Origin of the sequence: Streptomyces sp. NPDC002588 (genome assembly GCF_040295925.1) — a bacterium.
Lineage (GTDB): Bacteria > Actinomycetota > Actinomycetes > Streptomycetales > Streptomycetaceae > Streptomyces.
Genome location: NZ_JBEOWF010000009.1, coordinates 110,352 through 224,072, shown reverse-complemented (window position 1 = coordinate 224,072; position 113,721 = coordinate 110,352). Strand labels below are relative to the sequence as shown.

The following is a 113,721-nucleotide window of genomic DNA, read 5'->3' as shown; positions in this document are numbered from 1 at the left end:
TGCTCGACACCGATCCGACGCCGTTGCACGCCTCGGTGGCCCATCAGGTGATCGGCATCTGGCAGCGGGACTGGGGCGACATGCGGCTCGCCCTGGACCATCTGCGGCGCGCCCACCGGATGGCGGCGCGGGCGGACTCGGCGGAGCGCGAGGCGGACGTCCTGGCCACGCTCGGGGTGGCGCTGGTGCACGCGGGCCGTACCCGGCAGGGTCTCGCCGCGTTCGAGCGCGGGATCGACCGAGGGACGGGGCACACCCGCGCGCGCGTGCTGTTCCGGCGGGCCTACTCCTGGTGGGTGCTCGGGCACCACCGTGAGGCACTGGAGGACGTCCGGCGCGCGATCCCCGTGCTGCGCCAGGCGGACGACGTCATCTGGACGGCGCGGGCCCTCACCCTGCGCGCCACCGTGCACCTCGCGCTCGGGGCGGTGGAGCGGGCCGAGGCGGACTTCACCGCGGCCGAGGCGCTGTGGGACACCACCGGCCAGGAACACGACAAGGCGGACGCCGTGGAGAGCCGGGGTCTCGCCGCGTTCCGCTCCGGGGACGTCCCGGCGGCGCTGCGTCTGCTCGACGAGGCGGCGGAGCGGTACGCCAAGCTCGGCACACCGATGTTCATGCTGAACATCCGGCGCTGCGAGGTCCTGATGGCGGCCGGGCTGGCGCCGGAGGCCCTCGCCGAGGCGGACGCGGCGATCGCGGTCCTGGACGGGATCGGCGGCCAGTCCACCCGCAAGGCGGAACTGCTGCTGGCCGCGGCGAAGGCGGCCCGCCTCGGCGGCGATCCGGGGACCGCGATCGCCCGTGCGGCACTGGCCGTACGGCTCTTCGCCGGGCAGCGGCGCACCTGGTGGGAGGCGCACGCCCAGCTGGTCCTGATCGACGCGCGGCTGGCGGCCGGGCGCGGCTCGGGGCGGCTGGTCGCGGACGCGGTCAGGGTGGCGGAGCGGCTGTCGGCGTTCGGCGCGCCCGCCGCGCCCGAGGCCTGGCTGCTGGCGGGCCGGATCGCGCTCGCCCTGGACTGGACGGCGGACGCCGAGAAATACCTGGAGGTCGCCGCGCGCAGCCGGCGCAGCGGTCCGCCGCTGGCCCGGATGACCGGCTGGGCGGCCCAGGCGCTGTGGGCGCGGGCCACCGGGTCGGGGCGGGGCGTCCTCGAGGCATGCCGGCGCGGGCTCGACGTGCTCGACGCGCACCGTACGACGCTGGGGGCGTCGGAGCTGCGGGCCCGGGCCACCGCGCAGGGCGCCGAACTGGCGGCGCTGGCCCAGCAGGTGAGCCTGGAGCTGGGCGGGCCGCGGCAGTTGCTGGTGTGGAGCGAGCGCTGGCGGGCCACGGCGCTGTCCACGCCGCCCACCCGGCCGCCGGCCGACCCGGCGCTGCTGAGCGATCTGACCGCGTTCCGGGTGATCGCGGCGCGGGCGGAGGCCGCCCGGATGGACGCCCGCCCGGTGCCGACCCTGGAGCGTGAACAGCGCCGTCTCGAACGGGAGATCCGCGCCCGCACCCTGCACAGCCGAGGGGCCGCGCCGGGGTACGGGGGCCGGTTCGACGTGGGCCGGCTCCTCGGCCGGCTCGGCGACGGTCGGCTGGTCGAACTCGCCGTGCTCGACGGGCGGGTGCAGGTGCTGCTGTGCGGCGGCGGGCGGGTGCGGCGGTTCACCGGCGGGCTGCTGGCGGAGGCGGAGCGGGAGGCCGAGTACGTGCAGTCGGCGCTGCGCCGGCTGGCCCACCCCGGCGGGGAGGGACGGCTGCCGCTGGTCGAGACGGCGGGCCGCCGCCTGGAGGAGCTGCTGCTCGGCGAGGCGGCGCGGCACCTGGGCTCCGGGCCGCTGGTGGTGGTCCCGCCGGCCCGGCTGCACCGCGTCCCGTGGGCGCTGCTGCCGTCGCTGCGCGAGCGGGTGGTGAGCGTGTCGCCGTCGGCCAGCGGCTGGCTGCGCGCCCGGGACACCGAGCCGCCGCCGCTCGGCCGGCATGTCCTGGTGCGCGGGCCGGGTCTCGCGACGGGCGGCGCGGAGGTGCCGGAGGTGGCCGGGCGGTACGGCAGACCGACGGTGCTCGAGCAGGACGACGCGCATGTGTCGCGGGTGCTGCGCGAGTTGGACGGGGCGGCGCTGGCGCACATCGCGGCGCACGGCACCTTCCGGGGCGACAGCCCGATGTTCTCGGCCCTGCGGATGGCCGACGGCCCGCTGATCGTCCACGACTTCGAGCGGCTGGCCCGCAGCCCGTACCGGATCATCCTCTCCAGCTGCGACACCGCCCGGCTCGCCTCGGTCGGCGCCGATGAACTCCTGGGCCTGGTCACGGCGTTGCTCCCGCTGGGCACCGCCGGCGTGGTGGCGTCCAGCGCCCCCGTCAACGACGAGGCGGTGGTGCCGCTCATGCTGGCGCTGCACAAGGGCCTCAGCGTCGGCCTGTCCCTCGCGGAGGCGCTGCGCGACGCCCGGGCCGCCCTGCCCGGCGACGCGCTGCACCAGGCGACGGGGTGGGCGTTCACGGCGTTCGGAGCGGCGTGAACGCCCTTCGTCGTCAGGCGGGTTGCCCGGTCAGCCAGGGCAGGGCGGCTCGGTCGCAGGCGCCGAGGCGGGTGTAGGCGCCGTAGAGGTGGTTGCCGACCGTGCGCACGGAGAGGGTGAGCCGCTCGGCGATCTGGCGGTTGCTCAGGCCGGCCGCCGCGAGGGCGACGATCTGCTGCTGGCGGGCGGTGAGTTCGCCCAGCACGAGGCCGGCCAGCGCCGGGGTGCGTGCCCCTTGGCAGCGGCGGGCCAGGGCGACGGCCCGGGTGCGGGCGGTGCGGGCCGCCGTGGGGTCGCGGTGGGCTCGTACGGCCTGGGCGTGCGCCTCGGCCGCGAACAGCAGGAAGCCGCGCTCCGCCAGTTCCCCGGCGACCCGGTCCAGGGCGGCCCCGTCGGCCCGGGCGAGCGCCTGGGCGTGCCGGGCGAAGACACTGCCGGGCGGGAGGAGGCCGACGGCCCGCCCGGGGTCACCGAGGCGTACGGCACCGTAGGCGTGGTACGTCTCGCAGCCGTCGAGCGCGGGTACGGCCTCGCGGGTGTCGACGACCGGTGGGGGCGGGGCGGTGGTCCGCTCGCCCGACTCGACCGCCGCCAGCATGAGTTCGTGCCGGCAGGCGGTGTCCTTCCCGTCCTGCGCCAGACCTTCCCGGGCCCAGGCCGCGGCCTCGCGCAGTTCGCCCCGCAGCCGGGAGAACCTGGCGCGGACGGCGGCGTGGGCGGGCGGTACGGGTTCCCCCTCGGCGACCAGCCATTCCCCCACGGGTGTCCGCCGGGTGCGGACGTCCGCGTCCTCGACGGCCCGGACCAGGGCGGCCGTCTCCGTCTCGAGGGCGCCGCGCAGCGAGCCGCGGGCGCGGGTCAGCCGCCCCGCGCGCAGCCGGCCGGCCGCGGCGCGCAGGACGGGGCCGTACAGGGGGTGGGCCAGGCGGACGGCCGACTCGTCGTCGTCGGCCTCGATCAGGCCGTCCGTCTCCAGGCGTTCGAGGACGCGCAGGTCGAGTGTGTCGGTGGGCAGCGGCAGGGGTTCGGCGAAGGCGAGCCGGTCGAGGGTCTCGCGTTCGTCGGGGCAGGGGCGGGCGAAGAGGTGGGCGGTGCGTTCGCGGAGGGTCGGGGTCGGCGGGACCGGGCCTCGCCACGCCCACTCGTCGCCGTCCGGCACCGGAGTGAGCAGCCCTTCGTCGCGTACGGCGGCCAGGAGGTCCCGCAGCAGGCGCAGGTCGCCCCGGCACAGGCCGTGCAGACGGTTGACGGTGAGGGGCTCCGGCGGGGCGCCCGCCCCGGCGGTGAGGAGCTGGACGGTGTCCTCCGCGGACAGCGGCTCCAGGGCGAGGCGGGGCAGGAGTTCGCCGGTCCACAGCCGGGTGACGGCGCTCGGCGCGGGGCTGCCGTCCGCCACGACGACCAGCAGCCGGGTGCGGCCGTGGACGGCCAGCTGGTGCAGCAGCGCGGCGGAGGCGTCGTCGAGCAGCTGGGCGTCGTCGACCAGCAGCAGCCGTACGTCGGACAGGAGTTGGACGGCCCGGTGCAGGGTGACGCCCTCGGGCAGCAGATGGGCGAAGGCGGCGAAGGCGCTGCCCCGGGTCTCGGGTGTGCCGGCCACGCGGGCGCAGCCGGTGCCGCGGACGGCCTCGGTCGCCAGCCGGGTGCGGCCGCAGCCCGCCGGTCCCGTCACCACGATGCCGGGCCGGCCCGCCGTCAACGACCTTCGGACCAGCTCCAGTTCCTCCTCCCGGCCGGTGAACGGCCACGGCAGTCGCAGGGTCCTCGCACGGGTGTCGATCGTCGTCACGTCATCAGGACTCCGGATACTCATGCCTGATACAGGGCGACTTGAGTAGCCCCCGACTCAGGCGCCGGGCGGCCCGCCGGGGCACCCTGTAGCCCATGACCGCCCGCTACTGCTCGCTCGCGAGGGCGCCGGAGCCCGCGTTCCCCGCGGGTCTGGCCGCCGAGCGGCTCGGCGCCCTGATGAGCGGGCGCCGGATGTGGGTCAACGGCACGGTCCTGCACTACTGCTTCTTCGACGGGGACGGCGACGCGTCGGTGATCGCCGTGCCGGGTTCCGGGGCGACCCGGCGGGTGTCGTGGGTCGGCGCCGAGGACCAGCGGGACGTGGTGCGCGACTGCTTCCGTGAGTGGGCCGACCTCGGGATCGGGGTGACCTTCGCCGAGGTCGCCGACCGCTCGGAGGCGGAGCTGCGCATCGGCTTCCAGCAGGGTGACGGCTCCTGGTCGGCGGTGGGCCGGGACGCGCTGCTCGCGGGGCGGGGCGAGCGGACGATGAACTTCGGCTGGGACCTCACGGCGCCCGGGGAGCGTACGGTGGCGCTGCACGAGATCGGGCACGCGCTGGGCATGCAGCACGAGCACCAGAGCCCGTTCGCCGGGATCCACTGGGACGACGAGGCGGTCTACGCCGACCTGGCCGGGCCGCCGAACCACTGGAGCCGGGAGCGCACCTGGTTCAACGTCCTGCGCAAGCTGGACGCGGACGAGGTCAACGGCTCGGTGTGGGATCCGCAGTCCGTGATGCAGTACCCGTTCACGGCCGGACTGATCCTGGAGCCGGAGCAGTTCCGCGGGGGTGTGCACCCGCCGGGGACGCTGTCGCCGCTGGACAAGGAGTTCGGCCTGCGCTGGTACCCGCCGGCGGGCGCGCCCCGGCTGCCCGTCCTGGTGCCGTTCCGGTCGGTGGCGCTGTCGCTGGGGCCGGGCGAGCAGGCCGACTTCACGGTGGAGCCGCGGGAGACCCGGGAGCACACCTTCGGCACGTTCGGGGAGAGCGACTCGGTCGTCGTGGTCTTCGAGGAGCGGGACGGCGAACCCCGCTTCCTCGCCGGGCAGGACGACGGCGGCACTCCGCGCAACGCCACGGTCGGGGCCCGGCTGGTCAAGGGGCGCCGCTATTTCGTCCGGGTGCGCCTGTACTCCGGCTGGGGTTCGGGCGAGACGGCGGTCATGTGCTGGTGAGACGGCCCATGACCGCGTGAAGACCACTGCCGGCGCCGGGGGAAAGGCCGGGGCGCGTCACCTTCGGGGGAGGGAGACGCGCCCCGGCCGCTTCACGACGCCGCCCGGTCGGCGGCGCCCGGCTCGTCCGGGTGGGCGAGGCCGAGGTGGTCGCGCAGGGTGGTGCCCTCGTACTCGGTGCGGAAGACGCCCTGTTCCTGGAGCAGGGGTACGACCTTGTCGGCGAACTCGTCGAGTCCGCCGGGGGTGATGTGCGGGACGAGGATGAAGCCGTCGGCGGCGTCGGCCTGCACGTACGCGTTGATGGTCTCGGCCATGGTCCGCGCGGACCCGACGAAGTTCTGGCGGTTGCCGGTCTCGATGACCAGGTCGCGGATGGACCAGTTGTTGGCGGCGGCGAGTTCCCGCCATTCCCGGGCCGTGGCCAGCGGGTCGCGGTACATGCGGACCTGGGCGCGGCCGCGGGAGATGTGGTTCTCCCCCAGGTCGGGGTCGATGTCGGGCAGGGGGCCGTCCGGGTCGTAGGAGGACAGGTCCCGGTTCCAGACGAACTCGAGGTGCTTGAGCGCGGTGGCTCCGCTGACCTGCTGGCGGCGGACCTCCTTGGCGGTCTCCTCGGCCTCGGCGTCGGTGTCGCCGAGGACGAAGCTGGCGGCGGGCAGGATCAGCAGTTGGTCGGAGCGGCGCCCGTACTTGGCGAGCCGGGACTTGACGTCCGTGTAGAAGGCCTGCCCGGCCTCGAGTCGGGAGTACCGGCTGAAGATGGCGTCGGCGGACGAGGCGGCGAACTCCCGGCCCTCGTCGGAGTCGCCGGCCTGGAAGATCACCGGGCGGCCCTGGGGGCTGCGCGGGACGTTGAACCGGCCGTGGACGTCGAAGTGCCGTCCCTCGTGGACGAAGGCACCGGCCTTGGCGTCGTTCAGGAAGGTGCCGGTCGCCTGGTCTGCCACGATCTCGTCGCCCCGCCAGGAGTCGAAGAGTTCGTGCGCGGTGGCGAGGAACTCCTTGGCGCGGGAGTAGCGCTCCTCCTGCGGGAGGAAGCCGCCGCGGCGGAAGTTCTCGCCGGTGAAGGCGTCCCAGGAGGTGACGACGTTCCACGCGGAGCGGCCGCCGGAGAGGTGGTCGAGGCTGGCGAACTGGCGGGCCACCTCGTAGGGCTCGTTGAAGGTGGAGTTGATGGTGCCGGTGAGGCCGAGGTGTTCGGTGACGGCGGCGAGCGCGGCGAGGATCGTGAACGTGTCGGGGCGGCCGACGACGTCCAGGTCGTAGATCTTGCCGCCCTGTTCGCGGAGCCTGAGGCCCTCGGCGAGGAAGAGGAAGTCGAACTTGGCGCGTTCGGCGGTCCGCGCGAAGTGGACGAAGGAGTCGAACTCGATGTGGCTGCCCGCGCGGGGGTCGCTCCACACGGTGGTGTTGTTGACGCCGGGGAAGTGGGCGGCCAGGTGGATCTGCTTCTGCGGCTTGCTCATGGTGTCGTCTCCCTCCCGCTCAGGCGGCGGCGTAGCGGTTGGCGGGGCGGGTCAGGCCGAGGAGTCCGCGCAGGGTGTCGGCCTCGTAGGCGCGGCGGAAGGCGTCGCGGCGCTGGAGTTCGGGGACGAGGCCCCGGGTGATGGCGGGCAGGTCGTGTCCGGCGACGGCGGGGCGCAGCCGGAACCCGGTGAGGCCCGATGTCGCCAGATCCTGCAGCAGGTCGGCGAGTTGGCCGGGGCTGCCGGTGAAGATCCGGGCGTCGCCGGTGTACTCCTCGCCGGCGAGGGTGTCGAGGCGGTCGCGGCGGGCGGCTGCGTCGGCCGGGTCGTCGTCGAGGAAGACGACGAGGTCGCCGAAGACGTGCAGCGGCTCGGCGGAGCGGCCCGCCGTCCGCTGTTCGGCACGGATCTCGGCGACGATCGCGCGGGCCTGGGCGGTGTCGTGCGGGGTCACATAACCGACGTCCGTGGCGCGGGCCACCAGGCGGTAGGGGACGGTGGCGTGGGCGAGGGCGGTGACCAGGGGCTGGCCCTGGGGCGGGCGCGGGGTGATGGAGGGGCCCTTGACGCTGAAGTGGCGGCCCTCGAAGTCGATGTAGTGCAGCTTGTCGCGGTCGACGAAGCGGCCGGTGGCCACGTCGCGGATCTCCGCGTCGTCCTCCCAGCTGTCCCAGAGACGGCGGACGACCTCCACGTAGTCCGCGGCCTCGTCGAAGAGTTCGGGCACGACCGGGCTCTTGTGGTCCTCGATGCGCGGGACGGTACGGCGGCCGAAGTGGGCCGCGTCCGCGGGGCGGGCGGAGACCTGGACGCGCAGGCCGGCGCGTCCCTTGCTGACGTAGTCGAGGGTGGCGATCGCCTTGGAGATGTGGAAGGGCTCGGTGTGGGTGACGACCGTGGTCGGAACGAGCCCGATGTTCCGGCTGAGCGGGGCGACCCGGGAGGCGACGAGCACCGCGTCGAGCCGGCCGCGGACCTGGTCGGTGCGGTCGTCCGGGTCCAGGAGGTGGGAGGACTGGGGGCCGAGGCCGTCCTCGATCGTCACGAAGTCGAGCAGGCCGCGTTCGGCCTCGGCGACCAGGTCGGCCCAGTATCCGGCGGTGAACAGCTCGCGGGGGCGGGCGACCGGCTCGCGCCAGGAGGCGGGGTGCCAGCCGGTGCCGTCGAGGGCGACGGCGAGATGGAGAGGGGAAGCGGGGGTCGAGGACACGGAGATGCCTTCCTGGAGGTCCGTACGAGGGCGCGGGCCACCCGCGGAAAGGGGTGGGGCGGGGAGGGGAACGGGTCAGGAGCAACAGAGCGCGCCGGCCACGCGCTGGAGGTCGATGTGGGGCCGCGAGGTGAGGCGCACGACGTGGCGTATGCAGGTCACGTCCGTCCCCTCCCCCTCTGGGCGCGCGACGGCGCCGCGCGGCACATCTCGTCGTGGGTCACAACGCCCCGGCCTCGCCGGATGTTCCCGGGGTGCGCACCAGTGCGATGGTCGAACGGCGGCGAAGCAGGAAGCCGAGGGACTCGTAGAGGCGGATCGCCGGGGTGTTGCCGGCGGCGGCGTGCAGGAAGGGGACGTCGCCGCGCTCACGGATGCCGTGGCCGACCGCGCGGATCAGCCGGGTGCCGAGGCCCCGGCCCCGGTGGCCGGGGTCGGTGCAGACGGCGCTGATCTCGGTCCAGCCGGGCAGGCGCAGCCGCTCGCCGGCCATGGCGATCAGCCGGCCCCGGTGGCGGATGCCGAGGTAGCCGCCGAGGACGACGGTCCGCCGGAGGAAGGGGCCGGGGCGGGTGCGGGCGACGAGGTCGAGGATCTCCGGCACGTCGTCGGGGCCGAGGCGTACCGCCTCGGGGGCGGGTTCGGTGCGCAGCTCCTCGGTGGCGACGAGCTGGACGCCCTCTCCCCCGCCGAGCAGCTCCCAGCCGTCCGGGACGCGCTCGACCGGCTTGATCCTTACCGGCGTTCCAGGGCCGGCGAGGGTGTGCAGGTCGGCCCAGGCGGCCGGGTCCCCGGGGTCGGCGAGAGCGGCGAAGGCGTAGACGTCCGCCGGGTAGCGGGCGGCGCGGCCCAGGCGCTCGGCGAGGTGGGCGTGCGGGCCGGTGAGAGCGGCCCAGACGGCGTTGTCCAGAACGTGAGGGGCCGTGGTCGGGGCTCCGCCTCCGCGGAGGCCGGTCTGAAGGGGCACGGAGGCGGAGTCCTCTCCACTGAGCCGACGGGTATGACGGCGAGTGTTTCCGACGGGGCGTCAGGAGTTGTCGAGCGGCAGCCCGGGCGGGTTGACCTCGGACTTGGCCACGGCCTCGTTGGAGAGGTTGTAGGCGGCCAGCCACTTGGCGTACTGCCCGTGCTCGATCAGGTAGTCGACGGCGTCGGCGAGCGGCTTGGCGAGGCCGCTGTCCTTCTTGGCGGTGGCGGCGATCAGTCCCTGGAGCGACTCGCCCGCACCGGAGAACGTGCCCGCGTTGCGGGTCGCGTTGGCGGTGCCCGCGGTCTGGGAGACGTTGTAGGCGATGCCGGGGTTGGGGCCGAAGAAGGCGTCGATCTTGCCGCTGTTGAGTGCCAGGTAGGTGCCGTTGCGGTCCGGGAAGTACTTGACGGTGAGCTTCTTGCCCTCGCTCTCCAGCTTCTTCTTCCACTCCAGCAGGATCTTCTCCTGATTGGTGCCGGAGCCGACCGAGACGGTGAGGCCGGCGAGGTTCTCGTAGTCGCCGTCGAAGTTCCACTTGTCGGACTTCTTCACCTCGAAGCCGAGGTTGTCCTGTCGGTAGGAGGTGAACTCGTACTTCTTCTTGCGTTCCTCGGTGTCGGTGACGTTCGAGAAGGCGACGTCGACCTTGCCGCTGTCGATGCCGACGAAGAGGTTCTCCCAGGTGAAGTTCTTCGTCTCGGGCTCGAGGCCGAGGACCGCGGCGACCAGCCGGCCGAAGTCGGGCTCGGCGCCGGTGAGGGTCTTCTGGTCGCTGCCGATGTACGCCAGCGGGGCGAAGCCGGAGGGCAGGGCTCCGACTCCGATGGTCAGCCTGCCGCTCTTTCTGACGGCGTCGGGCAGTTCGGCGCTGATGGACTTGACCTCGGAGACCTTCAGGGTGGTCTCCTTGGCGGCGCCGTTGGACACGCGGCCGATGGTCACGCCGCCGGCGGCGGCGCCTTCGGTCGTCGTGGCGGCGTCGCTCTCCCCACCGCAGGCGGCGAGCCCGGTGGCGAGGGTGGCGACCGCGGTCGCCGTGGTGATGCCGCGGATCAGGCTGCGTCGGGTGAAGTGGGCAGACATGGCCGTCCTTTGTGACTGGATGAGATGAGAGATAAAGGGAGTTTTTTTGGGGGGGTGTTCAGAGCACCTTGCCGAGGAAGTCCCGCGTCCGCTCGTGCCGCGGTGCGTCGAGGACCTCGCCGGGCGGGCCCTGCTCGACGATCTTCCCGCCGTCGATGAAGACGACCCGGTCGGCGACCTCGCGGGCGAAGCCGACCTCGTGGGTGACGATGACGAGGGTCGTGCCGCTCGTCGCCAGGTCCTTGATGACGGCGAGGACCTCGCCCACGAGTTCGGGATCGAGGGCGGAGGTCGGTTCGTCGAACAGGATGACGCCGGGGCGCAGCGCGAGGGCGCGGGCGATGGCCACGCGCTGCTGCTGACCGCCGGACAGCTGCCGGGGGTAGGCGCCGGCCTTGTCGGCGAGGCCCACCCGGTCCAGGAGTTCGCGGGCCAGGGCCAGGGCTTCGGGCCGGGCGAGCCGCCCGGTCGCCACCGGGGCGGCGGCGACGTTGTCCAGCACGGTCAGGTGCGGGAAGAGGTTGAAGTTCTGGAAGACGAACCCGATGCGGCTGCGCTGGGCCAGGATGGCCCGCTCGCTCAGTTCGCGCAGCCGGCCGCCGTGCCGGCGGACGCCGATCGGCTCGCCGCCCACGCTGACGTAGCCGATCTCCGGCTTCTCCAGGTGGTTGACGACCCGCAGCAGGGTGGACTTGCCGGAGCCGGACGGGCCCAGGATCACGGTGACCTCGCCGGGGCGCACGGTCAGGCTGACGCCGTCCAGGACCCGGTGGGCGCCGTACCACTTGTGCACGTCGTGCACTTCGACGGCGGCGGGGACGATCTCGGCGGCCTGCCCGGTCCTCAGGGTCTCGGTGGTCATACGGCGGCCTCCCGGCGGATGCGGGCCCGCAGGTCGGTGAGACCGGTCCGCAGCTTCTGCAACGGCGTCGGCGGCAGGTCGCGGGTGGCGCCCCGGGCGTAGTACCGCTCGACGTAGAACTGGACGACGGAGACGAGGCTGGTCAGGATCAGGTACCAGACGGTGACGACGAGCAGCAGCGGCACGATGTCGCCGGGGTAGGTGGAGCCCATGGTCTGGGCGGTGCCGAACAGGTCGAGCAGCGAGACGTAGAAGACCAGCGAGGTGGACTTGATCAGGCCGATCAGCTGGTTGACGTAGTTCGGCGTGATCGACCGCAGGGCCTGCGGGAAGACGATCTTCCAGAACTGGTAGCGCCTGGGCAGGCCGAGCGCGGCGGCCGCCTCGTGCTGGCCCTGGTCGACGGAGAGGATGCCGCCGCGGACCACCTCGGCGGCGTAGGCCGCCTCGTTGAGGCTGAGGCCGACGACGGCGATCACGATGTCGGTGGCGAGCCGGGACTCGTCGAAGGTGAAGAAGGCGGGACCGAAGGGGACGCCCAGGCTCAGCGTCTGGTACAGGGCGCTGAAGTTGTAGAGGAAGAGCAGGACGACGATCAGCGGGATGGAGCGCAGCGCCCACACGTACGTCCAGCTGACCGCGCGCAGCACGGGGCTCTTCGACAGGCGGGCGAGGGCCAGCAGTACGCCGCCGGCGAGGCCCAGCACGGCGCTGTAGGCGGCCACTTCGAGGGTGATCAGCAGTCCGTCGAGGATCACGGGCCGCAGGAACCAGTAGCCGAAGCGGTCCCACTGGTAGAACGGGTTGGTCATCAGACCGTGCGCGAACTGGGCGACCACGACGACCACCACGGCGGTGGCGATCCAGCGGCCCGGTCTGGGCAGCGGCTGAACCCGCTGTGCGGTGAGCTGTTCTGACGGGGCGTCGGCGACGGGCGGCGCGGCGAGGGTCGCGGCGCCTGGGGGTTCACTCATGAGGGGCTCCGGCGGGAGTCGGGCACCCCGGGCGGGCGCGCGGCCGTGCTGCGGCCGTCAGGAGGCGCACGGCGCACGGATGCGTACGAGAGAACCGGGGTGGGGCGGACGACGGCACACCGCTCGGGCGGTGTCGGTCGGGGATGCGGGGGCTGAAGGGAGGGGTCAGCCCCGGCAGCGGGCGCGGCCCGGTGCGGTACACAGTGCGCTGTTGACGCGGAGCAGATCGACGGCGCGGTCGGCGACGAGCGGCTGCGCGGACGGGCGTACGCAGCCCGCGGAGCGGCGGGGCGCCGTCCTGAGAGCTGCGTACATGTGGGTCTCCGTCACTTCACCGGCCCCTGGGGGCCCTCGCGCTTACCGAATCGTCCTTGCCGGTACGTCATCCGGTCCGGTCGTCACCTGGGGCACCCCACCGCGGTGCGAGGGTTGCCGGTCAGCAAGCCAGGGCTTGTCGCTGACGCTCATGACCGTTCTGATCCACAAGTCAATACAACCGGCCGAACGCATGTCAACGTCTGTCCACTGGATGGGACCGGACGGGGCTATCGGCCGCCGGCGACGTGCGCGGCCCAGTCCAGGATCCGGACGGCGGAGCCGGCGGCCTCCAGACCCCGGCAGCGGGCCTGGTGGCGGCGGTCGATGCCGTCGAGGTCGAGGTGCGTGCCGAACGCCGGGTGGGCGGTCAGCCGGCGGGCGTAGGCCCACAGGGCGGGGTGTCCGGCGATGCGGTGCACGGCGTCCGCGTCGAGGTGGTGGCGGTGCACGGTGTCCAGTTGGACCAGTGCGACCCACAACTCGACGTCCGCCGCGGTGATCTGATCGCTGATCAGGTACGGCTGGGCGCCGAGCCCGCGCTCCAGCACGTCGAGCGTGGCGAGCAGGGCGTCGAGGGCCGCGGCCCGCTCCGCCTCCGTGGCGCCGGCCGCCCCGGCGCGCTGGGCGGCCTCCTCGATGCCCTGGGCGCACATCCGCCGGGCGGCCTCCACCTCCGACTCGGCACCGCACGGGTACAGCGCGGGCCGGCCGCCGCCGAAGCTCCGGGCGAGGTCGCGGGCGATGTCCGGGCCGTGGCTGGAGACGATCCGGCCCGACCAGTCGTCGCTGAGCACCGGCGCGAGGGCCGCTCCGGTGTAGCGGTGGGCGCTGGCCTCGTAGAGCGGGCGCAGCGCCGAGTGGCCGCCGTCGGGACAGTCGGGGACGGCGGGCAGGAAGGTCACGGGACAGGCGCGGTCCAGGCCGAGGAGGGTGTGGGTGACGGCGATGCGCAGGCCGTCGGGGTCGGCGGTGGACAGGTGCAGTCGGTAGCGGCGCGGCACGGCGTAGTGGCCGCTGCGCGCGTCCCGGCCGATGCGGCCCCGGAAGGCGGGGGCGGAGCGGGCGTACGGGTGGGCGGCCGACGGTGTGACGGTCATGACTCTCCCCGGAGGCGGGCGCGCCGAGGCGGGGGCGCGCGGCGGATGCGACAGCGAGAACGACGGCGGGAAAGGGGACGGCTCTCGTCCGCGCGCGCCGGGCGGGCGGCGCCCGTGGGGGCACCGCCGAGGCGGCCTCGGCGCGGGGCGGGCCCGGCTCAGCTCGTCGGGCTGATGGCGCTGCAGACGCGCTGCAGGTCGATGTGACGGCGGGAGGTGAGAAGGGGCGACGACCACACCGTGCGGCTCGCTCGGCCGGTGGCCGTCTCCAGGCGCCCCATATTTCCCTACCTGTTCACTAGGATTCCCTGTCGAGTGTCGATCCGGCTCCGGCGGACGTCAAGAGGGCGTCCACCAGGTGAGTACGGAAGGCGGGTTCGGTCAGTCCGAGGCGGGCAGCGCCCTGGGTGCCTTGACGGTCAGCGGGTGTCCTCCGTAGGTGAGAGGGCCCGCCCCGGAGGCGGTGCACAGGAGTTCGAGGGTGTCGGTGGCGTCGACGTACCGCTTGCCGACGAGGGTGCCGGGGGCTTCTCCGGCGGAGGGCGCGGCGGGCGCCTGCCGGGCGGGGACCATCGGGACGCCGGCGCACTCGATGGGGTCCGCGGCGCCCTCCGGCGCCCGGATGACGATCACGCGGGTGGTGCCGCAGGCGGCGGCGAGCTGGTCACCGGGGCGCGGGGTCGGTGCGGGGGACGCCATTGCGCGGGTCTCCTTCGGGCGAGGGTGCGGGGGCCTGGGCGGTGAGACGCTCGCCCAGCCGGTCCAGGTCGAAGGACTGACGGGCGAGCCAGAAACGCAGGAAGCCGGTGAGGGAGTAACGCAGGAACAGCGCGCCGCCCACCACGGCGGCGGTGACTCCGCCGAGGCCGAGCGCGAGCGCGTCGCCCTGGCCGAGGGCGGAGTCGGTGGCGTGGGCGAGCGGGAAGGCCAGGCCGCCGAGGACGAGTCCGGCGAGCATCAGCGCTCCGCCGAGGCGCAGCCAGAGGGCGGCGCGGGAGGCGGCCGGGTCGGGGATCCGCAGCTCGGCGAGCTCCCGGACGAACCGTTCCGCCCGGGGCGATGGCGCGGGGGTGGTGGTCATGTGACGCTCCTCAGCGGGCTCGGGCTCATGTGACGCTCCCCAGGTAGTAGGAGGAGAGTTCGGAGTGCAGTGAGCTGTCGGGGTGTCCCTGCCACTGGACGCGGCCGCGGACGAGCACGGCGGCGTGGTCGGCGATCTTCAGCACGGCGGCGGCGAACTGTTCGACGACGAGGACGGCGACGCCCTCCCGGGCGATCCGGGCGACGAGTTCGTAGAGCTCGGCGACGACCAGCGGGGCCAGTCCCATGGAGAGTTCGTCGAGGAGCAGGACGGCGGGGTCGGTGGCGAGGCCGCGGGCGAGGGCGAGCATCTGCTGCTCGCCGCCGGACAGGGTGCCCGCGTGCTGGGCGCGGCGGCGGCCGAGGACGGGGAAGCGGGCGTAGGCGGTCTCCTCGATCTCCGCCCGGTCGCGGCCGGTGAAGGTCATCATCAGGAGGTTGTCGCGCACGGTGAGGTTGGGGAAGACGCCCCGGCCCTCGGGGATCAGACAGACGCCGGCCCGGGCGAGATCTCGGGGGCGGATGCCGGTGGCGTCGCGGCCGCCGAGCAGGAGGCGTCCGCCGCTGGGCGGCCGGATCCCGGCGGCGACCTCGAGGACGGTGGTCTTGCCCGCGCCGTTGGGGCCGAGGAGAGCGACGACCTGCCCGGCGGCGACCTCGAGGTCCACGCCGTGCAGGACGGTGATGCCGTTGTACGCGGCGCGGACGCCGGAGAGCGTCAAGAGGCTCATGTCTCCCCCAGGTAGGCCGCGAGGACGGTCTCGTCCTGCTGGATGCCGGCCGGCGGGCCGCAGGCCACGACCTTGCCCAGGTCGAGGACGTACACCTCGTCGCAGACGGTCATCACCAGGCCCATGTCGTGCTCGACGAGGAGGACGGCGGTGCCGTCGGCGGCGAGGGAGCGCAGCAGGGCGGCGAACCGTTCGGTCTCCTCGGCGTCCTGGCCCGCGGCGGGCTCGTCGAGGAGCAGGACGCGCGGCCTGAGGACGAGGGCGCGGCCGACCTCGACGAGCCGGGCGATGCCGGTGGGCAGGGCGTCGGCGGGGTCGTCGGCGAGCGCGGTGAGGCCCAGCCGGTCGAGCACCGCGTCGGCGGCCGCGTCGGCGTGGCGGCGTTCGGGGCCGAGCTCGGCGGCGACGAGGAGGTTGTCGCGGACGGAGAGCCGGCCGAAGAGTTCCAGGTGCTGGAAGGTGCGGGACATCCCGCGCCGGGCGCGGCGGGCGGGCCCCTCGCGGGTGATGTCACGGCCGTCCAGCCGGACCCGGCCGGAGCGGGGCCGCCGTAGTCCCGAGACGACGTCGAACAGGGTGCTTTTCCCCGCCCCGTTGGGCCCGATGAGCCCGGTCACCCGGCCGGCCTCGGCGGCCAGCGACACGCCGTCCAGGGCGCGACGTCCGCCGAAGGCGACGGTCACCTCCTCAGCCTGCAGCAGTGGCACGGCTCAGCACCTCCCCGTCCTCGGGCCGCCAGGGGCGGCGTACTCCCCACCACTCGGGCGGCAGTTCGGTCGGTACGTGCCGGGCCGCGGCGCTGATCCGCAGGGCGAGGGTGGCCGCCAGGGCGACGGCCAGGACGAGCCATCCGTTCACCGCGCCCGTCGCGGCGAGCAGCCAGCAGCCGGCCAGGACGCCACCCGTCACCCCGAGCAGGGTTCGGCTTCGGGCGAGCGGGGCCCACTCCGTGCGCAGTCGTGCGATCACCCCGCTGGGGCTGTGCGCGAGCCCCATTCCGGCCAGGGCGATGAGCAGCGCGGACAAGTCCTGTGCCCAGGAGCCGAGTTCGCCGAGCAGCTGGGTCGGGACGACGAAGGCGAGGCCGGTGAGGAGTCCCGCGCCGACCGACCCCAGTCCGGCGATGACCGCGATGAGGAAGATCGGCAGCCCGGCGACGAGGTTGAACTGCTCGGCGGTGACGGTCTGCAGCTGCATCCCGTAGAGCGCTCCGCCCAGCCCCGCGATGCCGGCCGACAGCGCGAACACGGCGACCCTGGCGCCGAGGAGCCGGCCGCCGAGGGTGGCGTAGGCGGCCTCGCTGTCGCGCAGCGCGATCAGCCGGCGCCCGAACCGCCCCCGCCGCAGCGCGGCCACCCCGAGGGAGGCGAGGGCGAGGCAGACGGCGGCCAGGCACAGCAGCTGGGCCGGGGTGGTCAGCCGCAGTCCGAACAGGTCGGGGCCGGTGACCGACACCGAGCCCTGGTCGAACAGGGCGATCCGCACGCCGAGGACGTCGAAGGCGGGCAGGGTGAAGATCCACCGGTCCAGGACGACGGCGAACGCGGCGGTGCCCAGGGCCAGGTAGATGCCGGAGAGTCTCAGGGCCGGTACGGCGATCAGCGCGCCGACGGCGGCGGTGACGCACGCGGTGACCGGCAGCGCCCACAGCTCGCCGTGCGCCCCCAGATGGCCCCAGACCACGGCGCCGATCCCGGCGATGGACAGCTGGCACAGGGAGACCTGCCCGGCGTACCCGGCGAGCGGGACGTACGAGAGGGCGATGACACCGAGGGCGAAGATCGCGCCGTAGGAGACGAGGGCGTCCTCGGACAGGACGGTGACCAGGACCAGGGCGAGGACGAGGACGGCCGCGGCGAGGAGGAGGGCGCCGCGGCGGCCGGGGAGGGGGACGGGGACGAGGCGGCGGTCGCGGCCGCGCAGCCGGCGGTGCGGGAAGGCCAGCAGCGCGAGGAGGAGCAGCAGCGCGGGGGCGGCCAGACGCAGCCCTGGAAGGTAGTCGTTCTGCGGCAGGTAGCCGGCCAGGTAGGCCTCCAGGAGGCCGACGACGACCGCGCCGAGGAAGGTCAGCGGGAGGCTGCGCAGCCTCCCGAAGACGGCGGCGGTGTAGGCGCTGACGATGAGCAGGGACAGCTGCTGGGCGTCGAGCGCCACGGTCGGTGCGATGAGGATGCCGCCGACGGCGGCGAGCTGGATGCCGAGCACCCAGGCGAGCCGCCCGGCCCGCAGCGGGTCGGCGCCGTTCAGGCCGGCGAGCGCCCGGTCGTCGACGCAGGCGCGCATCTCGGTGCCTGCCCGGGTGCGGTGCAGCAGGAACCACAGTCCGGCGGCGACGGCCACGGCGACCGCCATGGTGACGGCCTGGTGCCAGGTGACGGCGGTCGGGCCCAGCCGCAGGGCGGGGCGGTCGGCGAAGAAGGGGGAGAGCGGACGGGGGGTGTTGGGGTCCCAAACCCAGCGGGCCAGCGCGATGCACCCGGTGAGCAGGGCGACCGTCATGACCAGGCGTTCCGCCTCGCCGAGCGCCTGCACCGGACGCATCAGCACCCGTTCGACCAGCAGGCCGAAGGCGGGTGCGAGGACGAGGAGGACCGCGGCGAGCGCGAGGGGCACCGGCCAGCCCCAGCCGACGGCCAACTGCCAGTAGGCGAAGGCCGCGAGCATGCCGGCCGCGCCGTGGGCGAAGTTGAACACGCCGGCCGTGGTGTGGGTGAGCACCAGGCCGCTGCCGATGACGGCGTAGATCGCGGCGGTGCTCAGGCCGACCACCGTGAAGGCCAGGAACTGATCCATGGTCTGGAAACTAGCTTCTCGCTATTGGAGAATCAACCATCCGGACATGACCATCGCGACACCGGGAGGTTTCATGGCCAGGACACAGAAGCGGGGGGCCGCGATCGCGATGAGCGCGGCCGAGACCGACGCGTTCCTGCGCGCACAGCCGGTCTGCCGGGTCGCCGTCACGGCGTCCGACGGCCACCCGCACATCACCCCGCTGTGGTTCGTCTGGGACGGCACCGCGCTGTGGCTCAACTCCCTGACCCGCAGCAGGCGCTGGGCCGACGTGGTGAAACAGGGGCGGCTCGCGGCGGTCGTGGACGACGGCGGCCTCGACTTCCTGGCGCTGCGCGGGGTGGAGCTGCGGGGTCCGGCGGAGGTGGTCGGCGAGGTGCCGCGCACGGGTGAGCCGTACGGCGAACTCGTGGAACCCGAGCGGCTGTTCGGCGAGAAGTACGCGGGCGGGCGGTTCCGGTACGACGGGCGGCACGGGTGGCTGCGGATGACACCGGAGGAGGTGGTCAGCTGGGACTTCGGGAAGCTTCGGCGTTGACGGCCGGCCTGACCTCGTGGAAGCGTGATACTCGCTGACGAGAATCCAATTCTCACAGGAGGTTCCTTGAGCGACACCGACGACCTCGTGGAGATCGAGCAGCTCCTCGGCCGGTACGCGGTCTCGATGACCCGTGGTGACGTGGACCGGGTGCTCGCCGTCTTCACGCCGGACGGCACCTACAGCGCGTTCGGCGACACCTATCCCCTCGACGCGTTCCCGGAGCTGGTCGCCGCCGCCCCCAAGGGCCTGTTCCTCGTGGGCACGCCCGTGATCGAGCTGTCCGGCGACTCGGCCACCGGCACCCAGCCGCTGTGCTTCGTGGAACACGCCCGGCACGAGATGCGGATCGGCTACTACGACGACAGCTACGTCCGCACCCCGGACGGCTGGCGGCTGCGCAGCCGGGCGATGACCTTCATCCGGCGCAGCGGGGACCACGACTCGGGGCGGCCGCACGCCTTCACCCGGTCATGAGGCCGGTATGAGGATCTCCCCGTTCACCGGTCTCGACTCCTTCCGGTCGGAGCTGCGCGACTGGCTGGACGACCATGACCTGACCCCCGGCGAGACCGGCGGCCTCGATGCCCAGGTGACTCAACTCAGCCGCGTACGCCAGGCGTTGTGGACGGCGGGCTGGATGCGCTACGGCTGGCCGCCCGAGGTCGGCGGGCTCGGCGGGCCGAGCGCGCTGCGCGCGGTGCTCGGCGAGGAGGTCGCCTCCCGCGGCCTCGCCGAGCCCGGGATCTGGTCGATGGTGGAGGTGCTGGTCCCGACCCTGATCGACTACGCGCCGCCCGCCCTGGCCGCCGAGACGGTGCCCCGGCTGCTGGGCGGCGAGGAGCAGTGGTGCCAGGGCTTCTCGGAGCCGGGCTCCGGCAGCGACCTGGCGTCCCTGTCGACCCGGGCGGTCCCCGACGGGGACGGGTGGGTGGTGTCCGGACAGAAGGTGTGGACGAGCCTCGCCCAGTACGCGGCCCGCTGTGTCCTGCTGGCCCGCACGGGCGGCCCCGGACACGCCGGGATCAGCGCGTTCCTCGTCGACATGGACTCCCCCGGCGTCACGGTCCGTCCGCTGCGCACGATGCACGGTGTGGACGAGTTCGCCGAGGTGTTCCTCGACGAGGTGCGCGTCCCGGCGTCCCGGCTGCTGGGGGCGCCCGGCGACGGCTGGCGGCTGGCGACGGACCTGCTGCCGCACGAGCGCTCCACCTGCTTCTGGCACCGGATCGCCCACCTGTACAGCCGTCTCGACCGGCTCCTCGCCGACGGCTGCGAGGCCGACCCGGACGCGCTGGGCGGCGCCTGGCTCGACCTGCACACCGTGCGCTGCCGCTCGGCCGCCACGCAGGCCCGGCTCGCCGGCGGCGGGAGGCTCGGCCCGGAGACCTCCGTGGACAAGATCCTGCTGGCGGGCGCCGAACAGCGGCTGTTCGACACGGCCCGCGACCTGCTGCCGGGCGCCGTCGAGCTCTCCCCCGACGACGGCTGGCGCACCGGGTACCTGTACTCGCGGGCCGCGACCATCTACGGCGGCACCGCCGAGATCCAGCGCAACATCGTCGCCCGCCGGCTGCTCGATCTCGGAAAGGAGTGAGGTGGTGGACACCGCCGAACGCGCCCTCCTGGCGGACGCCGTGCGCAAGACGCTCGTCTCGGGCGCCGACCTCGCCGACCTGGGCTGGCCCGCCATGCTCGTCGAGGAACCGGACACCGTGGTCCCGCTGCTCTTCCGCCTGCTCGGCGAGACGGGCACCCACGCCCCCGTGCTGAACGACGTCCTCCTGCACGCGGCGGGCCGCCCCCTCGGCGGGACACCGCCGCTGCCGTACTCGGGCGGCGTCCGGCTGGAGTGGGTCCGGGACGGTTCGGCGTACGACAGCCCGCTCGACCCCGGCCTCCCGCTGCGGCGGACCGAGGCCGACGACCCGGCGCTGCCGCTCGCCGCGGGGCGCCGGGCCCTGGGCTGGTGGCTGCTGGGCACCGGACACGCGATGCTCGCCCTCGCCCGCCGGCACGTTCTCGACCGGCACCAGTTCGGCCGCCCGCTCGCCTCCTTCCAGGCCCTGCGCCACCGGCTGGCCGAGACGTACGTCGCTCTGGAGGGCGCGGAGGCGACCCTGACCGCCGCGACCGACGACACCGGGGCGGTGCTGGCCAAGGCCGCCGCGGGGCGGGCCGCGCTCACCGCCGCCCGCCATTGCCAACAGGCCCTGGGCGGCATCGGTTTCACCGCCGAGCACGACCTGCACCGGCATGTCCGGCGGGCCCTCGTCCTCGACGGTCTGCTCGGATCCAGCCGTGAACTCACCCGTGCGGCAGGGGTGTTGCTGTTGCGTGAGGCCCGGACGCCACGCCTGGTCGACCTGTGAGGAGCCCCGCGTGACCACCGACCTCTGGCCCGACCTGCTCGGCTGCCTCGACCTCACCCCCCTGGGCCCCGGCACCTACGAGGGCCGCTCCCAGCAACTGGAGTACCGACGCCTGTTCGGCGGCCAGCTGCTCGCCCAGTTCGCCCGCGCCGCCACGCTGGCCGCCCCCGGCAGGGACCTGAAGTCACTGCACACCCAGTTCCTCCGGGAGGGCCGCACCGGGGAACCGGTCCGCTACGAGACGGAAGTCCCGCAGGAGGGACGGACGTTCGCCGCGGTACGGCTCTCCGCACGCCAGGAGCACGGGATCGTCGCCGTGGCGGACGCGAGCCTGCATGTCTGGGAGGAGGGACCGGACCGGCAGACCGTGGACCCCGTGCCCACCCTCCCCGGACCGGAACGGGCCGTCCAACTCCCCTTGCTGCCCTGGGAGTCACGGGCCGCGACCGACCTGGACACCGAGAAGCCCGAGCCGCCCGGGTACGAACTGTGGACCCGGATCCCGCAGGCGCACCGGCGCCTGGCGCCGGCACTGCTCGCCTACGCCACCGACCTCACGCCTATCGGCACCGCGCTGCGGCCGGTCGAGGGGGTCACCCAGGCGGACTCGGGGCGGGCGTTCGCCTCCGCGGTGACCGCGCACACGGTGTGGTTCCACCGGCCGGTCCGGGCCGGCGACTGGCTGCTGCTGCGGCAGCACAGCCCCGTCGCCGCCCACGGCCGGTGCTTCGGCCGGGGCGACGTACTGACCGCGCAGGGCAGGCTCGTCGCCTCCTACGCCCAGGAGGCGCTGCTGCGCTTCCTCTGAGGTCTCAGGGTGCGGCGACCTCCACCACGACCGCGGAGCCCATCCCGCCGCCCGCGCACATCGCCGCCACGCCGACTCCGCCGCCCCGGCGGCGGAGTTCGTGGACGAGGGTGACCAGCATGCGGGCCCCGGTGGCGGCGACCGGGTGGCCGAGGGAGCAGCCGCTGCCGTCGACGTTCACCCTGTCGGCGTCGAGGCCGAGGCGGTGGACCGCGGCGACGGGAACGGAGGCGAACGCCTCGTTGATCTCGAAGAGATCGACGTCGGCGACCGTCATCCCGGCCCGGTCGAGAGCCTTGGGGATGGCCCGGACGGGGGTCAGGCCGGTCTCGGCCGGGTCCGCGGCGACGGAGGCCCAGGCACGGATCGTGCCGAGCGCCGGCAGACCGGACCGCTCGTCCGCCACCGCCAGCAGCGCCGCCGCGTCGTTCGCCCCGGACGCGTTCCCGGCCGTGATCGAGAAGCCGTCGATCTCCGGGTGGAGCGGCTTCAGTGCGGCCAGCCTCGCCGCGCTGGTGTCGCGTCGCGGATGCTCGTCCGCCTCGAAGGGTCCGTGCGGGGTGTCGACGGGGACCGTCTCCGCCTTGAAGCGGCCCTCGTCCAGCGCGCGCACGGCGTTGCGGTGCGAACGCAGCGCCCAGTCGTCCATCTCGGTGCGGCTGATGCCCGCCCGGACGGCGGTGTTCCAGCCGACGGTGATCGACATGTCCAGGTTGGGGGCGTCGGGCCGGTCGGGGTGGGAGGGCGGCACCCAGCGGTCGGCCCACTCCTGCCCCGATCCCCGGTAGGAGAGGCGGGGCGCGGTGGACAGGGACTGGACCCCGCCCGCGAGCACCAGCCGGTCCATGCCGGCCCGGACGGAGGCGGCGGCCGTCTGGACCGCCGAGAGACCGCCCGCGCAGTGCCGGTTCAGCGCCAGCCCCGGCACGTGCGGCAGCCCGGCGGTGAGCGCCGCGTGCCGGGCGACGACTCCCCCGCCGTAGTGCGACTCGGCGAGGACGACCTCGTCGACTCGAGCGCGGTCCAGGCCCTCCACGGCCGCCGTCACGACCCGCTCGGCGAGCTCGTGCGCGGTCGTGTCGCGCAGGGTGCCCCTGAACGCGGTGCCGATGGGGGTGCGCAGGGCGGCGACGATCACGGCTTCAGGCATCGGCGGAGTCCTCCAGTTCGGCCACCAGCGTGCGGCGCAGCAGCTTCCCGGTGGCGGTGCGGGGCAGTTCGGGGCGGAAGACGACGGTGTCCGGGGTCCTGGACGAGCGCAGGCGCGCCTTCGCGAAGGCCCGGATCTCCTCCGGGTCGCCCGCCCCGACGAGTACGGCGACCAGCCGCTGTCCCCACTCCGGGTCGGGCACCCCGAGCACGGCGGCCTCCCGCACCCCGGGGTGTTCCAGCAGTACGTCCTCGATCTCGGCCGGTGCGATGTTCTCGCCGCCGCGGATGATCGTGTCGTCCGCGCGGCCCTCGAGGTGGAGGTAGCCGTCGGTGTCCAGCCGGCCCCGGTCCCGGGTGGCGAACCAGCGGTCCGCCTCCGGTGCCGCCGCGCCCGCGTACTCGCCGGAGATCTGCTCCCCGCGCATGAACACGAGCCCGGTCTCGCCGGCCGGGAGCGGCCTGCCCTCCTCGTCCCGGATCTCGACCGCGATGCCGGGCAGCGGGCGGCCGACCGAGCCGAGCCGCTCGCGGACGGCCGGATCGTCGGAGGCCATCGCCGCGCGGTGGTCGTCGGGGCCGAGGACGCACACCGAGGACGCGGTCTCGGTCAGCCCGTAGGCGTTGACGAAGCCGGTGTGCGGGAACTGGCGCAGCGCCCGTTCCACCACCGGCCGGGGGGCGCGGGCACCGCCGTAGGCGAGGCTGCGCAGGCTCGGCACATCGGCCGTGCCGTCGCCGACCTCGGCGGTGATCCGGGCGAGCATGGTCGGCACGAGCATGGCGTGCGTGACCCGCTCCCGGCGTACGGTCGCCAGCCAGTCGGCGGGGTCGAAGGCGGACCGGTAGACGATCCGGCGGCCCGCGTAGAGGTTGGTGAGCAGGTTCATCAGGCCCGCGACGTGGTACGGGGGGACGGCGACGAGGGTCGCGTCGCCCGGGTCGGCGGCGCCGAAGTCCTGGGTGTTGAAGACGTAGGCGAGCAGATGGCGGTGGCGCAGCAGGGCCGCCTTGGGGGCGGCGGTGGTGCCGCTGGTGTAGAGGACGACGGCGGTGGCGTCCCGGTCGTCGGGGGCGGGCCGCCACTCGGGCTCATGCCCGCCGGCCGGTTCGAGGAGGCCGTCGAGGTCGGCGGGGCGCAGCACCTCGGCGCCCGGGTGGCGGGCGACGAGCTGCGCCGACCGGTCGTCGGAGAGACGGTAGTTGAGGGGCACGAAGGGGACGCCCGCCAGGGCCGCGCCGAAGAGCGCGACGGGGTAGGCGAGGTGGTTCGTCCCGGCGTACAGGACCGCCGGACGGTCACGGAAGCGGTCGGCCGCGTGGTGCGCGAGGCGCTGGAGTCCGGCGGCGGAGAGCGAGCGGCCGCTCTCGGTGACGGCCGGCCGGTCCCCCGCGGAGGCGGCCATTTCCAGGATCACGGCTATGTTCATGAGAATGGCATTCTCATACACTCAGAGGCCCACTCGCAAGAGAGGTGAATGTCGATGCTCATCGAAGGTTCCTCGGCCCTGGTGGTCGGCGGTGCGGGCGGTCTCGGCGAGGCGACGGTCCGGCGCCTGCACACGGCCGGCGCCCGGGTCGTGGTGGCCGATCTCGCGGACGACAGGGGCAAGGCGCTGGAGGCGGAGCTCGGGGTGCGGTACGTGCGCACCGACGCCACCGACGAGACCTCGGTCGCGGCGGCGGTGGAGGAGGCCTCGCTCGCCGGCGAGTTCCGGATCGCCGTCGACTGCCACGGCGGCCCGGCGAGCGGTGGCCGGCTGGTCGGCAGGGACGGCTCGCCGCTGGCGCTGGACGGGTTCCGCACGACGGTCGAGGTGTATCTCACCGGCGTGTTCAACGTCCTGCGGCTGGCCGCCGCGGCCGTCGCACGCACCGCCCCGTACGGCGAGGACGGCGGGCGCGGGGTCGTCGTCACCACCTCGTCCATCGCGGCGTACGAGGGACAGATCGGCCAACTCCCCTACGCCGCCGCCAAGGGAGGCGTGTCGGCGATGACCCTCGTCGCCGCCCGGGACCTCTCCCCGCTCGGCGTCCGGGTCGTCTCGGTGGCGCCCGGCACGATCCTCACACCCGCCTATGGCAAGGCGGGCGGGCAACTGGAGGCGTACTGGGGGCCGCAGGTGCCCCATCCCCGCCGGATGGGGCGCCCCGAGGAGTACGCGGCCCTGGTCCAGCATCTGTGCGAGAACGACTACCTCAACGGCGAAGTGGTGCGCCTGGACGGCGCGTTGAGGTTCCCGCCCAAATAGGGGCCTACTCGCGGTCCATCTCCTGGCGGGCCTTCGCCCACAGCCAGCCCGCGTAGGCGTGCAGCCCCTCGCCCAGCCTGCGGTTCATCTTCCCGGCGAGGGCGCGGGCGTAGCTGCCCTCGAGGAGGGCGGCGAGACGGAAGCAGGCGAGGACCTGGTACCAGCGGAAGCCGGAGACGTCCCGGCCGGTCGACTCACCGTAGGCCGCGACGAGTTCGGCGCGGCCGGGCACACCGTCCCAGGGCTGGAACTGGGGGTCGCTGCCCGGCGGGTCGCCCTTCTCCCGCCAGGCGGTGAGGATCCACGCCAGGTCGAGGAGAGGGTCGCCGAGGGAGGCCATCTCCCAGTCGACGATGGCGGCGAGGCGCGGGGCGTCGTGGGCGAACATGACGTTGGCGAACTGCAGGTCGCCGTGGACGATGCCGGTCGCGCCCTCCTTCGGGGTGTGCCCGGCGAGCCAGTCGGCGACCCGGTCGACCTCCGGCGACTCGCCCTCACGGTAGGCCGGGTCCTCCCGGTAACCGTGCAGCAGCTTGAGGTACTTGGGCGTCTGGCGCTCCAGCCAGCCCTCGGGCCGGCCGAAATCGGCGAGGCCGTGGCTTCGCGGGTCGACGAGGGCGAGCCGGGCGGCGCCGTCGACGAGGGCGAAGGCGACCGAGCGCCGCCACCCGGCGTCCTCGGCGTACCGCCCCGGCAGCCGTCCTCTCGGGGTGAAGCCGTCGATCTTCTCCAGGACGGAGAAGGGCGCGCCGAGGACCTCCTCGTCCAGGACGCTCGCGCGCAGCCGGGGATGGGGCACGTCGGTGCCGGCGAGCGCGGCGAGGACGCGGCTCTCGCGGCGGAAGGCGTCGGAGGCGCCGGAGCGCAGATGGCGGCCGGGGCGGCGCAGGACGAGTTCGGTGCCGTCGGCGCGGCGGAGCGTGAAGAGGAGGTTCTGCGCGCCGCCGGTGAGGGGCTCGAGGGCGGCCACCGGGCCGTCTCCGGGGAGGTCGCCGAGGCCGGGCCAGTCGTTGAGCCGGTCGAGGTCGGCCTTCAGGTCGTGGTCGCTCACCACGTCACCGCCGTTTCCTTGAGGCGGTCCGCGTACCTGGCGCGGGCCGCGGCCAGCCGGGTGGGCAGATGCGCGGAACCGAAGAGCGGGTCGCCGGCGGGCTCCGCATCCTTGAGCAACAGCCGTGCCACGACGTCCTGGTGGGCCTCGGTGGGGCCGTCGGCGACGCCGAGGGTGGGCCCGGAGTGCCACATCCTGGTCAGCGGCAGTTCGTTGGAGACGCCGAGCGCTCCGTGCAGATGGAGGGCGCGGTAGGCGACGTCGACCAGGACCTTCGGGGTGGCGACCTTGACACCGGAGACGTGCAGGCGGGCCCGGCGGGCGTCGGCGCGGTCGCCGGTGCGGTGCGCCTTGTCCATGTGCCAGGCGGCGTGCAGGACCTGTAGGCGGAACTGCTCGATCTGGATCCAGGTGTCGGCGAGCTGGTGGCGTACGGCCTGCTGGTCGGCGAGGGGGCCGCCGCGGGTGCGGCGGGAGGCGATGCGCTCGGTCATCATCTCCAGTGCCTTCCTGCACTGGCCGACGGAGCGCATGGCGTGGTGCAGGCGGCCGCCGCCGAGGCGGGTCTGTGCGATGAGGAAACCGGACCCGGGTTCTCCGAGGAGGTTCTCGGCGGGGACCCGGCAGCCGGTGAAGCGGAGATAGGCGTGCACGCCCTCGCCCAGGGGTTCGCCGCCCATGCCGGTGCCGCGCACCATCTCCATGCCGGGGGTGCCGGCGGGGATCAGGATCATGGAGGCGCCCTGGTGGACGGGGACGTCCGGGTCGGTGACCACCATGGCGATGACGAAGGCGGCCAGCGGGTAGTTGGATGCGAACCACTTCTCCCCGTCGATCACCCACTGTTCCCCGTCCCTGACCGCCCGGCAGGTGAAACCGCCGGGGTCGGCGCCGCCGGTCGGCTCGGTCATCGCGAAGGTGGAGACGATCCGCCCGTCGAGCAGCGGTTCGAGGTACTCCTTGCGCTGTTCCTCGGTGGCGTAGTGGGCGAGGATCTCCGCGTTGCCGGAGTCCGGGGCCTGGGTGCCGAACACCATCGGTGCCCAACTCGACCTGCCCAGGATCTCGTTGAGCAGCCCGAGGTTCACCTGCCCCATGCCCATGCCGCCCAGTGAGGGCGGCAGATGGGCGGCCCACAGCCCCTGCTCGCGCACCTTTCGCTGGAGCGGCCGTACGACCTCCCGGAACACCTCGCTCCGCCGGTCGTAGGGATCGGCGTTGCCCGGAAACAGTACGTCCAGCGGTTCGATCTCCTCGCGGACGAGCGTCGCGGCCCAGTCGAGCTTCTCCTGGAACGCGTCGTCGGTACTGAAGTCCCACATGACGCACCCTCCATCAGAATCGCATTCTGAAATTAGCAGAACGGCATTCTCGCGTCCAGCACCCGGCGTCCGGCACGAGGACCGGGCGCCCGCACCCCGGCGAGCAGGAAGCCGAGCAGGTGCTCGACCTCGGCCGGCCCCGGCACCTCCTCGGTGAACAGCCAGTACTGCAGCGAGGCGACGACCGCGCCGGCCGTGGCCCGTGCGGCGCGCAGCGGATCCGCCGCCCCCAGCTCGGCGGCGGGCCGGGCGAAGAGAGCGGCGAGCGCGTCGACGAGAGCGACGCCGAGATGCCCTGCGTACGGCGGCGCCTGACCGGTGGCGTTGGCGAGGACCGCCCTGGTCCGCCGGGCAAGTTCGGCGTCGGAGGCCTGCCGGACGACGGCGGCGAGCCCGGCCCGCAACTGGGCCTCGGGCCCGTCACCGGCCGCGCGGGCGATCCGGTGGCGCACATACCCGACCACCGTCCGCGCACCCCGCTCGACGACGGCCTCGACCAGGGCGTCCTTGCTGCCGAAGCAGCGGTAGAAGGCGTCGTTGGACGACCCCGCGGCGGTGACGATGTCGGCGACCCGCGGCCGGCGTCCCCCGCTCGCGACCATCAGCGCGAGCCCGGCGTCCAGGAGCGCTTCGGCCTCCCCCGCCCCTCGATGACAGGGCCTCAGAATGCTATTCTGCATAACTGAGAACGATACTCTCATCCGGGAGAACGCTCCAGGAGGCGGCGCGATGGGATACGCGGACGAGCTGTTCGACCTCACCGACCGGGTCGTGGTGGTCACCGGGGGGAGCCGGGGGCTGGGGCGGGCGATGGCGCTCGGCGCGGCCCGCTGCGGCGCGGACGTGGTGGTCGCCAGCCGCAAGTACGAGGTCTGCGCGGCCGTGAGCGAGGAGATCGCGAAGGAGACGGGCCGCGCGGCGCTGCCGTACGCCGTCCACGTGGGCCGCTGGGACGAGCTGCCCGGCCTGGTGGACGCGGTGTACGACCGTTTCGGCCGGCTGGACGCGCTGGTCAACAACGCGGGGATGTCCCCGGTCTACGAGGACCTCACCGCCGTCACGGAGAGGATGTTCGACGCGGTGCTGGACCTCAACCTCAAGGGCCCGTTCCGCCTGTCGGTCCTCGCCGGCGCCCGGATGGCGCAGGCCGGCAAAGGCGCCGTCCTCAACGTCAGCTCGACGGGCTCGGTCCGCCCCCGCCCGGCGATCGTGCCGTACGCGGCGGCGAAGGCGGGCCTCAACGCGCTGACGGAGGGCCTCGCCCACGCCCTCGGCCCGACGGTCCGCGTCAACACCCTGATGTGCGGCCCGTTCGCGACCTGGGCCACCCGTGCCTGGCAGGACGACCCGGAGCAACTCGCCCAGGGCGTCCGCCCGCACGCCCTGCAACGCATCGGCGCCCCGGAGGAGGTGGTGGGCGCGGCCTTGTACCTCCTCTCCGACGCGTCCTCGTACACGACCGGGGCGACCCTGCGGGTGGACGGCGGGATGCCGTAGAGGCGCCTCCCGTCCGTCTGGCATCGTGACCGGAGTGGACGAACCCATCGGCACACAGCACCCCGCGCACCGGATCACGGCCCCCGCGCGAGCCGTGACCGCACTCGAAGCGGCCGTCCCCGGCCTGGCGGAGCACCGGCGGAGCACTCCGGCGGCACCGGACTGGTCCATGATCGAGGCCGCTCTCGGCACCCCTCTACCGGCCGACTTCCGGTTGCTCGCCGAGCTCTACCCGACCTTCGCGGTCGGGGACTTCCTGCACCTCTCGCTGCCCCGGCCCGGGCACGAACTCGCCTGGCTGAGCGGCGTCGACGACGAACTGGCCGTCGTGCGGGACCGGCCGGAGGAGGAGCTGCCGACCGGCCTGCGCCCGCATCCGGCGCCCGGCGGGCTGCTGCCGTGGGCGAGTTCGCACTCCGGTGACGTCTTCCTGTGGACGACGGCGGGCCCCGGGCCGGACTCCTGGCCCGTCACCGTGGCCTCCCGCGACCTCGTGTGGCGGAACTACCACGGTGGCGCGGTCCAGTTCGTGGCGGAGTGGGCGTCCGGCACGCTGGAGGCCTGGGCGCTGCCCGAACTGGGCACCGGGGTGGCCGTGTTCAGGTGAGATCGCCGTGCTCCCCCAGGCGTGGGGGCGGGCCGTAGTGCGGCTCGTGGCCGGGGATGCGGAAGGGGCTGCCCACCAGGCGGTGGGGTCCCGCCCGCACCACCGCGTCCGGGGCCGCCGCCAGCGCCTCCGGGAGGGTGCGCACGGCGGCCGCAGGGACCCGCAGGGGGCGCAGGCGGGTCTCCCAGCCGGTCGCCGTGTCCGCCGCGAGCGCCTTGGTCACGGCGGCCACGACCTCGTCGCGGCGGGCCGCGCGCTCGGCCATCGTGGCGTGGCCCTCGATGCCGGCCTCGGTCGCGAAGGCGTGCCAGAAGGTGTCGTGGGTGATGAAGAGGGCCAGATGGCCTTCGGCGGTGGGGAAGAGCTGGGCGGGGACGTAGTAGGCGTGGGCGCCGCCGAGGCGGCGGGGCGCCCTGCCCTCCTCGAGCCAGGCGGCGGCATGGTAGTTGAGCTGGGAGAGCATGACGTCCCGCAGGGACACCTCGATCTGGCCGCCGCGACCCGACATCACCATCGCCAGCAGGGCCAACGCCCCGGCGAAACCAGCCGAGTTGTCCGCGGAGGAGTAGCCGGGCAGGAGCGGCGGGCCGTCCGGATCGCCGGTCAGCGCGGCGATGCCGGTGGCCGCCTGGACGACGTAGTCGAAGGCCGGGTCGTCGCCCGCCGTCATGCCCCAGCCGGTGAGGGCCACGCAGACCAGCCGTTCGTTGACGGGGCGCAGGGCCTCGTAGGTGAGGCCGAAACGGTGGATCGCGGAGGGCTTGAGGTTGACCAGCAGGGCGTCCGCGTCCCGGACCAGCTCGTGGAGGTGTTCCTGGCCCTTCGCCGTCGCCAGATCCACGCGCACCGAGCGCTTGCCCCGGTTGAGGCTGGCGAAGTAGGCGTCCGAGACCTGGCGGGAGAGGTCGCCGCCGGGTGGTTCGACCTTGGTGACCCGGGCGCCGAGGTCGGCCAGCAGCATGGTGGCGTACGGGCCCGCGAGGATGTGGCCGACCTCCAGGATCCGCAGACCGGCCAGCGGACCGGTCATCGCAGCGCCGCCGCGATCGCCGCCACGGCGTCCCGGGTGCGGAGTTTGGAGGCGACCAGTTCGTCCCGGCCGGTGCCGATCGGGAGCAGCCGGACCGACAGGTCCGTCACCCCGGCGTCCGCGAACCGCCGGAAGCGGGCCTCTATGGCCGTCTCGTCGCCCGCCGCGCACAGGTCGCCGACGTCGCGCGCGTCGCCGTACTCCAGCAGTCGGCGGTAGTTGGGCGAGATCTCGGCCTCGCCGAGGATCCGGTTGGCGCGCTCGCGCGCCGCGTCCGCCTCGTGGGGCGCGCAGAGACAGACGGGGATGCCGGCGACGACGCGCGGGGCCGGCCGGCCCGCCGCCTCGGCCGCCTTCGTGATCGTCGGGACCACATGGCCGGCGACGGCCCGCTCGTCCGCCATCCACAGCACCGTGCCGTCGCTCCGCTCCCCCGCGATCCTCAGCATCACCGGGCCGAGCGCCGCCATCAGCACCGGGAGAGGTGCGACGGGGGCGATGCCCAGCGGGTTGTGCACCCGGAAGAACTCGTTCTCCACGTCCACCGAACCCGCGCCGCTCACCGCCTTGTCGAGCACCTCCAGATACGCACGGGTGTACGCGGCCGGCTTCTCGTACGGGAGGCCCAGCATGTCGCGCACGATCCAGTGGTGCGAGGCGCCGACGCCCAGCGCGAGCCGGCCGCCCGCCGCCGCGTGCGCCGACAGGGCCTGGCGGGCCAGGGCGATCGGGTGCTGGGCGTGCACGGGGACGACCGCCGTGCCGAGTTCGATCCGCGAAGTGGCCTGCCCCATCAGGGAGACGGCGGTCAGCGCGTCGAAGTCGGTCGGCACCTGCGGCACCCACACCGTGTCGAAGCCCGCCTCCTCGGCCCAGCGGGCGTCGTCGGCCATCCGCGCCGCCTTGTGCGCGGCGTCGCCCCGCTCGGGGCCGCTCATCACTCCGACTCGCATGTCACTCCAGTCCTCCCGGTCCTGCGGTGAGCGCGCGGATGTCCGCGACGATGGCGTCGAGCGGTGTTCCGGTCGGGTACACGGCGGCGGCCCCGGCCTCCCGCAGCCTCGGTACGTCCCCCGCCGGGATGGTGCCGCCGACCACCACCGGGATGTCGTCGGCGCCGGCCGCCCGCAGCGCCTCGACGGTGCGCCGGGTCAGGGCCAGATGCGCACCGGACAGGATCGACAGCCCGACCAGCGCCACGTCCTCCTGTACGGCGGTGGCGGCGATGTCGTCGACCCGGCGCCGGATGCCGGTGAAGACGACCTCGAACCCGGCGTCGCGCAGCCCGCGGGCGACGAGTTTGGCCCCGCGGTCGTGGCCGTCGAGACCGGGCTTGGCGACGAGGACGCGAACGGGCATCAGAACACCACCGGTTGCCGGAACTCGCCCCACACCTCGCGCAGCGCGCCCGCCATCTCCCCCACCGTGCAGTAGGAGTCGGCGCAGTCGATCAGGGGCTCCATCAGGTTGACGTCTCCTTCGGCGGCGCGCTGCAACGCCGCCAGGCGCATGCGCACTTCGGCCGCGCTGCGTTCCGCCTTCACCCGCGCGAGCCGCTTCAGCTGCCGTTCGCGGCCCTCGGCGTCCAGTTCGTAGGCGGCGAGGCCGGGCGGCGGCTCGTCGGCCGTGAACCGGTTGACGCCCACGACCGGCCGCTCCCCCGAGGCGACGGCCTGGTGCAGCCGCCAGGCCTCGTCGGCGATCAGGGTCTGCAGATAGCCGTCCTCGATGCAGCGGACCATGCCGCCGTGCGCCTCCAGGTCGGCCATGACCCGCTCGACGCGCTCCTCGGTGGCGTCGGTGAGCGCCTCGACGAAGTACGAGCCGCCGAGCGGGTCGGCGACCTTGGTCACGCCCGTCTCGTGGGCGAGGATCTGCTGGGTGCGCAGGGCGAGCGTGGCGGACTCCTCGCTGGGCAGCGCGAACGGCTCGTCCCAGGCGGCGGTGAACATCGACTGCACCCCGCCGAGCACGGAGGCGAGGGCCTCGTAGGCGACGCGGACGGTGTTGTTGCGGGCCTGCGGCGCGTACAGCGAGGCGCCGCCCGCCACGCAGCCGAACCGGAACATGCACGCCTTGTCGGTCCTCGCGCCGAACCGCTCCCGGACAATGGTCGCCCAACGCCTGCGCCCCGCACGGTACTTGGCGATCTCCTCGAAGAACTCGCCGTGGGTGTAGAAGAAGAAGGAGATCTGCGGCGCGAACTCGTCGATCGTCATGCGTCCGCGTTCGAGGACGGTCTCGCAGTACGTCACGCCGTCGGCGAGCGTGAAGGCCATCTCCTGTACCGCGGTGGCGCCCGCGTCACGGAAGTGGGCGCCGGCGACGGAGATCGCGTTGAAGCGGGGCACCTCGGCGGCGCAGAACTCGATGGTGTCGGCGATGAGGCGCAGCGAGGGCTCGGGCGGCCAGATCCAGGTGCCCCGGGAGGCGTACTCCTTCAGGATGTCGTTCTGGATGGTGCCGGTGAGCTTCGCGCGCGGGATGCCGCGTTTCCCGGCGGCGGCGACGTGGAGGGCGAGCAGGATCGCCGCCGTGCCGTTGATGGTGAAGCTGGTGCTGACGCGGTCCAGCGGGATGGCGTCGAAGAGGATCTCGGCGTCCGCGAGGGTGTCGACGGCGACGCCGACGCGGCCGACCTCGTCGGCGTACTCGGGGTCGTCGGAGTCGTAGCCGCACTGGGTGGGCAGGTCGAGCGCGACCGACAGGCCGGTGCCGCCCTGGTCGAGGAGGTAGCGGTAGCGGCGGTTGGACTCCTCCGGGGTGCCGAAGCCGGAGTACTGGCGCAGGGTCCAGGTGCGGCCTCGGTAGCCGGTGGGGTAGTTGCCGCGCGTGAAGGGGAAGTCGCCGGGGCCGGGGGGTTCGGAGCGGCGGTCGGCGGGGCCGTAGACCGGCTTGAGCGGGATGCCTGAGGCGGTGCGGGGGTCGTCGGTCATGACAGCTGGTCCTTCATCACCTTGCCGGTGGCGTTCAGCGGCAGTTCGGCGCGGAACTCGATCCGCCGGGGCACCTTGAAGCCGGCCATGCGCTCCTTCGCCCAGGCGATCAGCTCGGCCTCGGTGACCGCGCCGCGCGCCACCACGAAGGCCTTGCCGACCTGCCCCAGCCGCTCGTCGGGCACGCCGATCACGGCGGCCCGGGCGACCGCGGGGTGCCTCAGCAGAAAGCCCTCGATCTCGGCCGGGTAGGCGTTGAAGCCGCCGACGACGAACATGTCCTTCTTGCGGCCGACGATCCTGAGACGGCCCTCGTCGTCCAGTTCGCCCAGGTCGCCGGTGTGCAGCCAGCCGTCGGCGTCGATCGCCTCGGCGGTGGCGGCGGGGTCGTCGAGGTAGCCGCGCATCACGCCGTACCCCTTCACGAGGACCTCTTTGTCGTCCGCGACCCGGATCTCGAAGCCCTCGCAGGGGCGGCCGACGGTGGTGGCGACGGCCTCGTGGGGGTCGCCGGGGCGGGAGGCGGTGACGGTGCCGGCCTCGGTGAGGCCGTACCCGGTCATGAGGTGGCGGAAGGGCAGTTCGGTGGTGATCCGGCGGACCAGTTCGACGGGGATGTCGGCGGAGCCGGTCACCGCGACCCGCAGCGAGGAGAGGTCCCGTCCGCCAGCCGCCTCGAGGAGGGAGTGGTACAGAGTGGGCGGCCCCGGCAGGACCGTCACCCGTTCCTTCTCCACCAGCTCCAGCACCCGCCCGACGTCGAACACCGCCAGCGGCAGCACGGTCGCGCCGCGGATCAGGGAGGCGACGAGCCCCGCCTTGTAGCCGAAGATGTGGAAGAACGGGTTGACGATCAGATAGCGGTCCCCGGCGCGGAGTCGGGCGAGGTCGCACCACTCCGCGTAGAGCCGCAGGGTCTGGCCGTGGGTGGTCATCACACCCTTGGGGCGGCCGGTCGTACCGGAGGTGAAGATGATGTCGGCCAGGTCGTCCGGACCGACCCTTCGCTCCAGAGGGTCGCCCGAGCCGAGGAACCCGTCCTCGTGCAGGTCGATCACGGGGATCCCGGGCGGGCCGGTGAACTCCCGATCCAGGAAGCCGTTCCGGACGAGCAGCAGCTTCGCGCCGCTGCGGACGACGATGTCGTGGGCCTCCTCGTCCCTGAACCGGGTGTTGACCGGCACGAGGACCCCGCCGGCCGTGAGCAGGCCGAAGGCGGCGACGATCCACTCGGCCGAGTTGGGCGCCCACAGCGCTACCCGGTCACCGGGGCCGACGCCCGCCGCGGCGAACGCCCCCGCGGTGCGCCGGACCCGGTCGGCCAGCTCGGTGAAGGTGAGGCGGACGTCGCCGTCGACGACGGCCTCGGCGGCGCCGAACCGCTCACCGGCGTCGCGCACCAGCTCGGGGATGCTCTGCCAGCGCACGGTCGTGGTCATCCGTCGATCAGCCGGGCCAGGTTGCCGCCCATGACCTTCGCCTTGTCCTCCTCGGACAGCTTCACCAGGTGGTCCACGTAGGTGACGGGGTCGGCGAGGCCCTCGGGGTGGGGGTAGTCGGAGCCGAACAGGACGCGCTCGATGCCGATGAGGTCGCCGAGGGCGGCCATGTCCTCCTCCCAGAACGGGCTGATGTGGATGTTCCGCCTGAAGACCTGCACGGGGTCCTCCCGGAACTCGTGCGGCATCTTCTTGTACACGTCGGCCAGGCGGCCGAGCACCGGCTCCACCCAGGAGGCGCCGTTCTCGATGACGGCGACCTTCAGCTCGGGGAAGCGGGAGAGCGCGCCGTGGCAGATCAGCGAGGTGACCGCGTCCTCGATCGGCCGCCACTCGTTGACCTGCCGGAACGCGTTGGGCTTGAAGGGGAGGAACTCGCGCCGGTTGCCCTCCCAGTCGTTCGCGTATCTCGCGTAGCCGGAGTCGGAGGAGTGGAAGGCGACGAGCACGCCGGTCTCCACCACCCGCTTCCAGAACGGGTCGAACTCGGGGAGGGCGAAGGAGCGGGTGCCGCCGAAGCCGGGAACGGGCGCCGGGCGGATCAGGATCGCGCGGGCGCCGCGCTCCACCACCCAGTTCAGCTCGGCGACCGCCTTCTCCACGATCGGCAGGGTGATCACGGGGACGGTGAAGATGCGGTCCTTGAAGGCGAAGCCCCAGGTCTCGTGGAGCCACTGGTTGAGGGCGTGGACGACCGCGTGGATCAGCTCCGGGTCGTCCTTCATCCGCTCCTCGATGAGGCTCGCGAGGGTGGGGAACATCAGGCTGCGCCGGATGCCGAGTTCGTCCATCAGCGCGAGACGCGGGGCCGGTTCGCGGAAGGCCGGGATCGAGCGCATCGGTTCGCCGAAGATCTCCCGGCGGGTCTTTCCGGTCGGGTTGCCCACCTTGAAGTACTCCTCCATGGCGCCGGGGCGGGCGACCACGTCGAAGGTGGGGTTCGGGATGTACTCGCTGATCTGCCCGCGGATCGCGATCTTCGTGCGGCCGCGGACGTTCACGTACTCGATCGCCCCGTCGTACTCCTCGGGGAGGTACCTGGTGAGCGCTTCCTGCGTCTCGTAGAGGTGGTTGTCCGCGTCGAACAGCGCATACGCGACGTCGCGAGAGGGCATGAAAGATCCTCCTTCACCAATCGCGAGAATCGTATTCTCACTTGAGGGGAGTGGCAATGCCGACACCGTCGGCGATGCGGTCGCGGAGCACGAACTTCTTGACCTTGCCGCTGGGGGTACGCGGGAGGTCGTCCACCGCGTGCACCTCCTCGGGCCACTTCTGACGGGCCAGACCGGCCCGTTCGAAGTGCAGCCGCAGCTCGGCGAGAAGGGGCGGCGACCAGCCGGGGAGCATCCGCAGCACGGCCGCGACCCGCTCCCCGAGTCGCGGGTCCGGGGCGGCGACCACCGCGGCCTCCGCGACCCCGGGCAGGCCGAGCAGCACCTCCTCGACCTCCAGCGCGCTGATGTTCTCGCCGCCGCGGATGACGACGTCCGCCTTGCGGTCGGTGATCGACAGCCAGCGGTCCGAGTCGAGGACACCGATGTCTCCGGTGCGGTACCAGCCGTCCGCGTCGAAGGCGGCGGCGGTGAGGGCGGGGTCGGTGTAGCCGAGGCAGAGGTCGGGCCCCCGGGTGAGGATCTCGCCGTCCTCGGCGATCCTCAACTCCACTCCGGGCAGCGGGAGTCCGTCGGTGTGCAGGCGTTTGACCGCCGGTCCGTCGTACGGGGTGCAGGTCACGGAGGGATGCTCGGTGGAACCGTACGCCCTGAACACCCGGATGCCCAGGGACTCCAGACGGGTCGTCACGGCGGAGGCCACGGAGGCCCCGCCCAGGCCGGCATACCGCAGGTGGGCGATGTGCTCGGGGGTGCAGTCCGAGTGGTCGAGCAGGCTCGTCATGTAGTACGTCGCCCCGCCGCCGACGGTCAGCCCCTCGCCCTTCATCAGCGCGAGCGCCCGCGCCGGGTTCCAGGTGTCGCCCAGGTTGACCGGGGTGGCGTCGAGGACGGGGATGAGGAAGGCGTTGACCATGCCGATGAAGTGGCCGACGGGCGCGACCGTGAACTGGCGGCCGCGGTCCGGCGGGTAGCTCGCGGCCAGCTGACGGGTCTCGAAGCCGAGGGTGCGATGGCTGTGGATCACGCCCTTGGGGTCGCGGGTGGTGCCGGAGGTGAAGGCGATCAGCGCGGGTGCGTCCGGGTCCACAGGGAGGGTGCCGGCCAGCGGTTCGGCGGCGAGCAGATCGTCGAAGTCGCGTCCGACCACGCCCACGACGGGGACCGAGGCGCACAGTTCGGGCCGGAACGTGAGGCGACCGAAGCGTTCGGCGGCGAAGAAGGCCTTGGGGCGGGTGGCCTCGACGATGTGGCGGATCTCCTTCGGGCCGTAGAAGTGCACGACCGGGACGACCACCGCGCCCAGGAAGGCCGAGGCCCAGAAGACGGCCGCCGCCTCCATCCAGTTGGGCAGTTGCATCGCCACCACGTCGCCGGCGCCGACGCCGCGCACCCGCAGCCCGGCGGCGAGCCGCCGGGCCACCCGCTCGACCTGGGCGAACGTGCCGGAGAAGGGCCGCACCTCGGAGTGGACGCGGAACTCCGTGTCCCCCGCCGCGGCGAGCCCCCGCGTCAGCAGGTCTCCGAGGGTCTCCCGCGTCCACCACCCCTCGGCCTCATAGCGCTTGACGAGCCCGGACGGCACCGACCGCAGGGCGCCGGAAGGAAACGTCGGCATGACAGAGATCGCCTCCTCTAAGCACGAGAATTGCACTCTCGCACAGCGAGAAGGTAACTTCCATACATGTCACGCGACCACGGCTTCCATCCGGTGCGGATCACCCGGATCGTCGACGAGACGCCGGATGTGCGCACGTTCACCCTCGATACGGAATTCCCCTACCGGGCGGGGCAGTTCATGACGTTCCGGGTACGGGGCACACTGCGCAGCTACTCGATGTCGAGCTGCCCCGACACCGACGGCGAGCTGCGCGTGACCGTCAAGCGGGTGCCGGGCGGGCTGGTGTCGGGCTGGATGCACGAGCAACTGCGCCCCGGGGACGTCCTGGAGGCCACCCGGCCGAGCGGCTCCTTCTGCCTCCGCGAGGACGCGGGCGGGCGCCCGCTCGTCGCCTACGCCGGGGGCAGCGGGATCACACCGGTGTTCTCCCTGGTCAAGAGCGCTCTCGCCACGACCGGGCGACCCGTCCGGCTGCTGACCGCCCACCGCAGCGCTGCCGACGCGATCTTCAGCGGCGAGCTGGACGCCCTCGCGGCCGGCCGCCCCGGACGGCTCCGGCTGCACCACCACCTCGACGACCGGGACGGTCTGGTGGATGCGGCGAGCGTCCTGGAGCTGGCCGGCGGACCGGCGGACTTCTATCTCTGCGGGCCGGAGCCGTTCATGGCGCTGGTCGAGGAGACACTGTCCGCGCACGGGGTCGCCGAGGAGCGGATCTTCGTGGAGCGGTTCACGCCGTCGAACGGCACGGCTCCGGCCCCGGCCGCGCGCCCCGCCGAGGGCACCGTCACCGTCGTTCTGCGAGGTCAGCGGCGTTCCGTGCCGCAGCGGTCCGGGGAGACCCTGCTGCAGAGCGCTCGCCGGGCGGGCTTCACGCCGCCCTTCTCCTGCGAATCCGGCGACTGCGCCACCTGCATGGCCCGGCTCACCGCGGGGGAAGCAAAGATGCGGGTGAACAACGCCCTCGACGCCGACGAAGTCGCCGAGGGACACGTGCTCACCTGCCAGGCCGAGCCGAGCACCACTGACGTGACGGTGGAGTACGAGGACTGACATGGTTGAGCTGGAGCTGGAGGACGGGCTCGCCGTCGTCACGATCGACCGGCCGCAGGCCCGCAACGCCATCGACCTGGGCACCATGGCCGAGTTGGAGAAGGCCCTGGACGCCGCCGCGGGCGCGCTCGCGCTCGCGGTGACCGGGGCGGGCGAGAAGGCGTTCGTGTCCGGCGGTGACCTGAAGGAGCTGGCACGGCTGCGCACCGAGCCGGAGGCGGCGGAGATGGCGCTCAGGATGCGGGCCGTCTGCGACCGTGTCGCCGCCTTCCCCGGTCCGGTCGTCGCCGCGCTGAACGGGCACGCGCTGGGCGGCGGCGCGGAGGTGGCGGTCGCCGCCGATCTGCGGATCGCCGCCGAGGACGTCCGGATCGGCTTCAACCAGTCCCGGCTGGCGATCGTGCCCGCCTGGGGCGGCGCCGAGCGGCTGGCCCGGCTGGTGGGTCCGGGGCGGGCGATGCTGCTGGCCGGCACCGGCCGGGTGCTGGACGCGGCCGAGGCCGAGCGGCTCGGGCTGGTCGACCTCGTGCTGCCGCGCGCCGGATTCGTGGGCGCCTGGCGGGAGGTGGCGCGCAGTCTCGCCACCGCGCAGGCCCGTGAGATCAAGAACCTGACCACCCGCACCAGGACACCGGAGGAGGCCGCCGCGGCCTTCGCCCGGCTGTGGGTGGCCGACGAGCACTGGGAAGCGGCCGAGAGGGTGATGTCCCGTGGCAAGTGAAGTCCGCGTCGAGGAAGGTCCGTTCGGGCTGGAGGTCCGTCCGGTGGGGACGGCGGTGGAGCAGACGGTGCTCTATCTGCACGGGGACCCGCGGCTCGCGGGCACCCCGCAGGACGCCCTGCCCACCGCACGAGAGCTGGCTCGCACCACCGGGTACGCGGTGCTCTGCGCCCGCTACCGCCCCCGGTTCCCGCAGGCCCTCGAGGACGTGTACGCCGCCTGGGAGCACTGCCGGGCCCGGGGCGGCGCGGTGGCGGTGGCCGGCAAGCGGCTTGGCGGGGCGCTGGCCGCCGGTCTGCTGCTGCGGCTGCGCGACGAGGGCGCGACTCAGCCCACCTGCGCGGTGCTCGCCTCGCCCCTGCTGGACTTCACCCTGGACGCCCCGAGCCTGCTGCTGAACGCGGCCGCCGACCGCACGGTCGACGCGGAGTCGCTGCCGGTGCGGGCGGCCGCCTACGCCGGGTCCGCCGCGCGCACGAACCCCCTCCTCAGTCCGCTGCACGGCAATCTGCACGGCCTGCCCCCGATCCAGCTGCACGCGGCCGGCACGGAGGTGCTCCTCGACGACGCCCTGTCGTTCGCGACGCGGGCGGCGCACTCGGGGGTGGCGGTGGACCTGCGGATCTACGAGGACGCGTCGGCGCTGGGGACGCGGCAGGTGGGGACGATGGCGGAGTTCCTGCGGCTGTGGTGCTGGTCGGGTAGCTACAGCCCGTCCGGACTCTGACCCTCCGGCCCGCCGGCCCCGGGCCCTCCGCACGACGCCCCCGGACCGCCGGTCGGGGGCGTCGTCATTCCCAGACCACGACGCTGCGCCGCACCGGCACCGTGGAGGCGTCCACGGCGAACAGCTCCGGCGAGTGGTCACGGATGCGTTCGATGTCGTCGAACACGGCCCGCAGATGGCTGCGCATGGCGGTGCGGGCGCGTGTCGTGTCGCCGCCGACGACCGCGTCGAAGATCTCGCGGTGCTGGGCGGCGAACGCGGCCGGGGAGGCGTTCTCGTGGAGGCCGAGGCGCCGGGCCCGGTCCAGGTGCCCCTTGGCGGCGGCCACCGTGGTCCAGACCTCGCCGTGGCCGCTCAGCCGCATCAGGCCTTGGTGGAAGGCCTCGTCCAGTTCGAAGAACTCCTCCAGGCCGAGACCGGCGCGCCGCTGGCGTTCCAGGTTGTCCCGCAGCTCCGCGACCACCGTGTCGTCGAGCCGCGCGGGCAGATCCTCCAGTGAGGCCAGCTCCACCGCCTCGCGCAGGAACTGCGCGTCGGCGACCCGCGCCGGGTCGACCCGGGACACGAACGACCCGATCTTCGGGAACACCTGCACCAGGCCCTCCTGGCCCAGCAGGATCAGGCTCTCCCGCACCGGTGTGCGGCTCACCCCCAGCGACGCGGCGAGTTCGTTCTCCGAGAGGGCCGCCCCCGGGGCCAGCTCGAGGGTCAGGACCATCTGGCGGAGCTTCAGATAGATGGCGTGCCGGCTGGTCCGCCCGTTCGTGTGAGCCATGCACACATCGTACGCGGCACCGCAGCACAAGTATTGCAACGCTTCACGACAGATGCTTGTATACAAGTACTTCGCGACCGATCTCGCGGAGGAGCTGTCGCGAGCAAGGAGCCGCTGTGCCCAAGATCGAGCGCGCGGAGGTGTTCGTCGCCTCCCCCGGGCGCACCTTCGTCACCCTGCGCATCACCACCTCGGACGGCGTCACCGGCCTGGGCGACGCCACCCTCAACGGCCGCGAGCTGGCCGTGGCGAGCTATCTGCGCGACCACGTCGTGCCCCTGCTGATCGGCCGGGACGCCGCGCGCATCGAGGACATGTGGCAGTACCTCTACAAGGGCGCCTACTGGCGGCGCGGGCCGGTCACCATGACCGCGATCTCAGCCGTCGACACCGCCCTGTGGGACATCAAGGGCAAGACGGCCGGCCTGCCCCTCTACCAGCTCCTCGGCGGCCGCTCCCGGGACGGCGTCCTGGTCTACTCGCACGCCAGCGGCACCGACGTGCCGTCACTCCTCGACGACGTCGAGCGCTGGCTGGAACTCGGCTACAAGGCGGTACGGGCACAGGCCGCCGTCCCCGGTGTCGGGGGGACGTACGGCGTGCGCAAGGGCACCGTCTACGAGCCGGCCGCGACCGACCTCCCGGACGAGCAGCCCTGGGACACCGAGGCCTACCTCGGCTTCGCGCCCTCCTACCTGGAGGCCGTGCGGGAGCGGTTCGGCTTCGGCTTCCATCTGCTGCACGACGTGCACCACCGGCTGACCCCGATCGAGGCGGCGCGGTTCGGCAAGAGCGTCGAGGGCTGCCGGCTGTTCTGGATGGAGGACCCCACCCCGGCCGAGAACCAGGAGGCGTTCCGGCTCATCCGCGAGCACACCACCACACCGATCGCCGTCGGCGAGGTGATGAACTCGATCTGGGACGTCCAGCACCTGATCACCAACCAGCTCATCGACTACGTCCGCACCACCGTGGTCCACGCGGGCGGCATCACCCACCTGCGGCGGATCTTCGACCTCGCCGCGCTCCACCAGGTGCGCACCGGCTCCCACGGCGCGACCGACCTCTCCCCCGTCAGCATGGCCGCCGCCGTCCACCTGGACATCGCCGTGCCGAACTTCGGCATCCAGGAGTACATGGGCCATCCCGCCGAGACCGCCGAGGTGTTCCGGACCGGCGTCACCCTCGCCGACGGCATGCTGCACCCCGGCGAGCAGCCAGGACTCGGCGTCGAATACGACGAGAAGGCCGCCGAGCGCTTCCCCTACCAGCGGCGCTACCTCCCGGTCGCGCGCCGCCTCGACGGGTCGGTGCACGACTGGTGAGCGGCGTGTTGAGTCGTACGACGGCCCCGGCGCTCGCCCCCGGACTGCGCCCGCTGGTCGATCCGGCCGAACTGCGCACCCGCGTCCTCCACTTCGGGCTCGGCGCCTTCCACCGCGCGCACCAGGCGGTCTACACCGAGGAGGCGGCCGCCCTGTCCGGTGAGCCGTGGGGCATCACGGCGGTCGCGCCCCGGTCGGCTTCGACCGTACGCGCCCTGCGGGAGCAGGACTGTCTGTACTCGCTCACCGAACGCCGGCCGGACGGCGACCGGTGCCGGGTCGTCGGGTCGGTGGTCGGCGCGCTGACCATGGGGCCGGACGCCGAGGCGGTCGACGCGCTGCTCGCGGACCCCTCGGTGACGGTGGTGACCCTGACCGTGACGGAGAAGGGTTACCGACGCCCGCCGTTCACGCCGGTGATCAGGCGGCTGGCCACCGGACTCGCCGCCCGGATGCACGCGGGAGCGCCCCCGATCAGCGTCCTGTCCTGCGACAACATGGCGGACAACGGCGCCGTGCTGGGCCGGGTCGTCCAGGACTTCGTCCAGGCGTCCGACTGGCCGGACCGCGCGGAGGTGCTGCGCCGGATGGCCGAGGCCGTCGCCTTCCCCGCGACGGTCGTGGACCGGATCGTGCCCGCGGTGACCGACGCCGACCGGGCCGGGGCCCGCGCCGCCCTCGGAGTCGAGGACGCCCTGCCCGTCACCGCCGAGCCGTACCGGCAGTGGGTCCTCGAGGACTCCTTCGCCGCGCCCCGTCCGCCCTGGGAGAAGGCCGGCGCGCTGTTCGTGCCGAGCGTGACGCCGTACCAGCTCACCAAGCTCCGCCTGCTGAACGGTTCCCACTCGGCTCTCGCCTACGTCGGCATGGCCGCGAGACTCACCACGATCGCCGAGACCATGGCGGCCGACTGGGGCGAGCCACTGGTGCGGGCACTGTGCGCGGAGGTCGCGCCCACGCTCCCCGCGGGCGGCCCCGATCCGGTCGCCTACGCCGACGATCTCGTCGCCCGTTTCCGCAATCCCGCGATGCGGCACCTGCTGCGCCAGATCGGCACCGACGGATCACTGAAGATCCCGGAGCGCTGGCTGCCCGCCCTGCGCGAACTGCGCGGCCGCGGCACACGCACGCCGATGCTCGAACTGGCGCTCGCGGCCTGGGTGTTGACGTCCGGCAAGCCGGTGCACGCCCTGCTCGCCGAGGTGGGCGCCGCGGACCTCGCCGAGGACGACGCCCTCACCGCCGGCGTCACGGACCGGCTCCCCGCTCTGCGCGCCGGCCGCGTCGAGCTCTGAACACCCGCTCGAACAATGGAGTTCACGATGAAGGACAGCGTCGTAGCCGCTGAGCAGACGCCATCCACGCAACGCGGCACCAGCGATCTGGCCCGGGCCGCCGTCTCGGGCTGGCTGGGCACGGCCATGGAGTTCATGGACTTCCAGCTCTACTCGCTGGCCGCCGCGATCGTCTTCAACAAGATCTTCTTCCCTGACGTCAGCCCGGCCATCGGGCTGATCGCGGCGATGGCCACCTACGGCGTCGGGTACGTCGCCCGGCTCGCCGGGGCCGTCTACTTCGGCCGGATGGGCGACCGGATCGGCCGCAAGAAGGTCCTCTACCTGACCATCCTGCTGATGGGCGCCTCCACCACCCTCATCGGTGCGCTGCCGGCCTACGGCGCGATCGGCATCCTCGCCCCGGTCCTGCTCGTCGCGCTGCGGCTGGTCCAGGGCTTCGGCGCGGGTGCCGAGATCGCCGGCGCGACCGTGCTGCTCGCCGAGTACGCACCCGTCCGGCGGCGCGGTCTGGTCTCCTCGCTGGTGTCGCTCGGCACCAACTCCGGGACGCTGGCCGCCTCCGGGCTGTGGGCGGTGCTGCTCGCCGTGCTCAGCGAGGACCAACTGCTGTCCTGGGGCTGGCGATTGCCCTTCCTGCTGAGCTTCGTGCTGATGCTGTTCGCGTTCTGGCTGCGCCGCGGTCTCAAGGAGAGCCCGGTCTTCGAGGAGCGCCCCGACGTCGTCGACGGCGTGGCGCTGGACAAGGACGAGGTCGAGTCGGTGATCGCCGCGTCCGGCGAACCCGAGGGCGGTGTGCTGGCGGCCGGTGTCCGGCAGCGCAAGGGCAAGGCGTTCTTCCTCGCGCTGGGACTGCGCTTCGGCCAGGCCGGCAACTCCGGCCTCGTGCAGACGTTCCTCGTCGGCTACATCGCCACCAACCTGGCGGTCGGCCGGTCCGTCCCCACGGACGCGATCGTGTACGGCTCGCTGCTGGGCTTCGTCACCGTGCCTCTGGTGGGCCTGCTCGGCGACCGCTTCGGACGCCGGGCGCTGTATCTCGCGCTCACCGCGCTGACCGTCGTGCTCGCCTTCCCGGTGCTGCTCCTGATCACCTCCGGTTCGACCCCCGGCGTGATGCTCGGCATGGTCGTCGGTCTGAACGTCGGCGTGCTCGGTCTGTTCTCCCTGGAGAGCGTCACGATGGCGGAACTCTTCGGCTCCCGCACCCGGTTCACCCAACTGGCGCTCGCCAAGGAGATCGGCGGCATCCTCGCCACCGCGATCGGCCCGGTCCTCGCGGCCACGCTCACGGCCGCCACCGACAGCTGGTGGCCCATCGCCGCGATGCTCGTCGTGTACTCACTCATCACCTTCGTCAGCGCGCTGCTCGCGCCCGAGACCCGCGGACGCGATCTCGTCCGGCTGGAGGACGCCGTATGAGGGCGGTCGTCGTGCACGGCCCCGGTGACGTACGCATCGACGAACGGGCCCGGCCGGTACCGGGCCCCGGCGAGGTGCTGCTGGCCATGGAGTGGGGCGGGATCTGCGGATCCGACATCGCGTACTGGCGCAGAGGCGCCTCCGGCACGGCCGCGCTCGCCCATCCCCTGGTCCTCGGGCACGAGGTCGCGGGCCGGATCGCCGAACTGGGCGACGGGGTCACCGGATTCGGCGAGGGACAGGCCGTGACCGTCCACCCGGCCGAGCTCGTCGGCGACCGCGTCCTGCCCTCGCGGATCGCCGGCCGCACCAACCTCCACCCGCGCGTCCGCTACTTCGGCTCGGCGGCCTTCGACCCGCACACCGACGGCGGGTTCAGCGAGTTCCGGACGGTGCCCGCGGCCCAGCTCAGGCCGCTGCCGGCCGGGGTCGGCACCGAACAGGGCGCGCTCGCCGAGCCGTTCGCGGTCGCCCTGCACGCCGTGGGCCGGGTGCCCGACCTGCGCGGCCGTACGGTCCTCGTCAACGGCTGCGGCCCGATCGGCTCGCTGGTCGTGGCCGCCGCACGGCTGCGCGGCGCGGGCACGGTCGTCGCCACCGATCTGGCGGCGTCGTCCCTCTCCGTCGCCAAGGCGATGGGCGCCGACGAGACCCGCGACCTCTCGGCCGGCGCGGGACTGCCGGACGACGTGGACGTGGTCTTCGAGGCGTCCGGCGCCCCGGCCGCGCTCGGACCGGTGCTGCGCGCCGCGGCCCGGGGCGGCACCGTCGTCCAGGTCGGCAACCTGCCCGGCACCGCCGCCCCCGCGGTCCTCGGCGACCTGGTGACCAGGGAGATCACCTGGATCGGCTCGTACCGGTTCGTCGAGGAGATCGACGAGGCGCTGGGCGCCCTCGGGGACGGTCTCGACATCGGTCCGCTGATCACCCACCGCTTCCCGCTGGAGCGGGCCGAGGAGGCCCTCGCCGTGGCCGCCGACCCGTCGAGCGGGAGCAGCAAGGTCATGCTGCGGCTGGCCCCGGAAGCATAGGAGTTCCTTTCGTGTCGGTCCCTTCGCGTGCCGCCGATGTCGTGTGCGTCGGCGAGACGATGGTCGTCCTCAGTCCGTCGGACGACCGTCCGCTCGCCGAGCAGTCCGCGCTCGGCATGGCGATCGGCGGCGCCGAGTCCAACGTCGCCTGCGGGCTGGCCGGGCTCGGGCACCGTGCCGCCTGGCTGAGCCGCCTCGGCGACGATCCGTTCGCCCGGCGCATCCTGGCCGAACTCACCGCGCGGGGCGTGGACGTGAGCGCCGTGGAGACCGACCCCGAGCGTCCGACCGCGGTCTACTTCAAGGCTCCGGGACCGGACGGCACCCGAACGCACTACTACCGCGGCGGATCGGCCGCGACCGCGATGGGACCGCACCTGGCCCGGCATCCCGCGCTGCGCGGGGCCAGGATCGTGCATCTGTCGGGCGTCGCCGCGGCCCTCTCCGACAGTTGCGCCCGGCTGCTGGAGACACTCCTCGCCCGGCGGGGGCCGCGGCCGCTCGTCTCCTTCGACGTGAACCACCGCCCCGCGCTCTGGCACGGCGGCGACGCCGCCCGCAGCCTGCTCGCGCTCGCCCGTGCCGCGGACCTCGTGTTCGTGGGCCGCGACGAGGCCGAGGAGTTGTGGGACACCGCCCACCCGGACGGCATCGCGGACCTGCTCGCCCCCGCGCCCGTCGTGGTCGTCAAGGACGCCGAGCACGGGGCGACCTCGTACGCCGGCGGAGTGCGGACGTTCGTGGCCTCGCCGATCACCGAGGTGGTCGAACCGGTCGGAGCGGGCGACGCGTTCGCCGCCGGCTATCTGGCCGGTGTCCTCGAGGGCCGGGACGAGCGCTCCCGGCTCCGTCTGGGCCACCTGGCGGCCGGCGCAGCGCTGCGCACGAGGGACGACGTGCCGGTGATGCCGCCGCGCGCGGAGACCGACCGCTGCCTCGCCCTGAGCCAGGACGCCTGGGCCGCCCTGACACCCCGTTGAGAACCCCACCGAGAACCCCACCGAGAACCCCACCGCATCAGGAGAACCGTGCACCCCGACTTCCTCTCCCGGCTGACGAAGGACCGAGTGATCGCGGTCGTCCGCGCACCGCACATCCCCGACGCGGCGGCGCTCTGCGCGGCTCTGCGGGCCGGGGGCGTCCGCTGGATCGAGTTCACCCGCACCACGCCGTCCCTCGCCGCGCATCTGCGCCGGGCGGTCGCCGAGGACGGCACCGGGGTGGGCGCGGGCACGGTGATGACCGCCGCGCAGGCCCGGGAGCTGATCGACGCGGGTGCCGGGTACCTCGTCACCCCCGGCTGCCGTCCGGAGGTGGCGGAGACGGCGGCGGCCGCCGGAGTGCCGGTGGTGCTGGGCGCGCTCACCCCGACGGAGGTCGGCCGGGCGGTGGATCTCGGCGCCGACGCGGTGAAGATCTTCCCCGCGCGCGCCTTCGGGCCCGGGTACCTCCGCGATCTGGCGGGCCCGTTCCCGGAGGTGCCGCTGGTGGCTTCCGGAGGCGTCGACGCGGACAACGCCGCCGGTTTCCTGCGCGCCGGAGCACGTGCGGTGTGCGCCGGCTCCCAGGTCGTCGCGCCTTCCGTGGTGGCCGCCGCGGACTGGGCGGAGATCACCCGCCGGGCCCGCGCCTTCGTCGACTCCCTGGACGGCCCGGAGGGGCCCTGAGCGGGTCAGTGCCGGTCGAGGACGAGATCCGCCGCCCGCCAGGCGAGGGCCATCACCGGCCCGTTGAGGTTCCCGGACACCATCGCGGGCAGCACGGACGCGTCGACGGCACGCAGGTTGTCGACGCCCCGCACGTTCAGCCGGGCGTCCGTGACGTCCTCGTCCGCGGGGCCCATGGCGCACGTGCCGATGGCGTGGAAACCGCAGTAGCCACCGTCGAGCGACGACTCGATGATCTCCCCGTCGGTGCGCACCCCCGGCCCGGGAAACGTCTCCCGCCGGATGTGCGAGGCGATGGGATCGGTCGCGAAGAACTCACGCAGCCGCCGGAACAGTGCCGCGCCGACGTCCCTGTCGTGCGCCGACCGCCAGTACCCGGGGTCGATGTCCAGCGCACCGTCCGGATCGGCCGAGGTGATCGTCAGCGACCCCTCCGAGGTGGGCCGCAGCACCATCGCGCAGGCGGATACGCCCGGCTCCCGCTCCACCGCGGCCGGCCTGCCGGGGGCGAGCGCGCCCAGCGACCAGGGGGCGAGCAGGATCTCGGCGTCGGGCCGCTCGAGCCCGGGCCCGGTCTTCAGGAAGCCGATCACGTCGTAGGCGGGCCTGGCCAGCGGGCCCCTGCGGGTGAGGAGATATCCGGCGCCGGTGCGGGCCCGGGCGGCAGGTGTGGCGAGCAGACGGTTCACCCCGAGGGGGGCGTTCAGCCGCAGCCGCAGGGCCAGGCACCGGTGTTCGCGCAGCCGTCCGCCGACGGACGGCCGGTCGAGGCGGACGTCGACCCCGGCCGCCCGGAGCGCTTCGGCGGGGCCGATGCCGGACAGCTGGAGCAGCTTGGGCGTGCCGAGGCTGCCGAGGCTGAGGACGACCTCACGCCGTACCCGTACGTCCTCCTCGTGCCCGTCGGCGCCGCGGAGCCGTACGCCGACGGCCTTGTCCCCGTCGAACAGGACCCGGACGGCGGTGGTGTCGCGGGCGACGGTCAGGTTGGGCCGCGAGAGCGCCGGGCGGAGGAAGGCGCGGGCGGCGCTGAAGCGCTGTCCGGCCTTGATGGTGGCCATGGCGTAGCCGATGCGCTCGCCGTCCTCCTCGTTGACGTCGGGTACCGCCCGCAGTCCGAACCGCTCGCCCGTGGCGAGGAGTTCGTCGCACAGCGGGTCGGGGTCGCGGACGCCCGACACGTGCAGGGGGCCGCCCGAGCCGCGGGTGGCGGTCGCGCCGAGCGCGTTGTCCTCGATGGCGCGGAAGGCGGGCAGCACGGCGCCCCATCCCCAGCCGGGGTTGCCGAGCCCTTCGAGGCCGTCCCAGTCGGCCCGGCTCCCCCGGTTGTAGACCATGCCGTTGACGGCGCTGGACCCGCCCAGCACCTTGCCGCGCACCCACACCTCGGGCCTGCCGCCCTCCCGCAGCGGGCGGGTGCGGTGGTGCCAGAAGTAGGCGGGGTCGCCGAAGAGCCTGCCGACGCCCTTGGGGATCCTCAGGTAGGGGTGCCGGCCGGGGCCTCCCGCCTCGACGAGCAGCACCCGCACCCCGGGGTCGCGCGAGAGCCGGTCGGCGAGGACACAGCCCGCCGATCCGGCGCCGACGACGACGTGGTCGTACATGACACCCTCCTCAACGGTCGTCGCGGTACACCCGCCCGCCCTTCATCACGAAGCACACCCGTTCGGTGGCGGACAGGTCGTCGAGCGGGTTCCCGGGTACGGCGACGATGTCCGCGAGCAGTCCCTCGCGCAGCCGTCCCCGGTCGTCGGCGTCGATCAGGTCGGCGGCGACGACGGTGGCGGCGCGCAGGGCGTCGAGGGGCCGCATGCCCCGGTCGGCGAGGGCGAGGAGTTCCTTGGCGCCCCTGCCGTGCGGGACGGCCGGCGCGTCGGTGCCGAGCGCGACCTTCACCCCGCGGCGGATCGCGCGGGCGGTCGACTCCCGGGCGCGCGGGAAGACCTCGGCGGCCTTCGCCCGGAGCGCCGGGTCGGCGTGCTCGGTGTTCATGCCCTCGGTGAGGTAGGTGGTCGCGACGAGGAAGGTGCCGCGCTGCGCCATCAGGTCGAGGGTGGCGTCGCTCGCGAGGAAGCCGTGCTCGATGCAGTCGATGCCGGCCTCCACGGCGGCCCGGATCGCCGAGTCGCCCATGCAGTGGGCGGCGACCTTCACCCCGGCCCGGTGCGCCTCGTCGACGGCGGCGCGCAGTTCCTCGTCGGAGTACTGCTGGGCGCCGGCGGGCCCGGTGTGCGACATGACGCCGTTGGACGCGCACACCTTGATGACCCGTGCCCCGTACTTGAGCTGGTGGCGGACCGCCTTGCGCACCTCGGCGACCCCGTCGGCGATGCCCTCCTCCACCGTGAGGGGCAGCACGCCGGGGGCGAACGCCTGGAACATGGTGGGGTCGAGATGGCCGCCGGTCGGCGCGATGGCGTGTCCGGCGGGCACGATCCGCGGCCCGTCGACCCACCCCAGGTCGATCGCCTTCTTCAGCGCGACGTCCAGGAGCACTCCCCCGGTCTGCACGAACAGGCCGAGGTTGCGTACGGTCGTCCAGCCGTACTTCAGGGTGCGGCGGGCGTTGGCGACCGCGCGCAGGGTCCGCACGGCCGGGTCCTCCTGGACCGGGATGAGCGGACTGCGATGGTCGGGGCCGCCGAGGAAGAGGTTGACCTCCATGTCCATCAGCCCCGGCAGCAGGGTGACGTCGCCGAGGTCGCGCACCACCGTGCCCTCGGGGAGGCGGGCCGGGCGGCCGACCTCGGCGATGTGCTCGCCCGCCACCAGCACCTCGCCGGGCTCGACGAGTTCGCCCTTGTCGACGTCGAGGAGGCGGGCCGCCCGCAGCAGGACCGGAGGTTCGGTGCGGGCGGTCATCACACGGCCGGTTCGACTACGGCGTCGATGCTGGAGGGCCCGCTGTCGGGCACGCGGGGCTGCCCCCAGGCCTCCACCGGGAAGGCGACGGTGATGAGTGAGCAGAACGCCCACAGCAGGTGTCTGTCCTCGTCGCCGATGCCGTCGAGACTCACCTTCTCCAGGTACGCGGTGCCCTTCTCGAGGAGTGGGAACGCGACGTCGTAGAAGGCCTGGAGCTCCTCCATGGTGGAGGCGAGCCGTTTGGCGTAGCGGGCCCGTTCGCCCTTCAGCGCCCAGTCGGCGAAGGGTTCGAGCTCGGCGAACTCGGCGGGAAAGACGTCTGTCATGGTCCGGGATCTCCCTCTCTGCTCGCCGGCCGTCAGGACGCGGCGGACGGCTGCTTCGCGTACTCGTCCACGAACTTCCTTGCCGTGGTGTGCAGATGGCGCAGCAGGACCTCCTGGTCGCACAGCGGGAAGCTGTCCAGCGTGCGGGACTCCAGCATGGTCTGGGTGGCTTCCAGGGTGTTGCCGTCCTGGAGGCCGTACTCCTTGAACGACACCACGGCGAGCTCCTGCTGCAGCCGCTGGAAGGCGTTCTGCGGCGGCACGAAGTAGGCGGTGCCCTCGAAGATGTGCGTGTTGTACGAGGTCGGCCAGTAGTGGTAGGTCAGGACCCAGTTGGGCCGCCAGATCAGCAGCATGAAGTTGGGGAAGAAGACGAAGGAGTCCATGCCCCAGACCTTGCTGCGGGTCGGGTTGACCGCGGGCGGCAGCTCCTCGGTGGTGACGCCGATGCCGGGGGCGTCCCAGGCGCCGAACAGGCCGCTGCGCAGCGCCCGTTCGATCGGCTTGACCATCGCCCGCTCCTTGGGCGGGGCGATGCCTCCCCAGGAGGAGACCATGCTGTGCGGGCCGTCGATGTCGTACGACAGCGCCTCGTAGCCGTACTTCTTGATCTTGGCGGCCTCTTCGGCGACGTACTGGCCGGAGTGCAGGATCGGCGCGTGGTAGAACTCGGCGAACGCGTCGATGAACAGCTTCCAGTTGCTGCCGATCTCGGCACGGTACTTGTGCACCTGGGTGAGCTTGTGGAAGGGGTAGCCCTCGATGCCGGCGCCGAACCTGCCGAGGTAGTCCTTGAGCGAGGTGGTGTTGTCGGGGTCGAGGTTGACGAAGACGAAGCCTTCCCAGATCTCCGTCCGCACCGGCAGCAGCCCGTACCGCGACCTGTCGAGGCCGAAGAACTCCGACTCCTGCTGGACGAAGGCGAGTTCGCCTTCGAGGTTGTAGCGCCAGGCGTGGTACTTGCAGGTGAAGGCGCGGCAGGTGCCCTTGGTCTCCTCACGGGGGTAGTCGTCCCAGACGAGCTTGTTGCCCCGGTGCCGGCACATGTTGTGGAAGGCGCGCACCTCGCCGTCCGTGCCGCGCACCACGATCACTGAGGCGCGGGCCGCGTCCAGCTCCTTGGTGAAGTAGCTGCCTTTGCGGGGCAGTTGCTCGACACGTCCGACGTTCAGCCAGGTCCGGCGGAAGATCGCGTCACGTTCGAGTTCGTAGAACTCCGGTGAGATCGAGTCCGCGTAGGAGACCGGCTCGGTGCCGATCTTGAAGTGCTCGGTCCAGCTGCCCTCGGAAGGCTTCGGGAAGTGCGCCATGGAACGGAACCTCCGGTCGGTCGACCCCGCCAAGATAACAGTGATCTCTCTTGAGGAGAATACCGTTTCCGTTTATCGTCATCACAGCTCTCACCGATGGCCCGGGGAGGAGACGGCCGCCGAACGGGCCCGGCCCGGCTGGGCCGACCGCTCCCCCGGGCCGCGGACTCGGCGGCTGCGGACGGGAGATAGGGGCTCGCGGCCCTGCACGAGTACGCACAGCTCAAGACCGTCAGCGCGCACCTGTGGCGAGAGTTCCGGCGAGAGGGAGACAGCGGATGTACGACGGCGAGTGGCAGCGGGCCGCACGGGCGGTCCGGGCCGAGGTCATCGGTGACGACGGCACCCGGACGGCGCCGCCCGGGGACCCGGTACCGGCCGAGTACCAGGACTACCTCACCGCCATGGCCTGGGGCGTGTGGGCGCGGGGCGGCCCGCTGAGCACCCGCGACCGCAGTCTGCTGGTGCTGGCGATGACGGCCGCGACCGGCCGCATGGACGAGTTCCGCATCCATCTGCGGGCGTCGGCCGGCGCGGGGGTGAGCGACGACGAGGTGATCGAGCTGCTGTACCAGATCACCGCGTACTGCGGCGCGCCCGCCGGGAACGCGGCCCGCGCGGTCATCCGCGAGGTGCGCACCGCGCGGGAGGCGGTGTGAGCGGGCTCGTCGTCGGCTTCGCCGGCCTGGGGAACATGGGCGGCGCGCTGGCCGCGAACCTGGTCGGGGCGGGATTCGAGGTGCTGGCGTACGACGCCGCGGGACCGGCCCGCACCCCCGTGGGCGCCCGGTGGTCCCCGGGGCCGGCCGACCTCGCGCGGGCCGCGGACGTCGTGGTGCTGAGCCTGCCCGACGGGGCCGTCTGCGAGCAGGTCGTACGGGACCTCGCCGTGGTCCGCGACCGGCGGGTCACGCATGTCGTCGACACCTCCACGGTGGGGGTGTCGGCGGCGCGCAGACTGGCCGCGATCGGCCCCGCGTACGTGGACGCGCCGGTTTCGGGCGGGGCCGCCGGGGCCCGTCGGCGCACCCTGATGGTCATGTACGCGGGCGCCGACGACGACTGCGCGTACGTGGAGCCCGTCCTCGCGGGGCTCAGCGACCGCCGACGCCGGGTCGGGGAGCGGGCCGGGCAGGCGCAGGCGCTGAAACTCGCCAACAACTTCCTGTCCGCGACCGCGCTCGCCGCGACCAGCGAGGCCGTCGTCTTCGGCACCTCGGCGGGTCTGGACCCGGCGGTGATGCTGGAGGTCCTCAACGCCTCCAGCGGCCGCAGCGGGGCCACCGCCGACAAGTTCCCCGACGAGGTGCTGACCGGCCGCTACGCGTCGGGTTTCAGCAACACGCTGATGGCGAAGGACGTACGGCTGTATCTGCGCGAGGTCGCCGAGCTGGGCGGCGCCACGGCGGTGGCGGAGGCGACGCGGGAGGTGTGGAGGGCGTTCGCGGCGGCGGACCCCGGCGCGGACTTCACCCGGATCTACCCCTTCACCGTGGATACCTGCGCGTCCCCCAACAGCACCGACAGCACCTCGCGCACGACCTCCGGATAGCGTTCGTCGCCGTCCTGGTCGACCAGCCACAGCTGGTGGATGCCCTCGATGAAGGCGAACAGCGCGGTGGCGGCGGTGCGGGCCTCCAGGCCGCTCGGCACCCGGTCGCCGTACCGCTGGACGATGTGCTCGGTGAGGTGGTCCTGAAGGGTGCGGCAGCGCTCACGGACATAGCCGCGGGCCGGCTCCTGCCCGGTCACCGCCTCGGCCAACACCACGCTGTGCACCCGGGCGAAGGACGGGTGGTGCTGTTCGAAGGCGACGGTCTCGGCGAAGTCCCCGGCCCAGTCCTCGCCCAGCCTGCGGTCCGCCAGATTCTCCCGGTTGACCTGGTTGCGAAGGTTCAGCACCTCGAGGAGCAGCCGCTTCTTGCTGGGGAAGTAGTGCAGGACACCCTGTCGGGTGAGCCCGGCCCGCTCGGCGACGGCATCGATCGACGTGCCCTTGAATCCGCGGTCGGCCAGCACCTCCAGGGCCGCTTCGAGGATCTCCTCACGCCGTGCGGACACCACGGGACGCCCCTTTCCGCCGTTGGACGGGTGCCCGCACACAGTACCCATCCCGGGAGGATCCCCACAGACCCAGTCACTCACAGACCCATCGCACGCAGCGCGGCCCCGGCGGCGTCCCGCGCCGGTCCCCGCCCCCCCTCGCCCGCGACCTCGGTGAGCAGCCGTACGTCCTTGGCGAGCAGCCTGCCCGCGTGGGCGCCGATCCGGTCGAGGGTTCCCCCGGCGTCGGCCACGCGCTCCAGCGCGAAGCTCGCGGAGCTGCCCCGCGGCAGGATCCGGCCCAGGCCGTCCTGGTCCAGGCCCAGCCGGCCGCCGAGCGCGAGGGTGTCGGCGGCCAGACCCAACTGGGCGGTGAAAAGCAGGTTGTTGAGGAGCTTGGCGACCTGTCCGGAGCCGAGGGGGCCGAGGTGGGCCACCGGGTCGCCGTAGCTGGCGAACACCGGCCGGCACATCTCGTACGCCTCCTGGTCGCCGCCCACCATGACCAGCAGGGTGCCCTGTTCGGCGGCGCGTCCGCCGCCGCTGACGGGGGCGTCCAGCACCGCCACGCCCCGCACGGCGGCGCGCTCGGCGAGCCGGCGGCAGGTGTCGGGGTGGACGGTGGAGTGCACGGCGAGGATCCCGCCGGGACGCAGACCCGTGAGCACCTCGTCGGCCACCTGCTCCACGTCCCGGTCGTCCACCACGCACAGGCACACCAGGTCGCTGGCGGCGGCCAGTCCGGCCGGCGAGTCCGCGGCCCTCGCGGGCGTGCCGTCGAAGGGGGCTAGGGTGGCGGGCCGTCTGGCCCACAGGGTGGTCTCGAAACCCGCGCCGACGATCCGGCGGGCCATGGGCGCCCCCTGGCTGCCCAGTCCGATGAAGCCGACGCGCATCGCTGTCAGTCCTTCCGCTGCGGACGCCAGAACACGGCCAGCAGTCCGGCCGTGGCCACCACGCCCACGCCGAGCGCGACTCCGCCGCCGGCCCAGCCGGTCACGGCGATGTCCGCTGCCTCGTCCACCGAGTAGTCCCCCGGTCCCCACATCCCGAGCGCCACCGCGAGGACGCCCAGGACGAGGACGTACTCGTAGCCCTCCCGGAAGACGAAGAAGCCGTTCTTGCGGTGGGCGAGCAGACCGGCCACCAGCATCACCGACAGCACCGCCGCGCAGGCGAGGGAGGTCAGGAACCCCGCCAGCAGCAGGACACCGGCGCCGAGTTCGGTGAGGACGCTGAGCCAGGCCTGCAGTCGCGGGCGGGTCAGGCCCAGGCCGCCGAACCAGGATGCGGTGCCCGCGATGCCTCCCCCGCCGCGCCAGTGGTTCCAGCCGTGCACGGCCATCACCACACCCAGCACGACCCGCACCAGCAGCAGTGCGGTGTCCGTGGCCTCGCTCATCCGGACCTCCCCTTCTCCGTGGGCAGCGCCTGAACCCCCAGAGCGCACTCCTCGACGAACGAGAGGACGCTCAGGTGGTAGGCGAGGGCAGTGCGGCCGACGCTGGTGTTGTGACCGGCGCCCGCCTGCTCGTGCCGTACCACCCGCGGGGCCCCGGTGAACATCGAGGCGAGGTCGGCCAGTCCTTCCGGGCCATTGGCCCACACCTGCTCGTGCTCGGCGAGGGTCAGGTGCACGGGCACCGGGACCCGCGCCGCGAGCTGCGCGAACTCCTCCTGCCAGCCCTCCCGGTGGCCCTCGTAGGCGGGGGAGGCGGAGCCGATGCCGCGGCCGCCGTGGACATCGGGCGGGTAGGCGTGTGGCGGATGCCACAGCGCCCGGCGGAGGTCGGGGCGTGCCCGGGTGGGGTCGCGCCGCCACTCCTCCATCGCCCGCACCGCCCGCGGATGGTGGACGCGCCCCATGCCGGCCAGCTCCATGCCCAGCAGCTCGGCGCCGCGCGGGTCGCTCGCCATGCGGACGGTGAGTTCGCAGCCCGCCGAGTGCGCCCACAGGAACAGGCCCACCCCCCGTTCCCTGCCTTCGAGCAGGGCCTCGACCGCGGCGAACGCGAAGTCCGTCCGCTGCTCGGGCGTACGCATCCGCTCCTCGTGGCCGGCCGAACTCCCGTACCCCGGGCGGTCGACGGCGATCACGGTGAAGCCGGTGGCGGCCGCGGTGCGCAGGAGGGAGAGCCGGGGGTGTCCGGGGTGGTCGAAGTAGGCGGAGGTGGTGGCCCCGCCGTGCAGGGCGACGATCACCGCCTGCGGGCGGGCCGCCTCGGCGACGAGGGCGGAGGCGGGCACGCCGCGCACGTCGACGACCTGCCGGCGCACGGCGACGGTGAGTTCGGGCCCGAGTGAGGTCATCCGTCCGCCCTGAGCAGGAGTACGCCGCCGGGCGTCAGTCCGCCGCTGGACACCACGGCGGTGCGCGCGCCGGCCACCTGCCGCGCCCCGGCCTCGCCGCGCAGCTGGAGCACGGCCTCGTGCAGCAGGCCCATGCCGTGGGTACGGCCGTGGGAGAGCTGGCCGCCGTGCGGGTTGAGCGGGATCACCCCGTCGCGGGCGATGTTCTTGCCGCCGTCCAGGAAGTCGCGGGCCTCGCCGATGCCGCAGAAGCCGAGCGCCTCCAGCCAGGACAGGCAGTTGAAGGTGAAGCCGTCGTAGAGCAGCGCCACATCGACGTCGGCGGGGCGCAGCTCGGTGCGGGTCCACAAGTGGGCAGCCTGGCCGAGGACCTGGGGCTCGTGGGTGAGGGTGGCCTGGTCCCACTCGGGGCGTTCGACGATCTGGGTGCCGACGGCCTCCACCCGTACGGGGGCTCGCGGGAGATCGGCCGCGGTGTCCGCCGCCGAGACCACCACCGCGGTCGCCGCGTCGCACGGGACGTCGCAGTCGTACAGGCCGAAGGGGGTGGTGATGGTGCGGGCGGAGAGGTAGTCGTCCATGGTGAGCGGGTCGCGGTGGATCGCGTCCGGGTGGAGGGCGGCGCCCGCCCGCTGGTTGAGGGCGATCCAGCCGAGCGTCTCGCGCGTGCTGCCGTAGCGGTGCATGTGGCGTTGCGCGTTCATCGCCAGCATGATCGCGGGCGAGACCGCCCCGAAGGGCTTGAACCAGCCCTCGGGGCCGGCCGGCTGGGGCATCCGGACACGTCCCTGGCGGATCAGTTCGGCGTACGTCGCCTCCCACACGGTGCGGAAGCACAGCACGTGCCGGGCGAGGCCGCCCGCGACGGCCAGCATGGCGGCGATCAGGGAGCCGCCGGGTCCGAAGGTCTCGCCGGCGCCGTTGTGCCAGGTCGGGCGGATCCCGAGGGCCGACTCCAGGGCGGTGACGCCGCCTTCGGCGAACCCGCCGTACGCCCCGCCGCCCGGGTAGGTGGACAGGCCGTCGATGTCGTCGAAGGTGAGACCGGCGTCGGCGACCGCCTTCTCACAGGCCTCGACGGTGAGTTCGAGCGGCGGAACCATCAGCCGGCGGCCGAGCCGGGAGGCGCCGGCGCCGCTGATGACCGCCTTGTCCTCGAACCTGCCCGCCGCCTTGCGCAGGTACGCGCCCATGTGTTCCGGGGCCGGGTCGTCGGCGGGGAGCGGGGCGGGGGGCGGCTGGTCGGCCGTCGGGCGGAACAGGGGCAGCCAGGTGTCTCCCGCCCGCTCGAAGACCACCTCCATGCGCAGGCCGATCCGCAGGTCCTCGGGGGCGCAGTCGACGACGTTCGTCGTGAGGCGGACGCGGGGGTCCTCCTCGATCGCCACCTGGGCGACGACGAAGGGCGTGGTGAGGCCGGGGAACGGGAAGCGGTGGTTGAGCGTGAAGCCGATCAGGGTGGCGCGGCCGGAGACCTCGCGGACCGTGGTGTCGTGGGAGCGGCAGTGGCGGCACACCGGTTGCGGCGGGTGGATGAGGGCCTCGCAGGCGGTGCAGGACTGGAAGCGGAGCCGCCCGTCCCGGCCGGAGGTCCAGAAGAATCCGGTCTCCTGGGTGATCTGCGGCTGCGGACGGGCGGCTCCCTCGGTCCCGCCGGTGCCGGTCACGGGATTTTCGCCTCCGTCTTGCGGACGGTCACCGGAGCCGCCAACTCCTGTTCCTCGCAGATCCGTTGGAGGGTCACCAGGGTCTCCTCCAGGCCGGGTCCGAGGCGGGGGCCGGGGGTGAAGGTGGCCGGGAGCCGGCGCATGCCCTGGATGACGCCGATGGTCTCGTAGTGGACGGCGCCCTCCGGGTCGCACACGAAGTCCGGAACCCGGTCCAGTACGTGGAGGAGCATCCGCTTGAAGACCGTACGGGCCACGTTCGAGCCGATGCAGCGGTGGATGCCGAGGCCGAAGGCGGTGTGGCGGTTGCCCGGGCGGGCGAGGTCGACGCGGTCCGGGTCGGTGAAGACGGCCGGGTCGCGGTTGGCCATCGCCCAGGACAGCCAGAGCCGGTCGCCCTCCCTGAGCTCCTTGCCGGCGATCTCGCAGTCCTCGGCGACCGTACGGCCGTCGCCGGGCGCCGGGGTGAAGTAGCGCAGGAACTCCTCGGTCGCCGAGTCGAGCAGCGTGGCCCGCTCCCGGCTCAACCGGGCCCGTTCGTCCGGGTGCCCGGAGAGCCACTCCAGGGCGTGCGCGGTCAGCGCGGTGGTGGTGTCGAAGCCGCCGCCGATGAGCAGGGCGAGCGCGCCGACGAGGTCCGTGTCGGACGGGACCGCGCCGTCGATCTCCAGCCGGGCGAGGGCGTCGGCGAGACCGGGGCGGGGGTGGGCGCGGACCTCGTGGAGGGTGGCGCGGATGTCCTGGAGCATGGCCATGTGGGCCTCGATCACCCGTGCCATGGCCGGCGAGCCGGGCGGGGTGTACACACCGGCGTGGGCGGGCTCGTTGTACAGCTCCCACTTCTTCAGCGGGATGCCCATCATGGCGAGGGTGAAGACGGCGGGGACGATGTTGGCGAGGTCGTCGACGAAGTCGATCCGGCCGGACTCGATCTTCTCGTCGAGGCAGGCGCGGGCCACCTCGTCGATGAAGGGGATCCAGCGGGCGACGGCCGCCGGGGAGAGGTAGGGGTTGAGGGCATTGCGGTAGGAGCGCTGCTCGGGCGGGTCCATCTCCAGGAAGCCGCCGCGGATGCCGCGGCCGCGGGCCGGCGCGGGGATGTTGATGCCCTGGTAGCCGCGGCGCTCGCCGTGCACGTCGTGGTCGTTGGACAGCTTGTCCTGGTTCCGCGCGAAGGCGAGCAGTTCGCGGTTGCCCGCGGCCACCCAGTGCCCGCCGTAGGTGTCGGACCAGGCGAGCGGGCAGCCGGAGTGGAAGGCCCGGGTCTGCTCCTCGAACCGGTCGCGGTACTCGGGGGCGTGCCGGTCGAAGTGGACCCGGGGGTGTTTGCGGGCCTCGTCGTCATCGGTCATCTCGTGTGGCTCCTTCCGGTGCTCAGAACACGCCGATGGCGCGCTCGGGGCAGGACCGGACCGCCTCGACGACGCGGCCCTCCTGGTCCTCGGGAACTTCTTCGACGACGGGCGACGAGTGGCCGTCGATCTCACTCAGCTCGAAGATCTCCGGGGCGCGCATGAAGCACAGGGTGTGGCCCTGGCAGCGCTCAGGATCGACGCGGACCTTCATGGCGGCTCAACTCCCTTTCAGGTGAGGCCGGACGGGGACTTGCCGACGGAGGCCAGGGCGGCGGACCCGCCGTGGTTCCCTGGTGCTTGCAGGCGGGGGCGTCGCAGCGGCAGGCGCGGTCGGACGGCTCGAAGTAGGCGAGCTGCCCGCCCTCTGGGTGTCGCGGGTGACGTGGTCGATCTTCCGGCCGTTGCTGCCGCCCGCGTCGTTGCACCGGTCGGTGAACGGTGCCGAAGCCGGCCGGGGCCGCGGACGTGCCGGCGGCGGGTGTCGCCTTCGCCGCGGCGTCGGCGTCCGTGCCGGCGGCGGAGCGGGTGGAGCAGCCGGCCGGCTGTACCGCGAGCACGGTCACCGAGCCGATCAGCAACCTGCGCAAGGTGCCTCCTCGGGGAGTGCGAGGCCTTCGGGGGCCTCAGGTGATCGCGCCGCTCGCCTTCAGGGCGAGGATGCGGTCCCAGTCGTGGCCGAGCTCCGAGAGGATCTCCTCCGTCTGTGCGGCGAACTCGGGAGCGGGGCCGAGACGGGTGTCCTCGACGTCGAACTGCACGGGGCTGGCGACGAGTTCGAGCTCGCCGGCTTGGGCGATGTACCCGTTGGCGCGCACCTGCGCGTCGGCGGCGGCCTGCAGGGTGTCCTGGACCGGCGCCCAGGGGCCGTCCAGGGCCGCGAGGTCCTTCGCCCAGTCGGCGAGGGTACGGGTGGCGATCACCTCGCGCAGGATCCTCACCCCTTCGTCGGTGTGCGCGGCGATGGACTCGGCGGTGGCGAACCGGGGGTCGTCGGCGAGGTCGGGGCGGCCGAGGCTGTGGCAGACGTTCGCCCAGAACTTCGCCGGCTGGAGCATGACGAAGGAGATCCAGCGGTCGTCGGCGGTGCGGTAGAGGCCGGAGAGGGGGTTGGTGGGCGAGCCGTGGGCGCTCGGGGTCACGCCCTCCCAGGCGCGGTCGAGGTGGAGCGACAGCCCGATGGAGTGGCCGAGGGCCCACAGGCCGCTGCCGAGCAGGGAGACGTCGACGACGGGTGCCTCGCCGGTGCGTTCGCGGCGCAGCAGGGCCGCCGCGATGCCGCCCGCGAGATTGGTGCCGGAGATCGTGTCGCCGTAGGCGGGGCCGGGCGGGCTGATCAGCCCCTCGGTACCGGGCGGGGTGATGGAGCGGGCGGTTCCGGCGCGGGACCAGAAGGCGGTCATGTCGTAGCCGCCCTTGTCGGCCTCCGGGCCGCGCGGGCCGAGGGCGCTGCCCCGGGCGTAGACGATCCGCGGGTTGACGGCGCGGATGTCGTCGACGTCGATGCCGAGCCGCGCCCGGGAGGCGGGCATGAAGCTGGTGAGGAACACATCGGCACCCCGGACCAGTTCGTACAGCACTTCACGGCCCGCCTCGGACGCCATATCGAGGCCGATCGAGCGCTTGCCGCGGTTGGCGTGGGCGACGTTGGGGTTGGGGTCGCCCACCACCTTGAAGGTGCCGGTCTGGCGCAGTCCGCGCTGCGGGTCGCCGGTGACGGCGTGCTCGACCTTGACCACGTCCGCGCCCCAGTCGGCGAGCACGGCCCCGGCGGAGGGCACGAAGCCGTACATCGCCACTTCCAGCACGCGGATGCCCTCCAGCGGCCTCATGCGACCACCCGCGCGAACGACTTCTCCTCGAGGAACTCCTCGAACCCGGACCGGCCGCTCTCCCGGCCGACCCCGGACTGCTTGTAGCCGCCGAACGGCACGTCGGGAGCGAAGTAGTTGCCGCCGTTGATGGAGAAGGTGCCGGTACGGATGCGGCGGGCGACCCGGATCGCGCGCTCCTCGTCGGCGCTGTGGACCGCTCCCGACAGGCCGTACCTGGAGTGGTTGGCGATACGGACGGCGTCCTCCTCGTCGTCGAAGGGGATCACCGCGAGGACCGGTCCGAACACCTCCTCCTGGGCGATCTCGCTGTCGGGGTCGACGTTCGCCAGGAGGGTCGGCTCGTAGAACCAGCCGGGGTCGACGGGACGGCCGCCGCGCACGAGGGTGGCGCCGTCCGCGACCGCCCGGCGCACCATGCCGTCGACCTTGTCGCGCTGCTGCTCGCTGATGAGCGGGCCCATGGTGGTCTTCGGGTCGGTGGGGTCGCCGACCTTGACGCGTTCCAGGCCCGCGGCGACGAGTTGCACGATCCGGTCGTGGTGGGCGCGCGGGACGAGGAGCCGGGACGTGAGGGCGCAGCCCTGGCCCGAGTGGGAGCAGATGGTGAAGGCGGCGAACATGGCCGATTTCACGAAGTCCGCGTCCTCGAGGACGATCATCGCGGACTTGCCGCCGAGTTCGAGAAAGACCCGCTTCACGGTGTCCGCGGCGGCGGCCATGATCCGGCGGCCGACGGGGGTGGAGCCGGTGAAGGTCACGGCGTCCACGTCCGGGTGGGTGGTGAGGAGTTCACCGACCTCGGTGCCCGAGGAGCTCAGGACGTTGACCACGCCCGGCGGTATGTCCGTGTGTTCGGCGATCAGTTCACCGAGGGCGAGGGTGATGAGCGGGTTCTGCGGGGCGCCCTTGAGGACGACGGTGCAGCCGGCCGCGAGCGCGGGGGCGAGCTTGGCGAGGGCGAGCTGGTTGGGGTAGTTGTACGGCAGGATCGCCGCGACGACCCCGGCGGCCTCCTTCTCGACCCAGCGCCGGTGGCGCTGTCCGCGCGACTCGATCTCGCCGAGGTCCTCGCTGAACTCGTAGTTCTCCAGCAGGTCGGCGTAGAACTTCACGATGCCGATCGGCTCGTCGAGCTGGGGGCCGTGGGTGAGCTGGAGCGGGGCGCCGACCTCGGCGATCGTCAACACGCGGAGTTCCTCGCGGTGTTCGTCGAGCGCCCGGTGCAACTGGCGCAGACAGCGCAGCCGCAGCTCCCTGTTCGTGGACCAGTCCGTGGTGTCGAAGGCGCGGCGGGCGGCGGCGACGGCCGACTCGGCGTCGGCCGCGGTGGCGTCGGGTGCGTGCCCGAGCAGTTCGCCGGTGGCGGGGTTGTGGGAGGCGAAGGCCGTCTCGGCGGCCGTCAGCTTGCCGTCGATCAGCTGGGACTTGACGACCAGGGGCTGCCGGGCGGAGGTGCTCACAGCCGCACCACCTGTCCGCCGTCCACCGCGAGGATCTGGCCGGTGAGCCAGCTCGCGTCGTCGGAGAGCAGGAAGAGCACGGCGCCGGCCTGGTCGGCGGGGGTGCCGAGACGCTTGAGGGCGAGCTGCTGCACCATGGCCCCCCGGTACTCCTCCGGGACGATGCTGCGGGTCGCCTCGGTGTCCGTCGGCCCCGGTGCGATCGCGTTGACCCGGATGCCCCGGCCGCCGAGCTCGGCGGCGAGGGAGACGGTCAGGTGGTTGATGCCGGCCTTGGCGAGCCCGTAGAAGCCGGTGGGCTGGTAGGCGGCGGTGGAGGACTGGTTGACGATCGCCGAGCCCTCCTTCAGGTGCGGCAGGACGGCGCGGGTGACGTGCAGCGCGCCCAGCAGGTTCACCTTGAGGAAGCGGTCGAGGTAGTCGTAGTCGACGGTGACGATGCCCTCGCGGCGCATGCCGTGGAAGATGGCGGCGTTGTTCACCAGGTGGTCGATGCGCCCGAGTTCGGCGACGACGGTGTCCGCGAGGGCCTGCGCGGAGTCCGGGTCGGCGACGTCGGTCTTCACGAAGAGGGCGTCGCCGATCTCCTTGGCGACCCGCTGCCCCCGGTCCTCGTCGATCTCGGCCACCACGACCTTCGCGCCCTCGGCGGCCAGTGCCTTCGCGTACCCCTCTCCGATGCCCTGCCCGGCCCCGGTGACGATCGCCACCTTGTCCTTGAACCGCATCCCAGCCTCCTGCTTCGGTCGACCCCGGCTGTCCGGACCCCCGTGACCGGAAACTACATTCTCCATTTGCGCGAATCAAGAATACGGACACGAGAATATGATGCTCTCCACTTCCCCGCCCCTCCATGGTGAGAATATGGTTCTCGCGAATGGAAGGGGTGTTTCCATGATCGATTCGAAGGCCTTGAGCCCGTCGCTCGGGGTGGAGTTCACCGGCGTGACCGATCCCCTCGACGACGCCTTCGTCGAGCGCGCCGCCGAAGCCCTCAAGTGGCGGGGGGTGCTCCTGGTCCGCGGACTGCATCTGGACGACGAACGGCAGCTGGCGTTCAGCCGCCGGCTCGGCGAGGTGGTCGCGCTGCGCGGCCAGGAGATCTTCCCGATCTCGATCAACCCGGAGAAGAGCGGCAGCGCCAAGTACCTCAGGGGCGCCTTCTTCTGGCACCTCGACGGCACCAGCGACGACATACCCGTCAAGGCCACCACGCTGACCGCCCGTCATGTCGCCACGGCGGGCGGCGGAACCGAGTTCGCGAGCACGTACGCCGCCTGCGAGAACCTGCCGGAGAAGGACCGCGAGCGGTACGGGAACCTGCGGGTGGTGCACAGCTTCGAGGCCGCCCAGCGGCTGGTGACCCCCGACCCCACCGAGGAGGAGCTGGCCGCCTGGCGCACCCGGCCCACCCACGAGGTGGCCCTGCTCTGGCGCCGCCGCGACGGCCGCCGCTCCCTGGTCACCGGCGCGACGGCCGACCACGTCGTCGGCCTGGATCCCGAGGAGAGCCGCGCCCTCCTGGACGAACTCCTCGACTGGACCACCCAGGAGCGGTTCCGCTACGCCCACGACTGGGCGGTGGGCGACCTGGTGGTCTGGGACAACACCGGCATCCTGCACCGGGCGCTGCCGTACGAAGAGAGCTCCGAGCGGCTCCTGCACCGGACGACCGTCGTCGGCGACGAGGCGTTCGGGTGAGCGCCGCCAGGGTCGCCGTGGTCACCGGCGGCGCCTCCGGCATCGGCCGGGCCGTCGCGCGGCGCCTGACCGCCGACGGTCTGAAGGTCGCCGCCTTCGACATCGCGCCGGCCGAGGAGGGCTACGGCCTCGACGTCGACGTCACCGACCGCGCGCAGGTCGACAAGGCGATGGACGCGGTGCGCGAACGTCTGGGCCCCGTTTCGGTGCTGGTCAACGCGGCGGGCCGGGACGGCTTCACCCGCTTCGGCAAGCTGTCCTTCGCGGACTGGCAGCGCGTCGTCGACATCAACCTCAACGGCGTCTTCCACTGCGTCCAGTCGGCGCTGCCCGACATGTGGGAGGCCCACTGGGGCCGGATCGTCAACATCTCCTCCAGCAGCACCCACTCCGGCCAGCCGTTCATGGCGCACTACGTGGCCGCGAAGTCCGCGGTGAACGGTCTGACCAAGTCCCTGGCCCTGGAGCTGGGCCCGCGCGGGATCACGGTCAACGCGGTCCCGCCTGGCTTCGTCGACACCCCGATGCTGCGCACCGCCGAACGGCGGCAGCAGCTCGGCGGGTCCATCGAGGAACACATCGCGCGCACCCCGGTGCGGCGGGTCGGGCGCCCGGAGGACATCGCGGCCGCCTGCTCCTTCCTGGCCTCGGAGGAGGCCGGCTACATCACCGGCCAGATCCTCGGGGTGAACGGGGGCCGCAACACATGACGAGGCTGGAGCCGGTGCCCTACGAGAAGTGGGACGCGGAGGCCCTGAAGCCGCTCACCGGCGGACGGCAGGTGCCGCCCTCCAACGCGCTCGGCCTGCTGGTCCGCCACCCGCGGCTCGCCAAGGCGTTCCTGACCTTCAACACCCATCTGCTGATGCGCAGTTCACTGCCTCCGAAGACCCGGGAGCTGGTGATCCTGCGGGTTGCGTGGCGGCGGCGGTGCCGGTACGAGTGGGCCCAGCACGTCCTGATCGGACGTCAGGAGGGGGTGTCGGAAAAGGATTTGGCGGGAATCCGGGCGGGGGACCCGACCCTGCTGAACCGGGCCGTGGACGAACTGGACACCGTCTCCGCCCTGTCCGACGCGACCTACGCGGAACTCGCCGAGGAGCTGGACGAACACCAGCTGATGGACCTGGTGTTCACGGTCGGGGCGTACGGGGCGCTGGCGATGGCGTTCAACACCTTCGAGGTGGAGCTGGACCCGGGGATCGACGACGGGGGGTTCGGCGTGGGCGCGGATTAGGGCTCAGCCGCCCGCGGCGAACCGCCGCGCCAGATCGCGCAGCCGCTCCACCGCCGTGCGGACCCCCTCCGCGTCGACGTTCAGTCCGTGGGGCGCCGAACCCAGCAGTTCGAGGCGCTCCGCGGCCCGCAGGTGGTACACGTGCGCGTGCTCGCGGCAGGGCAGACAGGTGACGGACTCCGGGGTCTGCGAGGTCATCGCGTACGGCACCCGCAGCCCGCACCCGGTCGTGACGGTGCTCGGCGGATCGGCGACCAGCCCGAACGTGGCGGCGAGCATCCCGCGGGCGGCGAGGTCGGTGTTCTGGCTCTTCCGGACATGGATGTGCGGATCGTTCTCCACGAGGTCCGAGCGTAGCGAGGGGCACTCACCCCTGCCTGAGCCGCTGCTTCATCTCGTCCAGCCGGATCAGGACCGGGAAGCCGTCCACGCTCAGGGCGTTGCCGTGGCCGGTCTGGTGGATGTCGAAGACGGACTGCAGGGCCGCGTAGAACCCCTGGACGTCGAGCGTCTGGTTGACCGCGCGCTTGGCCTGGCGCAGCCCGAAGGGGGGCATCTGTGCGATCCGGTGGGCCAACTCCCGGGCGGCCGTGTCGAGTTCGTCCAACGGCACCACCTTGTTGACCATGCCCGCCTGTTCGGCCTCACGGGCGGTGAGCGGCCGGCCGGTGAAGAGGATCTCCTTGGCCTTGCGCGGGCCCAGCTCCCAGGTGTGGCCGTGGTATTCGACGCCGCCGATGCCCATGTGCACCACCGGGTCGGAGAACTCGGCGTTCTCCGCGGCGACGATCAGATCGCAGGGCCAGCAGAGCATCAGCCCGGCGGCGATGCACTTGCCCTGCACGGCGGCGATGGTGGGCTTGGGCAGGTTGCGCCACTTCAGCGCGTACTCGAGATAGCGGCGGGTCTCGGCGTCGTAGATCCACTCCAGGGTGATCTCGCCGGGACCCGGCCAGCGGTCCTTGAGGTCGTGTCCGGCGGAGAAGTGGCGGCCGTTGGCCCGCAGGACGACGACCCGTACCTCCTCCTCGCGGCCGGCCCGGGCGAAGGCCGCGTCGAGGTCGTCGAGGAGGGCCATGGTCTGGGCGTTGGCGGCCTCGGGGCGGTTGAGGGTGATGGTCGCGACGCCGTCCTCGGCCTCGTACAGGATCTGGTCCATACGACTGGCTCCTCAGGGGTGGTCAGCGGGGCAGGCCGAGGACGCGCTCGGCGATGATGTTGCGCTGGATCTCGCTGGTGCCGCCCGCGATGGTGCCGGCGAAACTGCGCGCGTACCGCTCGAACCAGCTGGAGACGAACGCCTCGTTGTTCATGTGGTGGTACGGGCCGGTCAGCACCGGGTGCGCCAGCGCGTCCGCGCCGTGGGCCTCCAGGGCGTGCAGCGAGGCGTCCTGGACGGCCTCGGAGCCCAGCAGCTTCAGGACGGAGATCTCCGCCGGGTCGCGGCCCGGGCCGAGCCCGCGATGACCGAGCAGACGCAGCGCCTGGAGGTCCATCTGCAGCGTGGCGTACCACTCGTGGCCGCCGCCCGCGTCGGCGGCGTCGCGCACCAGGTCCTCCAGGCGTTCGGCGTACGACAGCCAGAGCAGGGTGCGCTCGTGGCCCAGGGAGCCGTTGGCCACCCGCCAGCCCTCACCGAGCGGGCCCACGAGGTTCTCGCGGGGCACGTGGACGTCGGTGAGGAACACCTCGTTGAAGTCGAGGTCGTCCTCGGCGGCGATCGAGCCGAAGGGACGGCGGACCACGCCCGGGGTGTCGGTGGGGATGAGCAGGGCGCTGATGCCCTTGTGTCTGGGCGCCTCGGGGTCGGTGCGGACGAAGGCGAGCAGGACGTCTGCGTCGTGGGCGCCGGAGGTCCAGATCTTCTGGCCGTCGACGACGAAGACATCGCCGCGCAGGACCGCACGGGTGCGCAGGGAGGCCAGGTCGGAGCCGGCCTCCGGTTCGCTCATGCCGAGGGCGGCGGTGATCTCGGCGCGCAGGATCGGCACGGCCCAGCGGGTCTTCTGCTCCTCGGTGCCGAAGGTGAGCAGGGACGCGGCGATGATGCCCAGGCCCTGCGGGTTGAAGCTGTGGTAGATCCGGCGGTGGGCCAGCTCCTCCAGGTGCGCGAGCTGTTGGGGCGGTGTCGCGTTCCGGCCGCCGTACTCGGGCGGCTGGCCCGGCAGCAGCCAGCCGTGCTCGAAGAGGGTGCGCTGCCAGCGGCGGGCCCAGTCGGGGACATGGGCGCTGGAGCGGGAGCGCTCGGCGGCCTCCGCCTCGGCGGGCAGCCGGGCGTCGAGGAAGGCGGCGAACTCGGTCCGGAACGCCGTCACCTGGGAGTCGTCGGCCAGCTTCATCATGTGAGCAGTGCCTTCCGGTGGGCGGACGCGGTACCGAGCAGCAGGTCGCAGGCCTGGGCCCGCTTGAGGTGGAACTGCAGCTCGTTCTCCCAGGTGAAGCCCATCGCGCCGAACAACTGCAGACCGTGCCGGAAGACCAGGCGCTGGCACTCCCCCGCCGCCGCCTTCGCCATGTGCGCGGCCCGGGTGCGGCGCGGGTCGTCCTCGGCGATCGTCAGGGCGGCGAAGTGGGTGAGGACCTGGGCGCGTTCGATCGCGACATGCATGTCTGCGGCCTTGTGCTTGACGGCCTGGAAGGAGCCGATCGGCCGGCCGAACTGCACCCGGCGGCGCACATGGCCGAGCGCGAGATCGAGGATGCGGCGGCAGGCGCCGACGGCCGTCGCGGCCAGCCCCACCAGCGCCAGGTCGGGGACGCCGACGGCCAGTGCGCCCGCCTCGACCCGGGCGACATGCAGCTGCGGGTCCAGGACGGGGGTCCGGACGGCGGCCAGGTCGGCGCCGCGTACCACGGTGACGCCGTCGGGGGTGAGCAGGGCGATCTCGTCGGCGCGGTCGGCGTCGAGGACGTGTCGGCCGACGCCGTCGAAGACCGCCGTACCGCTGCCCTCGGGGAGGCGGCCGGTCAGCGGGGCGAACCAGGTGACGGTGGCGAGGAACGGCGTCGGATCGGCGGCGTAGCCCAACTCCTCCAGGATCAGGGCGAGTTCCAGCGGGGGCGCCTCCAGCCAGCCGAGGTCGCGATAGGTGGCCCACTGCCGTTCCTCGGGCCGGCCGCGCACCTTGGCGACCGTCTCGCGCACCGTGCGTCGCAGCAGTCTCTGCTCGTCGTCGAGTTCGAACTCCACGCCCGGCCTCCGCCCTCTCACTGATCCGCCGGGCGAGAATAACATTCTCGCAATCTGGAAGTAAGAGTCTTGTTTCTGAGGCAGCGCAATTCGGTAGGGGGAGCGTCCTCTCTTTTCACATACGTGGAGTACCGTTCTTCCATGAGTGCCGTCCCCGTAGAACCGGTCGAGACACCCGAGCCCGCCTGGCGGCAGCGCGCCGTCGAGCGGTCCACCCGCGCCGCCAAGCTCCGCGCGGAGCAACGCGTGCAGCGCTTCCTGGACGCCGCCCAGGAGCTGATCGCGGACAAGGGCACCACCGACTTCACCGTGCAGGAGGTCGTGGAGCGTTCCCGCCAGTCGCTGCGCAGCTTCTATCAGCATTTCGACGGCAAGCACGAGCTGCTGCTCGCGCTCTTCGAGGACGCGCTGTCCCGTTCGGCCGCCCAGATCCGCGAGGCCGCCGCGGCCGGCGGTGACCCGCTGGAGAAACTCCGCATCGCGGTGGACCTGCTCTACCACTCCTCCGAGCCCAGGGCGGGCGCGCAGTCCCCGCTGTTCACCGACTTCGCGATCCAGCTGCTCGTCAGCCACCCCGACCAGGTGGCCACCGCGCACCTGCCGCTGCTGGGCTTCTTCACCGAGCTGGTGGAGGAGGCCGTGGCGGCGGGACAGGCGGTCTCCCCCAAGCCGCGCCGGACCGCCTCGCTGATCATGCAGACGGCGATGTTCACGGCCCGGGCGCCGTCGGCTCCGGTCGGCGCGCACCCCTCGCCGATCTCCGCGGAGGAGGTGTGGGCGTTCTGCCTGGGCGGGATCACGGGCGGGGCGGTCACCGGGGGCGCGTCCGCCGGGACTCCCGCCAAGAAGACCGCCGCGCGGAAGACGACCACGCGCGCCACCTCCAGGTCGTCCGGCAGCAAGGCCTGACCTCTAGGGCGTGTTTCGAAAGTAGCGTCGTCTGCCCGAAGGGCAGGCCTGGCGGCGTCTGGTGCGTGCGATCGCAAGGCGGAGGGTCGCCCCGATACTGGATGTATCGGGGCGCGCCCGACAACGCGACTGGGAGTCCCCCACGGGGGCTTCGTCCACGCCCTCAGCGAGTCCGGCCCCGCCGCGACCCCTGCACGGCCGTCCGCCGCATCAGGTCCGGCACGCCACGGACGCCCGCCGTCTCCGGTCCCCCGCCGGCCCGTCCGTGTCGGACGACCGCCCCGGTCACGAGGCCGGCCGTGGGCGCGACCGGCCCCCACGGCGCCGTGCGTCACTCACGCACGGGACTTGGCGGTCGAGGCGAACGCGTCGGCGGCCGCAAGATCGAAATCACCGTGATCGCTGCCGAGCCCCTGCGCGACCAGCGCGGCCGCCGCGCTGCCCAGCACCGCCGCGTCGCTCGGCGTACGGCCGAGCCCGATCCCCCGCAGATACCCGGCCGAGAACGCGTCCCCGCAGCCCGTCGTGTCGACGACGTCCACCACGAACGCCGGAACCGGCTCCGCGCCGTCGGCGGTCACCACGAGCGCCCCGTCCCCGCCGCGGGTGACCGCGACGACGCGCGTGCCCGCGGCGAGCAGCTTGCGCGCCCCGGTGAGCAGGTCGTCCTCCCCGGTGAAGCCGAGGACCTGGTCCTCGTTGGGCAGGAAGTGGTCGACGTAGGGAAGCGCCGCCTCGATCTGCTCGAAGCTGCCGAGCACTCCGGGCGCCAGCAGGTCGACCGAGGTGACGACGCCGTGCTCCTTCGCGTACGACAGGATGCGCGTCGCGGCCTCGACGCCGATCAGCTCGGGGCCGCCGAGGTGCAGATGGGTGGCCTGGGCGAGGGCCTCCCAGGGGACGTCGTCGAGGGCGTAGGTGATGTTGGCGCCCAGCAGGTGCAGCGACGGCCGGTCGCCGTTCGGGCGGATGGGCAGGACGCTCGCCGAGGTGGCGGTGTCCGTGCGGCGCACCAGGTGCTCGGTGCCGATGCCCGCCTTGCCGAGCAGCTGCACGAGCAGGTCGCCGGTCGGGTCGGTGCCGACGGCGCCGGCGCTGTGCACCTCGGCGCCCAGCTTGGCGAGGGTGAGGGCGGTGCCGCCCGCGGTGCCCGCGGCGGTCATCCGGATGTCCTCGACCAGGGTGGCGCCCTGGCCCTCGGGTATCGCCTCCACCGGCCGCACCAGTACGTCCAGCACGTGCACGCCCAGCGTGAAGACCTTCATCGTCTCTCCCCCTGCGTCGTCATCTGCTCTCCTCCTGCGCGGGTGGTACGGGGTGGGTGGTTCCGTAGTTCCGGGCGATCGCGGCCTCGATCACCGCGATCTGCTGCTGTTCGTCGAGGGCGCGGGGGCGCCCCATGGCGGCCGCGCGCTGGTAGACGCCACAGGCCCATTCGAGGAGCAGGGCGTGTTCGACGGCCTGGCCGAGGGTCGTCGCCCGGGTGACCGCGCCGTGGTTCGCCATCAGGGCGGCGCTGCGGCCGTCGAGGGCCGTGAGCACCGACTCGGCGAGTTCGGGAGTGCCGAAGGTGGCGTACGGCGCGACCCGGATCGTGCCGCCGAGGGCGAGCAACTGGTAGTGGATGCAAGGGAGTTCATCGAGCACGCAGGACACGGCGGTGGCGTTCGGGGCGTGCGTGTGGACGACCGCGCCGGGTCCGTGGCGGCGGTGGACGCCGAGGTGCAGGTCGAGTTCCGAGGTGGGCTCGAGGGTCCCGGCGACGAGCTTTCCGTCGAGGTCGACCACGGTCACCTGGTCCGCGGTCAGGTCGGCGAGGACCGCTCCGGTGGCGGTGACGGCGACCAGGTCCTCGACGCGGACGCTGACGTTCCCGGCCGTGCCGATGAGGAGGCCCTCGGCCCCCAGGCGCCGGCAGGCGTCCGCCACGGCGGTCCGCTCCTGGCTCAGCGCCGAGCTTGAGGCGGTCATGGCGGCGAAGGTAGCGTAAACCTGAAACAAAGTCACGTTCAGGTTCGGAGGCGCTTGCCGTGGAGACTCCCCTGCGCCGCACCCCCCGCCAGGCGCGCAGCAAGGCCCGCCTCGCGCAGGTCCTGCGGGCGGCCGAGCGCATCCTCGTCGAGGAGGGTGTGGAGGCGCTGACGACGACCCGGGTCGCGGCCGAGGCGGAGGTGTCGGTCGGCTCGCTGTACCAGTACCTGCCGGACCGCGGCGCGATCATCGACGCGCTCGCGGCGGGCTGGTTCGCCCGCCTGGAGGCCGTGATGGACGATCTGGCGCGGGCGGCGGCGGGCGAGCGGTGGGAGGACCCGGTCGGCGTGCTCATCGACGCGTACGCCGGGATCTACCGCACGGAGCACGGCTTCCGCGCGCTGTGGTTCGGCAGCGGGCTGACCGAGCGGACCCGGGCCGCCGACCGCGAGCACAAGCGGCGGATGGCCGACGGGATCCGCCGGGTGCTGCTGGCGCTGGACGTCGTCGCGGACGGCGAGGACCTGGCCCGGGCCTGCCACGCCGCCGTGCTCGCGGCCGACGCCCTCGCGCAGGAGGCGTTCCGCCGGGACGCGGACGGTGACGCGGCGCTGCTCGACGAGGCGAAGGTGATGCTGCGCGGCTATCTGACGGACGTGGTGGCCCGCGACCGGCACCTCTGACCGGCCCCCGGGCCCTACCCTGACCGCCATGGGCGACACAGACTTCGCCGACCTGCGCGGCACGGAGTTCGAGCGGGCGGACATGACGGGGGCGCGGTTCACCTCGGTGAACCTCGAAGGGGCCGTGCTGCGGGCCTGCGGGCTCAGCGGGGTCGTGATGCGGGACGTCGAGATCGGCGACGCCACCATCGACGGCGAGATCGGGCGGCTGGTCGTCAACGGGGTGGACGTCGCACCGCTGGTGGAGGCCGAACTGGACCGCCGGCACCCCGAACGCCCCCGGTTCCGGCCGACCACGCCGGAGGGGTTCCGGGAGGCCTGGGACCTCAACGAGCGGCTCTGGGAGGCCACCGTCGCCCGGGCCCGCCGGCTGCCCGAGCGGATGCTGCACGAGTCGGTGGACGGTGAGTGGTCGTTCGTCCAGACCCTGCGCCATCTCGCGTTCGCCACCGAGTCCTGGGTGGCCCGCGGTGTCCTGGGCGAGCCGCGCCCCTGGCATCCGCTGTCCCTGCCCTGGGACCGGATGGAGCCCCGGCCGGGAGTGCCGCACGACCGGGAGGCGCGCCCGTCACTGGACGAGGCGCTCGCGCTGCGGCTGGCGGCGATGGGGACCGTGCGCCGGGTGGTCGACGGTCTGACCGCCGAGCGGCTCGACAGCCGCACGGAGCCCCTGGCCGGCCCCGGCTGGCCGGACGAGGGGGAGACCTTCGTGGTCCGCGAGTGCCTGCTGGTCGTGCTCAACGAGGAGTGGTGGCACCGCAGATACGCCGAGCGTGATCTGGCCGTCCTCGAGGAACGGAACTGAATCCATGGAACTCGCCTTCACCGGCCAGGTGATCGAGTGGCGCGGGCCGGCGCCGTACTACTTCGTCCGCGTCCCGGAGCCGGAGTCCGCCGACATCCAGGAGGTGGCGGCGATGGCCACGTACGGCTGGGGTGTGATCCCGGTCCTGGCGCGGATCGGCGAGACCTCCTTCGAGACGTCGCTGTTCCCCCGGGACGGCGGCTATCTGCTGCCGCTCAAGGTCGCGGTGCGCAGACCGGAGGGGCTCTCCGAGGGCGACGACGTGGCCGTACGGATGACCGTACGGATGGCCTCCTGAGGAACTCCCGTACGCAGGGCCACGCAGCCCCGTTGACGCTCCCGCCGCCCCGTCACTACCTTCCGGCCCCATGACTTCCTTACCAAGACTCCGCATCCTCGGGCGGCCGGCGACGGCGCTCGCCCTGACCCTGCTCGCGGCCCTCGCCCCGCGGCCGGCGTCCGCCGCGGACGCCGCCGTGGCGGCGACCGTCTGCAACAAGTACTGCGACGCCCGCGACCCCGCCCTCTCCCCCGACGACCGGACTCCGGTCACCGCGGGCATCTACGGGCGGTCGGTCGTCCTGCACCTCGACGACACCGACGCGATGGGCTGGGCGTCCATCGGCAACGGCAACCCGGGCGACGAGGTCTGGCTCGACCGCTCCTTCGACGGCGGCCGCACCTGGAGCTCGGGCAGCAAGCTCGGCGACACGACCGTCCCGGCGGGCGGGCGCGGCTGGCGCACACTCATGTACAACGTCGACGACTGGAACAACCACGGCGTGGGCGCCCTGCGCGCCTGCGGCAAGGCCGGGGACCGCGCCGAGATCGCGTGCACCCCCTGGGCCCGCGCCACCTGGAACGCCGGCGACCCGCGCAGAGCGGCGGCCACCGGGCTGATGGCCTTCTACAACTACGGAACCGGCCTGTTCGACACCACCGGCTGGTGGAACTCGGCGAACGCCCTGACCGCCGTCATCGACAACATCCGGGCGTCGGGCATGGGCAGTTACTCCTACGCGGTCTCCCGCACGTACGACCTGAACGTGAACGCGGGGGACGGGCAGTTCCGCAACGACTACATCGACGACACCGGCTGGTGGGGGCTCGCCTGGATCGCCGCGTACGACCTGACCGGCGACAGCCGCTACCTGGACACCGCCCGCGCCGACGCCGACCACATGGCCGCGTACTGGGACGGCACCTGCGGCGGCGGGGTGTGGTGGAGCACCGCGAGGACGTACAAGAACGCCATCGCCAACTCCCTCTACATCCAGCTCAGCGCCGCCCTGCACAACCGCGTCCCGGGCGACACGGCCTACCTCGGCCGGGCCCGCGCCGGCTGGGCCTGGTTCCAGGGCACCGGCATGATCAACGGCTCGAACCTGGTCAACGACGGCGTCGACCTGTCCACCTGCCGGAACAACGGCCAGGCCGTCTGGTCGTACAACCAGGGCGTCCTGCTCGGCGCGCTCACCGAGCTGTACAAGGCGACGGGTGACGGCACGCTGCTCACCCGCGCACGCCAGATCGCCGACGCCGCGACGACGACCTCCTCGCTCCACACCGCCGACGGCATCCTGCGCGACCCGTGCGAGGACGGTGACTGCGGCGGCGACGGGCCCTCCTTCAAGGGCGCCCACGTGCGCGGTCTCGGCGATCTCGACACCGCGCTGCCCGACCATCCCTACACCGCCTATCTGAAACGCCAGGCGGACCGCGCGCTGGCGAGCGACCGCAACGCCCTCGACCAGTACGGGCTGCGCTGGTACGGCCCGGTCGACCAGGTGGACGCGGCCCGGCAGCAGAGCGCCGTCGACCTGCTCGACGCGGCACCGTAGAAAGGGAGTTCCCGCACCGTGCGACAACGTTGTCGCACGGTGTCGGGCCGGCGGTCCGCTGTCCGGACCCTCCGCCTTGGCCTCCGCGCCGACCGGGCGCAGGCTCGCGCTGTGGACATGACGACGGAGGGTGCAGGGTGAAAGACCAGCTACGGGCGGTGGTGGTCGGCACCGGCATGATCGGTGCCGTGCACGCCACGGCGATCCGCGCCGCCGGAGGCGAACTGGCCGGAATGGTGGGGTCGACGCCCCCGCGCAGCGCACGGGCCGCCGAGGAGTGGGGCGTGCCCGGCCGGTATCCCGACCTCGCGGCGGTGCTGGCCGACGACAGCGTCCGGGTGGTGCACGTGTGCACGCCGAACGCGCTCCACGTCCCGCAGGCGGAGGCCGCGTTGCGGGCGGGCAAGCATGTGATCTGTGAGAAACCGCTGGCCACGTCGGTCGCGGAGGCCGAGCGGCTGACCGCGCTGGCGGAACGGGCCGGCCTGGTCCTGGCCGTGCCCTTCGTCTACCGCTACCACCCGCTCGTGCGCGAGATCCGGGACCGCCGGCTGCGCGGCGAGTTCGGCGCCTGGCAGCTGATCCACGGCAGTTACCTGCAGGACTGGATGCTGTCGGAGGACGTCTCCTCGTGGCGGGTGGACCCGGGCGAGGGCGGGCCGTCGCGGGCGTTCGCGGACATCGGCTCGCACTGGTGCGATCTGGTCGAGTGGGTGGCCGGCGTCCGGTTCGGCGAGGTGTCGGCGCGCCTGGGCACCACCGTCGCGTCCCGGCCGGCCGGGACCGGCAGCAGCTTCTCGGCCGCCGTCCAGGGCCCGCGGGTCGCGGTACGGACCGAGGACGTGGCGTCGGTCCTGTTGCGCACCACCGACGGCGTGCTCGGGACGCTGACGGTGTCCCAGGTGTCGGCGGGACGGAAGAACCGGCTGTGGTTCGAGCTGGACGGTGCGCGGGCCAGCGCCGTCTTCGACCAGGAGCGGCCGGAGACGGCGTGGCTCGGCGCCCAGGACGGCGCGCGGGTGATCGTGCGCGACCCCCAGCACGGCTCGGCCGAACAGCGGCGGCTGTCGCGGCTGCCCGCGGGCCACGCGCAGGGCTACGCGGACTGCTTCACGTCGTTCGTCGCCGACGCCTACACGACGATGCGGGGCGGGCCCGCGCCCGAAGGCCTGCCCACCGGCGCGGACGGACTCCGCTCGGCGCGGATCGTCGAGGCCGTGCTGCGCTCGGCCGGCTCCCTCGCCTGGACCGGCGTACCCGACACCACCCACGACCAGGAGGCCACCCCATGAAACTCGGCATGCTCACCGCCTGTCTGCCCCGGCTGTCCCTCGCGGAGATCGCCGGGTGGGCGTCCGAGGCCGGCTACGAGGCGCTGGAAGTGGCGGCCTGGCCGGCCGTCGGCGGCCGGGACTTCGAGGCGTCGCACCTGCCGGTGGCCGGCTTCGACGCCCGCGCCGCCGACGAGACACGGGCGCTGTTCGAGCGCCACCGGCTGGAGATCTCCGCGCTGGCCTACTACGAGAACAACCTGCACCCCGACCCCGACCGCCGGGCGGAGATCCACGCCCACCTCAGGGCGGTCGTCGACACCGCGGCCGCCCTGTCCGTCCCGTACGTCGGCACGTTCGTGGGCCGGGACTGGACCCGGCCGGTCGCCGCGAACCTGGAGGAGGCCGGCAAGGTCTTTCCCGACCTGGTCGACTACGCGGGCGAACGCGGCGTGAAGATCATCATCGAGAACTGTGTGATGGAGGGCTGGCACCCGGACGGCTACCCCGGCAACCTCGCCTACTCGCCGGAGCTGTGGGAGTGGATGTTCGGCCTGGGCCTGTACCTCAACTGGGATCCCTCGCACCTGACCTGGATCGGCGTCGACCCGGTCACGACCATCGCGCCGTACGCCGACCGCATCGTGCACGCCCAGGCCAAGGACATCGAGATCCTGCCCGGCCTGGTCGACCGCTACGGCTTCTTCGGCAAGGCGGTACGGCGTGACGACCCATGGGACACGGGCTGGTGGCGCTACCGGGTGCCCGGCCGCGGCCGGGTCGACTGGAACGCGGTCGTGGACGCCCTGTACGAGCACGGCTTCACCGGCACGCTGTCGGTCGAGCACGAGGACCCGCTGTGGGGCGGGACCGAGGACAAGGTCAAGACGGGCCTGGAGATCGCCCACCGGACACTGCGGCCACTCATCGTGGCGTGACAGAGCACGGAGAAGCCCCCGGCCTCAACACTTCCGGCCGGGGGCTTCTTCGTGCTCTGACGCCGTTCACGGCCCGGTCGGAGGAGCGGCCACCGCGGCTTCGCCGGCGAAGTGGCAGGCCGCCCGCTGCCCTGCCGGTGTGAGGGTGAGCTGCGGGTCGCGCTCCACGCAGATCGTCCGCTCCGGGTGCGCCAGCGGGCCGATCGGGCAGCGGGTGCGGAACCGGCAGCCGGAGGGCGGGTTCGCCGGGCTCGGCAGGTCGCCCCCCAGGACGATGCGCTCCCGTGAGGGCGTGGACACACTCGCCACCGGCGACGACGACAACAGCGCGGCGGTGTACGGGTGCTGGGGATTGCCGTAGACGTCGGCGACCTCGCCGTACTCGACGATCCTGCCGAGGTACATCACCGCGACGCTGTCACTGAGGTGCCGGACGACCGACAGGTCGTGCGCGATGAACAGGTACCCCAGGCCGAGTTCGTTCTGCAGCTTCTGCAGCAGGTTGATGATCTGCGCCTGGACCGACATGTCCAGGGCCGAGACGGGCTCGTCGAGGACCAGCGTGCGCGGCCGGCGGGCCAGGGCCCGCGCGATGCCGATCCGCTGCCGCTGCCCGCCCGAGAACGCGTGCGGGTAGCGGTCGAGGAGTTCGGGGCGCAGCCCCACCTGCTCCATCAGCGAGCGTGCTTCCGCTTCGAGCTCCTGGCCGCCGAGACCCCGGAGGCCGAGCGCTTCGGCGAGGGACTGCCGGATCGTGCGCCGGGGGTTCAGGGACGCGTAGGGGTCCTGGAACACGTACTGCACCGAGGACCGGACCCGTGCGAGGTCCTCCTCGCGCATCGCGCTCACGTCGGTGCCGTCGACAAGGACCGACCCCCCGGCGATCGGGTTGATCCCGACGACGGCCCGGGACAGCGTCGACTTGCCGCAGCCGCTCTCGCCGACGAGCCCGACGGTTCGGCCCGCCTGCACGGACAGGCTCACCGAGTCGACGGCGTACACCGGGGGTTCGCGGTGGAACAGGCCGCGCCGCCGTGAACCGACGTCGACACGCAGATCCCGGATCTCCAGTACGGGTTCGTCCGAAGGAGGATCGGGCCGCGGCGCGGGCGCCACGGCTTCCGCGCTCGACGCGTCGCGGCTCGCGGCGACCGCGACGCCGCGCTGCGCCACGAAGCAGGCCGCGGTCTGTCCGCTGCCGCCGATCTCCAGCAGCTCCGGCGGCGCCTGCGTGCACGCGTCCTCGGCGAACGCGCAGCGTGGCGCGAAGGCGCAGCCGGGCGGGAGGGCGGCGGGGTCGGGCGGGGTGCCGGGGATCGCCGGCAGCGGCCGGCCGGCCAGGTCGTCGTCGAGGCGGGGCATGGCTTCGAGCAGGGCGGCCGTGTAGGGGTGGCGCGGATGCTCGAAGACCTGCTTGACGGTGCCCTTCTCGACCGTGCGCCCGCTGTACATCACGACGACGTCCGTGCAGAGCTCGGCGACCACACCCATGTCGTGGGTGATGATCGCGACGGCGATGCCGAGTTCGGTGCGCAGCCGGGCGAGCAGCCGCAGGATCTGCGCCTGGATGGTGACGTCGAGGGCCGTCGTCGGCTCGTCGGCGATGAGCAGCGCCGGATCGTTGGCCAGCGCGATCGCGATGACGACACGCTGGCGCATACCGCCGGAGAACTGGTGCGGGTACTGGTCGATCTTCGTCGTCACGTCGGGAATCCCGACCTGTTCCAGGAGTTCGACCGCCCGCGTGCGCGCGGTCTTCCTGTCGACGCCGTGGACCGTCATCGCCTCGACGATCTGGTCGCCGACCTTCATGACCGGGTTGAGGGCGGCCTGCGGGTCCTGGAAGACCATCGCCACCCTGCTGCCGCGGCGGCGCCGCATCTCGCGTTCGGGGAGCGCGAGCAGGTCCTCGCCGTCGAACCGCACGCTGCCCGCGACGACCTGGCCCGGCGGGCGCAGCATCCGCATGATCGAGCGCGCCGTGACCGACTTGCCCGAGCCGGACTCGCCGACGATGCCCAGCACGTCTCCCGGGTAGACGTCGAAGCTGACGTCGTCGACGGCCTTCACGGCGCCGCTCCCGAGCCTGAACTCCGTGCCCAGGCCCTCGACCCGCAGCAGCGGTACGGCCCTGCCCGTGCCCGCCGCCGGCGGTTCGGTCGTGGGTGAGTTGGTCGTCGGGGTCATCGGCGATTCACCGCCTCGTTGAGTGCGTCGGACATCAGGCCGACGCCCACCGCGAGCAGGAGGAGCAACGCGGCGGGGCCGGTGATGTAGGTCGGGGACTGGATCACGAATCGCAGGCCGTTGTTGAGCAGTACGCCGAGCGACGGCGTGGGCGGCTGCACGCCGAGGCCGACGATGGACAGGCCGGCCTCGATGTAGACGCCGATGACCATCCAGACCGCGCCGTTCACGACGATCGCGTCCATGGCGTTGGGCAGCACGTGCCGGACGAGGAGCCGGCGCCGCGAGACGCCGAGCACCCGGGCGGCGAGGACGTACTCCTTGTCCTGCTGGGCGAGCCAGGCCCCGCGGGCCAGGCGTCCCGCGCTCGGCAGGCCGCCGATCAGGATGGTGAGGAACAGCGCGAACCAGCCGGCACCGAGGATGGCCACCAGAACGACGCCGAGGATCAGTCCGGGGAAGCCGATGACCACGTCGAGCAGCCGCTGCACCCCCGCGCCGAGCCACCCGGAGATCGCCCCGGACAGGCCGAGCAGGGTGCCGATCGCCATGCTCAGCGGCACCGCGGTGAGGATGAGGCTCAGGTCGACGCGAAGCCCGTAGACACTGCGGACGAAGATGTCGCGGCCGAACTCGTCCGTACCGAAGAGGTGCTGTGCCGAGGGACCGGCGAAGGTGGTCGCCCCCTGCTGGTCGTAGCCGCCCGGGAAGAGGACGGGAGCGAGCAGCGCGGCGAGCACCATGATCACGAGGATCGACATGCCGATGGCGCCGCGCGGGGTGCGGAAGGCCGACAGATAGCGGGCCAGCGTCGGATTCAGCCGCCGACGCGTGGCCATCGGTGCCGGCAGGGACAGGTCCGTCATCACTGGTCTCCCAACCTGATCTTGGGGTCGAGCGCCGCCAGGACCAGCTCGGTGACGATCTGGCAGATCACCGCCACGCAGACCACACCGAGGATCAGCACCTGGAGGACGGTGAAGTCGCGCGAGGTCACGCTCGAGACGGCGAGCTGGCCCAGGCCGTTGCGGTTGAAGACCGACTCGATGACCACGGCGCCGGCGAGCAGGGTGCCGATCTCGAGACCGATCGCGACGACCGCGGTTCCGAAGCTGTTGCGCAGCACGTGGCGCAGGGTGATCCGCCGCGGCGAGGCACCCTTGGCCAGGGCGAGATCGACGTAGTCCTCGCTGCGGACCCGGGTCATCTCCGTCTGGAGCAGGCGGGCCACGCCCCCCGCGGGCGGCAGCGCGAGGGCGACCGCGGGGAGTACCAGGTACTGGATGCCGATCGCCGGATCCCGCAGCACGCTCACCTCGCCGCTCACCGGCAGCCAGCGGTGGTACACGCCGAAGACGAGGATCAGCGCGAGTGCCGTGAGGAACGACGGTACGGCGACCAGGACGCTGTTGCCCAGATCGAGCGTGGTCCGCGCCCACCAGCGCCTGGTCGAGCCGGCGAGCACCCCCAGCGTCGTCCCGATGACGACGACGAGCAGGGTGGCGAACACGGCCAGTTCCACGGTGCTCTCCAGCCGGTCGCCGATGAGGCTCGCGACGCTGCGGTGGAGGAGGTAGGACTGGCCCAGGTCGCCGTGGAACAGGCCGGAGATCCAGTCCCAGTACTGCACCACCTGCGACCGGTCCAGCCCCAGCTCCTTGCGGATGGCGGCGATGTTCTCGGCCGTCGGGTCCGAGCCGGCGAGGGTGACGGCGACGTCACCGGGAGCGAGCCGGGGCAGGGCGAAGGCGACGACCGAGCTGGCGAACAGCACGAACACCACCGACGGCACCTTGCGCAACAGGAACCGGATCATTTCGACAGCCACGTCCCGCCGAGGTCGAGGAAGCCCGTCCGGGTGGCCTTGATGCCGCCCACGGACGACGCCCGGACGGTCAGGGTCGGGCGCGTGATCAGCGGGAGAGCGAACGCCTGGTCGAGGAGGTACTCGTTGTAGTCGTGCACCGCGGTCTTCTGGGCGTCGGTCGAGGCCGCGGTGGTGACCTTCTGGACGAGCGCGGTGTACTGCGCGTCCTTGAACTTCATCAGGTTGTCGCCCGCGAGGTACTCGGGCCGGCTGACGACCTGGGACGCGGGCGACAGGGCGTTGCTGCTCATCATCAGGACCGCGGGCGTGCCCATGTTCCGCTTGGCGATCCGTTCGTCGTACTCGGTCGCGCTGAGCAGTACGGGCTTGGCGGTCAGACCGACGGCGGCGAGGTTGTTCTTGATGATCTGGAAGATGCCCGTGGCTTCAGGGGTGTTGAGCGTGACGACGTTGAACGAGGCCTTCTTCACCCCCGCCTTGGCGAGCAGCTGCTTCGCCTTGTCCGGCTGGTAGGTGTACTGCTTCGCCTGGGCGGCGTCGTAGCCGACGGTGGAGGTCCGCCACGGCAGGTCCGTCGCCTCCGCCTGCCCGCCCTCGACCTGTTCCACGATGCGGTCGCGGTCGATCGCGTACTGCACCGCCTGGCGGACGGTCTTGTCGTCGAACGGCGCCTTCGTCACGTCGAGGGCGAGGGGGATGGCCGATCCGCCCGAGCTCACGAGGGCGTAGCCCGGCTGCTTGCTCAGGCTGCGGGCGTCGAGGGCGGGTATGCCGACGCCGTACTGGACACGACCGCTGCGGATCGCCGACACGATGGCCGTCGGGTCGTTGATGATGTTGATCTCGATCTTGTCGAGGTGGGTGTTCTTCGCGTCGCGGTACTTCGCGTACTTGGTGAGCTCGACCTTGCCCCCGGGCGTCCACGACTTCCAGGCGAAGCGGCCGGTGCCGTCGACGGCCTTGCCGGCCGCGTAGCCGGCGTAGGTCGCGGGGTTGACGATCGGCATCGTCTCGAAGAGGTCGAAGATGTTCGGCGTCGCCTTGGAGAAGGTGAGCTTCAGCTCGTGATCGCCTTCGGCCTTCATCGTCTTGATCTGCGCGGCGATCGGCTGGTTCGCCGCGCCCGTCGCCGGGTCCTGGACCTTCTTCAGCGTGAAGATGACGTCGTCCGCCGTCAGCTTGCGTCCACTGTGGAACGTGACGTCGTCGCGGAGCGTGATGTCCATGCTCATGGCGTCGGGCGCGAGTTTCCACGACTTGGCGAGGACGCCGGTGGGCTTGCCGGTCTGGGGACCGATGAGCGTGAGGGTCTCGAAGACCTGGTACTCGGAGAGCAGGTTGCCGAAGGAGGTCTTGAGGAACCCTCCGGGGTCGACGTCGCTCGTCTGCGCGACGACGAGGGTGCCTCCGTTGCGCATCGGGCCGGCGGACGCGGAGGTCCCGGCGGCGGGCTGGGTGGCGGCGCTGCACGCGGCCGACGTGGCCAGGGCCGCGCCCACGGCGACGGTGGCCGTCAGTCTGCGGTACCTGGCTGGCTGGGTGAGTGACATCGGTGCTCCTCGAGGGTGGGAGTCGGGCAAAGTTCGGGTGAGGGGGCGGCCGCGCCCCGCGGGGCCGGTCGCCGCGGGTCAGCGATGTGCGCGCAGGTCGAGCGCCACCTTGCCCCAGGGGTGGCCGGACTCGACTTCGCGCAGGGCGGCCTCGGCGTCCTCGAACGGGAAGACGCTGCGGACGTGCGGATCGAGCCGTCCGTCCGCCACCCGCCGGGCCAGTTCGGTGAGGGTTTCGGTCGTGCTCTCACGCTTCAGCGGGTGGGCGCCGAACCGGGCCGCCGTCTCGGGGTCGGCGACCGTGAGGATCCGGCAGCCGAGGGAGATCACGGGCAGGACGCTCCGCAGTGCGTCCCCGCCCACGAGATCGAGGATCGCGTCGACCCCGTTCGGCAGGGCCGTGCGCAGCCGTTCACCGAAAGCGGCGCCGTCGTAGGGGATCACCGTGGCGCCCAGCGACTCGACGAACCCCCGTTTGGCCGCGGCGGCGGTCCCCGCGACGGACACTCCTGCGGCATGGGCGAGCTGCGCGGCCGCGACGCCGACGCCGCCGCCGATCCCCAGGATCAGCAGACTCTCCCCGGCTTTCGGGGCGAGCTGCGCGATCCCGTCGTAGGCGGTTCCGACCGCGACCGGCAGCACGGCCGCGTCGGTGAAGGAGACCTCGGCCGGCTTGAGTGCCGTCCGGCTCGCGGTCAGCAGCGCGAAGCGCGCGTATCCGCCGCAGCCCCGGTCGGTGGTGCCGAACACCGGGTCGCCGACGGCGAACGCGTCGACGCCCTCGCCGAGTCGTACGACCACGCCCGCGGCCTCCCGTCCGAGGACGGCCGGCAGGTCGAGGTGCAGGAAGGCGCGGTGCATCCCGGCCCGGACCTTCCAGTCCACCGGGTTGACCCCGGCGGCGTGCACCTCGACGAGGAGCTCGCCCGGCCCCGGCACGGGCCGGGGCGGATCGAGGAACCGCTGCACCTCCGGTCCGCCGTAGGCGGTGAATCCATACGCTGCGGGCACTGCGAGCCTCCAGGACTGGGACGTGGTGACGGGGTGGTCAGTGCTGCCGGCGGGCCCACTCGCCGCAGAGCCGGACACTGTCCTCGGGGGTCGCCTGTGCGCCCTTGTCGACCTCGATGACGAGCCAGCCGTCGAAGCTGTCGGGCAGCGCGGCGAGGGTGGCGGGGATGTCCACGGAGGCGTGGCCGGGCTCCGCCCACAGTCCGGCGAGGACGGTCTGCTGGTAGGTCCACCCCTCGGCCCTGCCGCGCTCGGCGACGTCGGCGTGGTAGTCCTTGACGTGCATCGCGGCGACCCGCTCCCCGTACTCGCGGATCAGACCGATGACGTCGGCGCCGGCCCAGCCGAGGTGGCCGATGTCCGGGCCGAACGACAGGACGTCCGCCGGGACGGTGTCGAGGATGAAGCGCGTCTCCTCCTCGGTCTCCGCCCAGGTGCCGATGTGCGGGTGGAAGGCGGCGGTGACTCCGTTGGCCCTGGTGGTCTCGCCCATCCTGGCGAACACGTCGCGGACCCGCTCCAGCCGTTCGGGGGTGCCGTCGGCACCCACCGCGGGGCGGTGCACCCGCGGCGCCTGCTTGTTCATGCCGGTGGCCACGAACACGGTGGGCAGGCCGAGTTCGGCCATCTGCGTGCTCATCCGGTCGGTCTTGTGGAGGAGTTCCCGAAGACTCGCCTCGTCCTCGGGCAGCGGGCCCGAGATGTAGCCGGGGGCGGGCAGCAGACCGTGGTCGGCGAGCAGTCGGGCGTACTCCGCCGTGGTGAGGTCCGCCGGGACCTCCGCGTGCACGGAGCGGATGCCCGACTCCTTGATGACCTTGAGGCGTTCGGCGAGCGGCGGGGCGATGGACGGGTCGATCCAGCCGTCGTCGGTGGCGATCCACTGCAGCGGGTTGATCGCGATCTTCTCGGGGCTGATGGTCATGAGGGGGCCTTTCGTCGAGGGTGAACGGTCAGGCGGAGTAACGGGGTTCGGGGCGTTCGCAGGTGCTTTCCAGCTGCACCGTCCGGCCCGACCGGGAGGAGTCCTCCACCGCGCACAGCGTTTCGAGGACGTGGAAGGCGAAGGAGGCGTTCGCGCGGTGCGGGCCGCCTTCGACCGCGGTCGCCAGGTCGCGTACACCGAGGCCGCGCCGGGCCTGTTCCTTGGTGCCGACGGCGCCGAAGAGCTCGACGGCCGGCTCCAGCACCGTCCAGTCGCCGTCACCATGGCGCCGCAGGCGTACGTCGCCGTCGAAGTGGTTCGGGTTGGGCAGCGACAGCGTGCCCTCGGTGCCGTAGATCTCCATGGCGGGCAGGTCGGTGTCCCAGACGTCGAAGCTCATCTGGGTGGTGCCGATGACGCCCGAGGCGAAGGTGAGGACGGCGGCGGCATGGGTGGGGACGGTGACGTCGATGGAGTCGACGGCCCGGTCGGGCGCGGTGACGGTCCGCCGCGGCGCGCCGATGCGGCTGCTCGCGCTGACCGAGCGCACCGGGCCAAGGGCGTTGACGAGGATCGCGAAGTAGTAGGGACCCATGTCCATGACCGGGCCGCCGCCCTCCTGGAACAGGAAGGCCGGGTTCGGGTGCCAGGTCTCGGCCTTGCTGTGGCTGATGAACGCGGAGGCGCCGATCGGGGTGCCGATCGCCCCCGAGTCGATCGCCCTGCGCAGCGTCTGGCTCGCGCTGCCCAGGAAGGTGTCGGGCGCCGACCCGAGGAGGCGCCCGCTGCGGGCGGCCGCCTCCAGGACGGTCCGGCCCTCCTTGACGGTCGTGCCCAGGGGCTTCTCGACGTACACGTGCTTGCCGGCCTCCAGGGCGGCGACGACGGTGCGGGCGTGGTGCACCGGAGGCGTGAGGTTGACGAGGATCTCCACCGTGTCGTCGGCGTAGAGCTCCGCGTCGTCTCCCCAGGCCTGGATGGAGTGTTCGGCGGCGGCCTGTTCGGCCCGGGCCACGTCGATGTCACCGACGCGGACGATCCGCAGTTCCGAGTGGCGGGCCAGGCCGGTCACGTACCGGCCGAAGATGTTGCCGCTGCCCAGGATGCCGATGCGATGCGTCTGCTTGGCCATGCCGTGGTTCCTCCGGAGAACGAGGGGTGGGGTGGGGGGAATGCGTGGCGGGGAGCGGGCCGGTGGTGGAGAACGGGACGGCCGCTCAGGCCGAAACGCGTGACCGGTTCCGGCTGGGGTGCTCGGTATTCAAGGCCCGCGCCGGGGAGGGGGACGACGGCCGCGGTCCGGTGAGCGGAATACCGGGAGCCGGGTTATCGAATCGTGATAAATGAAGGTGACGGGTCGTCAGGTCGCTCGGGGCGGGGCGCGTGGACCGGCCGCCCGGGCACCGGGCACCGCACACCCAACCGAGGGGTGGGCGTGACGGAACATGCAGGTCGGAGGTGCGCGGCACGACTCCGTCCGGGCTCTCGCACGGGCCGCCGGAGGGTCGCTGCGGGCACACGGACGACACACGGAAATGCCGCCCGGAGGGGGCGGTTCCGCGCCTGGATGAGGCCTCGGTCGTCGGAGCGTGGTTCATCGAGTGATCCGATCTCATTGCCTCGGATACCTCTCCCGGCTACACTCCGGCACTTTTTTCCGCGCCATCCAGAGTGAACACCAGGTTGCTTCTCACCATCGTTTGGTTCGCACATGAGGGACAAGACGCCGTTTTAAGTTTTTTCAGCGAACTAAAATCGACGCAACACCCGCGCCGTCGCGGGCCGAATGTCGCGGTTGACGCACTCCCCCCGCAGACCGGATGGTGAGGGGACGCAAGGAGGCGGAATTAAGACCGTGACAGTTCATAAAGGCGGGATCCATCCGACCGCTCCAGCCCTGCTGCCCGCGGTTCCCGCGGGGCTTCGCCGAGTCCTGGAACTGGTCGTCTCGGGCCAGGCGACCAGCCGGGCCGAGATCGCGCGGCGCAGCGGGCTCGCCCGCTCGACGGTCGGTCAGCAGGTCGACCATCTCGTCGGACACGGCATCCTGCGGGAGCTCGAGTCGAGCGAGTCGGTGCGCGGCCGGCCCCCTCGGGTGCTGACGCTCTCGCCACGCGCGGGCACCGTCGCCGTGGCCGACGTCGACACCCTGGCCTCACGCGTCGCGATCGCCGACCTCACCGGACGGATCCTCGCCGAGGACAGCGTGCGCGTCCGCCTCGAGAGCGGGCCGGAAACGGTGCTGGATGCGCTGTCCGAGTGCCTGTCGGACCTGCTGCGGAAGGCCGGGCGCGACCCGCGCAGGGTCCGTCAGGTGGTGATGGGCCTGCCCGGACCCGTCGACGTCCAGCGCGGCTGCGCCATCCGCCCGACCGGCATGCCGGGCTGGGACGCCTACCCGGCGGCCGAGGTCCTGAGCGCCCGCTTCGGCGCCCCCGTCCTGCTGGACAACGACGCCAACCTCCTCGCCCTCGGCGAGGCGGCCCAGGACCAGGTCGACACCCCGCTCCTCTGCCTCAAGATCGCGGCCGGGATAGGCGCCGGACTCGTCATGGCCTCCGGCGACGTCTACCGGGGGGCCGACGGAGCCGAGGGCGACGTGGGCCACATCCGGGCCGTCGACGGCAGCGACGCCCTGTGCACCTGCGGCAACGTGGGCTGCGTGCGGGCCGTCGCCTCGCACCGCGCCATCCTGCGCACCCTGGGCATCCCCGAGACGACGGACGACGATCCACGGCACGGCGAACGCGAACTGGCCGAACGCGTCGCCGACAACGATCCGTCGGCCGTGCACGCCCTGCGCCAGGCCGCCACCGCGATCGGCGAGGTCGCGGCCATGCTGGTCCTCATGTACAACCCCCGCACCCTGGTCCTCGGCGGCCCGCTGAGCGACCTGCGCGACGACCTCCTGTCCGGGGTGCGGGCCGTGGTGTACCAGCGCGCCCTGCCCCTGACCACGCGCAAACTGACCATCACCACCGCCCGGTCCGACGGCACCTCCGCGATCCACGGCGGCATCGCCCTCGCCCTGCGGGACGTCTTCAGCGAGCAGGGGATCGCGCGGATGCTGGTGGAGGACCGGGAGGTCTGACGCCACCGGGCCGCTGACGACCCACGCGAGAAGGGCCTTCGCGAGCTGTCCGCCCGCGAAGGCCCTTCCACCGGTCGGGACGACAGGATTTGAACCTGCGACCCCTTGACCCCCAGTCAAGTGCGCTACCAAGCTGCGCCACGTCCCGCCGCGCTGCCGCCGCGGTGAGCTGCGGGAACGCGCGGTTCGACCTTACCGCACGCGGGCGGGGGCAGGGCTCGGGGTGCGCCGGGCGGCCGGGCGCGAGGGCCGGGCGGAGGAGTTGACAGCCGTTTTGGTCTGACCTTTGATATGTTCCAAACAATCCGGCAGAGATCCGGCAGAGGGGTGTCCCCGCCGTGGACTTCGAACCGACCGAGGACCAGAACACGATCCGCGAGGCCGTCGCCGGGCTCCTGAAGGACTTCGACGACCGGTACTGGATGGAGAAGGACCGCGACCACGCCTTCCCCGAGGAGTTCTACGCCGCCGTCGCCGGCGGCGGCTGGCTGGGCATCACGATCCCGGAGGCCTACGGCGGCCACGGCCTCGGCATCACCGAGGCCACGCTGCTGCTGGAGGAGGTCGCGCGCTCCGGCGGCGGGATGAACGCAGCCAGCGCGATCCACATGTCGATCTTCGGCATGCATCCGGTGGTGGTGCACGGCTCCGAGGAGCTGAAGCGGCGCACCCTGCCGCGTGTCGCCTCGGGCGATCTGCACGTGTGCTTCGGGGTGACCGAGCCCGGCGCGGGCCTGGACACCACGAGCATCACCACGTTCGCGCGCCGGGAGGGCGACCACTACGTCGTCAGCGGGCGCAAGGTGTGGATCTCCAAGGCGATGGAGTCGGAGAAGATCCTGTTGCTGACCCGGACGTCCCGGCCGGCCGAGACCGGCCGCCGCACCGACGGCATGACCCTGTTCCTCACCGACCTCGACCGCGGCCGGGTCGACATCCGGCCCATCCCGAAGATGGGCCGCAACGCCGTCACCTCGAACGAACTGTTCATCGACGACCTGCGGGTGCCCGCCCGGGACCGGGTCGGCGAGGAGGGCGAGGGCTTCCGCTATCTGCTCGACGGGCTCAACCCCGAGCGGATGCTGATCGCCGCGGAGGCGCTCGGCATCGGCCGGGTCGCCCTCGACCGGGCCGTACGGTACGGCCGTGAGCGGGTCGTCTTCGGGCGGCCGATCGGGATGAACCAGGGCGTGCAGTTCCCGCTCGCCGACTCGCTGGCCCGGCTGGACGCGGCCGAGCTGGTCCTGCGCAAGGCGACCTGGCTGTACGACAACGGGCGGCCCTGCGGGCGGGAGGCGAACACCGCCAAGTACCTGTGCGCGGAAGCCGGGTTCGACGCCGCCGACCGTGCGCTGCAGACGCACGGCGGGATGGGCTACTCGGAGGAGTACCCGGTGGCCCGCTTCTTCCGCGAGGCACGGCTGATGCGGATCGCGCCGATCAGCCAGGAAATGATCCTGAACTACCTGGGATCGCACACGCTGGGACTTCCGAGAAGCTACTGACGACCCGACGGGCCGGGTCCGTGCGATCCCGGGGCGCGCTCGGCACCCTGGGCCAGGTGAACCACTCCGCCCCTCGCCACCGGGCAGGTACTGCCGGTGGACGCGGGGCATGGTCATGTGACATCCGCCGACGCCTCCGTATTGAATGGTCCGACCGAAACGGACCCGGACGAGAGGCTCACACCGTGCCGCACTCCGAGCAGCAGCCCGTCCCCCGTTTCGAGACGCTCACCGTGCCGAAGGCCTCGGACGTCCTCGCGGCCGAGGTGCGGGAGCGGATCCTGTCCGGGGAGTTCCGGGAGGGTACGGCGCTGCCTCCGGAACGGCAGCTGGTCGAGCAGACCGGGCTGAGCCGGGCGACCGTGCGGGAAGCGCTGCGGATCCTCGAGGTCGAAGGGCTGCTGGAGATCAAGCCGGGCCGCGGGGGCGGCGCGTTCGTGCACCGGCCGGGGCGGGAGTCCCTGGCGCACACCGTGCAGCTGGTGATCCGGGGCCAGCGGATCCGGCTGGAGGCGCTGCACGAGACGCGGGAGGCCATCGAGCCGGCCTGCGCGGCGCTCGCGGCCCGCCGCCGCACCGACCGGGACCTGGAGGAACTCGACGCGGAGCACGCGGAGTTGGTCGGCGCGGGCGAGGACATCCAGCGGTTCCTGCGGGCCAACGTGCGCTGGCACACGGCGGTGGCGCGGGCGGGCGGCAACGAGCTGCTCATCGGGTTCATGAGCGCGCTCTCCCGCTCCATCCATGCGGCCACGAATCTCGAGGCGTTCATGGACGCCGGCGTCCGTGAGCTGACCGCCCGCGCGCACGCCAAGATCACGGACGCGATCCGGGACGGCGACGAGGCGGCGGCCGCCCTCCGCATGACCCGGCATGTCTGCGGTTTCGCCCGGGCCGCCGCCGAGGTGGACCACCGCCGGTCCGTGTGAGAGCCGGCGCCGGGTGCGCCCGCGCACCACCGCTCATGAGAATGTGATTCTCAAATATGTGCAACCCCATTGACAGTTTCGGTCCGACCTTCAATACCATCCCGGTATGAGCGAGGTGAGTCCCGTACTGACCGTGGCCTCCGACGGAGACATCCGCATCGTCACCCTGAGCCGCCCCGACCGGCTCAACGGCGTCTCCGAAGAGCTGCACCGCAGGCTCTCCGAGGTGTGGCGCGAACTCGCGGACGACAGCGGGGCGCGCGCGGTCGTGCTGACCGGCGCGGGCCGGGCGTTCAGCGCGGGCGGTGACTTCGACCATCTGCGCCGCCACCACACCGACCCGGAGCTGCGGGAGCGGTCGATCCGGCTGGACCGGACGATCCAGACCGACATGATCCGCTTCCCGCTGCCGGTCGTCGCGGCCGTCAACGGCCCCGCCGTGGGCCTGGGCTGCTCGCTGGCCCTGGGCTGCGACCTGGTGCTGATGGCCGAGGACGCGTATCTGGCGGACCCGCATGTGTCGGTCGGTCTGGTCGCGGGCGACGGCGGGGTCACACTGTGGCCGCTGCTGACCAGCCTGCTGCGGGTGAAGGAGTACCTCTTCACCGGCGACCGCATCCCGGCGGCCACGGCGGTCGAACTGGGCCTGGCCAACCGGGTCGTGCCCGGCGACCGGCTGCTCGACGAGGCGCTCGTCCTGGCCCGCCGGCTCGCCGCGCAGCCCGCCGAGGCCCTGCGCGCCACGAAGGCGGCGCTGGCGGCGGTGGTGGAGCAGGTCTCCCGGGGCGGCATGGAGGCCGCGCTGCTCGCCGAACGGTCCACCATGACGAGCCCGGACCACATCCGCATCGTCGAAGCACTCGCCTCGCGGGCCGGCCGCCGCGCGGCCGACGGGGAGGAGTGAGCGTGGAGTCCGGGGAGTTCCTGCTCGTCCGCGATCTCCTGCGGTCGTTCGCGGCCCGGCACCGGGTCGGCTCCGCCGACGAGGCGAAGCCCGCGGCCCGCACCACCGCCCAGCAGGCGCTGGAGGCACTGGGCCTGGCCGGCCTGAGGCGTACGGCGCCGCCGGTGGCGACCGTGCAGGAGTGCGCGCTGCTCGCCGAGGAACACGGCCGGCTGCCGCTGACCACGTCCCTGCTGGGGACGGTCCTGCTCGCCCCCGAGCTGGCCCGCCTCGTGGGCGGTGTGGACGGCACTCCCACCATCGCCCTCGCCCCCGACCTGCGCTTCCCCTCCGCGAACCCCCGCGCACTCGTCGCCTGGGACTGCGAGGGCGCCGACGGCGCGCTGTGCGTGGACGCCGAAGGGGCCGTCACCCGGGTCGAGTTGGGTGATCCGGCCCCCACCGCCGACCTGCTCCGCGCGGTCCGCGCGGCCCACCCGGGCCCGCTCGTCGGACGGCTCGCCCCCGAGGACCACCGCCACTGGCAGGCGTACGCCCTGGTGATCGTGGCGAGCGAACTCGTCGGTGCGGCAAGGGAGTTCGTCAGGCTGAGCGTGGACTACGCCCGCGAGCGCCGCCAGTACGGGCGCCCCATCGGCTCCTTCCAGGCCGTACGGCACCTGCTGGCCGACGCGACCGTCCTGACGGAGGCGGGAGCGAGCGCCGTCCGGTACGCGGCCTGGTGCCTGGACCACGAGCCGGCCGGCCGGGCGCTCACCGCGGCCCGGGTCGCCAAGGCGGAGGCCGGTTCCTCGGCCGTGGAGGCGGTGTACACCGGCATGCAGGTGTTCGGCGGGATCGCCCAGACCTGGGAGCACGTGGCCCATCTGTATCTGCGCAGGGTCCTGGTCGGCGCGAACGTCCTCGCGACGACCGCCGACCTGCTGACCGCGCTGGCCCGGCCGGAGGAGGCGGCATGACCACGGACACCCCCCTCGACTTCGGCGACCCGGCCGGCCTGGAGAAGCTGCGCGCCGAGTTCCGCACCTGGCTGACCGGACACCCGCTCCCCGCACGCCTCCCCGGCGAACCGCTCCCCGTCTTCCTCCACCGCTGGCACCGCCTGCTGCACTCCGGCGGCTGGGTCGGCCTCGACGTTCCCGAGGAGTACGGCGGCCGTGGCCTGACCTCCCTTCACCAGATCGCCGTGAGCGACGAGTTGGGGGCGCGGGGCGCACCCGGCGTGCCCCGGATCGGCTATCTCGCCCACGCCCTGCTGGAGTTCGCCTCCGAGGAGCAGCGCCGCCGGCTGCTGCCGCGCATGCTCGCCGGGGACGACGTGTGGTGCCAGGGTTTCAGCGAGCCCGGTGCCGGCTCCGACCTCGCCGGGATGAGCACGTTCGCCGAGCGCCACGCCGACGGCCACTACACCGTGCGCGGCCAGAAACTCTGGACGAGCTACGCCCAGTACTCCGACCACTGTCTCCTGCTCGCCCGTACCGACCGCGCCGCTGCCCCGCACGCCTCGATCACCGCGTTCGTCCTGCCCCTGGACCGGCCGGGGGTGACCGTACGCCCGTTGCGGGCGGCCAATGGCGACGACGAGTTCTGCGAACTGTTCCTGGACGACGTACGGCTGGCCGGGGAGGAGCGGATCGGGGCCGAGGGGGACGGCTGGGCGCTGGCGATGACGACGGTGTCGTACGAGCGCAACGCGCTGGACACCGGGCATCTGTCGAAGTACGGGCTGCTGGTGGAGCGGCTGCGGCGGACGGCACGCGAGCGGGCCGGGGAGCTGCCGGACGGGCTGCTGTCGGAGATCGGGCGGTGTTTCGTCGACTACGAGGTGCTGCTCGCGCACACCCGCCGCCGGATCGCCGAGCGGCTGGCCGGGCAGGCGGCCGGACCGGAGTCGTCGGTGGACAAACTGCTGATGACCGGGGCCGAACAGCGCCTGTACGCGACCGCGTTGAAGGTCTTTCCGGAGGAGCTGCACGGGCCGGGCGGCGAGCTTCTCGCCGAGTACCTCTACTCCCGCGCCGCGTCCGTGTACGGCGGGACCTCGCAGATCCAGCGGAACATCATCGCCAAGCGCGTGCTGCGCCTGACCGACGGAGACGGCTGATGGGTCGACTCGAGCTTCACGACCAGGAGTTCCGGAGCATCCCGAACGTCATCAGGCTCGCCGCACGCCGGTTCGGCGACGCGACCGCCCTGGTGGACGGTGAACAGCGCCTGAGCTTCTGCGATCTGGAGGCGCTGATGCTGCGGTCCGTGCGGTCGGCGGTCGCGCTCGGCATCGGACCCGGCGACCGGGTGGGCCTGTGCGCGCCGAACTCGGCGGAGTGGATCGTCGCCGCGCTCGGCGTGCAGGGCGCCGGCGGGATCCTCGTCCCGCTCAACACCCGTTTCAAGGCACAGGAGATCTCCTACATCCTGCGCAAGTCGGGTGCGAAGGCTCTGTTCGCCGCCGCGTCCTTCCTGGGAACCGACCACATCGGCGATCTCCGGGCGGCCGACCCCGGGCTGCCCGCGCTGGAGAAGACGGTCTCGATGCTCGGGCCGCGCGGGTCGGCCGGGCTCTCCTGGGACGAGTTCCTGGCAGCGGGAGACCGGTCGACGGACGCGCACGCCGCCGTCGACCGGCTCACCCCTGACCAGCCCTCCGACGTGATGTTCACCTCCGGCACCACCGGCCACCCCAAGGGCGTGATCCTCACCCACGGCCAGTCGCTGCGCGCGTACGGCTGGATGTCCGAGGAGTACACCTTCCGCGCCGACGACACCTTCCTCGTCGTCCCGCCGTTCTTCCACTGCTTCGGCTACAAGGCGGGCTGGCTGGCGTCCTTCCTGCACGGTGTGACCGTGATCCCGATGCCGGTCTTCGACGCCGGGCGGGCGCTCGAGATCATCGAACGGGAGCGGGTGAGCATCCTGCTCGGTCCGCCCACGGTCTTCCACGACCTGCTGGGCCACCCCGACCGCCCCCTGCGCGACCTCTCCTCCCTGCGGGTCTCCATGACCGGCGGCACGACGATCCCGGAGTCCCTGATCCGCGCGATGAGGAAGGACCTCTCCTTCGACATCGTGCTCAGCGCCTACGGGCTCACCGAGTCGACGGCGCTGGTCACCTCGACCCGCCCCGGCGACAGCGAGGAGACGGTCGCCCGCACCACCGGCCGCCCCATCCCCGGTGTCGAGGTCCGTATCGACGGCGCGGAGGGCGTCGGCGAGATCCTCGTCCGCGGTTACAACGTCACGCGTGGCTACTGGGACGATCCCGGGGCGACCGCCGAGACCGTCGACCCCGACGGCTGGCTGCACACGGGGGACGTCGGGCGTGTCGACGAGGCCGGCCATCTCTCCGTCGTCGACCGCAAGAAGGAGATGTTCATCGTCGGCGGGTTCAACGCCTACCCCGCGGAGATCGAGAAGCTGCTCCTCGGCTACGGGCCCGTGGCCCAGGTCGCGGTGATCGGGGTGCCGGACGAGCGGCTCGGGGAGGTGGGCTGCGCCTTCGTCGTCCCTGGACCGGGGGCGGAGGTCACCGAGGCCGACGTCGTCGCGTGGGCGCGGGCGCACATGGCCAACTTCAAGGTGCCGCGCCATGTGCGGTTCGTGGAGCGGCTCCCGCGCAACGCCAGCCAGAAGGTGCTCAAGCACGAACTGCGCGCGGAATTCGGAGCCTGAGGATGGCAGCGAGCGGACCCCTCGCCGGGATCACCGTCGTGGCGCTGGAGCAGGCCGTGTCGGCGCCCCTGTGCACCCGCACGCTCGGCGACCTCGGTGCCCGGGTCGTCAAGGTGGAGAACCCGGACGGCGGTGACTTCGCCCGGCACTACGACGACGTCGTGCGCGGACTCGGGGCGCACTTCGTCTGGCTCGGCCGGGGCAAGGAGTCGGTGGCCCTGGACCTGAAGTCCGAGGCGGGGCTCGCGGTACTGCACCGGCTGCTCGACCGGGCCGACGTCCTCGTCTCCAACCTCACCCCGGGCGCCACCGCCAAGCTGGGCGTCTCCCCCGCCGACCTGGCGGTACGGCATCCCGGTCTGATCCCGGTCGAGATCGACGGGTACGGCCCCGGCGGCCCCCTCTCCCACAAGCGCGCCTACGACCTGCTCGTCCAGGCCGAGTCGGGGGTGTGCGCGGTGACGGGCCGGCCGGGTGAGCCCGCCAAGCCGGGGCCGCCGGTGGCCGATGTGTCGAGCGGGCTGTACGCGGCGCTGTCCGCGGTGGCGCTGCTGTTCGCGAAGGGCCGGGGCCGGCCGGCCGGTTCGGCGGCGGTGAGCCTGTTCGACACGATGACCGAGCTGATGGGCTACCCGCTGACGTACACCCGGCACACCGGTGTGGAACAGCTGCCGCTCGGCATGAGCTCGCCGGCGGTGGCACCGTACGGCGCGTACCGGACGGCCGACGGGCAGACCGTCGTCCTCGGGACGACGAACGACCGCGAGTGGGACCGGCTCGCGCGCGGGCTGCTGGGCCGTCCCGACCTCGCGGACGACGAGCGGTTCCGCAGCAACGCCGGACGGGTCGAGCACCGGGCGGTCCTCGACGCGGAGATCGCCGCCTGGTGTGCGCGGCACGAGTTGGGGCACGTCCAGGAGCGCGCGGACTCGGCCGGTATCGGCAACGCCCGCTACAACACGCCGAGCGAGGTCGTCGCCCACCCGCATCTGGCGGCGCGTGACCGGTGGCGGGAGATCGAGACACCGAACGGGCCGGTGCAGGCACTGCTGCCGCCTCCGGTGATCTCCGGGTACGAGCCGCCGATGGGCGCGATACCCGCCCTCGGGCAGCACACGGACGCCGTCCTCGCCGAACTGGGCTACACCGGCGAGGAGATCGCCGCGCTTCACGGGCGGGGGGTCGTGCGGTGACCGTGCTGTTGACGGACGACCGGGACGGGGTGCGCACCCTGACACTCAACCGTCCGCACCGCAGGAACGCCCTCGACGCCGAACTCTGGGAAGCCCTGCGGGCGGCCCTCGCCGAGGCGGGCGGCGACCGGAACGTACGGGCCGTCGTGCTGACCGGGGCGGGCGGGGCGTTCTGCTCCGGGGCGGATCTCTCCAGGCCGCTCGGCGAGCCCCATCCCCTGTACCGCATGCGGACGTTGACCGAGGTGGCGCTGCTGCTGCACGAGCTGCCGATGCCGACGGTGGCCAAGGTGTGCGGGCCCGCGGTGGGCGCGGGCTGGAACCTCGCGCTCGGCTGCGATCTGGTCGTCGCGACCCCCGAGTCGACGTTCTCCCAGATCTTCGCCCGGCGCGGCCTCTCCCCGGACCTCGGCGGAACCTGGCTGCTGCCGAAGCTCATCGGCCTCCAACAGGCCAAGCGGCTGGCCCTGTTGGCGGAGACGCTCGACGCGGCTGAGGCGCGTGCGCTGGGTCTGGTCACCTGGGTGGTGGACGGGGACCAGGTGGACGCCTTCGTCGACGACCTCACCGCGCGGCTCACGGCCGGCCCGCCGGTGGCGCTCGCGCAGACCAAGGCCCTGCTGAACGAGGGGGCCGACCGCACGCTGCGGGACGCCCTGGCGGGCGAGGCGCGGGCCCAGTCGGTCAACTTCGCCTCCGCCGACGCCCGGGAGGCGTTCGCCGCGTTCGCGCAGAAGCGCACACCGGGCTTCACGGGCCGCTGGGCGGTGCCGGGACGGACGGAGGACACATGATGCGGGAAGCGGTGACCGTGGCGGCGGTGCGTCCGCCGGCCGGGAAGCAGACCGCCCTGGTCGAACTCGCCTTCTGACGGGAGCCGTCCGTGCAGCGCACGCTTTTCACCGACGATCACGAGACGTTCCGCGCCCTGGTCCGGGACGTGGTGGCGAACGAGGTGGTGCCGTACTACACCGAGTGGGAGAAGGCCGGCCGGCTGCCGCGTTCCTTCTTCGAACTGCTGGGCTCGCTGGGCCTGTTGGGCATGGCTGTGCCGGAGGAGTACGGCGGTGGCGGACTGCCGGACTACCGCTACAACGTCGTCCTCCAGGAGGAGGCCGCCCGCGCCCTGGTCACCCTGGGCACGGTCCGCACCCAGCTCGACGTGATCCTGCCGTACTTCCTCGCCTACGCCGACGCGGGTCAGCGGCAGCGCTGGTTCCCGGGGCTCGCCTCCGGGAAGCTGCTCACCGCGATCGCGATGACCGAGCCCGGCACCGGCTCCGACCTGGCCGGGATCCGGACGAGCGCGGTACGCGACGGGGACGCGTATGTGCTGAGCGGCGCGAAGACGTTCATCACGGGCGGGCTGCTCGCGGACCTGGTGATCGTCGTGGCGCGGACCTCGCGGGATCCGGAGGACCGGCGGGCGGGGCTGACCCTGCTCGTGGTCGAGGACGGCATGCCCGGTTTCACGCGCGGGCGGGTGCTGGACAAGATGGGCATCAAGGTGCAGGACACCGTCGAACTGGCCTTCGACGATGTCCGGGTGCCGGTCGCCAACCGGCTCGGCGAGGAGGGCGCCGCGTTCTCCTACCTCGGCCGCAACCTCCCCCAGGAGCGGCTGACGGTCGCCGTCGGTTCGGTGGCCCAGACGAGGGCCGCGCTGGACACGACGATCGCCTATGTCAAGGAACGCAGGGCATTCGGGCGGACCGTCGCCTCCTTCCAGCACACCAAGTTCGAACTCGCCGCCGTGGCAGCTGAGTTGGAGGCGGCGCAGACCATGCTCGACCGGGCCGTCCTCGAACTCGTCGAGGGCCGGCTGTCCGGCGCCGACGCGGCGAAGGTCAAGCTGTTCTGCACCGAGGCGCAGGCCCGCGCGGTCGACCGGTGTCTTCAACTCTTCGGCGGATACGGCTACATGCTGGAGTACCCGATCGCCCGGCTGTACGCGGACGCCCGCATCACCCGGATCTACGCCGGGACGAGCGAGGTCATGAAGGTCATCATCGCCAAGTCACTGGGGTTGTGAGCCATGCGGGTCGTCGAGGACTTCTCGGAGCGTCCGGGCGTCGCGTTCGTCGCGGGCGGCACCGGCGGCATCGGCGCGGCGGTCGTACGGGCGCTGGCCGCGCGCGGCAGCGCGGTCGCGTTCACCTACCGGACGGGCGGGCAGGCGGCGCGGGTGCTGGCAGACGAGGTGAAGGCGGTGGCGGCGCTGCCGCTCGACCTCACCGACGAGGAGGCGACGGCCCGCACGGTGACCGGGACGGCCGAGGCGTACGGCGGGATCCACACGCTGGTGTACGCGGCGGGCCCGCATGTGCCGATGCGGCATCTGAGCCGGGTGTCGCCGGGCGAGTACCGGGCGCAGCTCGAGGCGGACGCGGTGGCGTTCTTCAACCTCGTGCATCCCGCGTTGCCGCCGCTGCGGGCGAGCCGGGGCAGCGTCGTCGCGGTCACCACGGTCGCCACCCGCAGGTTCCCGGTCCGGGACGGGCTGTCCTCGGGTGCGAAGGGCGCCGTCGAGGCGGTTGCCAGGGCCCTGGCCGCCGAGGAGGGCCGCTACGGGGTCCGCGTCAACTGTGTCGCGCCCGGCATGCTGAGCGACGGCATCGCGGCCCGGCTGATCGCGTCGGGCGAACTGGACGAGGCGGCCCTCGCCGTGACCCGGCGCAACATCCCGCTGCGCCGCTTCGGCGCGGCGTCGGACATCGCGGAGGCGGTGTCCTTCCTCGCCTCGGACCGGGCCGGGTTCATCACGGGACAGGCGCTGGGGGTGGACGGCGGCTACAGCGTGTGAAGGGCTCCCCCGCCGACGTGAGCCGCCCGTACGCCGGCCGTACGCCGTCCGTACGACATCCGCGGAGGCGGGTCGAGCGCCTCGCGCAGAGATACCCGGAGCAGGCTCCCGAAGTCCGGCCCGACTGCGCAGTCAGAAGACTGTTGGTACGAGATCGCCCCACGTCAAGACCCCGTCCGGCAGAGGAAACAGCCTTTTACCGGTCACTCCCCGTCCGACACACAGATTTTCCCTGGACGCCACGCCGGGCCGGAAATGCACCGCAGGATTCGGACATGCGGTCCATAGGAACCCATTTTTCGCGATCATTTGTGTTTCCACGGCGTGTTTCAAGAGTGAACGGGGCCGTGCCGAAAAGGAATTCATCCGATTTCCTACCCCCTGCCCGGCCACCCGCGACTGACCGAATCCCTTCGGCTGGTTACCGGCCGACCGTTCGCTTGTTGACCCGCGAGTAATCACACCACTACCTTTCAACACGTTTCGAGCACGCGTTTCAGTCGGCGTTCCGCGGTGATCTGCACCCGCCGGAATGCGGTGCACCGCCTTTGCTGTCCTGAACCCCCCACCCTGCGGTTTCACCTTGATTCGGAGAATCATGACGTCCGCTGCGCGTTCCGAGGACATGATCATCGGCATCACTCCGTTCGGTGAGCCCGACGCCGGGCTCGCCCAGGCCGTCGGCCGGGCCGGTGGCCTCGGCGTGCTCGATCTGGGGCACGGCGGGCGCAGAGCGCGCGAGGCGCTGGCCCGGCTGCGCCGCACGGCACCCGGCGCGTTCGGCGTCCGCGTCGGCCCGGGCTGCCGGCTCTCGCCCGCCGATCTCGAACCCTCCGGCACCGGGACGGCCGGTCCCCCGCCCGCCGGCCCGCACACCGTCGTCCTCGCCGCGGGCGCGCCCTGGCAGGCCTCGGATCTCGTGGGCCGGTACCGCGTGCTGGTGGAGGTCACCGAGCCGGCCGCCGCGCGGGAGGCCGTGCACGCCGGAGCGCACGGGCTGATCGCGCGGGGCGCGGAGTGCGGCGGCCGGATCGGTGAGCTGAGCACCTTCGTCCTGCTCCAACACCTGCTCGCCGCCCCCGGCCTGGGACTGCCGGTGTGGGCGTGCGGCGGCATCGGCCCGCGCACGGCGGCCGCCGCGATGGCCGGCGGGGCGGCCGGTGTCGTCCTCGACAGCCAGCTCGCGCTGCTCGCCGAGTCGGCGCTGCCCGAACCGGCGGCCGCCGCGCTGCGCGCGATGGACGGTTCGGAGACGGCCGTCGTGGCGGGTCACCGGGTGCTGCTGCGGCGCGGCCCCGACGCCCCCCGGGTGCCGGACGGCGCCGGGCCGGAGACCGTGGCCGCGCTGCTGGGCGCGCAGGACCCGCACACCCAGCTGCTCCCGGTGGGCCAGGACGGTTTCCTCGCCGCCCGCTTCGCCGAGCGCTGGGGTGATGTACGGCGGACCGTACGCGCGCTGCGGGACGCGGTCCTCGACGCCGTACGCGACGACACGGCGGTACGGGCACTGCGGGACGGGTCGCCGATGAGCCGGGCGCTCGGCACGCCGCTGCCCGTCGCCCAGGGACCGATGACGCGGGTCAGCGACGAGGCGGGGTTCGCCGCCGCGGTCGCGGGGGCCGGGGCGCTGCCGTTCCTCGCGCTGGCGCTGGCGGACGGCGACCGGGCGCGGGCGATGCTCGCCGAGACCCGGGAGGCGGTGGCGGGCCGGCCCTGGGGCGTGGGCGTGCTCGGCTTCGCGCCGGAGGACCTGCGCGCCGCCCAGCTGGAGGCCGTACGGGAGCTGCGGCCGACGCACGCGATCATCGCGGGCGGCCGGCCGTCCCAGGCCCAGGCGCTGGAGCGGGACGGCATCCGGACCTTCCTGCACGTGCCGTCCCCGGGGCTGCTGCGGCAGTTCCTCCAGGCAGGAGCGCGACGGTTCGTGTTCGAGGGCTCCGAGTGCGGCGGGCATGTGGGCCCACGGGCCAGCTTTCCGCTCTGGGAGGCCCAACTCGCCGTTCTGGAAGACTACCTGGACGACGCCACGGCCCCGGAGATCGAGGTGTTCTTCGCGGGCGGGGTGCACGACGAGCGGTCGGCGGCGATGGTCGCCGCGCTGGCCGCCCCGCTGACCGCGCGCGGCGCCGCGGCCGGTGTGCTGATGGGCACGGCGTACCTCTTCACCGAGGAGGCGGTGGCACACGGCGCGATCCGGCCACTGTTCCAGCGGCAGGTGCTGGAGGCCGACCGCACCACGCTCCTCGAGTCGGCCCCGGGGCACGCCACCCGCTGTGTGCCGAGTCCGTTCGCCGCCGGATACCGCGAGGAGGAGGCCCGGCTGCGGGCCGCGGGCGTGCCCGACCGGCAGATCTGGGAGGAGCTGGAGCGCCTCAACGTCGGCCGGCTGCGCCTCGCGAGCAAGGGCGTGACCCGGGACGACGACGGCTCCCTCACCCCCGTGGACGAGGGACGCCAGTCCGCCGAGGGGATGTTCATGGCCGGGGAGGTGGCCGTGCTGCGCTCGGCGACCACCACCCTCGCGGCGCTGCACGCGTCGGTGACCACCGGTGCGGCCGAACATCTCGCGCTGCGGGCCGCCGAGTTGAGGCCGGAGCCGGCCGCGGCGCCGGCGGCGCCCGCACCACTGGACATCGCCGTGGTCGGCATGGCGTGCATGTTCCCGCAGGCACCCGACCTGCACGCCTTCTGGGCGAACGTGGTCGGCGGGGTGGACGCGGTCGGCGAGGTCCCGGCCGACCGCTGGGACCCGGCCGTCCACCACGGCGGGTCGACGACGTCCAAGTGGGGCGGCTTCCTGCCGCCGATCCCCTTCGACCCGCTGCGCTACGGCATCCCGCCCGCGTCCCTCGGCAACATCGAGCCCGTGCAGCTGCTCTCCCTCGAGGCCGCCCGGCGGGCGCTGGAGGACGCCGGATACGGCGACAAGGGGCGGGAGTTCGACCGCTCCCGCACCTCCGTGGTGTTCGGCGCGGAGGCGGGCAGCGACCTGTCGAACGCGGCCACGCTGCGGGCCGTGCTGCCGTCCTACTACGGCGAGGTCCCGGCGGGCCTCGAGGACCAGCTGCCGCGGCTCACCGAGGACTCCTTCCCGGGCATGCTCGCCAACGTCATCTCCGGGCGGATCGCCAACCGGCTCGACCTCGGCGGCGCCAACTACACCGTCGACGCGGCCTGCGCGTCCTCGCTCGCCGCGGTGGACGTCGCCTGCAAGGAACTCATCGGCGGCACCTCCGACGTGGTGCTGTGCGGCGGCGCCGACCTGCACAACGGCATCAACGACTACGTCCTGTTCTCCTCCGTCCACGCGCTGTCCCCCACCGGCCGCTCCCGCGCCTTCGACGGCTCGGCCGACGGCATCGCGCTCGGCGAGGGCGTGGCCTGCGTGGTCCTCAAGCGGCTCGCGGACGCCGAGCGCGACGGCGACCGGATCTACGGCGTCATCAAGGGCCTCGGCGCCTCCAGCGACGGCCGCTCCCTCGGTCTCACCGCGCCGAGGCCCGAGGGGCAGCGCTCGGCCCTCGAGCGGGCGTACCGCAACGCGGGCGTCTCCCCGGCGGACGTCGGGCTCGTGGAGGCGCACGGCACCGGGACCGTCGTCGGCGACCGCACCGAACTCCGCATCCTCAGCGAGGTGTTCACGGAGGCCGGGGCGAAGTCCGGTGACTGTGTGCTCGGTTCGGTGAAGTCGCAGATCGGGCACACCAAGTGCGCCGCCGGACTGGCCGGGATGATCAAGACACTGCTGGCGCTGCACACGGGCGTCAGGCCGCCGACGCTGCACGTCGAGGCGCCCAACCCGGCCTGGGACGCGGACAGCAGCCCGTTCGCCTTCCAGGCCGAGGCCCGGCCCTGGGCGGCGCCCGCGGCGGAACGGGTCGCCGGAGTCAGCGCGTTCGGCTTCGGCGGCACCAACTTCCACCTGGTCCTGCGGGCCTACGCCGACGGCGCGCCGCCCGTGCGGGGCCTGGACGCCTGGCCGGCCGAGCTGTTCGTCTTCCGCGGACGCGACGAGGCCGCGGCCCACCGCGCGGTCGAGGAACTGCTGAAGGCCGCGGAGACGACGGGCCGGCCGTGGCGGCTGCGCGACCTGGCACTGAGCGCCGCCCGGCGGTCGGACGCGAGCACGGACCCGGTGCGGGTCGCGGTCGTGGCGGACGACGTGGACGACCTCGTCGCCAAACTGCGGCGGGCGCTGCGCGGCGAGGCCGACCCCGGGCACGGGCTGCACGCCCACGACCCGCAGGACGGCAAGGTCGCCTTCCTCTTCCCCGGGCAGGGCAGTCAGCGCACCGGCATGCTCGCCGACCTCTTCGTGGCCTTCCCCGAGCTGCGGAGCTACCTGGAGCTCGGCCGGGCCCACGCCGACGCGCTGTATCCGCCGGCCGCCTTCGACGACGCCACCCGTGAACGGCAGCGGACGGCGCTCACCGACACCCGGGTCGCACAGCCCGCGCTCGGCGTCGCCGGGCTCGCCGCGCACGCCGTGCTCGGCGCGGCCGGGATCCGCCCGGACATGGCGGCCGGGCACAGCTACGGCGAGCTGGTCGCCCTCTGCGCGGCCGGTGCCCTCGACCCCGAGACGCTGCTGGAGCTGAGCACCGAGCGGGCGGCGGCGATCCTCGAGGCCGCCGCCTCCGCCGGGGAGGAACCGGGCACCATGGCCGCCGTCGCGGCCGGCGCCGAGCAGGTGACCCGCGCCCTGCGCGCGGCGGGCGCACCGGACTCCGTGGTCCTCGCCAACCTCAACTCCCCCGGACAGACGGTGGTCTCGGGTCCCACCGACGCCGTCACCGAAGCCGTACGGCTGCTGCGCGAGGCGGGTCTCGGGGCCAAGCGGATCCCGGTCGCCTGCGCCTTCCACAGCCCGCTCGTCGCGGGCGCCGGCGACCGGTTCGCCGAGGCGCTCGCCGCCCGCCCGGTGCACGCACCCGAGTTCCCGGTGTGGTCCAACCGCACGGCCGCCCCCTACGCCGCCGACCCGGACGCGGTACGGGCCGAACTCGCCGCGCAGATCGGCGCGCCCGTCGCCTTCGTCCGCCAGATCGAGGCCATGTACGAGGCGGGTGCACGGGTGTTCGTCGAGGCCGGTCCCGGGTCCGTGCTGACCCGGCTGGTCGGACAGATCCTCGGCGACCGCCCGCACCGCACGGTGGCCTGCGAGCCCCGGCCCGACGGCGGTCTGCGCGGCTGGCTGGACGCCCTGGCCCGGCTCGCGGCCCTGGGGCTGCCGGTGCGCACCGGGTGGCTGGTGCGCGGCCGGGACGCGGTGGACGCCGTACGTGCCCCTGTACCGAAGCGGCCCGGATGGACGGTGGACGGGCAGCTGGTCCGCACCGCCGCGGGCGCCCTCCTGCCCGGTGCGCTGGCGCCGGCCCGACGAGTCGTGGACCCCCTCGAGAGGACTGTGACGACTGTGACGACGAACCCCCCGCACGGCGTCCCGTCCGACCGGGACGCGCTGATCTCCGAGTTCCTGCGCACCAGCCGGGAGATGATCGCCGCCCAACGGGACGTGCTGCTCACCTACTTCGGCGGCAACCCGGCGGCGCAGATCGCGGCCCCGGTGGTGGTGCAGCAGTCCCGGACACCCGTGGCGGTGCAGCAGCCCCAGGCGGTCCAGGCGGCTGCGCAACTCCCGGTGGCACCGCCGCAGCCGGCGCCCGGGCCGGCGCCCTCGGAGGAAGCCGCGTCCGCCGGCGGCACCGACGTCCAGCAGGTCGTCCTGGAGATCATCAGCGAACGCACCGGCTATCCCGTCGACATGATCGAGCCCGACCTCGACCTGGAGGCGGACCTCAGCATCGACTCCATCAAGCGGGCCGAGATCGCCGGTGAGCTCGCGAAGCGGCTCGGCGCGGGAGGGGCGGCGGACCTGACCGCGCTGGACGACACCGAGCTGGAGGAACTGGCGAAGGCGCGCACGGCCGCCGCGGTGACCGACTGGCTCACGGCCCGGCTGGGCGACGGCGCCCCGGCCGCGCAAGCCACCCCGGACACCCCCGTCCCGGCCGACGACACCCCGGGCACCCCCGTCCCGGCCGACGACACCGGCCGGGTCACCGGCGATTCGCCGAAACGGCACGTCCTGCGGCCGGTCCTGCTCGGCGACGAGGACGGCGCGGCCGCCGACCCCGCCACCGTGCTGCCCGGCACCCGCTGGGCCGTCCTCGGGGACGCCCCCGAGAGCGCCGCCCGGCTGGAGTCCCACGGCGCCGAGGTCGTCGTACGGAGCCGGGACCATGTGCTGGCGGAGGCCGACGGGCCGGTGGACGGGGTGCTGTACGTCGGGGCGCTCGCGGGCGCCGGGGACGACACGCCGGTGCTGCCGGACGCGTTCCCCGTGCTGAAGGCGGCCCTCGCCCGGGGCCCGCGCTGGCTGCTGGCCGTCCGGCATGCCGGGGGAGGGACGCCCGACGCGCGCTCGGCGGGGCTGCGCGGGCTGTTCCGGACCGTGGCGCGGGAGTACCCGGAGACCGTCGCGCGGGTCGTCGACCTGGCCGACGCCTCGGCGTCCGCCGTCGCGGACGCCGTGGTCGCGGAGGCCGTCGCCGCGGACCGTACGCCGGTCGTGGTGCGCACCGCGGACGGCCGGTACGGCTTCGAACTGGCCGAGGCGCCGCTGAGCGCGCTCGGCAGCACGGGCGCGGGACCGGCCGGGGACGGGGCCGCCGAGGCCGCCGCGCTCGGTCTGGAGCGGGACTCCGTGGTGGTGCTGGCGGGCGGGGCGCGCGGCATCACCGCGCAGTTCGCCGCCACGCTCGCGGGCGCCGCCCGCTGCCGGCTGGAGCTGCTCGGCCGCACCCCCGCCCCGGACGGCCCCGAGGCCGCGGACACCGCCGCCGCGCGCACCCCGGCCGAACTGCGGTCCGCGCTCGCCGCGCGCGGCGGTCTGAAGCCCGCCGAGATCAACCGGGCCGCCGAACTCCTGCTGGCGCAGCGGGAGATCACCGCGACGCTCGCCGAACTGACCGCGCTGGGAAGCCGGGTGCGCTACCGCTCGGTCGACTTCCGGGAGCAGGACGCGGTGTTGCAGGCGGTCAAGGAGATCCACGCCGAGCACGGCCGGCTCGACGGCGTGGTGTACGCGGCCGGGGTCATCGAGGACCGCCTCATCGCCGAGAAGTCCGCCGAGTCCTTCCAGCGGGTGTACGGCACCAAGGCGACCGGCGCGCACGCGCTGCTCACGGCGCTGGAGGAACTGCCGTCGGCCCCCGCGTTCACCGTGCTGTTCGGCAGTATCTCCGCCGTGCTCGGCAACCGGGGACAGGTGGACTACGCGGCCGCCAACGACGCCCTGGAGACCCTCGGCGCGGCCTTCGCGGCCCGCGCCGGGCGGCGGGCGGTGACCGTGCACTGGGGTCCGTGGGCGCCCGCGCCCGGGCACTCCGGGATGGTCGGCGCGGAACTGGCCCGCGAGTACGCCCGGCGCGGCATCCGGCTGATCGATCCCGAGGAGGGGACGGCGGCGCTGCTGCGGGAGCTGGCGTGGGGCGAGGAGTCGGTCACGGCGGTCGTCCACACCGCCTCGGGCTGGTGACGGCGCCGGTGACGGATCGTCAAGTGCCCGTGGCGATCGTCGGGATGGCGGTGCTGCTGCCCGGCGCCGCCGGCCTGGACGCGTACTGGAACAACCTGCGGGACGGCGTGGACGCGATCGGCGAGGTGCCGGACGGGCGGTGGGACGCCGACTACTACCGGCCCTCCGCCGCGTCCGAGCCCGCCGTCGCGGACCGGGTGTACGCCCGGCGCGGCGGGTTCGTGGACGAGCTGGCGGAGGTGGAGGTCACCCGGTTCGGGATCATGCCGAACTCGGTGGCCGGCACCGAACCCGACCAGCTCATCGCCCTGCACGTGGCCTCGGCCGCCCTCGACGACGCGGGCGGGACCGACCGTCTCCCCGACCGAGGGCGGGTCGGCGTCGTCCTCGGCCGGGGCGGCTACCTCACCCCGGGTCTGGTCCGGCTCGACCAGCGGGTGCGCACGGCGGGCCAGCTGGTGCGCACCCTCGGCGAGCTGCTGCCCGATCTGACGGGCGATCAACTCGACCGGGTGCGCGAGGCGTTCACCGAACGGCTCGGGCCCGACAGTCCCGAGTCGGCGATCGGCCTGGTGCCCAATCTCGCCGCCTCCCGGGTCGCCAACCGGCTCGATCTGCGCGGGCCCGCCTACACCGTGGACGCCGCCTGCGCGTCCTCGCTGGTCGCCGTCGACCAGGCGGTGGGCGAACTGGCCTCCGGGCGCTGCGACCTGATGCTCGCGGGCGGTGTCCACCACTGTCACGACATCACGTTGTGGAGCGTCTTCTCCCAGCTCCGCGCCCTTTCCCCCAGCCAGCGCATCCGGCCCTTCCACCGGGACGCGGACGGCATCCTGATCGGCGAGGGCACGGGCGTCGTCGTCCTCAAGCGGCTGGCCGACGCCGAGCGGGACGGCGACCGGGTCTACGCGGTGATCCGGGGCACCGGGGTGGCCAGCGACGGCCGGGCGGCCGGACTGGTCAACCCCGATCCGGGCGGCCAGGCCCAGGCGGTACGACAGGCGTGGCGGGCGGCGGGCCTGGACCCCGCCGCGCCCGGCTCGCTCGGGCTGCTGGAGGCGCACGGCACCGCGACACCGGCCGGTGACGGCGCCGAACTCACCACACTGGCCGAGGTGTTCGGGCCGGGAGACGGTGCGCCGGACGCCGTCCTCGGCTCGGTCAAGTCGATGATCGGGCACACCATGCCCGCCGCAGGCGTCGCCGGACTGGTCAAGGCGGCGCTCGCCGTGCATCACGCGACCCTGCTGCCCACCCTGCACTGCGACACCCCGCACCCCGCGCTGGCGCGCACCCGCTTCCGCACGCTGGAGAAGGCGGCGGAGTGGGAGACGACGCCGGAGCGGCCGGTGCGCCGGGCGGCCGTCAACGCGTTCGGCTTCGGCGGGATCAACGCCCATGTGGTGCTGGAGGAGGCGCCGGGGCCCCGGCCGGTCCCGGGGGCCGCCCGGGTGAGCGAACCGGAACGCGTCCTGCTCCTCGCCGCCGGCTCGGCCGAGCGCCTCGCCGCGCTCCTCGACACCGACGACGTGTCCGTGCGCGCGGCGGGTCTCGACCCGGACCGCGCCCACCCGCACGCGGGCCCGGCCCGGCTCGGCATCGTCGACCCCACCGCGAAGCGGCTCGCCCTCGCCCGGCGCGCGGTCGCGAAACAGCGCGCCTGGCACGGCCGCAGTGACGTCTGGTTCCGGCCCGGCCCCCTCCTCGGCGCCGGTCACCGCGGGCCGGCGTTCCTCTTCCCCGGCCTGGAGAGCGACTTCACCCCACGGGTCGAGGACGTCGCCGCCCACTTCGGCCTGCCCGCGCCCGCGCTCCCCCGGCGACAGACCGGGGACGTCGGCCGGCACGGTTTCGGCGTCGTCGCCGTGGGCCGGCTCCTCGACACCGCGCTGCGCCGCTGCGGGATCGTGCCGGACGCGGTCGCCGGGCACAGCGTGGGCGAGTGGACCGCCATGGCGGCGGGCGGGCTGTACGCCGGGGAGGAGGTCGACGCCTTCATGGCGGACTTCGACCCGGAGTCCGTCACCGTCCCCGGGCTCGCCTTCGGCGCGATCGGCGCGTCCGCCGACCGGGTGCTGGCCGCGCTCAGCCGGGCGATCGGATCCGGACTCGTCCTGTCGCACGACAACGCGCCCGGGCAGTCGATGGTGTGCGGCCCTCAGGCGAAGGTGGAGGAATTCGTCCGGTCCTTCCGCGCGCAAGGGGTGCTCAGCCAGGTGCTGCCGTTCCGGTCGGGCTTCCACACCCCGATGCTGGAACCCCACCTCGGTCCGATCAAGGAGGCCGCCGACCGGTTCCGGCTGCACCCGCCGCACACCCCCGTCTGGTCGGGGACGACCGCGGCACCCTTCCCGGAATCCGAGGCGGAGATAAGGGAGTTGTTCGTACGGCACCTGCTGGAGCCGGTTCGCTTCCGGCAGTTGGCGCGATCGCTGTACGACTCCGGGCACCGGGTGTTCGTGCAGATGGGCCCCGGCCAGCTGGGATCCCTGGTCGGGGACACCCTCGGCGGCGACGACCATCTGGTGGTGGCCGCCAACTCCGCGCACCGTACCGGTCTCGCCCAGCTCCGCCGGGTGGCGACGGCGCTGTGGACGGCGGGGGCGGACGTGGTGCCCTCCCTGGCCCGCGAGGCCTCCGGGTCCGGGCGGCCGCCGGTACGGCTGGACCTCGGGGGCGCGCTCGTGTCCCTCGCCCCGGAGCGGCTGGCGGAACTGCGCACCGGCCTGCGGCCCCGTACCGGCGACGGCGGCTCCCCCCTGGACGGGCTCGCCGGACACTCCCCGATCGCCGCCGAGTTGAGCGCGCTGATGCGCGAGACGGCGGACACCGCGGCGGCGCTCATGCGCGGGACGGCGGACACCGCGGCGGCGCCGACGCGCGGGGCGGCTCCCACGCCGTCCCCCCGCCGCACCACCGTCCGCGTCTCTCCCGACACCATGCCCCACCTCCTCGACCACTGCTTCTTCCCGCAGCGCCCGGGCTGGCCCGAGGTCGCCGACCGGTGGCCGGTGGTGCCGGCGACGACGATCGTGCGGCACATGATGGACGCGGCGGCCGAGGCCGCCCCGGGCAGTGTGCCGGTGGCCGTGCACGGCGCGCGGTTCGAGGAGTGGCTCACCGCCACCCCGGCCGTCGACGTGCCGGTGACGGTCACCCCCGAGAGCCCGGGCCGCGTCGCCGTGTCCTTCGGCCCCCGCGCCCGCGCAACGGTCGAACTGGCCCCCCGTCACCCGGGCCCGCCTCCCGCCCCCTGGCCGGTCTCCCCCGCCGCCGAACGCCGCCCCGACCACACCGCCGCCCAGCTCTACGAGGAGCGCTGGATGTTCCACGGCCCGGCGTTCCAGGGCGTCACCGAGCTCGGCGCGATCGGCGACCGGCACGTCCGCGGGGTCATCACGACCCCGTCCGCGCCCGGCGCGCTGCTGGACAACGTCGGCCAGATCCTCGGCTACTGGATCATGTCGACCCGTACCGAGCGGACGGTCGTCTTTCCCGTCGGCATGCGGGAGATGCGGTTCCACGGCCCGCATCCGGCCCCCGGCACGGAGGTGGCGTGCTTCGTCCGGATCACCTCGCTCACCGACACCGTCCTGGAGGCCGACGTCCAGCTGACGGTGGACGGCACCGTGTGGGCGGAGCTGTACGGCTGGCAGGACCGCCGCTTCGACAACGACCCGAAGACCCGTCCGGTGGAACGCTTCCCGGAGCGCAACACGCTCTCCGAGGCCCGGCCTGGCGGCTGGTCGCTGCTGCACGAACGCTGGCCGGACCTCGCCTCCCGTGAGCTGATCATGCGCAACTCCCTGGGCGGCGAGGAGCGTTCACGGTACGCGGCGCACGCCCCACGCGGGCGCCGGCAGTGGCTGCTGGGCCGGATCGCGGTCAAGGACGCCGTACGGCAGTGGCTGTGGGACCACGGCGATGGCCCGGTCTTCCCGGCCGAACTGCGGGTGCACAACGACGAGTCGGGCCGCCCGTACGTCACCGGGGTGCACGGCCGGGAACTGCCCGCGCTGGACGTCTCGCTGGCCCACCGCGCGGAGGCGGGCGTGGCGATCGTCCGGCCGCACACGCCGGGACCCGGGCCCGGTATCGACATCGAGGAGGTGACCGAGCGGACGCCCGAGACCCTCGCCGCGGCGCTCGGCGCGGACGAACTCGCGCTGCTGCGGCGCCTCCTGGCCGCCACCGGTGACCCGGAAACCCTCTGGTTCACCCGCTTCTGGGCCGCGAAGGAGGCGGTGGCGAAGGCGGAGGGCACCGGATTCGGCGGGCGGCCGAGGGACTTCACGGTGCTCGACGCGACGCCGTCCGGCGACCGGCTGACCGTCGCGGGCCGGCTGGAGCGCGCCTACACCGTGCACTGCGAGCAGGCCGCCAACCCGCCGACCCTGCCCGCCCGGACGTATGTCGTGGCCTGGACCACGGGACCCACTCCGGCGAACCCGGGACCCACCGAAGCGAAGGAGTACGACCGATGACCCCCGTCACCGCCGACGAGGAGAGCGTCCTCGCCGACATCACCGGCATGCTCGCGCGGCTCCTGGAGGACGAGTACGGCGTCGACGACGCCGAGATCGGCATGCAGACCACCTTCAACCGCGATCTGGAGCTGGAGAGCATCGACCTGGTGACCCTGGCCGGGATGCTCCAGGAGCGGTACGGCGACCGGGTCAACTTCGCGGAGTTCCTGGCCGGCATGGAGCTCGACGAGATCATCGAACTGACCGTCGGCCGGCTCGTCGAGTACGTCGTCACCAGTCTGAAGGCCTCGGGGGCGAGCTGAGCCATGGCGATGGTCGACACCGGCTCCGTCCGGTTGCACGTACAGCGGATCGGCCCCGGTCAGGGCCGGCCGGCCACCGCCACCGTGGTGCTGGTGCACGGTCTGCTCACCGACAGCCTGGCCAGCTACTACTTCACCGTCGCCCCGGCGTTCGCGGCCGCCGGCCTGGACGTCGTCATGTACGACCTGCGCGGGCACGGCCGCAGCGGGCGCCCCGCCGACGGCTACACCCTGGACCACAACATCGACGACCTGGAGGCGCTCCTCGGCCTGCTGGGGGTGCGCGGGCCGGTGCACCTGGTCGGCAACTCCTACGGCGGCACGGTCGCGTTCGGCTACGCGGCCCGCCATCCGGGGCGCGTCGCCAGCCTCTCCCTCCTCGAGTCCGAACCGGCCACCCCCGCCTGGGCGGTGAAGCTGGACGACATCCTGGGCCGGGTGGTGCGGCAGCTCGCCCACAGCGAGTCCGAGACCATCGACTGGATCGCCGCCCACCGCGGCCGGCACACCGCCCGCCTCGCCAAGGGCGCGGCCCGTCTGGTGCGCGGGACCACACTCGCCCGGGACATCCCCGCCAGCAGGGTGCTGACGGAGGATCAGATCGCGTCGGTGGGCTGCCCGGTGCTGGGCGTGTACGGCGGCGACTCCGACCTGGCCGAGCAGGCGCCCTGGCTCGAGGCGGTGCTGCCGGACTGCCGGACGGTGGTCGTTCCCGGGCATGAGCACTCGATCCTGGTGGAGGCGTCGGGGACGGTCGGCGGGCACGTCCTGACCCTCGTCGAGCACGCCGGACGGGTGGGCGCGGAGGCGGCCGGGTGAGCCGGTTCCTGTTCGTGGTACCGCCGTTGGTCGGGCACATCAACCCGACCGTGGGAGTCGCCGCCGAGCTGTCCGCGCGGGGGCACGAGGTGGCGTGGGTGTGCCCCGAGCCCGAACTGGCCGGACGGCTGGCGGGCCCCGGGGCCGGTGCGGTGTTCGCGTGCGCCGGGGCCGTCCGGGGCGAGCGGCCCGCCGAGCTGCGCGGCCCCGAGGCGCTGAGGTTCCTGTGGGAGTGGTACCTCCTGCCGCTGGCCGAGGCGATGGCACCGGGTGTGCGGGCGGCCGTGGCGGAGTTCCGGCCGGATGTCGTGGTCAGCGACCAGCAGGCCTTCGCCGGGGCGTTCACCGCCGAGCGGCTGGGCCTGCCGTGGGCGACCTCGGCGACCACCTCTGCCGAGTTCACCGATCCGCTGGCCGGGCTGCCCAGGGTGCGGGAGTGGGTGGACGAGCGGCTCGGCCGGCTCCGTCTCGCCATCGGGGATCCCGCCCGGAGCGGTGACCCCCGCTTCTCCCCGCATCTCGTGCTCGCCTTCAGCACACCGGAGCTCGCGGGGGCCGCCGAGGGGGTCCGGTGGGTCGGCCCGTCGATCGCCGCCCGCCCGTCCTCCGCCGGTTTCCCCTGGGAGTGGCTCGACCCCGGCCGTTCGCCCGTGCTGGTCACGCTCGGCACCGCCAACACGGATGTCGGCGGCCGGTTCCTCGACGTGTGCCGTGCGGCGCTGCGGGAACGCGCCGACCGGGTGCAGGCCGTGATCGTCGATCCGGGCGGCACGCTGGACGGCGACGGCGACGGCGTGGACAAGGACGTACTGATCACCCGTTCCGTGCCCCAGCTCGCCCTGCTGGAGAAGGGGCTCGGCGCGGTGATCTGCCATGCCGGGCACAACAGCGTGTGCGAGGCACTGTGGTTCGGGACGCCGCTGGTCGTCGCGCCCATCCGCGACGACCAGCCGGTGGTGGCCGGGCAGGTGGTGGACGCGGGCGCCGGGCTGCGGGTGCGGTTCGGCCGGGTCACGGCACCGAAGCTGGGTGCGGCGCTGGACGCCGTACTGCACGAGCCCGGGTACCGCGCGGCGGCCGGGCGGATCCGTACCGCACTGCGCGCCGCGGGCGGCGCCCCGGCCGCGGCGGACCATCTCGACGAGCTGGCGAGGGAGTTCGGATGAGCGACGAGAGCAGGCCGGGCGAGCGGATCGCACGGCTGCGGCCCGCCTACCAGGCCGACATCGCCGTCGGCCTGGACCGCTTCTTCGAGCCGCGGCGCACGACCTGCCCGTGGTGCGGCGGCGGCGCCCTCAGCACCCGGCTGCGCACCACCGATCTGCTGCAGCACAAGCCGGGCCGGTTCGTGCTGGACCGCTGCGAGGGCTGCGGG

General features: G+C 73.1%; 104 protein-coding genes, 1 tRNA gene and 1 riboswitch (2 of these 106 running past the window's edge). Of the genes, 48 read left to right on the top strand and 57 right to left on the bottom strand.

Translation table 11 applies throughout. The features are described 5' to 3' along the window. Positions 1-2,519, top strand: the 3' portion of a protein-coding gene (locus tag ABT057_RS13095; RefSeq protein WP_352342870.1) for a CHAT domain-containing protein. 46 nt of this gene lie to the left of the window's left edge; the window shows 2,519 of its 2,565 coding nt (coding positions 47-2,565); the start codon falls outside the window, past its left edge; it ends in the stop codon at positions 2,517-2,519. A gap of 13 nt (positions 2,520-2,532) precedes the next feature. Here ABT057_RS13095 and ABT057_RS13090 read toward each other — a convergent pair whose 3' ends face one another. Beyond that, positions 2,533-4,332, bottom strand: coding sequence for a LuxR family transcriptional regulator AbsR2 (locus tag ABT057_RS13090; RefSeq protein ID WP_352342823.1), 1,800 nt, complete (start codon positions 4,330-4,332; stop codon positions 2,533-2,535). 71 nt (positions 4,333-4,403) lie between these two features. Here ABT057_RS13090 and absR1 point away from each other — a divergent pair, with 71 nt between their 5' ends. Then, positions 4,404-5,489, top strand: a complete 1,086-nt coding sequence (absR1, locus tag ABT057_RS13085; protein WP_352342822.1) for a beta-glucuronidase AbsR1 — start codon at positions 4,404-4,406, stop codon at positions 5,487-5,489. A gap of 92 nt (positions 5,490-5,581) precedes the next feature. On the opposite strand, the gene ABT057_RS13080 is transcribed toward absR1, so the two are convergent. From ABT057_RS13080 to ABT057_RS13010, 15 genes are all read right to left on the bottom strand, one after another. Next, positions 5,582-6,958 (bottom strand): NtaA/DmoA family FMN-dependent monooxygenase, encoded by a 1,377-nt coding sequence (locus tag ABT057_RS13080; protein WP_352342820.1) that lies wholly within the window; start codon positions 6,956-6,958, stop codon positions 5,582-5,584. Between the two features lie 19 nt (positions 6,959-6,977). Beyond that, positions 6,978-8,168 (bottom strand): LLM class flavin-dependent oxidoreductase, encoded by a 1,191-nt coding sequence (locus ABT057_RS13075; protein WP_352342819.1) that lies wholly within the window; start codon positions 8,166-8,168, stop codon positions 6,978-6,980. A gap of 75 nt (positions 8,169-8,243) precedes the next feature. Next, a complete protein-coding gene (locus tag ABT057_RS13070) occupies positions 8,244-8,309 on the bottom strand; it encodes a putative leader peptide (protein WP_352342868.1) in 66 nt (21 codons plus the stop codon). A gap of 79 nt (positions 8,310-8,388) precedes the next feature. Next, positions 8,389-9,135 (bottom strand): GNAT family N-acetyltransferase, encoded by a 747-nt coding sequence (locus ABT057_RS13065; protein ID WP_352342817.1) that lies wholly within the window; start codon positions 9,133-9,135, stop codon positions 8,389-8,391. A gap of 60 nt (positions 9,136-9,195) precedes the next feature. Next, a complete protein-coding gene (locus ABT057_RS13060) occupies positions 9,196-10,221 on the bottom strand; it encodes a transporter substrate-binding domain-containing protein (protein WP_352342816.1) in 1,026 nt (341 codons plus the stop codon). 58 nt (positions 10,222-10,279) lie between these two features. Further along, a complete protein-coding gene (locus tag ABT057_RS13055) occupies positions 10,280-11,083 on the bottom strand; it encodes an amino acid ABC transporter ATP-binding protein (RefSeq protein WP_352342815.1) in 804 nt (267 codons plus the stop codon). Beyond that, positions 11,080-12,057, bottom strand: a complete 978-nt coding sequence (locus tag ABT057_RS13050; protein WP_352342813.1) for an amino acid ABC transporter permease — start codon at positions 12,055-12,057, stop codon at positions 11,080-11,082. The genes ABT057_RS13055 and ABT057_RS13050 overlap by 4 nt, the downstream gene beginning before the upstream one ends. 165 nt (positions 12,058-12,222) lie before the next feature. Next, entirely contained in the window at positions 12,223-12,372 is a 150-nt protein-coding gene (locus ABT057_RS13045; RefSeq protein ID WP_352342811.1) for a hypothetical protein, read from the bottom strand. A 33-nt stretch (positions 12,373-12,405) separates the two neighbouring features. Then, positions 12,406-12,529, bottom strand: a riboswitch (SAM riboswitch). 73 nt (positions 12,530-12,602) lie between these two features. After that, a complete protein-coding gene (locus tag ABT057_RS13040) occupies positions 12,603-13,472 on the bottom strand; it encodes a glutathione S-transferase C-terminal domain-containing protein (RefSeq protein WP_352342809.1) in 870 nt (289 codons plus the stop codon). A gap of 158 nt (positions 13,473-13,630) precedes the next feature. Beyond that, the gene (locus ABT057_RS13035; RefSeq protein WP_352342808.1) at positions 13,631-13,753 is read right to left on the bottom strand and encodes a putative leader peptide; all 123 of its coding nucleotides are present in this window, start codon (positions 13,751-13,753) and stop codon (positions 13,631-13,633) included. Positions 13,754-13,853: 100 nt separating this feature from the next. Next, positions 13,854-14,171, bottom strand: coding sequence for a hypothetical protein (locus ABT057_RS13030; protein WP_352342807.1), 318 nt, complete (start codon positions 14,169-14,171; stop codon positions 13,854-13,856). Next, the gene (locus ABT057_RS13025) at positions 14,137-14,553 is read right to left on the bottom strand and encodes a hypothetical protein (RefSeq protein WP_352342806.1); all 417 of its coding nucleotides are present in this window, start codon (positions 14,551-14,553) and stop codon (positions 14,137-14,139) included. The genes ABT057_RS13030 and ABT057_RS13025 overlap by 35 nt, the downstream gene beginning before the upstream one ends. Before the next feature lie 25 nt (positions 14,554-14,578). Beyond that, positions 14,579-15,283 carry an ABC transporter ATP-binding protein gene (locus ABT057_RS13020; protein ID WP_352342804.1) on the bottom strand — a complete coding sequence of 235 codons (705 nt, stop codon included), beginning with the start codon at positions 15,281-15,283 and terminating at the stop codon, positions 14,579-14,581. Continuing rightward, positions 15,280-15,990 (bottom strand): ABC transporter ATP-binding protein, encoded by a 711-nt coding sequence (locus ABT057_RS13015; protein ID WP_352342803.1) that lies wholly within the window; start codon positions 15,988-15,990, stop codon positions 15,280-15,282. Before ABT057_RS13015 ends, ABT057_RS13020 begins: the two co-directional genes overlap by 4 nt. Next, a complete protein-coding gene (locus ABT057_RS13010) occupies positions 15,971-18,076 on the bottom strand; it encodes a branched-chain amino acid ABC transporter permease (RefSeq protein WP_352342801.1) in 2,106 nt (701 codons plus the stop codon). Before ABT057_RS13010 ends, ABT057_RS13015 begins: the two co-directional genes overlap by 20 nt. Before the next feature lie 73 nt (positions 18,077-18,149). Here ABT057_RS13010 and ABT057_RS13005 point away from each other — a divergent pair, with 73 nt between their 5' ends. From ABT057_RS13005 to ABT057_RS12985, 5 genes are all read left to right on the top strand, one after another. Further along, positions 18,150-18,614, top strand: coding sequence for a pyridoxamine 5'-phosphate oxidase family protein (locus tag ABT057_RS13005; RefSeq protein ID WP_352342867.1), 465 nt, complete (start codon positions 18,150-18,152; stop codon positions 18,612-18,614). A gap of 66 nt (positions 18,615-18,680) precedes the next feature. After that, positions 18,681-19,091, top strand: a complete 411-nt coding sequence (locus tag ABT057_RS13000; protein ID WP_352342800.1) for a nuclear transport factor 2 family protein — start codon at positions 18,681-18,683, stop codon at positions 19,089-19,091. Between the two features lie 7 nt (positions 19,092-19,098). Continuing rightward, positions 19,099-20,211 (top strand): acyl-CoA dehydrogenase family protein, encoded by a 1,113-nt coding sequence (locus ABT057_RS12995; RefSeq protein ID WP_352342798.1) that lies wholly within the window; start codon positions 19,099-19,101, stop codon positions 20,209-20,211. A gap of 4 nt (positions 20,212-20,215) precedes the next feature. Then, positions 20,216-20,986, top strand: a complete 771-nt coding sequence (locus ABT057_RS12990; RefSeq protein ID WP_352342797.1) for an acyl-CoA dehydrogenase family protein — start codon at positions 20,216-20,218, stop codon at positions 20,984-20,986. A 10-nt stretch (positions 20,987-20,996) separates the two neighbouring features. Next, complete coding sequence (locus ABT057_RS12985; protein ID WP_352342796.1) at positions 20,997-21,794, top strand: acyl-CoA thioesterase; 798 nt, start codon at positions 20,997-20,999, stop codon at positions 21,792-21,794. Positions 21,795-21,798: 4 nt separating this feature from the next. Here ABT057_RS12985 and ABT057_RS12980 read toward each other — a convergent pair whose 3' ends face one another. Further along, positions 21,799-22,944 (bottom strand): thiolase family protein, encoded by a 1,146-nt coding sequence (locus ABT057_RS12980; RefSeq protein ID WP_352342795.1) that lies wholly within the window; start codon positions 22,942-22,944, stop codon positions 21,799-21,801. Beyond that, positions 22,937-24,373 carry a class I adenylate-forming enzyme family protein gene (locus tag ABT057_RS12975; protein ID WP_352342794.1) on the bottom strand — a complete coding sequence of 479 codons (1,437 nt, stop codon included), beginning with the start codon at positions 24,371-24,373 and terminating at the stop codon, positions 22,937-22,939. The genes ABT057_RS12980 and ABT057_RS12975 overlap by 8 nt, the downstream gene beginning before the upstream one ends. A 54-nt stretch (positions 24,374-24,427) precedes the next feature. Between ABT057_RS12975 and ABT057_RS12970 the strand changes: the two genes are divergently transcribed. Then, positions 24,428-25,195: an SDR family oxidoreductase gene (locus tag ABT057_RS12970; RefSeq protein WP_352342792.1), complete on the top strand. Its 768-nt coding sequence runs from the start codon at positions 24,428-24,430 to the stop codon at positions 25,193-25,195. Positions 25,196-25,199: 4 nt separating this feature from the next. On the opposite strand, the gene ABT057_RS12965 is transcribed toward ABT057_RS12970, so the two are convergent. Genes ABT057_RS12965 through ABT057_RS12955 form a run of 3 tightly spaced genes read right to left on the bottom strand, consistent with a single transcriptional unit; the run spans position 25,200 to position 28,248 of the window. Further along, entirely contained in the window at positions 25,200-26,249 is a 1,050-nt protein-coding gene (locus ABT057_RS12965; RefSeq protein ID WP_352342791.1) for a phosphotransferase family protein, read from the bottom strand. Further along, on the bottom strand, positions 26,243-27,568 hold the full coding sequence (locus ABT057_RS12960) for an acyl-CoA dehydrogenase family protein (RefSeq protein WP_352342790.1): 1,326 nt from the start codon (positions 27,566-27,568) through the stop codon (positions 26,243-26,245). The genes ABT057_RS12965 and ABT057_RS12960 overlap by 7 nt, the downstream gene beginning before the upstream one ends. A 32-nt stretch (positions 27,569-27,600) precedes the next feature. Next, positions 27,601-28,248, bottom strand: coding sequence for a TetR/AcrR family transcriptional regulator (locus ABT057_RS12955; RefSeq protein ID WP_352342789.1), 648 nt, complete (start codon positions 28,246-28,248; stop codon positions 27,601-27,603). A gap of 49 nt (positions 28,249-28,297) precedes the next feature. Between ABT057_RS12955 and ABT057_RS12950 the strand changes: the two genes are divergently transcribed. Then, positions 28,298-29,065: an SDR family NAD(P)-dependent oxidoreductase gene (locus tag ABT057_RS12950; RefSeq protein WP_352342787.1), complete on the top strand. Its 768-nt coding sequence runs from the start codon at positions 28,298-28,300 to the stop codon at positions 29,063-29,065. Positions 29,066-29,099: 34 nt separating this feature from the next. Then, positions 29,100-29,672, top strand: a complete 573-nt coding sequence (locus ABT057_RS12945) for an SMI1/KNR4 family protein (RefSeq protein WP_352342786.1) — start codon at positions 29,100-29,102, stop codon at positions 29,670-29,672. Here the strand turns inward: ABT057_RS12945 and ABT057_RS12940 are convergent. From ABT057_RS12940 to ABT057_RS12910, 7 genes are read right to left on the bottom strand one after another with little or no spacing between them, the layout of a single operon-like run. Continuing rightward, positions 29,665-30,702, bottom strand: a complete 1,038-nt coding sequence (locus ABT057_RS12940; protein WP_352342784.1) for a CaiB/BaiF CoA transferase family protein — start codon at positions 30,700-30,702, stop codon at positions 29,665-29,667. The genes ABT057_RS12945 and ABT057_RS12940 overlap by 8 nt on opposite strands. Then, positions 30,699-31,655: a TIGR03564 family F420-dependent LLM class oxidoreductase gene (locus ABT057_RS12935; protein ID WP_352342783.1), complete on the bottom strand. Its 957-nt coding sequence runs from the start codon at positions 31,653-31,655 to the stop codon at positions 30,699-30,701. The genes ABT057_RS12940 and ABT057_RS12935 overlap by 4 nt, the downstream gene beginning before the upstream one ends. A 1-nt stretch (position 31,656) precedes the next feature. Beyond that, positions 31,657-32,061 (bottom strand): cobalamin B12-binding domain-containing protein, encoded by a 405-nt coding sequence (locus tag ABT057_RS12930; protein WP_352342782.1) that lies wholly within the window; start codon positions 32,059-32,061, stop codon positions 31,657-31,659. Next, positions 32,061-33,638 (bottom strand): methylmalonyl-CoA mutase family protein, encoded by a 1,578-nt coding sequence (locus tag ABT057_RS12925; RefSeq protein ID WP_352342780.1) that lies wholly within the window; start codon positions 33,636-33,638, stop codon positions 32,061-32,063. Before ABT057_RS12925 ends, ABT057_RS12930 begins: the two co-directional genes overlap by 1 nt. After that, positions 33,635-35,077, bottom strand: a complete 1,443-nt coding sequence (locus tag ABT057_RS12920; protein WP_352342779.1) for a FadD3 family acyl-CoA ligase — start codon at positions 35,075-35,077, stop codon at positions 33,635-33,637. Before ABT057_RS12920 ends, ABT057_RS12925 begins: the two co-directional genes overlap by 4 nt. Next, positions 35,074-36,252 carry an amidohydrolase family protein gene (locus ABT057_RS12915; RefSeq protein ID WP_352342778.1) on the bottom strand — a complete coding sequence of 393 codons (1,179 nt, stop codon included), beginning with the start codon at positions 36,250-36,252 and terminating at the stop codon, positions 35,074-35,076. Before ABT057_RS12915 ends, ABT057_RS12920 begins: the two co-directional genes overlap by 4 nt. Positions 36,253-36,289: 37 nt before the next feature. Continuing rightward, a complete protein-coding gene (locus tag ABT057_RS12910) occupies positions 36,290-37,870 on the bottom strand; it encodes an AMP-binding protein (protein WP_352342776.1) in 1,581 nt (526 codons plus the stop codon). A gap of 66 nt (positions 37,871-37,936) precedes the next feature. Between ABT057_RS12910 and ABT057_RS12905 the strand changes: the two genes are divergently transcribed. From ABT057_RS12905 to ABT057_RS12895, 3 genes are read left to right on the top strand one after another with little or no spacing between them, the layout of a single operon-like run. Beyond that, entirely contained in the window at positions 37,937-38,926 is a 990-nt protein-coding gene (locus ABT057_RS12905) for a 2Fe-2S iron-sulfur cluster-binding protein (RefSeq protein WP_352342774.1), read from the top strand. A 1-nt stretch (position 38,927) separates the two neighbouring features. Further along, positions 38,928-39,647: an enoyl-CoA hydratase/isomerase family protein gene (locus tag ABT057_RS12900; RefSeq protein ID WP_352342773.1), complete on the top strand. Its 720-nt coding sequence runs from the start codon at positions 38,928-38,930 to the stop codon at positions 39,645-39,647. Then, positions 39,637-40,374, top strand: a complete 738-nt coding sequence (locus tag ABT057_RS12895) for an alpha/beta hydrolase fold domain-containing protein (protein WP_352342772.1) — start codon at positions 39,637-39,639, stop codon at positions 40,372-40,374. The genes ABT057_RS12900 and ABT057_RS12895 overlap by 11 nt, the downstream gene beginning before the upstream one ends. A 64-nt stretch (positions 40,375-40,438) precedes the next feature. Here ABT057_RS12895 and ABT057_RS12890 read toward each other — a convergent pair whose 3' ends face one another. Continuing rightward, the gene (locus tag ABT057_RS12890) at positions 40,439-41,149 is read right to left on the bottom strand and encodes a GntR family transcriptional regulator (protein WP_352342771.1); all 711 of its coding nucleotides are present in this window, start codon (positions 41,147-41,149) and stop codon (positions 40,439-40,441) included. Between the two features lie 116 nt (positions 41,150-41,265). Here ABT057_RS12890 and manD point away from each other — a divergent pair, with 116 nt between their 5' ends. Genes manD through ABT057_RS12860 form a run of 6 tightly spaced genes read left to right on the top strand, consistent with a single transcriptional unit; the run spans position 41,266 to position 47,889 of the window. Continuing rightward, a complete protein-coding gene (manD, locus tag ABT057_RS12885) occupies positions 41,266-42,474 on the top strand; it encodes a D-mannonate dehydratase ManD (RefSeq protein WP_352342769.1) in 1,209 nt (402 codons plus the stop codon). A gap of 5 nt (positions 42,475-42,479) precedes the next feature. Further along, positions 42,480-43,769, top strand: coding sequence for a mannitol dehydrogenase family protein (locus ABT057_RS12880; RefSeq protein ID WP_352342767.1), 1,290 nt, complete (start codon positions 42,480-42,482; stop codon positions 43,767-43,769). 27 nt (positions 43,770-43,796) lie between these two features. Beyond that, entirely contained in the window at positions 43,797-45,191 is a 1,395-nt protein-coding gene (locus ABT057_RS12875; protein ID WP_352342765.1) for an MFS transporter, read from the top strand. Further along, positions 45,188-46,222 carry an L-idonate 5-dehydrogenase gene (locus ABT057_RS12870; RefSeq protein WP_352342764.1) on the top strand — a complete coding sequence of 345 codons (1,035 nt, stop codon included), beginning with the start codon at positions 45,188-45,190 and terminating at the stop codon, positions 46,220-46,222. The genes ABT057_RS12875 and ABT057_RS12870 overlap by 4 nt, the downstream gene beginning before the upstream one ends. Before the next feature lie 11 nt (positions 46,223-46,233). Next, positions 46,234-47,202 carry a sugar kinase gene (locus ABT057_RS12865; protein WP_352342762.1) on the top strand — a complete coding sequence of 323 codons (969 nt, stop codon included), beginning with the start codon at positions 46,234-46,236 and terminating at the stop codon, positions 47,200-47,202. Positions 47,203-47,250: 48 nt separating this feature from the next. Then, entirely contained in the window at positions 47,251-47,889 is a 639-nt protein-coding gene (locus ABT057_RS12860) for a bifunctional 4-hydroxy-2-oxoglutarate aldolase/2-dehydro-3-deoxy-phosphogluconate aldolase (protein ID WP_352342761.1), read from the top strand. A 5-nt stretch (positions 47,890-47,894) separates the two neighbouring features. Here ABT057_RS12860 and ABT057_RS12855 read toward each other — a convergent pair whose 3' ends face one another. The 4 genes from ABT057_RS12855 to ABT057_RS12840 are packed head-to-tail and all read right to left on the bottom strand — an operon-like array spanning position 47,895 to position 52,390. Next, a complete protein-coding gene (locus tag ABT057_RS12855; protein ID WP_352342760.1) occupies positions 47,895-49,493 on the bottom strand; it encodes a GMC family oxidoreductase in 1,599 nt (532 codons plus the stop codon). A 10-nt stretch (positions 49,494-49,503) separates the two neighbouring features. After that, positions 49,504-50,751, bottom strand: a complete 1,248-nt coding sequence (locus ABT057_RS12850) for a metal-dependent hydrolase family protein (RefSeq protein ID WP_352342759.1) — start codon at positions 50,749-50,751, stop codon at positions 49,504-49,506. After that, positions 50,751-51,080, bottom strand: coding sequence for a hypothetical protein (locus tag ABT057_RS12845; protein ID WP_352342757.1), 330 nt, complete (start codon positions 51,078-51,080; stop codon positions 50,751-50,753). The genes ABT057_RS12850 and ABT057_RS12845 overlap by 1 nt, the downstream gene beginning before the upstream one ends. A gap of 32 nt (positions 51,081-51,112) precedes the next feature. Continuing rightward, positions 51,113-52,390, bottom strand: coding sequence for an aromatic ring-hydroxylating oxygenase subunit alpha (locus ABT057_RS12840; RefSeq protein WP_352342755.1), 1,278 nt, complete (start codon positions 52,388-52,390; stop codon positions 51,113-51,115). A gap of 278 nt (positions 52,391-52,668) precedes the next feature. On the opposite strand from ABT057_RS12840, the gene ABT057_RS12835 reads away from it, so the two are divergent. Both ABT057_RS12835 and ABT057_RS12830 read left to right on the top strand, forming a co-directional pair. Beyond that, positions 52,669-53,049 carry a carboxymuconolactone decarboxylase family protein gene (locus ABT057_RS12835; protein WP_352342753.1) on the top strand — a complete coding sequence of 127 codons (381 nt, stop codon included), beginning with the start codon at positions 52,669-52,671 and terminating at the stop codon, positions 53,047-53,049. Continuing rightward, entirely contained in the window at positions 53,046-53,942 is an 897-nt protein-coding gene (locus ABT057_RS12830; RefSeq protein ID WP_352342752.1) for an NAD(P)-dependent oxidoreductase, read from the top strand. The genes ABT057_RS12835 and ABT057_RS12830 overlap by 4 nt, the downstream gene beginning before the upstream one ends. Here the strand turns inward: ABT057_RS12830 and ABT057_RS12825 are convergent. From ABT057_RS12825 to ABT057_RS12780, 10 genes are all read right to left on the bottom strand, one after another. Continuing rightward, positions 53,870-54,451, bottom strand: a complete 582-nt coding sequence (locus tag ABT057_RS12825; RefSeq protein WP_352342751.1) for a TetR/AcrR family transcriptional regulator — start codon at positions 54,449-54,451, stop codon at positions 53,870-53,872. The two genes, ABT057_RS12830 and ABT057_RS12825, sit on opposite strands and share 73 nt — an antisense overlap. 80 nt (positions 54,452-54,531) lie before the next feature. After that, positions 54,532-55,329, bottom strand: a complete 798-nt coding sequence (locus ABT057_RS12820) for an NAD(P)-dependent oxidoreductase (protein ID WP_352342750.1) — start codon at positions 55,327-55,329, stop codon at positions 54,532-54,534. A 5-nt stretch (positions 55,330-55,334) separates the two neighbouring features. Beyond that, positions 55,335-55,835: a DoxX family protein gene (locus ABT057_RS12815; protein WP_352342749.1), complete on the bottom strand. Its 501-nt coding sequence runs from the start codon at positions 55,833-55,835 to the stop codon at positions 55,335-55,337. Continuing rightward, positions 55,832-56,743, bottom strand: a complete 912-nt coding sequence (locus ABT057_RS12810) for an alpha/beta fold hydrolase (protein ID WP_352342748.1) — start codon at positions 56,741-56,743, stop codon at positions 55,832-55,834. Before ABT057_RS12810 ends, ABT057_RS12815 begins: the two co-directional genes overlap by 4 nt. After that, positions 56,740-58,410, bottom strand: a complete 1,671-nt coding sequence (locus ABT057_RS12805) for a thiolase C-terminal domain-containing protein (protein WP_352342747.1) — start codon at positions 58,408-58,410, stop codon at positions 56,740-56,742. Before ABT057_RS12805 ends, ABT057_RS12810 begins: the two co-directional genes overlap by 4 nt. Continuing rightward, a complete protein-coding gene (locus ABT057_RS12800) occupies positions 58,407-59,762 on the bottom strand; it encodes a cytochrome P450 (protein WP_352342746.1) in 1,356 nt (451 codons plus the stop codon). The genes ABT057_RS12805 and ABT057_RS12800 overlap by 4 nt, the downstream gene beginning before the upstream one ends. Positions 59,763-59,784: 22 nt before the next feature. Next, entirely contained in the window at positions 59,785-59,976 is a 192-nt protein-coding gene (locus ABT057_RS12795; RefSeq protein ID WP_352342745.1) for a ferredoxin, read from the bottom strand. A 412-nt stretch (positions 59,977-60,388) separates the two neighbouring features. Further along, positions 60,389-61,594 carry a CaiB/BaiF CoA transferase family protein gene (locus ABT057_RS12790; RefSeq protein WP_352342744.1) on the bottom strand — a complete coding sequence of 402 codons (1,206 nt, stop codon included), beginning with the start codon at positions 61,592-61,594 and terminating at the stop codon, positions 60,389-60,391. Next, positions 61,591-63,057, bottom strand: a complete 1,467-nt coding sequence (locus ABT057_RS12785; protein WP_352342743.1) for an aldehyde dehydrogenase family protein — start codon at positions 63,055-63,057, stop codon at positions 61,591-61,593. The genes ABT057_RS12790 and ABT057_RS12785 overlap by 4 nt, the downstream gene beginning before the upstream one ends. Then, the gene (locus ABT057_RS12780; protein ID WP_352342742.1) at positions 63,054-63,785 is read right to left on the bottom strand and encodes an SDR family oxidoreductase; all 732 of its coding nucleotides are present in this window, start codon (positions 63,783-63,785) and stop codon (positions 63,054-63,056) included. The genes ABT057_RS12785 and ABT057_RS12780 overlap by 4 nt, the downstream gene beginning before the upstream one ends. Positions 63,786-63,951: 166 nt before the next feature. On the opposite strand from ABT057_RS12780, the gene ABT057_RS12775 reads away from it, so the two are divergent. From ABT057_RS12775 to ABT057_RS12765, 3 genes are read left to right on the top strand one after another with little or no spacing between them, the layout of a single operon-like run. Further along, complete coding sequence (locus ABT057_RS12775; protein ID WP_352342740.1) at positions 63,952-64,758, top strand: TauD/TfdA dioxygenase family protein; 807 nt, start codon at positions 63,952-63,954, stop codon at positions 64,756-64,758. Further along, positions 64,755-65,468, top strand: a complete 714-nt coding sequence (locus tag ABT057_RS12770; RefSeq protein ID WP_352342739.1) for an SDR family oxidoreductase — start codon at positions 64,755-64,757, stop codon at positions 65,466-65,468. Before ABT057_RS12775 ends, ABT057_RS12770 begins: the two co-directional genes overlap by 4 nt. Continuing rightward, positions 65,465-65,995, top strand: coding sequence for a carboxymuconolactone decarboxylase family protein (locus ABT057_RS12765; protein ID WP_352342737.1), 531 nt, complete (start codon positions 65,465-65,467; stop codon positions 65,993-65,995). The genes ABT057_RS12770 and ABT057_RS12765 overlap by 4 nt, the downstream gene beginning before the upstream one ends. Before the next feature lie 3 nt (positions 65,996-65,998). Here ABT057_RS12765 and ABT057_RS12760 read toward each other — a convergent pair whose 3' ends face one another. The 4 genes from ABT057_RS12760 to ABT057_RS12745 are packed head-to-tail and all read right to left on the bottom strand — an operon-like array spanning position 65,999 to position 69,185. After that, positions 65,999-66,337, bottom strand: a complete 339-nt coding sequence (locus tag ABT057_RS12760; protein WP_352342735.1) for a hypothetical protein — start codon at positions 66,335-66,337, stop codon at positions 65,999-66,001. A gap of 25 nt (positions 66,338-66,362) precedes the next feature. After that, a complete protein-coding gene (locus ABT057_RS12755) occupies positions 66,363-67,154 on the bottom strand; it encodes an enoyl-CoA hydratase (RefSeq protein ID WP_352342733.1) in 792 nt (263 codons plus the stop codon). A 22-nt stretch (positions 67,155-67,176) separates the two neighbouring features. Then, positions 67,177-68,337: an acyl-CoA dehydrogenase family protein gene (locus ABT057_RS12750; RefSeq protein ID WP_352342732.1), complete on the bottom strand. Its 1,161-nt coding sequence runs from the start codon at positions 68,335-68,337 to the stop codon at positions 67,177-67,179. Then, positions 68,334-69,185, bottom strand: a complete 852-nt coding sequence (locus tag ABT057_RS12745; protein WP_352342731.1) for an acyl-CoA dehydrogenase family protein — start codon at positions 69,183-69,185, stop codon at positions 68,334-68,336. The genes ABT057_RS12750 and ABT057_RS12745 overlap by 4 nt, the downstream gene beginning before the upstream one ends. Positions 69,186-69,326: 141 nt before the next feature. Here ABT057_RS12745 and ABT057_RS12740 point away from each other — a divergent pair, with 141 nt between their 5' ends. Then, entirely contained in the window at positions 69,327-70,094 is a 768-nt protein-coding gene (locus ABT057_RS12740; RefSeq protein WP_352342729.1) for a TetR/AcrR family transcriptional regulator, read from the top strand. Between the two features lie 335 nt (positions 70,095-70,429). Here ABT057_RS12740 and ABT057_RS12735 read toward each other — a convergent pair whose 3' ends face one another. Beyond that, complete coding sequence (locus tag ABT057_RS12735) at positions 70,430-71,359, bottom strand: carbohydrate kinase family protein (RefSeq protein WP_352342728.1); 930 nt, start codon at positions 71,357-71,359, stop codon at positions 70,430-70,432. A gap of 19 nt (positions 71,360-71,378) precedes the next feature. Further along, complete coding sequence (locus ABT057_RS12730) at positions 71,379-72,065, bottom strand: class II aldolase/adducin family protein (protein ID WP_352342727.1); 687 nt, start codon at positions 72,063-72,065, stop codon at positions 71,379-71,381. A 59-nt stretch (positions 72,066-72,124) separates the two neighbouring features. Here ABT057_RS12730 and ABT057_RS12725 point away from each other — a divergent pair, with 59 nt between their 5' ends. The 6 genes from ABT057_RS12725 to ABT057_RS12700 all read left to right on the top strand — a co-directional run bounded on the left by ABT057_RS12725 (position 72,125) and on the right by ABT057_RS12700 (position 77,603). Beyond that, positions 72,125-72,748, top strand: a complete 624-nt coding sequence (locus tag ABT057_RS12725) for a TetR/AcrR family transcriptional regulator (protein WP_352342726.1) — start codon at positions 72,125-72,127, stop codon at positions 72,746-72,748. Between the two features lie 28 nt (positions 72,749-72,776). After that, the gene (locus tag ABT057_RS12720) at positions 72,777-73,553 is read left to right on the top strand and encodes a DinB family protein (RefSeq protein WP_352342725.1); all 777 of its coding nucleotides are present in this window, start codon (positions 72,777-72,779) and stop codon (positions 73,551-73,553) included. A gap of 4 nt (positions 73,554-73,557) precedes the next feature. Beyond that, positions 73,558-73,851 carry a DUF1905 domain-containing protein gene (locus ABT057_RS12715; protein WP_352342724.1) on the top strand — a complete coding sequence of 98 codons (294 nt, stop codon included), beginning with the start codon at positions 73,558-73,560 and terminating at the stop codon, positions 73,849-73,851. 70 nt (positions 73,852-73,921) lie between these two features. Further along, on the top strand, positions 73,922-75,394 hold the full coding sequence (locus tag ABT057_RS12710) for a glycoside hydrolase family 76 protein (protein ID WP_352342722.1): 1,473 nt from the start codon (positions 73,922-73,924) through the stop codon (positions 75,392-75,394). Between the two features lie 137 nt (positions 75,395-75,531). Then, positions 75,532-76,686 (top strand): Gfo/Idh/MocA family protein, encoded by a 1,155-nt coding sequence (locus tag ABT057_RS12705; protein ID WP_352342721.1) that lies wholly within the window; start codon positions 75,532-75,534, stop codon positions 76,684-76,686. Next, a complete protein-coding gene (locus tag ABT057_RS12700; protein ID WP_352342719.1) occupies positions 76,683-77,603 on the top strand; it encodes a sugar phosphate isomerase/epimerase family protein in 921 nt (306 codons plus the stop codon). The genes ABT057_RS12705 and ABT057_RS12700 overlap by 4 nt, the downstream gene beginning before the upstream one ends. A gap of 66 nt (positions 77,604-77,669) precedes the next feature. On the opposite strand, the gene ABT057_RS12695 is transcribed toward ABT057_RS12700, so the two are convergent. From ABT057_RS12695 to ABT057_RS12665, 7 genes are all read right to left on the bottom strand, one after another. Then, positions 77,670-79,790: a dipeptide ABC transporter ATP-binding protein gene (locus ABT057_RS12695; RefSeq protein WP_352342717.1), complete on the bottom strand. Its 2,121-nt coding sequence runs from the start codon at positions 79,788-79,790 to the stop codon at positions 77,670-77,672. Beyond that, the gene (locus ABT057_RS12690; RefSeq protein WP_352342716.1) at positions 79,787-80,656 is read right to left on the bottom strand and encodes an ABC transporter permease; all 870 of its coding nucleotides are present in this window, start codon (positions 80,654-80,656) and stop codon (positions 79,787-79,789) included. The genes ABT057_RS12695 and ABT057_RS12690 overlap by 4 nt, the downstream gene beginning before the upstream one ends. Next, positions 80,656-81,618 carry an ABC transporter permease gene (locus ABT057_RS12685; protein WP_352342715.1) on the bottom strand — a complete coding sequence of 321 codons (963 nt, stop codon included), beginning with the start codon at positions 81,616-81,618 and terminating at the stop codon, positions 80,656-80,658. The genes ABT057_RS12690 and ABT057_RS12685 overlap by 1 nt, the downstream gene beginning before the upstream one ends. Continuing rightward, a complete protein-coding gene (locus ABT057_RS12680) occupies positions 81,603-83,168 on the bottom strand; it encodes an ABC transporter substrate-binding protein (protein ID WP_352342714.1) in 1,566 nt (521 codons plus the stop codon). The genes ABT057_RS12685 and ABT057_RS12680 overlap by 16 nt, the downstream gene beginning before the upstream one ends. A 78-nt stretch (positions 83,169-83,246) precedes the next feature. Then, positions 83,247-84,179: an NADP-dependent oxidoreductase gene (locus ABT057_RS12675; RefSeq protein WP_352342713.1), complete on the bottom strand. Its 933-nt coding sequence runs from the start codon at positions 84,177-84,179 to the stop codon at positions 83,247-83,249. A gap of 37 nt (positions 84,180-84,216) precedes the next feature. After that, positions 84,217-85,104, bottom strand: coding sequence for a sugar phosphate isomerase/epimerase family protein (locus tag ABT057_RS12670; RefSeq protein ID WP_352342712.1), 888 nt, complete (start codon positions 85,102-85,104; stop codon positions 84,217-84,219). A 28-nt stretch (positions 85,105-85,132) separates the two neighbouring features. Continuing rightward, positions 85,133-86,236, bottom strand: a complete 1,104-nt coding sequence (locus ABT057_RS12665; RefSeq protein ID WP_352342710.1) for a Gfo/Idh/MocA family protein — start codon at positions 86,234-86,236, stop codon at positions 85,133-85,135. A gap of 723 nt (positions 86,237-86,959) precedes the next feature. On the opposite strand from ABT057_RS12665, the gene ABT057_RS12660 reads away from it, so the two are divergent. Next, positions 86,960-88,195: an ROK family transcriptional regulator gene (locus tag ABT057_RS12660; protein ID WP_352342709.1), complete on the top strand. Its 1,236-nt coding sequence runs from the start codon at positions 86,960-86,962 to the stop codon at positions 88,193-88,195. 74 nt (positions 88,196-88,269) lie between these two features. Here ABT057_RS12660 and ABT057_RS12655 read toward each other — a convergent pair. Continuing rightward, a tRNA-Pro gene (locus tag ABT057_RS12655) sits at positions 88,270-88,343 on the bottom strand. A gap of 190 nt (positions 88,344-88,533) precedes the next feature. Between ABT057_RS12655 and ABT057_RS12650 the strand changes: the two genes are divergently transcribed. From ABT057_RS12650 to ABT057_RS12575, 16 genes are all read left to right on the top strand, one after another. Next, the gene (locus ABT057_RS12650; RefSeq protein WP_352342708.1) at positions 88,534-89,700 is read left to right on the top strand and encodes an acyl-CoA dehydrogenase family protein; all 1,167 of its coding nucleotides are present in this window, start codon (positions 88,534-88,536) and stop codon (positions 89,698-89,700) included. Positions 89,701-89,885: 185 nt separating this feature from the next. Further along, positions 89,886-90,629 carry a FadR/GntR family transcriptional regulator gene (locus ABT057_RS12645; RefSeq protein WP_352342707.1) on the top strand — a complete coding sequence of 248 codons (744 nt, stop codon included), beginning with the start codon at positions 89,886-89,888 and terminating at the stop codon, positions 90,627-90,629. A gap of 106 nt (positions 90,630-90,735) precedes the next feature. Then, positions 90,736-91,533, top strand: a complete 798-nt coding sequence (locus ABT057_RS12640) for an enoyl-CoA hydratase/isomerase family protein (RefSeq protein ID WP_352342705.1) — start codon at positions 90,736-90,738, stop codon at positions 91,531-91,533. A 2-nt stretch (positions 91,534-91,535) separates the two neighbouring features. Then, complete coding sequence (locus ABT057_RS12635; RefSeq protein ID WP_352342704.1) at positions 91,536-92,492, top strand: acyl-CoA dehydrogenase family protein; 957 nt, start codon at positions 91,536-91,538, stop codon at positions 92,490-92,492. Continuing rightward, positions 92,489-93,637: an acyl-CoA dehydrogenase family protein gene (locus tag ABT057_RS12630; protein ID WP_352342702.1), complete on the top strand. Its 1,149-nt coding sequence runs from the start codon at positions 92,489-92,491 to the stop codon at positions 93,635-93,637. The genes ABT057_RS12635 and ABT057_RS12630 overlap by 4 nt, the downstream gene beginning before the upstream one ends. Beyond that, a complete protein-coding gene (locus tag ABT057_RS12625; protein WP_352342701.1) occupies positions 93,637-95,202 on the top strand; it encodes a FadD3 family acyl-CoA ligase in 1,566 nt (521 codons plus the stop codon). The genes ABT057_RS12630 and ABT057_RS12625 overlap by 1 nt, the downstream gene beginning before the upstream one ends. Positions 95,203-95,204: 2 nt before the next feature. Further along, positions 95,205-96,395: a CaiB/BaiF CoA transferase family protein gene (locus ABT057_RS12620; protein ID WP_352342700.1), complete on the top strand. Its 1,191-nt coding sequence runs from the start codon at positions 95,205-95,207 to the stop codon at positions 96,393-96,395. Next, positions 96,392-97,189: an enoyl-CoA hydratase/isomerase family protein gene (locus ABT057_RS12615; protein WP_352342699.1), complete on the top strand. Its 798-nt coding sequence runs from the start codon at positions 96,392-96,394 to the stop codon at positions 97,187-97,189. Before ABT057_RS12620 ends, ABT057_RS12615 begins: the two co-directional genes overlap by 4 nt. A gap of 89 nt (positions 97,190-97,278) precedes the next feature. Continuing rightward, on the top strand, positions 97,279-98,427 hold the full coding sequence (locus ABT057_RS12610) for an acyl-CoA dehydrogenase family protein (protein ID WP_352342697.1): 1,149 nt from the start codon (positions 97,279-97,281) through the stop codon (positions 98,425-98,427). A 3-nt stretch (positions 98,428-98,430) separates the two neighbouring features. Further along, entirely contained in the window at positions 98,431-99,198 is a 768-nt protein-coding gene (locus tag ABT057_RS12605; RefSeq protein WP_352342696.1) for an SDR family NAD(P)-dependent oxidoreductase, read from the top strand. Positions 99,199-99,796: 598 nt separating this feature from the next. Then, entirely contained in the window at positions 99,797-106,738 is a 6,942-nt protein-coding gene (locus ABT057_RS12600) for an SDR family oxidoreductase (RefSeq protein WP_352342695.1), read from the top strand. 8 nt (positions 106,739-106,746) lie between these two features. Further along, positions 106,747-111,222 (top strand): beta-ketoacyl synthase N-terminal-like domain-containing protein, encoded by a 4,476-nt coding sequence (locus ABT057_RS12595; RefSeq protein WP_352342694.1) that lies wholly within the window; start codon positions 106,747-106,749, stop codon positions 111,220-111,222. Beyond that, entirely contained in the window at positions 111,219-111,527 is a 309-nt protein-coding gene (locus ABT057_RS12590; RefSeq protein ID WP_352342692.1) for an acyl carrier protein, read from the top strand. Before ABT057_RS12595 ends, ABT057_RS12590 begins: the two co-directional genes overlap by 4 nt. 3 nt (positions 111,528-111,530) lie before the next feature. After that, positions 111,531-112,346, top strand: a complete 816-nt coding sequence (locus ABT057_RS12585) for an alpha/beta fold hydrolase (protein ID WP_352342691.1) — start codon at positions 111,531-111,533, stop codon at positions 112,344-112,346. Next, on the top strand, positions 112,343-113,512 hold the full coding sequence (locus ABT057_RS12580; RefSeq protein ID WP_352342689.1) for a glycosyltransferase: 1,170 nt from the start codon (positions 112,343-112,345) through the stop codon (positions 113,510-113,512). Before ABT057_RS12585 ends, ABT057_RS12580 begins: the two co-directional genes overlap by 4 nt. Beyond that, a protein-coding gene (locus ABT057_RS12575) for a class I SAM-dependent methyltransferase (RefSeq protein ID WP_352342688.1) crosses the window boundary here: on the top strand, positions 113,509-113,721 show its 5' end (the start). 855 nt of this gene lie beyond the right edge of the window; only the first 213 of its 1,068 coding nucleotides appear in the window; it begins with the start codon at positions 113,509-113,511; the stop codon falls past the right edge of the window. Before ABT057_RS12580 ends, ABT057_RS12575 begins: the two co-directional genes overlap by 4 nt.

Excerpts from the sequence above, each read along its gene's own strand:
- ABT057_RS13090 (WP_352342823.1), bottom strand. The coding sequence starts at position 4,332 with ATGAGTATCCGGAGTCCTGATGACGTGACGACGATCGACACCCGTGCG.
- absR1 (WP_352342822.1), top strand. The coding sequence starts at position 4,404 with ATGACCGCCCGCTACTGCTCGCTCGCGAGGGCGCCGGAGCCCGCGTTC.
- ABT057_RS13080 (WP_352342820.1), bottom strand. The coding sequence starts at position 6,958 with ATGAGCAAGCCGCAGAAGCAGATCCACCTGGCCGCCCACTTCCCCGGC.
- ABT057_RS13060 (WP_352342816.1), bottom strand. The coding sequence starts at position 10,221 with ATGTCTGCCCACTTCACCCGACGCAGCCTGATCCGCGGCATCACCACG.
- ABT057_RS13055 (WP_352342815.1), bottom strand. The coding sequence starts at position 11,083 with ATGACCACCGAGACCCTGAGGACCGGGCAGGCCGCCGAGATCGTCCCC.
- ABT057_RS13050 (WP_352342813.1), bottom strand. The coding sequence starts at position 12,057 with ATGAGTGAACCCCCAGGCGCCGCGACCCTCGCCGCGCCGCCCGTCGCC.
- ABT057_RS13045 (WP_352342811.1), bottom strand. The coding sequence starts at position 12,372 with ATGTACGCAGCTCTCAGGACGGCGCCCCGCCGCTCCGCGGGCTGCGTA.
- ABT057_RS13040 (WP_352342809.1), bottom strand. The coding sequence starts at position 13,472 with ATGACCGTCACACCGTCGGCCGCCCACCCGTACGCCCGCTCCGCCCCC.
- ABT057_RS13035 (WP_352342808.1), bottom strand. The coding sequence starts at position 13,753 with ATGGGGCGCCTGGAGACGGCCACCGGCCGAGCGAGCCGCACGGTGTGG.
- ABT057_RS13030 (WP_352342807.1), bottom strand. The coding sequence starts at position 14,171 with ATGGCGTCCCCCGCACCGACCCCGCGCCCCGGTGACCAGCTCGCCGCC.
- ABT057_RS13025 (WP_352342806.1), bottom strand. The coding sequence starts at position 14,553 with ATGACCACCACCCCCGCGCCATCGCCCCGGGCGGAACGGTTCGTCCGG.
- ABT057_RS13020 (WP_352342804.1), bottom strand. The coding sequence starts at position 15,283 with ATGAGCCTCTTGACGCTCTCCGGCGTCCGCGCCGCGTACAACGGCATC.
- ABT057_RS13010 (WP_352342801.1), bottom strand. The coding sequence starts at position 18,076 with ATGGATCAGTTCCTGGCCTTCACGGTGGTCGGCCTGAGCACCGCCGCG.
- ABT057_RS13005 (WP_352342867.1), top strand. The coding sequence starts at position 18,150 with ATGGCCAGGACACAGAAGCGGGGGGCCGCGATCGCGATGAGCGCGGCC.
- ABT057_RS12995 (WP_352342798.1), top strand. The coding sequence starts at position 19,099 with ATGAGGATCTCCCCGTTCACCGGTCTCGACTCCTTCCGGTCGGAGCTG.
- ABT057_RS12980 (WP_352342795.1), bottom strand. The coding sequence starts at position 22,944 with ATGCCTGAAGCCGTGATCGTCGCCGCCCTGCGCACCCCCATCGGCACC.
- ABT057_RS12975 (WP_352342794.1), bottom strand. The coding sequence starts at position 24,373 with ATGAACATAGCCGTGATCCTGGAAATGGCCGCCTCCGCGGGGGACCGG.
- ABT057_RS12970 (WP_352342792.1), top strand. The coding sequence starts at position 24,428 with ATGCTCATCGAAGGTTCCTCGGCCCTGGTGGTCGGCGGTGCGGGCGGT.
- ABT057_RS12960 (WP_352342790.1), bottom strand. The coding sequence starts at position 27,568 with ATGTGGGACTTCAGTACCGACGACGCGTTCCAGGAGAAGCTCGACTGG.
- ABT057_RS12955 (WP_352342789.1), bottom strand. The coding sequence starts at position 28,248 with ATGCAGAATAGCATTCTGAGGCCCTGTCATCGAGGGGCGGGGGAGGCC.
- ABT057_RS12950 (WP_352342787.1), top strand. The coding sequence starts at position 28,298 with ATGGGATACGCGGACGAGCTGTTCGACCTCACCGACCGGGTCGTGGTG.
- ABT057_RS12940 (WP_352342784.1), bottom strand. The coding sequence starts at position 30,702 with ATGACCGGTCCGCTGGCCGGTCTGCGGATCCTGGAGGTCGGCCACATC.
- ABT057_RS12935 (WP_352342783.1), bottom strand. The coding sequence starts at position 31,655 with ATGCGAGTCGGAGTGATGAGCGGCCCCGAGCGGGGCGACGCCGCGCAC.
- ABT057_RS12930 (WP_352342782.1), bottom strand. The coding sequence starts at position 32,061 with ATGCCCGTTCGCGTCCTCGTCGCCAAGCCCGGTCTCGACGGCCACGAC.
- ABT057_RS12925 (WP_352342780.1), bottom strand. The coding sequence starts at position 33,638 with ATGACCGACGACCCCCGCACCGCCTCAGGCATCCCGCTCAAGCCGGTC.
- ABT057_RS12920 (WP_352342779.1), bottom strand. The coding sequence starts at position 35,077 with ATGACCACGACCGTGCGCTGGCAGAGCATCCCCGAGCTGGTGCGCGAC.
- ABT057_RS12915 (WP_352342778.1), bottom strand. The coding sequence starts at position 36,252 with ATGCCCTCTCGCGACGTCGCGTATGCGCTGTTCGACGCGGACAACCAC.
- ABT057_RS12910 (WP_352342776.1), bottom strand. The coding sequence starts at position 37,870 with ATGCCGACGTTTCCTTCCGGCGCCCTGCGGTCGGTGCCGTCCGGGCTC.
- ABT057_RS12905 (WP_352342774.1), top strand. The coding sequence starts at position 37,937 with ATGTCACGCGACCACGGCTTCCATCCGGTGCGGATCACCCGGATCGTC.
- ABT057_RS12900 (WP_352342773.1), top strand. The coding sequence starts at position 38,928 with ATGGTTGAGCTGGAGCTGGAGGACGGGCTCGCCGTCGTCACGATCGAC.
- ABT057_RS12890 (WP_352342771.1), bottom strand. The coding sequence starts at position 41,149 with ATGGCTCACACGAACGGGCGGACCAGCCGGCACGCCATCTATCTGAAG.
- ABT057_RS12875 (WP_352342765.1), top strand. The coding sequence starts at position 43,797 with ATGAAGGACAGCGTCGTAGCCGCTGAGCAGACGCCATCCACGCAACGC.
- ABT057_RS12870 (WP_352342764.1), top strand. The coding sequence starts at position 45,188 with ATGAGGGCGGTCGTCGTGCACGGCCCCGGTGACGTACGCATCGACGAA.
- ABT057_RS12855 (WP_352342760.1), bottom strand. The coding sequence starts at position 49,493 with ATGTACGACCACGTCGTCGTCGGCGCCGGATCGGCGGGCTGTGTCCTC.
- ABT057_RS12850 (WP_352342759.1), bottom strand. The coding sequence starts at position 50,751 with ATGACCGCCCGCACCGAACCTCCGGTCCTGCTGCGGGCGGCCCGCCTC.
- ABT057_RS12845 (WP_352342757.1), bottom strand. The coding sequence starts at position 51,080 with ATGACAGACGTCTTTCCCGCCGAGTTCGCCGAGCTCGAACCCTTCGCC.
- ABT057_RS12840 (WP_352342755.1), bottom strand. The coding sequence starts at position 52,390 with ATGGCGCACTTCCCGAAGCCTTCCGAGGGCAGCTGGACCGAGCACTTC.
- ABT057_RS12835 (WP_352342753.1), top strand. The coding sequence starts at position 52,669 with ATGTACGACGGCGAGTGGCAGCGGGCCGCACGGGCGGTCCGGGCCGAG.
- ABT057_RS12820 (WP_352342750.1), bottom strand. The coding sequence starts at position 55,329 with ATGCGCGTCGGCTTCATCGGACTGGGCAGCCAGGGGGCGCCCATGGCC.
- ABT057_RS12815 (WP_352342749.1), bottom strand. The coding sequence starts at position 55,835 with ATGAGCGAGGCCACGGACACCGCACTGCTGCTGGTGCGGGTCGTGCTG.
- ABT057_RS12810 (WP_352342748.1), bottom strand. The coding sequence starts at position 56,743 with ATGACCTCACTCGGGCCCGAACTCACCGTCGCCGTGCGCCGGCAGGTC.
- ABT057_RS12800 (WP_352342746.1), bottom strand. The coding sequence starts at position 59,762 with ATGACCGATGACGACGAGGCCCGCAAACACCCCCGGGTCCACTTCGAC.
- ABT057_RS12795 (WP_352342745.1), bottom strand. The coding sequence starts at position 59,976 with ATGAAGGTCCGCGTCGATCCTGAGCGCTGCCAGGGCCACACCCTGTGC.
- ABT057_RS12790 (WP_352342744.1), bottom strand. The coding sequence starts at position 61,594 with ATGAGGCCGCTGGAGGGCATCCGCGTGCTGGAAGTGGCGATGTACGGC.
- ABT057_RS12780 (WP_352342742.1), bottom strand. The coding sequence starts at position 63,785 with ATGCGGTTCAAGGACAAGGTGGCGATCGTCACCGGGGCCGGGCAGGGC.
- ABT057_RS12775 (WP_352342740.1), top strand. The coding sequence starts at position 63,952 with ATGATCGATTCGAAGGCCTTGAGCCCGTCGCTCGGGGTGGAGTTCACC.
- ABT057_RS12765 (WP_352342737.1), top strand. The coding sequence starts at position 65,465 with ATGACGAGGCTGGAGCCGGTGCCCTACGAGAAGTGGGACGCGGAGGCC.
- ABT057_RS12755 (WP_352342733.1), bottom strand. The coding sequence starts at position 67,154 with ATGGACCAGATCCTGTACGAGGCCGAGGACGGCGTCGCGACCATCACC.
- ABT057_RS12750 (WP_352342732.1), bottom strand. The coding sequence starts at position 68,337 with ATGATGAAGCTGGCCGACGACTCCCAGGTGACGGCGTTCCGGACCGAG.
- ABT057_RS12740 (WP_352342729.1), top strand. The coding sequence starts at position 69,327 with ATGAGTGCCGTCCCCGTAGAACCGGTCGAGACACCCGAGCCCGCCTGG.
- ABT057_RS12735 (WP_352342728.1), bottom strand. The coding sequence starts at position 71,359 with ATGAAGGTCTTCACGCTGGGCGTGCACGTGCTGGACGTACTGGTGCGG.
- ABT057_RS12730 (WP_352342727.1), bottom strand. The coding sequence starts at position 72,065 with ATGACCGCCTCAAGCTCGGCGCTGAGCCAGGAGCGGACCGCCGTGGCG.
- ABT057_RS12720 (WP_352342725.1), top strand. The coding sequence starts at position 72,777 with ATGGGCGACACAGACTTCGCCGACCTGCGCGGCACGGAGTTCGAGCGG.
- ABT057_RS12715 (WP_352342724.1), top strand. The coding sequence starts at position 73,558 with ATGGAACTCGCCTTCACCGGCCAGGTGATCGAGTGGCGCGGGCCGGCG.
- ABT057_RS12710 (WP_352342722.1), top strand. The coding sequence starts at position 73,922 with ATGACTTCCTTACCAAGACTCCGCATCCTCGGGCGGCCGGCGACGGCG.
- ABT057_RS12700 (WP_352342719.1), top strand. The coding sequence starts at position 76,683 with ATGAAACTCGGCATGCTCACCGCCTGTCTGCCCCGGCTGTCCCTCGCG.
- ABT057_RS12695 (WP_352342717.1), bottom strand. The coding sequence starts at position 79,790 with ATGACCCCGACGACCAACTCACCCACGACCGAACCGCCGGCGGCGGGC.
- ABT057_RS12690 (WP_352342716.1), bottom strand. The coding sequence starts at position 80,656 with ATGACGGACCTGTCCCTGCCGGCACCGATGGCCACGCGTCGGCGGCTG.
- ABT057_RS12680 (WP_352342714.1), bottom strand. The coding sequence starts at position 83,168 with ATGTCACTCACCCAGCCAGCCAGGTACCGCAGACTGACGGCCACCGTC.
- ABT057_RS12670 (WP_352342712.1), bottom strand. The coding sequence starts at position 85,104 with ATGACCATCAGCCCCGAGAAGATCGCGATCAACCCGCTGCAGTGGATC.
- ABT057_RS12665 (WP_352342710.1), bottom strand. The coding sequence starts at position 86,236 with ATGGCCAAGCAGACGCATCGCATCGGCATCCTGGGCAGCGGCAACATC.
- ABT057_RS12640 (WP_352342705.1), top strand. The coding sequence starts at position 90,736 with ATGAGCGAGGTGAGTCCCGTACTGACCGTGGCCTCCGACGGAGACATC.
- ABT057_RS12630 (WP_352342702.1), top strand. The coding sequence starts at position 92,489 with ATGACCACGGACACCCCCCTCGACTTCGGCGACCCGGCCGGCCTGGAG.
- ABT057_RS12625 (WP_352342701.1), top strand. The coding sequence starts at position 93,637 with ATGGGTCGACTCGAGCTTCACGACCAGGAGTTCCGGAGCATCCCGAAC.
- ABT057_RS12620 (WP_352342700.1), top strand. The coding sequence starts at position 95,205 with ATGGCAGCGAGCGGACCCCTCGCCGGGATCACCGTCGTGGCGCTGGAG.
- ABT057_RS12605 (WP_352342696.1), top strand. The coding sequence starts at position 98,431 with ATGCGGGTCGTCGAGGACTTCTCGGAGCGTCCGGGCGTCGCGTTCGTC.
- ABT057_RS12600 (WP_352342695.1), top strand. The coding sequence starts at position 99,797 with ATGACGTCCGCTGCGCGTTCCGAGGACATGATCATCGGCATCACTCCG.
- ABT057_RS12590 (WP_352342692.1), top strand. The coding sequence starts at position 111,219 with ATGACCCCCGTCACCGCCGACGAGGAGAGCGTCCTCGCCGACATCACC.
- ABT057_RS12585 (WP_352342691.1), top strand. The coding sequence starts at position 111,531 with ATGGCGATGGTCGACACCGGCTCCGTCCGGTTGCACGTACAGCGGATC.